The organism is Opitutaceae bacterium, assembly GCA_015075305.1.
Lineage (GTDB): Bacteria > Verrucomicrobiota > Verrucomicrobiia > Opitutales > Opitutaceae > UBA6669.
In genome coordinates, this window is the sequence record JABTUS010000001.1 from 461,374 (window position 1) to 576,716 (window position 115,343).

General features: G+C 61.2%; 87 protein-coding genes and 1 pseudogene (1 of these 88 running past the window's edge). 35 read left to right on the plus strand and 53 right to left on the minus strand.

Annotated features, from left to right (window positions below):
- Positions 1 to 275: 275 nt before the first annotated feature.
- The 4 genes from HS122_01850 to HS122_01865 are packed head-to-tail and all read right to left on the minus strand — an operon-like array spanning position 276 to position 3,626.
- On the minus strand, positions 276 to 503 hold the full coding sequence (locus tag HS122_01850; protein ID MBE7537141.1) for a hypothetical protein: 228 nt from the start codon (positions 501 to 503) through the stop codon (positions 276 to 278).
- Positions 504 to 541: 38 nt separating this feature from the next.
- On the minus strand, positions 542 to 2,950 hold the full coding sequence (locus HS122_01855; GenBank protein ID MBE7537142.1) for an RHS repeat-associated core domain-containing protein: 2,409 nt from the start codon (positions 2,948 to 2,950) through the stop codon (positions 542 to 544).
- Positions 2,935 to 3,135, minus strand: a complete 201-nt coding sequence (locus HS122_01860; GenBank protein MBE7537143.1) for a hypothetical protein — start codon at positions 3,133 to 3,135, stop codon at positions 2,935 to 2,937. Before HS122_01860 ends, HS122_01855 begins: the two co-directional genes overlap by 16 nt.
- Positions 3,132 to 3,626 carry a hypothetical protein gene (locus tag HS122_01865; GenBank protein ID MBE7537144.1) on the minus strand — a complete coding sequence of 165 codons (495 nt, stop codon included), beginning with the start codon at positions 3,624 to 3,626 and terminating at the stop codon, positions 3,132 to 3,134. The genes HS122_01860 and HS122_01865 overlap by 4 nt, the downstream gene beginning before the upstream one ends.
- Before the next feature lie 1,046 nt (positions 3,627 to 4,672).
- Between HS122_01865 and HS122_01870 the strand changes: the two genes are divergently transcribed.
- Entirely contained in the window at positions 4,673 to 7,972 is a 3,300-nt protein-coding gene (locus tag HS122_01870; protein ID MBE7537145.1) for a TonB-dependent receptor, read from the plus strand.
- A gap of 150 nt (positions 7,973 to 8,122) precedes the next feature.
- Positions 8,123 to 8,377 (plus strand): hypothetical protein, encoded by a 255-nt coding sequence (locus HS122_01875; GenBank protein ID MBE7537146.1) that lies wholly within the window; start codon positions 8,123 to 8,125, stop codon positions 8,375 to 8,377.
- 26 nt (positions 8,378 to 8,403) lie between these two features.
- Here HS122_01875 and HS122_01880 read toward each other — a convergent pair whose 3' ends face one another.
- The 5 genes from HS122_01880 to HS122_01900 form a co-directional block, all read right to left on the minus strand.
- A complete protein-coding gene (locus HS122_01880) occupies positions 8,404 to 11,133 on the minus strand; it encodes a UxaA family hydrolase (protein MBE7537147.1) in 2,730 nt (909 codons plus the stop codon).
- A gap of 66 nt (positions 11,134 to 11,199) precedes the next feature.
- Positions 11,200 to 12,267: a LacI family DNA-binding transcriptional regulator gene (locus HS122_01885; protein ID MBE7537148.1), complete on the minus strand. Its 1,068-nt coding sequence runs from the start codon at positions 12,265 to 12,267 to the stop codon at positions 11,200 to 11,202.
- A gap of 36 nt (positions 12,268 to 12,303) precedes the next feature.
- On the minus strand, positions 12,304 to 13,752 hold the full coding sequence (locus HS122_01890; protein MBE7537149.1) for an NAD(P)/FAD-dependent oxidoreductase: 1,449 nt from the start codon (positions 13,750 to 13,752) through the stop codon (positions 12,304 to 12,306).
- 94 nt (positions 13,753 to 13,846) lie between these two features.
- Complete coding sequence (locus HS122_01895; GenBank protein ID MBE7537150.1) at positions 13,847 to 14,110, minus strand: acyl carrier protein; 264 nt, start codon at positions 14,108 to 14,110, stop codon at positions 13,847 to 13,849.
- A 17-nt stretch (positions 14,111 to 14,127) separates the two neighbouring features.
- Positions 14,128 to 15,366, minus strand: a complete 1,239-nt coding sequence (locus HS122_01900) for a beta-ketoacyl-[acyl-carrier-protein] synthase family protein (protein MBE7537151.1) — start codon at positions 15,364 to 15,366, stop codon at positions 14,128 to 14,130.
- A gap of 75 nt (positions 15,367 to 15,441) precedes the next feature.
- On the opposite strand from HS122_01900, the gene galE reads away from it, so the two are divergent.
- Positions 15,442 to 16,428 (plus strand): UDP-glucose 4-epimerase GalE, encoded by a 987-nt coding sequence (gene galE, locus HS122_01905; protein MBE7537152.1) that lies wholly within the window; start codon positions 15,442 to 15,444, stop codon positions 16,426 to 16,428.
- A 25-nt stretch (positions 16,429 to 16,453) separates the two neighbouring features.
- On the opposite strand, the gene HS122_01910 is transcribed toward galE, so the two are convergent.
- Together HS122_01910 and HS122_01915 are read right to left on the minus strand one after the other, a co-directional pair.
- Positions 16,454 to 18,007, minus strand: coding sequence for a sigma-54-dependent Fis family transcriptional regulator (locus HS122_01910; protein MBE7537153.1), 1,554 nt, complete (start codon positions 18,005 to 18,007; stop codon positions 16,454 to 16,456).
- Between the two features lie 93 nt (positions 18,008 to 18,100).
- Positions 18,101 to 19,189 (minus strand): PilT/PilU family type 4a pilus ATPase, encoded by a 1,089-nt coding sequence (locus HS122_01915; GenBank protein ID MBE7537154.1) that lies wholly within the window; start codon positions 19,187 to 19,189, stop codon positions 18,101 to 18,103.
- 67 nt (positions 19,190 to 19,256) lie between these two features.
- Here HS122_01915 and HS122_01920 point away from each other — a divergent pair, with 67 nt between their 5' ends.
- From HS122_01920 to ruvA, 3 genes are read left to right on the plus strand one after another with little or no spacing between them, the layout of a single operon-like run.
- Positions 19,257 to 20,144: a 4-hydroxy-tetrahydrodipicolinate synthase gene (locus tag HS122_01920; GenBank protein ID MBE7537155.1), complete on the plus strand. Its 888-nt coding sequence runs from the start codon at positions 19,257 to 19,259 to the stop codon at positions 20,142 to 20,144.
- Between the two features lie 7 nt (positions 20,145 to 20,151).
- Positions 20,152 to 20,883 carry a 4-hydroxy-tetrahydrodipicolinate reductase gene (locus HS122_01925; protein ID MBE7537156.1) on the plus strand — a complete coding sequence of 244 codons (732 nt, stop codon included), beginning with the start codon at positions 20,152 to 20,154 and terminating at the stop codon, positions 20,881 to 20,883.
- A gap of 42 nt (positions 20,884 to 20,925) precedes the next feature.
- Positions 20,926 to 21,540, plus strand: a complete 615-nt coding sequence (ruvA, locus tag HS122_01930; GenBank protein MBE7537157.1) for a Holliday junction branch migration protein RuvA — start codon at positions 20,926 to 20,928, stop codon at positions 21,538 to 21,540.
- A 75-nt stretch (positions 21,541 to 21,615) separates the two neighbouring features.
- Here ruvA and HS122_01935 read toward each other — a convergent pair whose 3' ends face one another.
- The 4 genes from HS122_01935 to HS122_01950 all read right to left on the minus strand — a co-directional run bounded on the left by HS122_01935 (position 21,616) and on the right by HS122_01950 (position 25,848).
- The gene (locus tag HS122_01935) at positions 21,616 to 22,410 is read right to left on the minus strand and encodes a hypothetical protein (GenBank protein ID MBE7537158.1); all 795 of its coding nucleotides are present in this window, start codon (positions 22,408 to 22,410) and stop codon (positions 21,616 to 21,618) included.
- Complete coding sequence (locus HS122_01940) at positions 22,407 to 23,009, minus strand: sigma-70 family RNA polymerase sigma factor (GenBank protein MBE7537159.1); 603 nt, start codon at positions 23,007 to 23,009, stop codon at positions 22,407 to 22,409. Before HS122_01940 ends, HS122_01935 begins: the two co-directional genes overlap by 4 nt.
- A 368-nt stretch (positions 23,010 to 23,377) precedes the next feature.
- Positions 23,378 to 24,979 (minus strand): L-aspartate oxidase, encoded by a 1,602-nt coding sequence (gene nadB, locus HS122_01945; protein ID MBE7537160.1) that lies wholly within the window; start codon positions 24,977 to 24,979, stop codon positions 23,378 to 23,380.
- Between the two features lie 26 nt (positions 24,980 to 25,005).
- A complete protein-coding gene (locus HS122_01950; GenBank protein MBE7537161.1) occupies positions 25,006 to 25,848 on the minus strand; it encodes a pantoate--beta-alanine ligase in 843 nt (280 codons plus the stop codon).
- Between the two features lie 105 nt (positions 25,849 to 25,953).
- Between HS122_01950 and HS122_01955 the strand changes: the two genes are divergently transcribed.
- Together HS122_01955 and rpe are read left to right on the plus strand one after the other, a co-directional pair.
- Entirely contained in the window at positions 25,954 to 27,183 is a 1,230-nt protein-coding gene (locus HS122_01955; protein ID MBE7537162.1) for an LL-diaminopimelate aminotransferase, read from the plus strand.
- Positions 27,184 to 27,343: 160 nt separating this feature from the next.
- Positions 27,344 to 28,000, plus strand: coding sequence for a ribulose-phosphate 3-epimerase (gene rpe, locus HS122_01960; protein MBE7537163.1), 657 nt, complete (start codon positions 27,344 to 27,346; stop codon positions 27,998 to 28,000).
- A gap of 134 nt (positions 28,001 to 28,134) precedes the next feature.
- On the opposite strand, the gene HS122_01965 is transcribed toward rpe, so the two are convergent.
- Positions 28,135 to 29,766: an extracellular solute-binding protein gene (locus tag HS122_01965; protein MBE7537164.1), complete on the minus strand. Its 1,632-nt coding sequence runs from the start codon at positions 29,764 to 29,766 to the stop codon at positions 28,135 to 28,137.
- Between the two features lie 13 nt (positions 29,767 to 29,779).
- Positions 29,780 to 30,850 (minus strand): ABC transporter ATP-binding protein, encoded by a 1,071-nt coding sequence (locus HS122_01970; protein MBE7537165.1) that lies wholly within the window; start codon positions 30,848 to 30,850, stop codon positions 29,780 to 29,782.
- 128 nt (positions 30,851 to 30,978) lie between these two features.
- Here HS122_01970 and hpt point away from each other — a divergent pair, with 128 nt between their 5' ends.
- Complete coding sequence (gene hpt / locus HS122_01975; protein MBE7537166.1) at positions 30,979 to 31,551, plus strand: hypoxanthine phosphoribosyltransferase; 573 nt, start codon at positions 30,979 to 30,981, stop codon at positions 31,549 to 31,551.
- A gap of 133 nt (positions 31,552 to 31,684) precedes the next feature.
- On the opposite strand, the gene HS122_01980 is transcribed toward hpt, so the two are convergent.
- From HS122_01980 to uvrB, 3 genes are all read right to left on the minus strand, one after another.
- Positions 31,685 to 32,161 (minus strand): DUF3368 domain-containing protein, encoded by a 477-nt coding sequence (locus tag HS122_01980; protein MBE7537167.1) that lies wholly within the window; start codon positions 32,159 to 32,161, stop codon positions 31,685 to 31,687.
- Positions 32,158 to 32,412 carry a UPF0175 family protein gene (locus tag HS122_01985; protein MBE7537168.1) on the minus strand — a complete coding sequence of 85 codons (255 nt, stop codon included), beginning with the start codon at positions 32,410 to 32,412 and terminating at the stop codon, positions 32,158 to 32,160. The genes HS122_01980 and HS122_01985 overlap by 4 nt, the downstream gene beginning before the upstream one ends.
- 97 nt (positions 32,413 to 32,509) lie before the next feature.
- Positions 32,510 to 34,558: an excinuclease ABC subunit UvrB gene (gene uvrB / locus HS122_01990; protein ID MBE7537169.1), complete on the minus strand. Its 2,049-nt coding sequence runs from the start codon at positions 34,556 to 34,558 to the stop codon at positions 32,510 to 32,512.
- Positions 34,559 to 34,742: 184 nt separating this feature from the next.
- Here uvrB and eno point away from each other — a divergent pair, with 184 nt between their 5' ends.
- Entirely contained in the window at positions 34,743 to 36,059 is a 1,317-nt protein-coding gene (gene eno / locus HS122_01995) for a phosphopyruvate hydratase (GenBank protein ID MBE7537170.1), read from the plus strand.
- Between the two features lie 87 nt (positions 36,060 to 36,146).
- On the opposite strand, the gene HS122_02000 is transcribed toward eno, so the two are convergent.
- From HS122_02000 to HS122_02015, 4 genes and pseudogenes are all read right to left on the minus strand, one after another.
- Positions 36,147 to 36,542, minus strand: coding sequence for a response regulator (locus HS122_02000; protein MBE7537171.1), 396 nt, complete (start codon positions 36,540 to 36,542; stop codon positions 36,147 to 36,149).
- 318 nt (positions 36,543 to 36,860) lie between these two features.
- A pseudogene (ltrA, locus tag HS122_02005) lies at positions 36,861 to 38,070 on the minus strand (group II intron reverse transcriptase/maturase).
- A gap of 1,438 nt (positions 38,071 to 39,508) precedes the next feature.
- The gene (locus HS122_02010; GenBank protein ID MBE7537172.1) at positions 39,509 to 39,817 is read right to left on the minus strand and encodes a hypothetical protein; all 309 of its coding nucleotides are present in this window, start codon (positions 39,815 to 39,817) and stop codon (positions 39,509 to 39,511) included.
- A gap of 1,008 nt (positions 39,818 to 40,825) precedes the next feature.
- Entirely contained in the window at positions 40,826 to 41,533 is a 708-nt protein-coding gene (locus HS122_02015; protein ID MBE7537173.1) for a hypothetical protein, read from the minus strand.
- A gap of 206 nt (positions 41,534 to 41,739) precedes the next feature.
- Between HS122_02015 and HS122_02020 the strand changes: the two genes are divergently transcribed.
- The gene (locus HS122_02020) at positions 41,740 to 42,306 is read left to right on the plus strand and encodes a hypothetical protein (protein MBE7537174.1); all 567 of its coding nucleotides are present in this window, start codon (positions 41,740 to 41,742) and stop codon (positions 42,304 to 42,306) included.
- Between the two features lie 828 nt (positions 42,307 to 43,134).
- Here HS122_02020 and HS122_02025 read toward each other — a convergent pair.
- The 7 genes from HS122_02025 to HS122_02055 all read right to left on the minus strand — a co-directional run bounded on the left by HS122_02025 (position 43,135) and on the right by HS122_02055 (position 55,624).
- Positions 43,135 to 44,622: a hypothetical protein gene (locus tag HS122_02025; GenBank protein MBE7537175.1), complete on the minus strand. Its 1,488-nt coding sequence runs from the start codon at positions 44,620 to 44,622 to the stop codon at positions 43,135 to 43,137.
- 67 nt (positions 44,623 to 44,689) lie between these two features.
- Positions 44,690 to 47,140, minus strand: coding sequence for a hypothetical protein (locus HS122_02030; protein MBE7537176.1), 2,451 nt, complete (start codon positions 47,138 to 47,140; stop codon positions 44,690 to 44,692).
- A gap of 213 nt (positions 47,141 to 47,353) precedes the next feature.
- Positions 47,354 to 48,826, minus strand: coding sequence for a sulfatase (locus HS122_02035; protein MBE7537177.1), 1,473 nt, complete (start codon positions 48,824 to 48,826; stop codon positions 47,354 to 47,356).
- 14 nt (positions 48,827 to 48,840) lie between these two features.
- On the minus strand, positions 48,841 to 50,316 hold the full coding sequence (locus tag HS122_02040; GenBank protein ID MBE7537178.1) for a right-handed parallel beta-helix repeat-containing protein: 1,476 nt from the start codon (positions 50,314 to 50,316) through the stop codon (positions 48,841 to 48,843).
- Between the two features lie 30 nt (positions 50,317 to 50,346).
- Positions 50,347 to 52,224: a hypothetical protein gene (locus tag HS122_02045; GenBank protein ID MBE7537179.1), complete on the minus strand. Its 1,878-nt coding sequence runs from the start codon at positions 52,222 to 52,224 to the stop codon at positions 50,347 to 50,349.
- A gap of 301 nt (positions 52,225 to 52,525) precedes the next feature.
- Entirely contained in the window at positions 52,526 to 53,311 is a 786-nt protein-coding gene (locus HS122_02050; GenBank protein MBE7537180.1) for a rhamnogalacturonan acetylesterase, read from the minus strand.
- Positions 53,312 to 53,323: 12 nt separating this feature from the next.
- Positions 53,324 to 55,624 carry an acetylxylan esterase gene (locus HS122_02055; GenBank protein MBE7537181.1) on the minus strand — a complete coding sequence of 767 codons (2,301 nt, stop codon included), beginning with the start codon at positions 55,622 to 55,624 and terminating at the stop codon, positions 53,324 to 53,326.
- 3,498 nt (positions 55,625 to 59,122) lie between these two features.
- Here HS122_02055 and HS122_02060 point away from each other — a divergent pair.
- From HS122_02060 to HS122_02070, 3 genes are all read left to right on the plus strand, one after another.
- The gene (locus HS122_02060; protein ID MBE7537182.1) at positions 59,123 to 60,181 is read left to right on the plus strand and encodes a LacI family DNA-binding transcriptional regulator; all 1,059 of its coding nucleotides are present in this window, start codon (positions 59,123 to 59,125) and stop codon (positions 60,179 to 60,181) included.
- A 95-nt stretch (positions 60,182 to 60,276) separates the two neighbouring features.
- Positions 60,277 to 61,644: a sugar porter family MFS transporter gene (locus HS122_02065; GenBank protein MBE7537183.1), complete on the plus strand. Its 1,368-nt coding sequence runs from the start codon at positions 60,277 to 60,279 to the stop codon at positions 61,642 to 61,644.
- A gap of 22 nt (positions 61,645 to 61,666) precedes the next feature.
- Complete coding sequence (locus tag HS122_02070) at positions 61,667 to 63,019, plus strand: sulfatase (GenBank protein MBE7537184.1); 1,353 nt, start codon at positions 61,667 to 61,669, stop codon at positions 63,017 to 63,019.
- 70 nt (positions 63,020 to 63,089) lie between these two features.
- On the opposite strand, the gene HS122_02075 is transcribed toward HS122_02070, so the two are convergent.
- Positions 63,090 to 64,967, minus strand: coding sequence for a hypothetical protein (locus HS122_02075; GenBank protein MBE7537185.1), 1,878 nt, complete (start codon positions 64,965 to 64,967; stop codon positions 63,090 to 63,092).
- 371 nt (positions 64,968 to 65,338) lie between these two features.
- Complete coding sequence (locus HS122_02080; protein MBE7537186.1) at positions 65,339 to 68,941, minus strand: TonB-dependent receptor; 3,603 nt, start codon at positions 68,939 to 68,941, stop codon at positions 65,339 to 65,341.
- Between the two features lie 201 nt (positions 68,942 to 69,142).
- On the opposite strand from HS122_02080, the gene HS122_02085 reads away from it, so the two are divergent.
- Both HS122_02085 and HS122_02090 read left to right on the plus strand, forming a co-directional pair.
- On the plus strand, positions 69,143 to 69,724 hold the full coding sequence (locus HS122_02085) for a sigma-70 family RNA polymerase sigma factor (GenBank protein ID MBE7537187.1): 582 nt from the start codon (positions 69,143 to 69,145) through the stop codon (positions 69,722 to 69,724).
- Positions 69,711 to 70,736 (plus strand): FecR domain-containing protein, encoded by a 1,026-nt coding sequence (locus tag HS122_02090; GenBank protein MBE7537188.1) that lies wholly within the window; start codon positions 69,711 to 69,713, stop codon positions 70,734 to 70,736. The genes HS122_02085 and HS122_02090 overlap by 14 nt, the downstream gene beginning before the upstream one ends.
- Before the next feature lie 65 nt (positions 70,737 to 70,801).
- On the opposite strand, the gene HS122_02095 is transcribed toward HS122_02090, so the two are convergent.
- The 9 genes from HS122_02095 to HS122_02135 form a co-directional block, all read right to left on the minus strand.
- Positions 70,802 to 71,278 carry a hypothetical protein gene (locus HS122_02095; protein ID MBE7537189.1) on the minus strand — a complete coding sequence of 159 codons (477 nt, stop codon included), beginning with the start codon at positions 71,276 to 71,278 and terminating at the stop codon, positions 70,802 to 70,804.
- A 48-nt stretch (positions 71,279 to 71,326) separates the two neighbouring features.
- Complete coding sequence (locus HS122_02100) at positions 71,327 to 74,494, minus strand: efflux RND transporter permease subunit (protein MBE7537190.1); 3,168 nt, start codon at positions 74,492 to 74,494, stop codon at positions 71,327 to 71,329.
- A gap of 6 nt (positions 74,495 to 74,500) precedes the next feature.
- Positions 74,501 to 75,664: an efflux RND transporter periplasmic adaptor subunit gene (locus tag HS122_02105; protein ID MBE7537191.1), complete on the minus strand. Its 1,164-nt coding sequence runs from the start codon at positions 75,662 to 75,664 to the stop codon at positions 74,501 to 74,503.
- A complete protein-coding gene (locus HS122_02110) occupies positions 75,661 to 76,926 on the minus strand; it encodes a TolC family protein (GenBank protein ID MBE7537192.1) in 1,266 nt (421 codons plus the stop codon). Before HS122_02110 ends, HS122_02105 begins: the two co-directional genes overlap by 4 nt.
- 122 nt (positions 76,927 to 77,048) lie before the next feature.
- The gene (locus HS122_02115) at positions 77,049 to 77,447 is read right to left on the minus strand and encodes a hypothetical protein (GenBank protein MBE7537193.1); all 399 of its coding nucleotides are present in this window, start codon (positions 77,445 to 77,447) and stop codon (positions 77,049 to 77,051) included.
- Positions 77,448 to 77,690: 243 nt separating this feature from the next.
- On the minus strand, positions 77,691 to 78,731 hold the full coding sequence (locus tag HS122_02120; GenBank protein ID MBE7537194.1) for an FAD:protein FMN transferase: 1,041 nt from the start codon (positions 78,729 to 78,731) through the stop codon (positions 77,691 to 77,693).
- Between the two features lie 35 nt (positions 78,732 to 78,766).
- Positions 78,767 to 79,609 (minus strand): DUF4198 domain-containing protein, encoded by an 843-nt coding sequence (locus HS122_02125; GenBank protein MBE7537195.1) that lies wholly within the window; start codon positions 79,607 to 79,609, stop codon positions 78,767 to 78,769.
- 14 nt (positions 79,610 to 79,623) lie between these two features.
- On the minus strand, positions 79,624 to 80,148 hold the full coding sequence (locus tag HS122_02130; protein MBE7537196.1) for a DUF2271 domain-containing protein: 525 nt from the start codon (positions 80,146 to 80,148) through the stop codon (positions 79,624 to 79,626).
- Between the two features lie 12 nt (positions 80,149 to 80,160).
- Complete coding sequence (locus HS122_02135; GenBank protein ID MBE7537197.1) at positions 80,161 to 80,847, minus strand: PepSY-associated TM helix domain-containing protein; 687 nt, start codon at positions 80,845 to 80,847, stop codon at positions 80,161 to 80,163.
- A gap of 438 nt (positions 80,848 to 81,285) precedes the next feature.
- On the opposite strand from HS122_02135, the gene HS122_02140 reads away from it, so the two are divergent.
- Positions 81,286 to 81,612: a multidrug efflux SMR transporter gene (locus tag HS122_02140; protein ID MBE7537198.1), complete on the plus strand. Its 327-nt coding sequence runs from the start codon at positions 81,286 to 81,288 to the stop codon at positions 81,610 to 81,612.
- Positions 81,613 to 81,887: 275 nt separating this feature from the next.
- Here the strand turns inward: HS122_02140 and HS122_02145 are convergent, their stop codons facing one another.
- The 6 genes from HS122_02145 to HS122_02170 all read right to left on the minus strand — a co-directional run bounded on the left by HS122_02145 (position 81,888) and on the right by HS122_02170 (position 89,450).
- Positions 81,888 to 82,232: a DUF86 domain-containing protein gene (locus tag HS122_02145; protein MBE7537199.1), complete on the minus strand. Its 345-nt coding sequence runs from the start codon at positions 82,230 to 82,232 to the stop codon at positions 81,888 to 81,890.
- On the minus strand, positions 82,222 to 82,530 hold the full coding sequence (locus HS122_02150; protein ID MBE7537200.1) for a nucleotidyltransferase domain-containing protein: 309 nt from the start codon (positions 82,528 to 82,530) through the stop codon (positions 82,222 to 82,224). Before HS122_02150 ends, HS122_02145 begins: the two co-directional genes overlap by 11 nt.
- Positions 82,531 to 82,646: 116 nt before the next feature.
- Positions 82,647 to 84,572: a TlpA family protein disulfide reductase gene (locus HS122_02155; protein MBE7537201.1), complete on the minus strand. Its 1,926-nt coding sequence runs from the start codon at positions 84,570 to 84,572 to the stop codon at positions 82,647 to 82,649.
- A gap of 15 nt (positions 84,573 to 84,587) precedes the next feature.
- Positions 84,588 to 87,770 (minus strand): TonB-dependent receptor, encoded by a 3,183-nt coding sequence (locus tag HS122_02160; protein ID MBE7537202.1) that lies wholly within the window; start codon positions 87,768 to 87,770, stop codon positions 84,588 to 84,590.
- A gap of 103 nt (positions 87,771 to 87,873) precedes the next feature.
- Entirely contained in the window at positions 87,874 to 88,920 is a 1,047-nt protein-coding gene (locus HS122_02165; GenBank protein ID MBE7537203.1) for a FecR domain-containing protein, read from the minus strand.
- Complete coding sequence (locus HS122_02170; protein MBE7537204.1) at positions 88,917 to 89,450, minus strand: sigma-70 family RNA polymerase sigma factor; 534 nt, start codon at positions 89,448 to 89,450, stop codon at positions 88,917 to 88,919. Before HS122_02170 ends, HS122_02165 begins: the two co-directional genes overlap by 4 nt.
- A gap of 201 nt (positions 89,451 to 89,651) precedes the next feature.
- Between HS122_02170 and HS122_02175 the strand changes: the two genes are divergently transcribed.
- A complete protein-coding gene (locus HS122_02175; GenBank protein MBE7537205.1) occupies positions 89,652 to 90,173 on the plus strand; it encodes a peptidylprolyl isomerase in 522 nt (173 codons plus the stop codon).
- Between the two features lie 68 nt (positions 90,174 to 90,241).
- Here the strand turns inward: HS122_02175 and ald are convergent, their stop codons facing one another.
- Positions 90,242 to 91,336 (minus strand): alanine dehydrogenase, encoded by a 1,095-nt coding sequence (ald, locus tag HS122_02180; GenBank protein MBE7537206.1) that lies wholly within the window; start codon positions 91,334 to 91,336, stop codon positions 90,242 to 90,244.
- Positions 91,337 to 91,576: 240 nt separating this feature from the next.
- Between ald and HS122_02185 the strand changes: the two genes are divergently transcribed.
- Positions 91,577 to 93,043 (plus strand): putative Na+/H+ antiporter, encoded by a 1,467-nt coding sequence (locus HS122_02185; protein MBE7537207.1) that lies wholly within the window; start codon positions 91,577 to 91,579, stop codon positions 93,041 to 93,043.
- Here the strand turns inward: HS122_02185 and HS122_02190 are convergent.
- Entirely contained in the window at positions 93,015 to 95,480 is a 2,466-nt protein-coding gene (locus HS122_02190; protein MBE7537208.1) for a glucoamylase, read from the minus strand. The genes HS122_02185 and HS122_02190 overlap by 29 nt on opposite strands.
- 534 nt (positions 95,481 to 96,014) lie before the next feature.
- Between HS122_02190 and HS122_02195 the strand changes: the two genes are divergently transcribed.
- The 5 genes from HS122_02195 (at position 96,015) to mntR (ending at position 98,835) form a co-directional block, all read left to right on the plus strand.
- Positions 96,015 to 96,698 (plus strand): hypothetical protein, encoded by a 684-nt coding sequence (locus HS122_02195; GenBank protein MBE7537209.1) that lies wholly within the window; start codon positions 96,015 to 96,017, stop codon positions 96,696 to 96,698.
- Entirely contained in the window at positions 96,695 to 97,417 is a 723-nt protein-coding gene (locus HS122_02200) for a hypothetical protein (GenBank protein ID MBE7537210.1), read from the plus strand. Before HS122_02195 ends, HS122_02200 begins: the two co-directional genes overlap by 4 nt.
- A gap of 83 nt (positions 97,418 to 97,500) precedes the next feature.
- A complete protein-coding gene (locus tag HS122_02205; protein MBE7537211.1) occupies positions 97,501 to 97,860 on the plus strand; it encodes a hypothetical protein in 360 nt (119 codons plus the stop codon).
- A 242-nt stretch (positions 97,861 to 98,102) separates the two neighbouring features.
- Complete coding sequence (locus HS122_02210) at positions 98,103 to 98,345, plus strand: hypothetical protein (GenBank protein ID MBE7537212.1); 243 nt, start codon at positions 98,103 to 98,105, stop codon at positions 98,343 to 98,345.
- Between the two features lie 40 nt (positions 98,346 to 98,385).
- Complete coding sequence (gene mntR, locus HS122_02215; protein MBE7537213.1) at positions 98,386 to 98,835, plus strand: transcriptional regulator MntR; 450 nt, start codon at positions 98,386 to 98,388, stop codon at positions 98,833 to 98,835.
- A 69-nt stretch (positions 98,836 to 98,904) separates the two neighbouring features.
- Here mntR and tatC read toward each other — a convergent pair whose 3' ends face one another.
- Positions 98,905 to 99,810 (minus strand): twin-arginine translocase subunit TatC, encoded by a 906-nt coding sequence (gene tatC / locus HS122_02220; GenBank protein ID MBE7537214.1) that lies wholly within the window; start codon positions 99,808 to 99,810, stop codon positions 98,905 to 98,907.
- A gap of 111 nt (positions 99,811 to 99,921) precedes the next feature.
- On the opposite strand from tatC, the gene HS122_02225 reads away from it, so the two are divergent.
- The 7 genes from HS122_02225 (at position 99,922) to HS122_02255 (ending at position 109,903) form a co-directional block, all read left to right on the plus strand.
- Complete coding sequence (locus tag HS122_02225) at positions 99,922 to 102,705, plus strand: pyruvate, phosphate dikinase (protein MBE7537215.1); 2,784 nt, start codon at positions 99,922 to 99,924, stop codon at positions 102,703 to 102,705.
- A gap of 192 nt (positions 102,706 to 102,897) precedes the next feature.
- Positions 102,898 to 103,416, plus strand: a complete 519-nt coding sequence (locus HS122_02230; protein ID MBE7537216.1) for a chemotaxis protein CheX — start codon at positions 102,898 to 102,900, stop codon at positions 103,414 to 103,416.
- Between the two features lie 37 nt (positions 103,417 to 103,453).
- A complete protein-coding gene (locus tag HS122_02235; protein MBE7537217.1) occupies positions 103,454 to 104,623 on the plus strand; it encodes a response regulator in 1,170 nt (389 codons plus the stop codon).
- A 207-nt stretch (positions 104,624 to 104,830) separates the two neighbouring features.
- Entirely contained in the window at positions 104,831 to 105,403 is a 573-nt protein-coding gene (locus tag HS122_02240) for a hypothetical protein (protein ID MBE7537218.1), read from the plus strand.
- A gap of 5 nt (positions 105,404 to 105,408) precedes the next feature.
- Positions 105,409 to 106,668, plus strand: coding sequence for a tetratricopeptide repeat protein (locus HS122_02245; protein MBE7537219.1), 1,260 nt, complete (start codon positions 105,409 to 105,411; stop codon positions 106,666 to 106,668).
- Positions 106,665 to 107,057 (plus strand): hypothetical protein, encoded by a 393-nt coding sequence (locus tag HS122_02250; GenBank protein ID MBE7537220.1) that lies wholly within the window; start codon positions 106,665 to 106,667, stop codon positions 107,055 to 107,057. Before HS122_02245 ends, HS122_02250 begins: the two co-directional genes overlap by 4 nt.
- A gap of 47 nt (positions 107,058 to 107,104) precedes the next feature.
- A complete protein-coding gene (locus HS122_02255; GenBank protein MBE7537221.1) occupies positions 107,105 to 109,903 on the plus strand; it encodes a response regulator in 2,799 nt (932 codons plus the stop codon).
- On the opposite strand, the gene HS122_02260 is transcribed toward HS122_02255, so the two are convergent.
- Both HS122_02260 and HS122_02265 read right to left on the minus strand, forming a co-directional pair.
- The gene (locus HS122_02260) at positions 109,900 to 110,523 is read right to left on the minus strand and encodes an HAD family phosphatase (protein ID MBE7537222.1); all 624 of its coding nucleotides are present in this window, start codon (positions 110,521 to 110,523) and stop codon (positions 109,900 to 109,902) included. The two genes, HS122_02255 and HS122_02260, sit on opposite strands and share 4 nt — an antisense overlap.
- Positions 110,524 to 110,704: 181 nt before the next feature.
- Entirely contained in the window at positions 110,705 to 112,291 is a 1,587-nt protein-coding gene (locus tag HS122_02265) for an arylsulfatase (GenBank protein MBE7537223.1), read from the minus strand.
- Between the two features lie 177 nt (positions 112,292 to 112,468).
- On the opposite strand from HS122_02265, the gene HS122_02270 reads away from it, so the two are divergent.
- The 4 genes from HS122_02270 to HS122_02285 all read left to right on the plus strand — a co-directional run.
- The gene (locus tag HS122_02270; GenBank protein MBE7537224.1) at positions 112,469 to 113,269 is read left to right on the plus strand and encodes an rRNA pseudouridine synthase; all 801 of its coding nucleotides are present in this window, start codon (positions 112,469 to 112,471) and stop codon (positions 113,267 to 113,269) included.
- Entirely contained in the window at positions 113,266 to 114,093 is an 828-nt protein-coding gene (locus HS122_02275) for a hypothetical protein (GenBank protein ID MBE7537225.1), read from the plus strand. The genes HS122_02270 and HS122_02275 overlap by 4 nt, the downstream gene beginning before the upstream one ends.
- Positions 114,094 to 114,108: 15 nt before the next feature.
- Positions 114,109 to 114,987 (plus strand): bifunctional methylenetetrahydrofolate dehydrogenase/methenyltetrahydrofolate cyclohydrolase FolD, encoded by an 879-nt coding sequence (gene folD, locus HS122_02280; GenBank protein ID MBE7537226.1) that lies wholly within the window; start codon positions 114,109 to 114,111, stop codon positions 114,985 to 114,987.
- 128 nt (positions 114,988 to 115,115) lie between these two features.
- Positions 115,116 to 115,343 carry the beginning of a response regulator gene (locus tag HS122_02285; protein MBE7537227.1) on the plus strand. The gene runs 900 nt beyond the window's last position, so 228 of the gene's 1,128 nt are visible here — the first part of the coding sequence; it begins with the start codon at positions 115,116 to 115,118; its stop codon lies beyond the right edge, outside the window.

Here is a 115,343-nt window from a genome sequence, read left to right on the forward strand (position 1 = left end):
ACAGCCGGCCAGCATCGGAGGCGATGCGAAGAAAGGTCGGCTGTGGACGTTTTACCCATGAAAACCCGATACGCCCTTTTTGAAAGCCTCCGATTGTCAGTCTCGCCATGCTGTCCGTCTAGAGCATGTCCGAAAACATGCATTCTTGATGGCAAGAATGTAACCCATCACCATGGACAATCTGTCACCTATCACTCCGGATCATACCCAGCTGACTGTCCACTAAACCGAGGCAATCACATGTAGAATGGGTCCCGCCCGCAATGACTCAGCTTCTATTTGTCCGAGGTAAGTCCACTTTTCGCTTTTGTGCTACGGATATTTATCCAGCGTTCGCCTTTCTTCTTCGCCCAACCCATCACGAAGAAGATCACGTAGTTGACCGCCGCGCCAGTAATACATACACGAAGCATTTGCGGCTTGTCTTTGGGTTCAGCGAGCAATGCAACGAGAACGACGAAAATGGTGGCAAAGACTGCGAGACCAAAATAGATCCATCTCATGGTTTATCCTAAAGTTTGTCGCAGCCCTTGTCTTTCCACTAGTGCTGGAATTGCTTGACCAAGCCGTCTTGATGGAGGTAGTCCCCCATCAATTGCGATGTGGCCTGATTTGTCTGCTCCATGATTTCAGCCTGCTGCCACTCGTTGTAGGCCGTGGCTCCAAAATGCTCGTAGGCTTTGATCGCAATTGTTCCAACAAGCAACGAGCCACCGCCATATTTCGCGATGCTGCCGAAGTTCGGCGAGCGATAGATTGTCGGCCTAAAATAGTTGATCGTGAAGTAGGTCGCGAGCGTGAGATGCCCCAACGTCAACCAAGCTTTCCCGTCGCTACTTTCGCTCACACTGTCTTTTAACTCTCCCGCAATCTGACCGATCTCGTCTGGCAGCAGCTTTCCAGCACCCCAGTTAAATGCAAGATCGCCCCCCATATCGCCGATGAAGCCGGTTCCGTCCTTCAAGAACGCCAAATTGTCGTTCTTAAAGCTGTTAGCTAGGCGCCGTGAGTATGCGAGCTGACTGTTAAATCGGTTCAACGCCTTCTGCGCTTCGCCTTGAAAGGTACCGATGATCTTTGCCAGTCCGTCGCACTCCTTTTTCAACTTTGCGTTCTCTGAATTGGTCTCAGCCCCCGGTCCTGGCTCTCCCTCCTCCGAAAAATCATCAAGCTCATCCCTGATGTCCAGGTCGGGAAAGCTGAAGGGGTCAAAATTGGGGTCTTCCTCCTCCTTGTAGGATTCGGCATCAACCCCAAATGGTTCCAATGTGATGACCTCTTCGTCCTCGCAGTCTTGCTGCCCCTCATAGTAGCTACAGTTCAATGCGCCCATCCCCAGATAGTCCCACCAGTTCGCCGGGTTGTTTCTCACGAATGCATACAAATTCAAACCGCCGTTTTCCTGGATCGGATCCCGGCCGATGAAGCGGCCGCTTTTCGGGTCGTAGATTCGTCGGCCATAGTTGTGTAACCCAAGGTCCGAAAAGTATTCCTTGGTTCCGTGGGCGTAGGTGAGGAGGCCAATCGGCATGTTGGCAGGAAGGCCACTGGGATAAAATGCCACCTCGCCAAAGGCGCTCAGGCTTCGGCTGTAGCCGCCGCTGAAGCCCCAGATGTTTCCGCGTCCGTCATAGTGCGGCAGGTAGCCGATTCCATTTGACCAAACGACCAGCAATCCTCCGGTTCCGTCGCCGCTCGCATGCCGTCCGGCCAGGTCCCTGCCCCAGAGGTATTGCGCGGTCTGCGTGTAGGCTCCCACGGTGTCGTACCGCAAGGTGACACGGTCGCCATCGTACAGACGCCATGAGGTGCCTGCCGTGCTGTAACCATAGCCGCCCCACGGCTGCCAATAGCCAGTGTACTTCACAAGCCGGTGACGATAGTCGTAGGCAAAGCTGTGAACCATCGAACCCTTTGTCACATGAACGAGGCGATTCTCCGCATCGTAGACATTGGTCTGCGTGCCATTGCTGAGGAGATTGCCGTCGGCATCGTGGGTCCACGCGCTGCCGCCGACCGCCGTGTACTGGTTGAGCGCATTGGCCTGATAGGCGGCTCCATTTCCCGTCACGCGGTTGCCTTGTTCGTCATAACTCACGACGCTTCCCGGTCCGGATGTCAGTTCCGATCGTGGATTGTAGGAGAAGGGAATGCCGGAAAAGAGACTGTCCTCCTTGTACTGCGTTTCGATCACGATGCGCGAAATCTCATCGCGGGTGTACTCGAAGCGGTGCGCGCTGAAACTCCCGCCACTGTACCGATTGTCATACGACACGAGATCATCGCGGTGCGCCGCCCAGGTGAGTACCTTTGATTGACTGGAATTGTCATTGATCGAAGCTGGCAGCCCTGAATTTGCGAGGTACGTGTAGGTGAATGTCGCTGGTCCGCTGACCGAGGACAGGAGCCCGGTTCCCGCTGCATAGGCGTAGTTCACCCCTTGGCCAAAAGCAGTTGAGCCGGTGCGTTGCATCATCGGCGAACTCTGCGTCCGCCGGCCATAAACATCATTGGTGTATGCGATAGACCCAGTGCCGAATCCCGTCAGCGTCAGCGCCTCGTTGGAGAGCTGATCGTACGCCGTGTAACTCAGCGTTCGGCTGCCCACGCCATCAATCACCGTGGCGATGCGCGCGCGTCGGTCGTAGGTGTAGGTGACTGCCGGCGTACCGTCCGAATAGGTTGTCGACAGGAGCTGTCCGGTGGCCGGGTCGTAGCCATAGTTCGTCACCACCCCGCGCGCCCAGGCGCGCGAGCTCATGCGTCCGGCGGCGTCATACGCATACGTCACGCTCATGGAGTTTGCATCGGTCTTCGCCAGAAGCAACCCTGTCGCCGATCCATAGGTCCATGTCGTCCGGTCATACGCGCCGGTTGTCGCCGCGGGCCAGGTGGCGCCTGCTCCAGCCTGTGCTCTCGGTAGCTGCGCAGTTCCTACGATCTTCCGCACGAACTGTAGCTGCGTTCGACCGGGTACGATGCCGATCCCCATTCCCTCACAACCCGGCCATGGAGGTCATACTCGACGCGCCGCGTCTGATTCTTCGCATCGGTGGTGGCGATGCGGCACCCCGCAGCATTGTACTGGTAAACCTCGGTGATGCGGCTTGCGGCCAGATCGGCGGGATCGATCATGGCGCCGCCTCCTTTCCGCGGCCAAGTCGCGGTGTGAGTTTGCTCGGCGGAGCCGCCTTCTCCGGTCCGCGATCCGGCTTTCGTTCCTGCGCGTTCAGCCGGGATTCAAGTGCGAGCGCCTCCGCGGAAATCGGATTCGCTACGAGCACGCGTGCCAGTTCGCGCCGCGCAGCTGTGCGGTCGCCGAGTATCAACGCATGCACCCGGGCCTTGATGAGAATGGCCTGCTCCCGGCGAGCGGGAATCGACTCCAACTCGCCCAAGAGGGAAAGGACGGCCCCAAAACCCTTTCGCGCTTCGTCCAGGCGGCCGTTCTCAAGATCGGCGCTGGCTTGCGTCCACGCCTTGAAAAACGCCGTTGCATGAGCCTTCGGCAGGCTCAGCTTCAGGAATGCATTGGGATCCGACGGCGGTGCCTGCTCGCGCGCGGCCGTTTGCCCGCTCAGGCGTCCCTCGCTGGGCAGCACCGCCAGCAGCAGAATCGCCAGCAAAACTCCTTGGACAAATCGCCTGCACGCCGGCGAGCACGCAACGAGATGAAACGATCCTCTACGATTGTCGCGGTAACCGCCTACGGCACGGCAGCTTGTGTGTGTGGGGGGCGAACATGGGGTGCGGTACCAAGCCTCTGTGAACGCGATGATCAGGGGGGAAGATCAGAGCCTCGGTGCGCTGCGAGATGAGCCCGCACTTATCAGGGGCCGCAATGAAATTTTTCTCTCACCGCCCCAATTGCGTGAGCTGCGGAAACTTCGGTGAAAGTTTTTTTGGTGAAGCTCTATTCGTGCCTCACGCCACTCGTTCAGTCGGCGAGATTGCTGCCTATCGGACAATCGCCATCCAGCTTGTCGTTGCAGGGGCGGCCGAATGTGCTGCAGGGCGCAACCGCGGTCTCGAGCCCAACAATTTCCCGAAGCCAGTCTCTCTTACGCTTCCCTTTTGCAAACCCGGAGCAACTCAATCCACGGCTTCTTGCGGACATCGAAACAACTTACTTGTATACAATCCTAGCAGTCAGTTTTCATCTCGCCAAGCTAAGACCTTGACACCCGGAAGTCGATAAGGCGGTCAAAATTGATGAATGAAAATTCATCGCAGATGCATCCTAGGTACTTAGCTGTAAATACTTGAATCAGAGAAATAAAGAAACCCAGTTGACACTATGATTCGCGCCGGGAGTCTGGCGACCGCTGGCGAAAAGTGCGATGCCCTCGATTCCATGAGAGCATTTCATGGGCTGCCAATACTCCGTCTGTCACGGTGTCATTTCTATTGGATGAGTCGCCGTGTATACGAACTCACGCTAAACCACGTCAACCTCACCTTCATGACCCGCCACTCCGAATCGACAACAAATGTGTCAATTCTCCCGGCCAATACAAGCGCTACCCGAATGGCCGCCTGCTTGTTTGCCCTAACAGCCTGTCTTCAGGCGCAATCGATCGACCCCGCCGTTGGCCCTCCTACCACTGCCTCCACGCAGCCTCCGCCGCTTGTCAGTGCTCAAAGCGATACCGAAGAAACTGTCATCAAGCTGATGCCATTTGTCGTGGCGGCGGATGCCGATCGCGGCTATCAGTCAACCTCAACGCTTGCCGGCACACGCCTGCGAACGGAGCTGCGTGATGTGGGTGCCGCGATCTCTGTGGTCAATGCGCAGTTCCTCGCAGACACCGCGTCGACGAATGCGAAAGACCTTCTGGTGTACACAATCGGCACCGAGGCCGCCGGAATGGGCGGAAACTTTTCCGGAATGAGCACCGGGAACGGCTTTTCCAATGCTGAGGACGGCCTGGTCAGCCCAAATCAGGCGACACGTGTGCGGGGGTTGAGTGGCGCCGACCTGACCCGCGATTTTTTCTCAACCGATATCGGCATGGATTCCTACAACACGGAGCGCGTCGACATCTCCCGGGGTGCCAACGCCATACTCTTCGGACTGGGAAGCCCCGCTGGCATCATCAACAACCAACTCAAGGTCGCCAACCTCCGGAGAAACGACATCACTTTCGCCGAAAGGGTCAGCCGGTACGGCGCCCATCGCGAGGTGCTCGATGTCAACCAGACAATTGTCAGGGACAGACTCGCCGTGCGGGTCATCGGTCTGAATGACGAGGAGCAGTATCGTCAGAAACCAGCGTTCGAGGACGATCGCCGCCTGTTCGCATCCCTGCGCTGGGAACCCCATCTGACAAGAAGTGGATCCACCCAGGTTCAAGTCAGCTATGAAGATGGTAGAATCAAGGCGAACCGCCCCCGGCTGAATCCACCTCAGGACGGCCTGTCCGTCTGGTACTCTGTTCTCGACAAGGTCGCCCTCGATCCAACGGCTCCAACCACCGTCACAAACAGTCCGTTGCTCGCCGCCCACCTCGGTTCGGCTGGACGCTGGTTCGGTCAGGTCGCTGCTGTCTTCACGGACCCCGCCTCAGCGACACAGGGTGGCAGCGGCGTACCGCCATTCATGATGAGTCGCGGCGGTACCCCCTACACCCAGTGGTTTGCCGTCGGCTCGTATACCGCACTCGGCAACAATCCACGATTCTTTCTCAATCAGCAGTTCGCGCCGGAGGGCCAGGCCTATGCGGGACTCTGGAAATACCAGGAGCTGCGGGATCCCAGTGTCTTCAATTTCTACGACAAGCTCCTCGACGGACCAAACAAGCGTGAGACTGCCGACTTCAACGCATTGAACGCTACAATCCGCCAAACGTTCATCAACGACGCAATCGGACTGGAACTCGCCTACGACCGCCAGGAACACTCCCGACGCAACCGCAGCCTGATAGGCTTCGATGCCGCCACCATCCATGTAGACATGCAGAACAAATTGGTCGACGGATCTCCGAACCCAAACTTCGGTCGACCCTATTTCGCCTCCGATTCGATCGGGAACTACATGGTCGATTCAGATCGCGAGGCCTTCCGCGCCACCACTTACGCCACAATTGACCTGACCCGAAAAGCCGGCCTGCTGCGACACCTGGGACGTCACGTTTTCACAGGTGTCTACAGCGACCAGGAGAGCACCCGCCTTTCCCGCACCCACCAGGGTTTCGCCTACACCCTCGATCAGAACATCTACGCAGACAATCCGGCAGCACAGTCCTATCCCGGCTACGTCGCCATCCACTATCTCGGCAACTCGATCGCCAGCCTCTCCTCCCCGGTCGGAGCAAACATCCAGAATCTCACCGCGTTGCACAATCCGGCCGCCACGGGCACGGCGCTCCTCTTCGACAATCGCAAAGACGCTTGGGTGCAGGCCCCAGTCAGCGTGCTCGATGCTGAGTCCAATCTCGACAAGCTCTACTCCCAGGCTTCGCGCGCGTTCAACAAGACCAGAAGCTGGTCGGCCATCTGGCAAAGCTACTTTCTCAATCGCAAGCTGGTCGGCCTCGTTGGCTGGAGGCAGGATGATTTCTCGCTCTTCGACGCCGGGGTGCCGAAAAAGGTCCCCGTCACTGACCAGGTCAATCCATTCGATCCAACATGGGTCTACCCGGATTCACCCACCATCCATGCCAGGGATCAGACCGTGAGTTGGAGTATCGTCGGGCATGCGCCCAATTTCATCAAGCGCCACCTGCCTGCCGGTACGGACATCAGTGTTTCCTACAATCGCTCGGAGAATTTTCGTCCGTCCTCCACCGTGGCCGACGTCTACGGCCGGCCATTCGCCCCTCCCTCAGGCTCAACCCGCGACATCGGGGCAACCCTTTCCTTTGCCGACAACAAATTCGTCCTGCGTGTGATGCGCTACGAGACCACTCAGTCAAATGACGTCAGCACATTCTACAACACCTTCTGGCCCGGCAACGATGTGGTGCGCGCAATGAACGGCCTTCGCGGCTCCCAGACCTCCGAAGTCTTGATCAACCGCTGGTTTGGCTTCACGCCCTCCGACTCACGCTACCTGCCGCTGCGGGCGAGTCTGACGAACCCGGCTCAAGCCAACAACCCCAATCCATCCCTTACGACTGCCGAGTCGGCGGCACGCAACGCCTGGTTCACCCAGCGCACACGCGAAGAATGGCTCCGGCCTGTCGATCCTCTGCTCGCCTCATCCTGGGCATTCACTCAGAACGCGAGTGGAACCTGGAGCGCGACTCGTCCGCCGAATGTCGGCAACATCGCCGCCACCGAATCGAAGGGGCTGGAAATCGAGGGGACCTACAACCCCCTTCCCTACTGGCGCATCACCTTCAACGCCGCCCGGCAGAAGGCCTACCGAGCCAGCTACGGCGCCGACTTTGCTGAATTCGTCGACCGAAACCTGAAGCTTTGGACCGACGGCGACGGCATAGTCGCTTCAAGCATCCGCGCGCAGAACGGATTCGAGGACATCCCGTATTTCAACAGCGTGACCGGCTCGCGTCTCGGCATTCTGGCGATCAACAACATGTACATCCCGTACCTCAATGCCCTCGCCGCCAACAACGCCGCCGCCCAGGAACTTCGCAAATGGCGCTTCAATGTCATCACCAACTACGACTTTCAGCATCGAGGACTAAAAGGCTTCAGCGTGGGCGGAGGCGCTCGCTGGCAGGATCGGGTCGCTGTCGGCTACGGTGTGAAAAGGAATGAGCTCGGTGTGTGGGTGTCGGACATCACCCAGCCTCACTTCGGAAGTGACGAACTGGACATCGATCTCTGGGCAAAGTATTCGCGAAGGCTCCACAAGGATCGGATCCGCTGGACCGTGCAGATCAATATCCGGGACTTGTTCGGCAACGACGACCTCATTGCCGTGACCGCGCAGCCCAACGGTCAGATCGCCTCGGCGCGCATCCCGCAGCCCATGCAGTGGTCTGTCACAAATTCGTTCACATTCTGAACCTCCTTTCTCCTTTCCGCAGACAGCCGGCTCCGTTCCTGATGCACGAAGCCGGCTGCAATCCGGGTTCAAATTCGCGCTTGATTTCCGCAGACGCGGGCCGATGTCCAGTAACGGGGTTGCCGTGAAACATCGACCCGGAAGCCGATCATGAAATATCTGATTCTCGCAATTCTTCTCCTTCTGGGAGGCCAGGCGCATGCACAAAGCGACCTGATTGCGATCTCGTACAAGGGGCGAATCGAGTACTATTGGGTGCTGTACACATCCCCCGACGGCCGTCACACGAAAATCACCAATTACAACTCGGCGATCAGCTTCTATGTCGATACCGGGTTCCTCAACTCGATCACCATCAGCCGCCCGCCAGAGCGGCAATCCCGTCTCGTGCGAATCTGGCGGTAGCGTTCACCGCGGCCCCCCATCTCGTTCTAGGCTGAAACACCCAGCAGTCCACGGGTGATCTGGAAATGGCTGAAGCCGAGGGATGTGCAGGCCGTGGTGTAGTTTCCGGCGATCACACCGGCAATGCGGCCCGTGATCAACTCGAGGTCGTGCTTCACATCGATCGCAAGCAGGCCATCCGAATAGTCCCTGGAGCCTTCCGCTGCCCCCCCGGTCCCGTCGAACTGAAGCACCGGGACCAGGGGATGCCCCTCTCTTGGGTGTATTGAAACGGCGGATACAGCAAGATTGGCTCCGCATGCTCCGAGTCCGGCAAGGTTTTCCGAGAAGTCCGTGCTTTCCGTCGCGACAATGTGCAGTCCTCGTTCCCGGCTGCACTGCCCATGGCTCAGACTCGCCGCGACTCCCGCCCCCAGTATCCTTCGCAGGCGCGTCGCCGCCATGAGCAGCGGATCCGATTCCGGCACAAGCACCGTCCCGCCTGCAGCCACTGCGCCCAGCACGAATTCAGCCAGGCTTTCATAGCACGCCTCATCCAGCCCGGCAACCGACTGCACCGCGATCGAGAGCAGTCCGATGCCTCCATTCGCCGCCACCGGCCCCGCCATGATTTTCAGGCGCCGCTCAAACCAATCCCCAACCTTTCCCAGTGCGCTGTCGATGCCGCCGTCAAGTTGAACACTCGCCCAGCCAAATTGACTTGGTTCCATCCCGGCAGACTCCAGGTGGCGGCGCATCACGTCGTTTGGAATCTTTTCACATCCGTGTTCAAGAAAAAGCGCCGCCGCCACATTGGGATGGGTGGCATAGCCGAGATACGTTCGAAGCAACCGCTCATGCATGGAGGCGCCTCCGTATCCGCAGCCCTCCGTATGCTGCGGCGCGACGAAGCGGGAAATGCCCTGCGGCCGCCCCAGGCCGGCCGCATTCATCCGCTCCGCCGCCATTCGCGCCACCTGCGTCGAGCAGAGACTTGTTGGAAACACGAGCCCCACCCGTTCGGTCGCCCAGGTGTCATGCCCGCGTGGATACACTTTTACTGTGACTTGAGGCAGTTCCACGGGGCGATGAGCCGTCGCAAGCCGCGCCGCGTCACGGCCAAGAACCGCCCTGCCCGCCGGTTCGGGCCTCGATTGCAGCTCCGGCAGCCGCGATGCGTCGGTCTGACGCCAGTTTCGCCAGATCGACACCTGGGAGTGCCCCGCAATCTCGCCCTTTGTCTTTTCACCCGAGGCAGTCGCCACCACAAGATCCAGGGTCTCCGCGGTCAGCGCCTCCATGCTCTCCCCGTCGAGATAGCGCCCGGCATTCACATCCATCTCATGGATGAGCAGCTCATGCCTGCGTGTCGTCGTCGTCAGCTTGATCGTCGGGACAAAGGGGAAATTCGTGATCGAGCCGTTTCCCGTCACGAAGAGGAACAGGTTGCAGCCCGAGGCCACCTGGCCCGCAATGCCCTCGAGATCGTTGCCGGGACTGTTCATGAAATGGAATCCAGGCCCGGGTGCGGGTTCGCCGTACTCGATGACATGCTCCACGCGGGAGCGGGGGTCCTTCTTGTGGGCGGCACCGAGGGACTTCAGGACAATGTTGTACAGCCCCCGGAGCTTGTTTCCCGCCGACGGGTTGGCTTCCGCAGTGACTCCATGCCAGGCAAGCCGATCCTTGAAACGTTCAATCGTCCTCAACAGCGAACGCGCCGTATCGATGTCGCGCACCGACCGCAGCATGTAGCTTTCGGCTCCCACCAACTCGTCCGTTTCGCACAGAACTCCCGCTCCGCCGTTGCGGATCACTTCATGAACAACAGATCCCGCGAGCGGGTTTCCCGAAACGCCGGAGAACGCGTCGCTTCCCCCGCACTGCAGCCCAATCGTCAGTCCGGCGAGCGGCTCCCGCGTCCGGCGGGCCGAGGCCACGAGCGCGATGCATCCGCGCACCCATTCCTCAACCTCCGCATAGCCGGCTTTCACTCCGCCCTGAAGCGAAACGAACCGGTGCGGCACATGATCCAGCCCGCCGCCCTCCGAGCGCATGAAATGCTTCAGCGTGCGATTGTTCACGGGCTCCACCCCGAAATCGACCGCGACGATCGCGCCAACATTCGGATGCAGCATGAATCCAGAGAGGGCGCGATGAATCTCGAGCACGTTGTTCGGCGCTTCCACCCCGCCTCCCTCGGTATGCGAGACGGCGACTATGCCGTCGACACCAGCATGAGCCCCTGCAAGCGGCTGGAGGCGAGCAGCAATCTCACGCGCCGCACTGGCTGTTCGCGACGTTGTGCCAAGGATGACGATGAAGTTCCTCGTTCCCACGCCACGGGATCCACCGCGGCGGTAGCCCTGGAAGGTTCGCCGCTCCGGAGCCAATTCCAGCGGCGGAGCGGGAGAAAACGATCGTTCATCCAGGACGAAGGGTTCTATCTCATCCAGGAAGTTCGCCTGTGATGGAATCTTCCCTGTCACCTCCCGGGAAGCCAGCGCCCGGATCATCGAGTCATTGCAAACATAGTCCCCAGGAGCGATCGCCCGCATTGCCCGGCCGAAGGGCAGTCCCCACGAGAGCAGTTTCCCGCCCGGTGCAATTGCTCGGACAGCGAATCGATGACCCTCAAGGACCGTGTGGTGAATCGTCATCACAACCCCAAAAAAGTCGATCACGCCACCGGCCTCGATGCGCCGCGTGGCGATGGCCACATTGTCACCTTCCGCTGCGAGTCGCGCCAGCGACTGAAATTGGAACGGCTCCATCATGGGCGGATCGACGCGGGGATCTTCGACTCCATGGACCGGCGAAGGATTGCACCGCAATCTCTCATCCTAGCAGCGCTCCCGCGCACTCGCATGGTTCGTTGATTCCCTCAAGTGCTCATCGAACTCCAGTTCGACCCGTTCCTCTCCTGAACCGGGCGCCCAAAGGCGCCGGATGAGAAGGTCCGCCGCAGACAATGCGAGGTCCTGATGCGACGCTCCGACGCAGGACAGGGGGGGATTGAAAAACCGGGAGATTGCGTAGTCTCCGACGCCAATGACGGCGACATCCCCGGGAACCACTCGTCCGGTTCGCGCAAACGCGTGATACGCGCCCAGCGCCTCCCCGTCCGTCACCGCGTAAAGCGCATCGAAATCCGCGCCCCTCTTCAGGCAGGACACCATGGCCGCAGCCGCGGATTCCTCCGAAAGCGCCTTTGCGACAATTTCAGGGGCACGTCGCCCGGTCAGACGCTGCGACGCCTCCAGAAACTCGTTCACCCTCATGCGGGTGATCTGAGTCAGAGGGCTGCCATGCAGCACGGCGAGCCGGCTCCGCCCGGCCTGCACAAAAATTTCCGCAGCCCGGGTTCCGCTTCCCGGGCGCTCCATGACGCTCGCGTACCCGGGTATCGCGCGGTTCACAAGCACAGTGGGATAGGGCAGCTTCGTGTTCGCGAGGAACGCGTCGTCCTCCATGGTGGTGTTCGTGATGACGGCGGCATTGAAGTGATCCCCGCTCAGCAGCCCGGGAAGCTCCGCAAGTTTGCCCGCCTCAAACATGCCGATCTGCAGCAGGTAGGAAACATTCGCGCGCACGCCGGCCCTGCCAGCCGCCTCCCGCAGCCCCGCAACAAAATGGTTCACAAGCAGCAGCGGGGCCTGGTGGCTCGTGATCAGCGCAAGCACGATCGTCTGCCGCATCTGCGCACCCGTCCTCAGCCTGCGCGCTCCGATGTTCGGCAGGTAGCCCAGCCTCGCAGCCGCCGCCCTCACCTTCAACACGGTCTTTTCTGAAATGCGCCGCTCCTCGTGGCGATTGTTGAGGACCGAGGATACGGCGCCGATCGAAACACGAGCCGCCTTCGCGATGCTGCAGACGGTGACGGGAGGTTTTTCCGCAGTCCTTTCCTTCATGCCATCGTGTGGGCCATGCACGACAGCAAAAGAGCATCACCCCGGTTTGGCGAGAACATGGTAGTTGGCCATGGAGATTCCGCTCATCATGGCGCCAATGATCCCAAGAAAACCCTGATCAGTGCCGCAAAGATAGAGGTTCGAATAGGCCGTCCTGCCCGACCGAACCTTCTGAGGCGCACCGTATATCGCACCCTCCTCATGCCCTGTGTAGCGACGCACGGTCAGGGGCGTGAACATGTCGGTCGTGACAGTGGCGTCCTCGAGCAGGCGCGCCCCGGGCTCCGGAAGAAAGCGCATCGCGCTGTGCTGCATCGTGGCGAACCATCGCGCCTTTTCCCGCCGGTATTCATCCACCGCAAGGCGCTCCCAGGCATGAAAATTCGCCTGGCATGTCACGCGAAGGATGCCTTCGGGCAGGCAATGGTGGTCTGGATACACGAAGTTGTTCGGAAAACAAATGACCCCGCTGCGCAGATCGACAGCATCCTTGGGGCGTGCGTAGGTCAGGCGCTCGGAATCGTTGAAAAACACAATGGTGTCGTCCATCCAACCCATTTCGGCAGGCTGCCTGTCCAGAATGCAGATGGTCTCGGCGAAGGACAACCGCGGGCCCTGCGGATTCGAAGCAGCAACATGACCCGCTGGCCCCGCCTCAGTCTCCACCAGAGCCTGGGTTTCACTCAGGCCAATCGAACTGATCACATGATCCGCAGTGACCTCCTCGCCCGAATCCAGCCGCAGGGACACCACGCGGTCCCCGCGTGTCTGGATCCGGCTGACGCCACATTTCATCCTGCGCTCCCCGCCCGCTTCCCGGTATTTTTCCAGAAGCACGCGAAGGATCACGCGCACGCCTTCCAGTGGCCTCGCAAATCCCTCCAGGAAGATCGCCTTGAACATGATGACAAACTGTCCGAACTCCATGTCGCCGGACTGGGAGCTTCCATAGTACATCAGGGGGCAAAGCAGCATGTCCTCGAGCAATGGATCAGTGACGTGTTCGCGCAACATCGCGCGCGCGGACCTGGGTGGCGCATCGAGTGAAACGTCGTCATAGGCGCGAACCAGCGCCACCAGCCGTCGGAAACCGTCGATCTGTGCTGGAAACCGCTCCGCAATTGCCGCCTCCAGCACCATGAAGTCATTTGTGAAGCCAAGCGAGACCTCGCCGCGCGGTCCGAACGCGATGCGGGACCGCCGCTGCTCGCAGAGGGCGAACTGTTCGCGATCAATCCGGAGCTGCCGCAGCAGTTTTCCCAGCGGGGTGCCCTTGACGCCGGCGCGAACGAAATTTGTCACGGCATGCAGTCCCACGTCGAACTTCCGTCCCGCAATGCTGTAGAATCCATTGAGCCCGCCGACGGCATTGTGCCTCTCGAAGATGCACACCTTCCTGCCGAAGTGCGCCAGCCTGATCCCCGCAGCCAGGCCGGACATGCCAGCCCCCAGGATCACAACGTCATAATGCGTGCTGCTGTTCACGGGAGAACGTGCATTCGGGGCGCGCCGCCATCAATCACCATGAAAAAGGCCGGGGCAATCCCCGGCCGTCAGGAAGCTCCGCAGCATCAGAGCCCTACCCTTTTGCAGCGAGCTCGTTGAACTTTGGCGTGAGATAATCACCGCAGCCATCCAGCGTCGCGAGTTGCGGGTAGTCCTTCTCAGGAACCTCAATGCCGTGTCGCTTGCGCAACTCCATGACGATGTCGAGAAAGTCCATTGAATCGAGCTGCATCTGGTCGCGCAAACGAAGGTCAGGCTTGATCTTCGAAAGGTCTTCATCGGGTGCAATGTCGGCGATGATATCGAGCACCACCTGCTTAACTTCGTCTTTTGTCATGGGCGTGAAAGGTGCAACTATCGCACGAAACGCTTTACAATCAACGTGGAATTTATCCCCAGCATTCCAAACGAGTTGTTAAGAATGGCATCCACCTTTGCAACCGCCCTGGGTTGATTCAAAACCAGCCCGGGCAGGGAGCAGGCGGGATCAAGAGCCTCAACATTGATTGTCGGATGAACCACGCGATCCTCGAAGGATGGCAGGTTGCCGGCCAGCTCGAGGGCGCCCGCGGCACCCATGGCGTGGCCAATGTAGCTCTTGGTGTTGTTCACGGAAGTATCCGGACAGCCTTCGCCAAAAACCGAGCGGATGGCCTCGCACTCCTGGATGTCGCCCATCGGCGTGGCCGTGGCATGTGTATTGATAATGTGGATATCCTGCGGCTGCATGCCGGCCCGCGCCACCGCCTCACGCACGCACTCCGCCTGTCGGCCCGGGTTCGGGAGCACATAGTCGCTGGCATCGCTGTTGACGCAGTATCCTGCGATCTCCCCGTAAATGCGGGCTCCCCGCCGGAGAGCGTCATCCAGGCGCTCCAAGGTGTAGAGCGCACCACCTTCGGAGATCACAATGCCGTTGCGCGCCTTGTCGAATGGACGCGACGCACGATTGGGGTCGGGATGATGCGCCAGGGCATTCTGTGATTTGAATCCCGCAAAGATGCCAAACGTGTGTATGCTCTCGCTCACTCCGCCGCAGATCGCGAAATCCACCTCGCCCAGGCGCAGCATCTGCGTCGCATGTATCAATCCAAGATTCCCCGCGGCGCAGGCGGCCCCGATCGTGTAGGCGGGCCCCGTGGTTCCAAGGTTCAGGGAAATCTCGCCCGCCGGGTTGTTCGCGACGGTTCGCGGATTGTGATAGTGGGACCAGAACTTCGTGTCATGTCCGAATTTGGAAATCGCATAGATCTCATTCTCGGTTTCCACATTTCCGTGCTCGGTGATGCCCACAAACACGCCCGTTCGGTTCTTCGCGATGACCTCCACGCTCAGTCCCGCGTCAGCAAGCGCCTCGCGCGCACAATAGATTCCGATCGATCCTGCACGCGTGCCCACGCGGACTTCCTTCCGTTTCTGGTGCTTCAGCGGATCATAGTTGCAGACTCCTGCAAGCAGCGGTCCCATGTAGCGAATCTCGATGCGGGCGATTCGCGCCACTCCCGCCAGGAGATTGCCTCGAAACTCTGCAAGACTGTTGCCGTTCGGGGCGGTCAGCCCCACCCCTGTGATGACGATGCGCGAAAGACTCATCTCGGATTTTTATAAACAGCTAGCCAACCGGGCCACGGGCGCAATACAAGCCTCCGGTCCGTATCACCTTTTATCATGAACGTTCTTGTCGTTGGAGGCGCGGGTTACATTGGCAGTCATTGTGTCCGCCAGTTGATTGCCGCGGGGCATCGTCCCGTGGTCCTGGACAATCTGGTCTTCGGACACGCGAAGGCATTGCCCGGATCGGTGCCACTCAATTGCCATGATCTCGGCGACGAAGATGCGGTCGGTCGCATCCTGCGTGAGGAACGCATTGATGTGGTCATGCATTTCGCAGCGTTTGCCTACGTGGGGGAATCCGTGACGGACCCTCTCAAGTACTACTTCAACAACGTGGTCGCAACACTCCGCCTGCTTCGGGCGATGCTGGCCGCAAATGTGAAGCGATTCGTATTCTCCTCCACCTGCGCCACCTATGGCGTGCCGGCTTCCATGCCCATCACCGAGTCAACGCCACAGTCACCGATCAACCCCTACGGTCAGACCAAGCTGGATGTCGAGAACGCGCTGAAGGCCCTTTGCCACGCCCATGGACTCAGTTTCGCCGCATTCCGATATTTCAACGCCGCGGGGGCCGCCGAAGACGGTTCGATTGGAGAGTGCCACAACCCTGAAACACACCTGATTCCCCTTGCCATCGACGCCGCCACCGGCCGCCGGGGAGCCTTGCAGGTCTTCGGCAACGACTACCCCACTCCGGATGGAACCTGCCTCCGTGACTATGTGCACGTGGATGACCTGAGTCGTGCACACATCGCGGTGTTCGACAGGCTCCGCGACGCGGGAACTTCCCTGTTCTACAATCTTGGCACCGGCAACCCGACCTCCGTCCACGAGGTGATACGCGCAGTTGGCAGAGCCACTGGAAGAAAAGTGCCGTTCACGATCGCACCGCGCCGCGCTGGCGATCCGCCCGCGCTTTATGCCGACAGCTCCAAGGCGGTCCGCGAACTCGGCTGGAAGATCCAGCATCCGGATATCGATTCCATCGTCGCATCGGCCTGGCGCTGGCACTCACGCAAACCCGAAGGCTACGCGTGAGATCGACGCAGTCGCTGCCAACACGTCAAATCTTCAGCGACCACTCGTCGATGCGTTTGCGCAGAGTGGCGCGCGTGATGCCGAGTTTCTCCGCGGCACGAAGCTGATTGCCGCCCTCGGTTCGAAGGACGCGTTCGATCATCTCACGCTCGAGCCGCTCGAGAATCGGAGTCGGGCCCTTTGCCAGTTCACGTTCAAGAAAATCGAGCGCGCGCTGAACCGTCAGCTCCGGTTCGTTCACCGTCCGCACATCCGGGGTGCCGCTGGTTTCCGCCTGCCTGCCCTGCACAGGGTTCCCAACGGGGAGGATGTTGTCCGCGGGTCCTGCGGACAGTCGCGCCGGATCCACCTTCGCCAGGCTTTCAGGCGGAAGAGCACCGACCGCGTCGCGCACCTCGGCGGGCAGATGCTTGAGGAGAATGGTGTCACCCTGCGCAATTACGGCGCTTCGATAGATCACGTTCTCCAGTTCGCGAACATTGCCGGGCCAGCGGTATCTCACCAGCACGGCCAGCGCCTCTGGCGAAACCTTGCTCACGCGCGCCTTCCTTTGCTTGACGAGGTTCTGCAGGCTGAAGTCGACAATGGCGGGAATGTCCTCGCTCCGGTCACGAAGTGCCGGCATGCGAATGCGCACGACGTTGAGGCGGTAGTACAAGTCTTCACGGAAGGTTTTCTCCTTCACCATCGCCTCAAGGTCCTTGTTGGTCGCGGCCAGTATGCGCACATCCACCGAAATCGTTTCGACTCCGCCCACCCTCTGAATTTCCCCCTGTTGGAGGACGCGGAGGATCTTCGTTTGCGTCGCCAGGGCCATGTCGCCGATCTCGTCCAGAAAGATGGTGCCGCCGTCGCACAGCTCGAATTTGCCCAGCCGCTGGGCGGTCGCTCCCGTGAAGGATCCCTTCTCATGGCCGAACAACTCGCTTTCGATCAGATTGTCGGGGATGGCCGCACAATTCACCGGGATGAAGGGCTTCGCGGCGCGGTGGCTGTGTTTCCAGATCGAGCGCGCCACGAGTTCCTTGCCCGTTCCGCTCTCGCCGGTTATCATCACCGTGACATCGCTCGCGGTCACCTGGCCGATGATCTTGAAGACATCCTGCATCACGGGGGATGAGCCCACGATGCCCTCCTTGTAATCCTCGCTGTTCAGGATCGGCTGGTAGCCGCTTGCGGCACGCATGTCCGCGTGGGCCTGAAGCGCGGTTTCTGAAATCGTCAGCACCTTCTGCGAATCGAAGGGCTTCATGATGTAGTCGAATGCGCCGTACTTCATCGCCTCAATCGCCGTCTGCGCGGTCCCAAAGGCGGTCATCAGCACGACTATCTGCCTCGGATTCACGGACCGGATGTGCTGAAGGGTCTCAATGCCGCTCATGCCGCCCATCCGAACATCCAGAAAAATGAGATCGGGAGGCTGCTTCTTCACCATGGCAATGCCCTGCTCTCCGCTGGCCGCCTCGAGGACATTCCATTTCCGCGAGGTCAGCACACGTGTCAGCGAATAGCGGATCTCCGCATCATCGTCGATGATGAGGATCACCGGGTCATTCGAAGGAGAGGCGGGATCGGACATTTGCCATCCAGCCTATCCTGATGTGCCGCCGCTTTGCGAGCTCCAGCACCGGATGCCGCGACAAAATTCCGTGCTCCGCGGCAAGAGGCCGGATCAGGTGCGGATGAAGATGCCCTTCAAGTTCATCTCCAACTGGGCCGGATTCGGTGAAAACTTCAGCGCATCGCTCCGCGCGATCCTGCCGGCCTTGACGAGGCGCAGCAGGTCCTTGTTGAAGGCAAAGGTCCCCGCCTCCGCACCACTCTCAAGCAGCACTTGGATCTTCTCAAACTGGCCTTCGAGGATCAAATTGCGCACCGTCGCGTCAGCCTGAAGGATTTCGTTCGCCGGATAGCGCCCGCCGCCTTCAATCGCCGGAATGAGCTTTTGACAGATGAATCCGCGGAGCGAGCCGGCGATCTGGCGGCGCGCCTGAATCTGCTGCTCCGGAGGGAAAAACTCGAACAGGCGCGTGAGCGACTGCGCCACCGTCGCCGCGTGCATCGTCGAAAAGACAAGATGCCCGGTTTCCGCTGCGCTGATCGCCGTCTCAAACGTCTCCCTGTCCCGCATCTCGCCGATCAGAATGATGTCGGGATTCTGACGCAGCACGGACTTGATCGCCAGTTGAAAGCTCTGCACATCCAGTCCGATCTCGCGCTGCTGGAACACCGACTTGTCGTCCTGAAACGTGTACTCGATCGGATCCTCGATGGTCACTATGTGACGATCATGATTGTGATTAATCCAATCCAGCATCGAGGCCATGGTTGAACTCTTGCCGGAGCCCGTCGCGCCGCAGACAAGCAGAATGCCATCCTTGGCCTGGGCGAGTCTTAGAAGCGGCTCCGCCTGAAGATTCAGTTCCTCGAACGTTGGAACACGGCTCTTGATGTGGCGAAAGACGATGCTGACCAATCCCCGCTGATGAAAGCCATTGACGCGAAACCTTCCGACATCGGCCACGGAGTAAGCGAAATCAATTTGCCCTTCCTCCTCCCACCGCTGCTTGAAAACCTTTGGCACGTTCTCATCGACAAATGTCTGCGCCTCGACCGCGGTGATGGGATCCATGTCAACCGGCTTCAGGCGGCCCGAAAGCCGGACATACCCTGGTTTGTTTGACTTGACGACGACATCGCTCGCCCCGCTCTCGACGGCAAGCCGCAGCAAGTCGGTAAAAATTTCGGTATTGGGAGACATGGGGGCGGACAGAATATCGTTGCGATCTCGGTATAGTGCTCTGCTTTTCTGGGAAAGGTATCACTCCATGAAGCTCCGTCCACTCACCGGTGCCATCACCGCGCTCGTCACTCCATTTCGTAATCAGCTTGTTTCGGACGCTGATCTCAAAAAGTTAGTGGAATTTCAGATCAAAGGCGGAATCAACGGGCTGGTTCCCGTGGGAACGACGGGGGAATCCCCGACCCTGGACCATCGCGAACACCTGGAGGTCATTGAAAAGGTCATTGCCTTTGCCCGCGGGCGCGTGCCCGTGATTGCGGGCACGGGCTCGAATTCGACCAAGGAAGCCGTCGAATTGACAGAGCTTTCACATCGTGCCGGCGCTGACGCGATGCTGGTTGTCGCTCCCTATTACAACAAGCCGAGCCAGGAGGGTCTTTTCCAGCACTTCTGCGCCATCGCGGAAGCCACCGACCGCCCGATCATCCTCTACTCCATCCCTTCGCGCTGCGGCATCGAAATCAGCGTTGGTGTCGTTGCCCGTCTGGCGGAGAAGTTCCGCCATGTCCGCTGGATCAAGGAGGCCGGTGGTTCCGTTGATCGTGTGGACCAGCTCAAGCAGGCGCTCGGCAGGGAGCTTACGGTGCTGAGCGGCGACGACAGCATGACCCTCCCGTTCATGGCTGTTGGAGCGGAAGGTGTGATCAGCGTCGTCTCGAACCTTCTTCCCAGGGACATCGTGCAACTCACCCAAGCCGCTTTGGCCAACGATTTCGCCCGCGCCGGAAAACTGCATCGCCGGCTGTACCCGGTCTTCAAGGCAATGTTCCTCGACCCCAATCCCGTGCCCGTCAAGGCGGCCCTCGCCCGGGCCGGCATCATCGGCTCCGCCGAGGTGCGGGGGCCGCTGAGCAGCATCGCGCCCGCAAACGAAAAGATTCTTTTCGATGCATTGGCCGCAATTGGACGCTGAATCCATCATGGCTCTCTCAATCGGCATCATTGGTTCGCGCGGGCGCATGGGGCAGGCGGTCGCTGCAGCCGCCCGCGACACCGGCGTGGGCATCAGCGCCCAAGGCGACGCAGGCGATGATCTGGCCGCTGTCGTTGCCGAGGCTTCCGTCGTCATCGACTTCTCCGCCCACAGCGCCACGGCCCAAGTGATCCAGCTCGCCACGACGCACAGGAAGCCATTGGTCATAGGCACCACAGGACACGCTGCAGAGGAAAAGAAGCGCCTGCTCGCGCTCGCCAGCGCCTGCCCGTGCGTCTGGTCAGGCAATTATTCGGTCGGCGTGAACCTGCTCTTCGCGCTGACTCAGCGCGCCGCCGCCGTGCTTGGCGACGACTACGATGCCGAAGTCGTCGAAATGCACCACCGCTTCAAGAAGGATGCGCCGAGCGGAACGGCTGAACGCCTGCTTGAGATCATTCTGAAGGAGCGAAACCTCGGTGCGAATGCACTTCGCCACGGCCGCCACGGCATCACCGGTGAGCGCACCCGCACGGAGGTCGGAGTTCACGCGCTCCGCGGGGGTGATGTGGTTGGTGATCACACGGTGATGTTCGCGGCGCTGGGCGAGCGTCTTGAGCTCACGCACAAGGCGTCGGATCGAAGCATCTTCGCGCGGGGCGCCATCCGCGCCGCCGCCTGGGTCGTGGGTCGCCCCCCTGGGGTCTACGACATGCAGGATGTGCTTGGTTTGCGCTGACAGCGCATTCCGCAAGCGACCCTTAGTTCGACAACCAGACTCATGATCACATCCGTGCAGGGTATTCTCGTGTCCGCCACACCGCTCGTCGCGGTGATTGACATCGGCGGCATCGCCTACGAGGCGAACATCCCCGTCACGACTGCGGAACGCCTCCCGGCGGTTGGCAGCACGGTCAAGCTGCACACCCTGGTCATTTATCGCGAGGACGCCCAGACCCTCTACGGATTTGCGTCGACCGCAGACCGGGATTTTTTCCGCTTGATGATCGACCATGTGACCGGCGTGGGGCCCAGAATGGCGCTCTCGATCATGAGCAAGCTCTCGCTCGCCTCACTCGAGGCGGCTGTCAGTCAGGGCGATGTCGCGCTCCTTGCCAAATGCCCGGGCATCGGCAGGAAAACCGCCGAGCGGCTCGTGGTTGAGCTTCGCGGCCGAATTGCACCCGCTGGATCGGGCATCGCGCCGGGGGACGTTGCCTCCAGCGTCTCAATGCCTGCGAACAGCGGAGGCTCAACGCGCACGGCGGACGCGGTCAAGGCGCTGATCGCCCTGGGTTACCGCGCTCCTGATGCGGACGAAGCCGTGCGGCGGGCAGTCCAGGCGCTTGGACCGGCGGCTACAACGGAGGATTTGATCAGGAAGGCCTTTGCCTGAGGCCCGGCCCGCCGGGCATGCGGGAGAAGTGCGTATCCAGCGATTGACTACGCGGTGCGACAGCGTGTGCGGCAATCACCGCTGAAACTGGAACGATATCATCTCCACATTGCCCTGCATCGGCTCGCGTCCGCGATAAATCCGTGTCTCTGGGCGCGCGAGCACCGGCTGCCGCTCAAACGCGGCTTCCTGTCCCGACAGGGCATTCAATGGAGGCAGCTTGACGTTGTTGAGCCATGCGAGATCCACCTGGTGGGTGCTGGACGAGCCGTTGCCCGCCGTGCGGCCGATGACAGTCGTCGCTCTCGCGAGAAAGGATTTGAAGGACGGGCGAAACGACTCCTGCGCTCTTGCGTCGGAAACGGCCGGTGGAATGGAAACCTCAGTCTCGGACAAGACTGCACCCACGGGCGTCACGATGGCATGGGCATTCGTACCTGCCGCGAGTTGCGCCAGGACGGCGGGGCCTGATTCATCCGGCCGCGTCGCCGCAATTTCGGGCGCGAGGGTGCCAGCACCGGACTTGGTCCGAACGAATTCCGAAAGCCGGTCCGTGCCAAGAACCGCCACAAATGCAATCGCTGCAGCCAGGCCCATGGCTGGAACAACAGCCCATCGCCAGATGGGCGCCATCCGGGATGAACGTGGATGGGAATCAAAGGATGACAGGACCGCGGCCGTCTTGGGCGCGAGCGAGCGCTCCGCGTCAAACAGGACGGCGCAGGCCTTCTGCATCCGGCAATACTGGGAGTAGATGCGACGGCGCTCCGGGCTCCGCTGCACCTCCGCCTCGAGTTCCACCGCCTCTGCAGGTGTCAGCCGATGGTCGACATAGAGATTCAACAATTCGATATACCGCGACTCTTTCATTTGAAATCTTCCCCCATGCGTTGCCGAAGGCTCTCACGCGCACGCGCGATCCGGCTTTTGACAGTACCGACTGAAATCCCCAGGATGACCGCTATCTCCTCATAGGACAGATTCTTGATGTTGCGAAGGACGAGGATTTCGCGGTGCTTGGGTGAAAGCTTTTCCATTCCGACCGCGATACGGTCGACGAGTTCCTGGGTCACCGTGACATTGTCCGGAGTCTCCTGTTCTGCAGCGAAAACCTCACTCAGCGGCGTGGCATTGTCCGGCCCAACGGGCTGGTCGAAGGATACCGTTTGATCACGCTTCCGCCGCCACCAGTACCAGTATCGATTCCGGGCCAAATTGGTTGCAATTTGATACAGCCATGTGGAAAAGGCAGACTCCCCGCGGAAATTCACCAGCCCCTTGTGCGCGCGAATAAACGCATCCTGCGTGACCTCCTCTGCATCCTGCTGGTTTCTAAGCAGTTGATGCACCATGGCGTAGATGCGATCCCAATGACGCCGCACCATTTCATCGAATGCCGACTGGTCGCCGGACTTGAATCGGTCAACCAGCATCCTGTCGAAGGCAACATCCTGCGCTTTTGTGCTCATACGCTCAGCAGCAGTGTGATGGACGTATTTTTGAATTGTTCCCACAGATTGGAGCCGGCGGACAAAAAGTTCCAGTTAAGCGCAGCTTCCTGCAGATTGACGCTTATTCTCATCAAGCCGACACATCGATTCAGTCAATCCACGAATGGTCGAAATGCAAAACGCCTCACAACGTTTGCGGAAGCATGCCGGAGACAGCCTTCTACGGTACGGCAACCCGAAGGATCTGTTCCCATCTGGATCAAGTGCGCTGGCTGATCGGAACGACAGGACTGCCGAAAGAGAATTAGCTGTTCAAACAGGACCGCACATTCTTCGTGAATAGCATCCGTGTTTGCGTCGGCCCTGTCGCAAACCTGAGCCTTTAACTACACTGCCCCGCGGACCACCACGGAATCCAGTCCCTTCCTGAACTTTCTCGGAAAGTCAGCGATCGCATGCAGCCCGCGGCTCTCCTTTCGCTGAAGCGCGCAGGTCACTATCAGGCTGGCTATCTGCAGCAGGTTGCGCAGCTCGAGGAGCTTGGGATCGACCGAGAAGTTCCAGTAGTAATCGTGGATCTCACGCGTGAGTGTGTCGATGCGCGTGCGTGCCCGCTCCAGCCGCTTGGTCGTGCGCATGATGCCCACATAGTCCCAGAGCGTGCGGCGCAGTTCATCCCAGTTGTGCGAGAGCACCACCCGCTCGTCCGGATCCTCGCCGCCGAGATCGCGCCAGGCGGGCAGCGCTCCCGCGTCCGTCCTGAGTTCGCGCAGGTGGGCGTCGACCGCGCTGGCGCCGCGGTGCGACATCACAACCGCCTCGAGCAGCGAGTTGCTGGCAAGCCGGTTTGCGCCATGCAGACCCGTGCTCGCCACCTCGCCGGAGGCATACAATCCGGGCAGACTGGTCTCCGCGGAAAGATTCGTCACCACTCCGCCACAGGTGTAATGCGCGGCCGGCACAACCGGCACCTTTTCCCTTGTCAGGTCGTATCCGAGGCGTTTGCAGGTGCGATGAATCTGGGGAAAATGGCCGCGGATGAAATCCGCCCGCCGGTGGGTGATGTCCAGCCACACATGCGGCGAGCCGCTCCGCTTCATCTCATTGTCGATCGCTCGCGCCACGATGTCGCGCGGAGCCAGATCCGCGAGCGGGTGATACCGCTTCATGAACGCCTCGCCCTCGAAGTTGCGAAGAATCGCGCCCTCGCCCCGCACCGCCTCGCTTATGAGGAAGCGCTCCCCGGTCGTTGAATAGAGCGTGGTCGGGTGAAACTGGATGAACTCCATGTTGCGGATCTCAACACCCGCACGATAGGCCATGGCGATGCCATCGCCGGTCGCAATGTCCGGATTCGTCGTGTACAGATAAACCTGCCCTGCTCCGCCCGAGGCGAGCATGACAACCGGTGCTCTGAAAGTCACCACCCGTCCGCTCTGCACGTCGAGCGCGTACAGGCCGGCAACCCGCCTCGCATTCCCGCGTCCAGCTCCGCCAGCCTTGTCCGATGTTATGATGTCGATCGCGAAAACATGCTCGAGCAGGTGCACGCGCTGGGCTCGCGCCACCGCCTTGAGCAAGGCCTCCTCGATCGCCTTTCCCGTGGTGTCCCTGACATGGAGGATGCGCCGCTCCCCGTGCCCCCCCTCGCGTCCGAGATCATAGGTCCCCGCTTCATTGCGGGAAAACTTCACGCCCCAGTCCACCAGCTCGCGCACCCGGTCCGGGCCGTCCCGAATGATCTCCCTCACGACCGTTTCATCACACAGGCCGTCGCCCGCGACAAGCGTGTCGCGCACGTGTTTGTCGAAATCGTCCGTCTGCGCGGTCACGACGGCGATGCCGCCCTGGGCGAAATTGGTGTTCGAATCCGCCTTGTTCTTCTTCGTCAGAATCGCCACCGAATGCCCGCGCGCGGCGGCCTTCAGCGCAAAGCTGAGACCAGCAATGCCGCTTCCAACGACGAGAATGTCGTAGCTCCGTCGCAATGCGCCGCGATTCCGCCTTCGAGGTTTCACAGAAGAATATTGTCAATCAGGCGCACTTCATCAACCCACGCCGCGACGACCATCATGGATTTCCCGTGCACCGCCTCACGCGCGGTCTCCATGGTAACGCTGTCCGTCACGGCCGCATAAATCACCCGCACCCGGCGGTGCTGCGCAAGGCTGTGCGTGACCTCCGCAATCAGTCGATCGGGCCTGTGCTCGCCGCGTTCAACCATGTCCCTGGCCTTGCTCAGCGCTTGGTACAACGCAACGGCCTCCCTTCGCTGGTTGGCGCTGAGATAGCGATTCCTCGAGCTCATCGCCAGCCCGTCCGCCTCACGCACCGTCGGCGCGACCAGGACCTCCACTGGAATCACCAGATCCGCAATCATCTTCCTGATCACCGCGACCTGCTGCGCATCCTTCTGCCCGAAAACCGCAATATCCGGCCCCACGATGTTCAGCAGTTTGGCGATCACCGTTGTCACTCCGCGAAAATGCGTCGGACGTGACGCGCCTTCGAGCGGCTTGCTCACGTGGTCTTCGATGACGTACGTCGAATATCCCTTCGGGTACATCTCCTCGACTGACGGTGCAAATACCGCATCCGCGCCCGCCTCGCGGCAAAGCGCCTGGTCCGTCTCCAACTCGCGCGGATACTTCGAGGCGTCCTCATTCGCCCCGAACTGCACCGGATTCACGAAAATCGACACAATCACCGTGTCGGCGTGCTCGGCAGCCAGCCGGACCAGACTGCGATGCCCCTCGTGAAGCGCACCGAGAGTGGGCACCAGGGCGATGACATGCCCACCTGCGCGGCGCTCACGGGCAAGGGCCCGCATCGGGGAAATGCTGTGGATCGTTTGCATGGAGGAGGCGATTCAACGACACGCTTGACACAAACAAACGGGAGCAGGTCCGCTAGTTCAAGTTTTTCACCCGCGCCCCATGACGCGACAATCGCCACCTTCACAATGATCCGCATCAACGAAAATTACACAAAGCTCAAGGCTTCCTACCTGTTCAGCGACATCGCCAGGAGGGTTTCCTCCTATGTTCAGGCGAATCCGACCAAGCCGGTCATTCGTCTCGGCATCGGCGACGTCACCGAGCCCCTGCCTCAGGTTTGCATAGATGCCCTCCACGCAGGCGCCGACGAGTTGTCGCGCCGGGCCACTTTCAAGGGCTACGGCCCGGAGCAGGGTTACGCGTTTTTGCGGGAGGCAATAGCCCAGAACGACTACGCGGCGCGCGGCTGCCGCATCGAGGCGGACGAGATCTTCGTTTCCGATGGATCGAAGTGCGACTGCGGCAACATCCAGGAGATCTTTGCCACGGACGGTCTGCGCCTGGCAATTCCGGATCCTGTCTATCCCGTCTATGTGGACACCAATGTCATGGCCGGCCGAACGGGCGGCGTGGTCAACGGGCGCTACGAAGGCATCACCTATCTCGAAAGCACCCCGGCCAATGGCTACGTTCCAGCCGTTCCCTCGGTTCCAACGGACTTGATCTACCTTTGTTTTCCCAACAATCCGACCGGAGCCGTCGCCACCCGGGAGCAACTCGCCGCATGGGTCGCTTACGCCCGCGCCAACAAGGCGATCATCCTCTTCGACTCCGCGTACGAGGCCTACATCCGCGACGCAAGGATTCCCCACTCCATCTATGAGATCGAGGGAGCGCGCGAGGTCGCCATTGAGTTCCGCAGCTTTTCCAAGACCGCCGGATTCACAGGCACGCGCTGCGCCTACACTGTTGTACCCAAGGACCTCGTCGCCTACGACAAAGCAGGCGGCACCCACTCGGTGCACGCGCTGTGGAACAGGCGTCACACGACAAAATTCAACGGTGTTTCCTATCCGGTCCAGAAGGCCGCGGCCGCCATCTACACGGACGCCGGCAGGCAGCAGGTGAAGGCGATGACCGACTTCTACCTCGCAAACGCCGCCCTCATCCGCTCGGCGATTCTCAGCCTCGGATTCTCCTGTGTCGGCGGCGACAATGCACCCTACATCTGGATCAACACCGGTCGCGACTCATGGGAATTCTTCGACCTCCTCCTCAACCAGGCCCAGGTCGTCTGCACGCCTGGCGCCGGTTTCGGCAAATGCGGCGAGGGTCATGTTCGCATCAGCGCGTTCAATTCACGCGAGAATGTGGAGACCGCGCTGGCGCGCATCGCGACCGCGCTGAAACGCTGAGTCCGGTTGGAGAATCCAATCTCCGCTGGAGGGACAACGGCCGGCTGATTGGCGTAGGCGGACGCCGACCCCAGCCGGCATCTTCACATTGTCTGAGCGAAGGCGCACCAGCCGAATTTCGGCTGGCTTCGCTCAGGCGTTCACAGACAGTTGGCCCGTCGTGCTCCTCCAACCCATCCTCGCTCCCTCCCTGCTCGCCGGCAACCACGCCAACCTGGCTGAATCCGTCCGGCATGCGGAAGCCGCCCAGGTTCGCTGGCTGCATGTGGACGTCATGGACGGCCACTTTGTGCCCAACCTGTCGTTTGGCCCCCAGGTTGTGGCGGCGCTTCGACCGCTCACGAAGCTGTTCTTCGATACTCATCTCATGCTTTCGGAACCCCACCGCTATGTGGAGGCGTTTGCGGGAGCTGGCTCCAACTCGATCAGCATCCACATCGAGCCCGAGTATGACCACCTTGCCACCTTGCGGAGGATCCGAGATCTTGGATGCAAGCGCGGCATCGTCCTGAATCCTGGCACTCCCGTTGAAGCAGTCTCGCCGCTTCTCGCTGACGTGGATCTGGTCCTGGTGATGACCGTGCAGCCCGGATTTGGCGGACAGCCCTTCCGCGCTGAAATGACGGAGAAACTCCGCGTGCTTTCACGCTGGCGGGATGAGCGCCGCCTCGAGTTCCGCCTGGAGGTGGATGGAGGCATCGACCTTGAAACCGGCCGTTGTTGTCGCGATGCGGGAGCCGATACTTTCGTCGCAGGCACATCCTTTTTTGCCGCCGAGGATGCGTCCGCTTTCGCCCGCACCGTCGCAGCCTGGTAGGAATCCGAGGCTCAGCCAGCGGTCACGTCAGACAAGAGTGCGACAACGATCCTCGCGCCACGCCCATGGCTCGCGCGTTGCGTCTCGTCGCCACCCATTCCGCCACTTGCCTGTCCTGAATCCACGCGGATCAATCAGGGCCTTTCACCTCTCGCGATCCTCTCCGCCTCGCGGTACTGGGCGCGAAAAATTCGTCCGAGGCGGCTCGCGAGATTGACCTCGTCCACCTTGTTCTTCGAATTCAGCGCTTTCTGGATCGAGCCGCGCGCCTCGTCGTAGTTGACCGCGGCAAGATCCTGGAGGCGCGCCAGTGCCGCGGTTCTCCGGTCCTCGGAAGCCCCCTGAATCGCCCGCCACGCCGAGATGAGCTCACTGTGCGAGTCGAGCGCCATGACACGAATGATGAAGGACATCTCGCGGAAAAGCCCGCCGGTCCATTTCTCATGATAGATCAACTGGTCCTTTGATCCGAAGGGATTGTCCGATGGATCGGTCCTGAACTCCTTCCATGCGTCGCTGGCATAGAAGTCACGGCGGACCGGCAGCCGCCTCAGCGCGAAGCGTTCGGGACCGCCGGGTGCTCCGGGTCGAAAATTCCAGAGTTTCTGTCCGTCCATCGACAGACAGAAATCAATAAAGGCGATCGCGGCCTTCCTGTTGGGTGCCCCGCGGAGCAGGGCGATCGGATCGACGGAGCTCACCGTCCCCCCCTCCGGTGAAACATAGCCCACGCGATCGCTCCCGTCGCGACGCCTCACGGCCTCCTCCTGCTGCCGGCCATAGAAATCGATGCACATTCCCACCGCACAGTTGCCCGCGGCGACATCGATCGGCGGCTTCTGCGAGGTGTCGGTGAAGTATCTCGAGTTGGCCGAGATCAACTGCAGCAGCCGAAGCCCGTCCAGCCAGCCTTCCGAAACCGCCCGCGCCTCGATCGGACCCGTATCATCCACCCGCCCGCCCACGGACGCGACCAGCGCCTTGAGACGCCGCTGCATCTGCTGCTGGATGACATTCTCGAAGGCCTTGGCGATCGATCCGCTCTTGGTCGGATCGGCAAGCGCGACCTCCGAGCCCAAGCGCGGATCCTTCAGATCCTCCCACGCCTTCGGTTTGCCGGAAAATCCGAGCCGCCTCAGCGAATCGCGGTTGAAGACAATGCCGTAGGAACTCAACACGGCGCCCACCCATCGCCCGCCCGCATCCCAGTATTCCTCCCCAGCAAACTGCCTTGGAATCGTGCTGTCAGTGAACCACTCCGGGTGGCGCTGGAGCACGCCGCTGTCCACGATCCTGCCAGCCTGGGCCTGCCTCATGAAATCGTAGGTCCCGCCGCCGAAGAACAGATCGATCCGGCAGCCGACATCCGACGCAAGGAACGCCGCCCTGGCCTCGCGGACAATCGCGGGGGATTTCTCATCCACCCGCGCGCTGCTGAATCCCGCCTGGACATCATTGCTCCAGGGCCTGCCCAGCCTGCCGGTCCAGAAATACTGAAATGCAGCCGTGTATTCACTTTCCAGATACCTCGCAATCTCGCTCGTACCCCCGATCACCCGCCAGTCCACGAAGATCGTCCTCCCGGTCTTTTCCCGGTACCAGGCTTCAAACGCCCGCCCGAACTCGTGGCGGATCGCCTCGTTGTGCGGCGTGATGATCACCAGGGTCTCATCGGCATGCCCCCCCACCGGCTTCCCGGGGCGAAGGATGAACGGCAGCGCCAGGGTCGCAATCAGCGCAAGGACAATGGCTGACCGTTTCAGCATGCGCGAAACCGGTTCAGGACAGCAGGACAACGACGTCCCGCGAATTCACCGTGGCGTGCAGCTCGCGTCTGGAACCCGGTCCTGCTTCGCCTGGATTGAGCTCGTACACCTTCAGCCGGTTCGATCCCGCCACGAAATCGTGCTGGCACACCTCGCCAAGGTACACGGACTCCCCGATCGAGCCGCGCACGCTGTTCCTGGGCTGCGCCGAGTCCGAGAGCGTCCAGCATTCGGGGCGAACAGACACGGTCACCTGGGTGCCGACAGCCGCACTTGCCGCCCCGTCGCCAAGAAACCCCTCGAACTGGCACATGTCGGTGTCCACAACAACCCGCTCACCTTCAACCGCACGCACGGTGCCCTTGAAGAAGTCGGTGTCACCGATGAAATTTGCGACGGTGCGGAACCTCGGGCGGCGGTAGATCTCGCGGGGCGAACCGACCTGCAGGATGTGGCCGTTCTCGAGGATGGCCATGCGGTCCGAGATCGAAAGCGCCTCCTTCTGGTCGTGCGTGACATAGACCGTGGTCAGTTTGAATTCCTTGCACACGCGCCGGATTTCCGTGCGCATCTCCAGCCTCAGCTTGGCGTCGAGATTCGACAGCGGCTCATCGAGCAGCAGACAGCGCGGCCTGATCACCAGAGCACGCGCAAGCGCCACGCGCTGCTGCTGGCCACCGGAAAGCTGGTTGGGTTTGCGGTCCGCGTAGGCATTCATGCGCACGGACTCCAGCGCCTCCCCCACCCTGCGCCTCACCTCACCCTTCGGGGTCTTCCGCTCATGCAGGCCAAAGGCCACGTTCTCGGCCACGGACATGTGCGGCCAGAGCGCGTAGCTCTGAAACATCATGCCCGCGTTTCGCTTGTGGGGCTCCAGCCGGGTCACGTCCTCCTCCCCAAAAAAAATCCGCCCCTCGTCCGGAATATTGAATCCCGCCAGGCTCCGCAGCAGCGTGGTTTTTCCGCACCCCGACGGCCCCAGGAGAAAAAAGAGCTCTCCCGGTTCGATGACGAGGTCGAGCCCGCGGAGCGCGACAACATTGCCGAACTTCTTGGTTAGGTTCTCGATGCGAATCGCTATCATTCCGCGCTGATGGGCGCGCCAAAACCAAGGTTTCGCGGGCGGTCGAGTCAAAGGAAATAACCGCCGACCATTGCCATGCCGGTCTTGCACCCGCGGTCCACCTGCCCTTGCTGGAGGGAATTCCAACCATGCCCGCCACAGTTTCCGCCCGCCACGCAGACCTGGAGACCGTCCTCGTTTCCGAGCAGTCCATCCGCCGTCGCATAAGGAAACTGGGCGCTGAAATCGGAGCCGTTTACGGCAACGAGGAGATCACCGTCATCGCCATCATCAATGGGGCCATTCTGTTCACCGCCGATCTGCTCCGGGCGGTTTCCAATCCCGTGCGGCTCGACTGTCTGCGGGTTTCCAGCTATCGGAACCAAACGAAGCCGCTCGGCGCGCCGCAGCTCCTCAACAGCCTCTCGCTCGACATTTCCAACCGGCATGTGCTGCTGATCGACGACATTCTCGACACCGGAAAGACGCTATCGATGGTGACCGGCCTGATCCACAAACTCTCCCCCGCCAGCGTTCGCGTGTGCGTGCTGCTCGACAAGAAGGTTTCGCGCCAGGTGCCGTTTGAGGCCGACTTCGTGGGATTCGAGATTCCCGACCGTTTTGTCGTGGGGTACGGACTCGATTTCGCCGAACGCTACCGCAACCTCCCGTGCATCGGCGTGCTCAAGCCGCACCTGCAGAATCCTCCTGAGTGGGCGTGAATTGAAGAGGGGGAGCGGTATGAGCCGTGCCGTCCTCACCCGAGGGAAATTGCGTCCTCGTGTGCACAAAACACCGGCAGACCCGCCTCAGGAGGATTCTGCAGGTGCGGTATGTGAGCGCGACCAACCCGACCTATTCACCGATACTGGCGGCCAACCGCGTGACCAAAGCGGGACTATAGTAGATTCCCTGCGCCCGCATTGATTGGGCTGCTGTCGTGAAAGACTGGATCAGACCGCCCTGCTTTGCCTTCAAGAGTATGCCCAGCGTACCGGTGATTTTCAGACCAAGGAATTCTGCATGATTTCGACCTAGTTTTTCATCAATGATCACCAGGTCCGCCTTCTTCGCGCAAGCCAGCTCAAGAGTATCACGTTCTCCGGCGTCGAGCTCCCATAGCGCGGATGGCATGCCGGTGGGTTGCAGAGACGGCACGATTTCCAACCATTGCAGGGCGGACATATCCGGCAGCGCGATCGGTCCTCCCATGCGGCATTCAGCGGCCACCGATGCAGCGATATGCACTCGTTGAAACAATGCCGGAAGCAGATGCAGTGCTTCAATGCTGGCCAGGGAAATCAGTGGAGTCGTGTTGGAGAAAACAATCACAGGAGGACAGTCTCGCGCCGGAAGTCGTCCTGCGTGTCGGCAAGAAGCTGACCACCCTCTTGCATCGCAATCAGCAGGAACCTCGTACGCGGCATCTTGAGCCATCGAGCAGCAAGACCGGACGACAAACGGCCGTCCCGAAACAATGCCACCGCTGCGCGGAGTTTTACTTCGTCACGAAACTGCTCCGCGCTCACACGCAGCCCCAAGAGCAACTCCTCCGGGCAATCCAGTTCTATGGTCTCTTGCATGCCAGCCATTCTTCACGAAAACGACTGCTATGCAAGTCCGTCGCATTCGAGGTGCTCACCCCAAGCTCGCCTTCCCCGCCCACTTCGACTGCACGGCCTATCGTTTCCTCCCGGAAAACCCACCGCCCTTCCTCCTTTTCCAGGGTGTTGAACTACCCGGCAACGCCGCCTTTTTCTTGTAGTCCCCGGTTCGGAGGGCCTGGACCTGGTCACGCAGCAGGGCCGCGCGTTCAAATTCGAGCCGCTCCGATGCCGCGGTCATCTCGAGCTCAAGCTCCGCGATGACAGCCGCAACATCCTCGGCACCGTCCTCCGCGGCCATTTGATCCTCCGAGGCATCCTTCCCGCCGCCATCGTAAACGTGAAGGCTTGCCTGCGCCGCACGCGTGACGCTGCGGGGAGTGATGCCGTGCGCCGCGTTGTAGGCGAGTTGTTTCTCCCGGCGTCCCTGCGTGATCTCAATCGTGCGGTCAATCGATGCGGTGCGCTTGTCGGCATAGAAGATCACCCGGCCCCGCTCGTGCCGCGCCGCGCGTCCCGCCGTCTGGATCAGCGAGGTTTCGCTGCGCAGGAATCCCTCCTTGTCCGCATCAAGTATCGCCACCAGCGCCACCTCCGGCAGGTCGAGCCCCTCGCGCAGCAGATTGATTCCTACAAGCACATCGAAGTTTCCAAGGCGCAGGTTGCGCAGGATCTCCACGCGCTCGATCGCATCGATGTCGCTGTGCAGATACTCGACGCGAATCTTTGACTCGCGAATGTGGCTCGTCAGGTCCTCGGAAAGCCGCTTGGTCAGCGTGGTCACCAGGACGCGCTCCTTTCGCGCCACCGCATGCCGAATCTCGCCGATCAGATCCTCGACCTGCCCCTTGGTGGGCCGCACGGAAATCTCGGGATCGAGCAGCCCGGTGGGCCGGATGACCTGCTCGGCCACGACCGCGGAAATGCCGAGTTCGTAGGGCGACGGCGTCGCGGAGACAAAGAGGGTCTGCCCCGTGATCTCCTTGAACTCCTCGAAGGACTGCGGACGGTTGTCCAGCGCCGACGGCAGACGGAAACCGAAGTCAACCAGCACCTGCTTGCGCGCGCGGTCTCCATTGTACATGCCGCCAATCTGGGGAACGGTGGCGTGACTCTCGTCCACCATCAGCAGAAAATCCTTCGGAAAAAAGTCTATGAGACAGAACGGCCGGGACCCCGGTTTCCTGCCCGCCAGATGCATCGAATAGTTTTCAATGCCGCTGCAGAATCCCATCTCCTGCAGCATCTCCAGATCGTAGTTCGTGCGCATCCGGATGCGCTGGGCCTCCAGATAGAGCGACTTGCCCTCAAAATACGCCACGCGCTCGTCGAGCTCCTTCCGGATGCCGGCAACGGCACCCTCCAGCTTGCCCTTCGTCGTGACATACTGATTGGCCGGGTAGAGGTCGAACGCCTCCAGCGGTCGGATCACCTCGCCCGTCAGCGGATCGAACTCCTGGATCGATTCGATCTCATCTCCCCAGAGCTCCACTCGAAGCGCCTGCTCGCTGTAGGCGGGCATGATGTCGATCACATCCCCGCGCACCCGGAAACGTCCGCGTTTGAGCTCGTAGTCATTGCGCTCGTAAAGATTGTCCACCAGGCGCTCGAGCAGTTTTCCCCGCCCGATCGCGCCGCCGCGCTTCAGGTCGATGCGCAGTTCCTGAAAATCCTCGGGCGAGCCCAGTCCGTAGATGCACGAGACGCTGGCGATGACGATCACGTCCCGGCGCGACACCAGCGAACTCGTGGTCGCGATGCGCAGGCGCTCGATCTCCTCGTTGATCGAGGAATCCTTTTCAATGTAAGTGTCCGACGACGCCACGTACGCCTCGGGCTGGTAGTAGTCGTAATAGCTGACAAAGTACTCGACCGCGTTTTCCGGAAAGAAATTCTTGAACTCCGAATACAACTGCGCCGCCAGAGTCTTGTTGTGCGAAATGATCAGTGTGGGGCGTCCGCATTGCGCGATGACGTTCGCCATCGTGTACGTCTTGCCCGATCCCGTGACACCCAGGAGCGTCTGATAGCGGTTCCCCTCCCGAATCGACCGCACGAGCGATTCGATCGCCTGAGGCTGGTCCCCGGTGGGCTGGTACTCGGCACTGAGCTTGAAAAGTGACATGCGCGAAAGCCGACAACTTCGCCTCACCCCGCGGATTCTGCAACAATCGGAATCCCTGACCCAGATCACCGCGCATATCGCACCCAATTCGCAGCCACTGATTGATTGTTCTTTTCTCCCGGGATCAGCTGGTTTTCAATGACGGGCACGCCTTGTCCTGTTGAGGCGCGCTGCCAACATTCTCATGAGCACAACCAAGATCACCGCCATCACGGCCCGCGAAATCATCGATTCACGCGGCAATCCAACTGTCGAGGTCGATGTCCGCCTCGCCTCCGGCGCGCTGGGTCGCGCCGCCGTTCCGTCCGGCGCCTCCACCGGAGAGCACGAGGCCCACGAGCTTCGCGATGCCTCGGCTCCGCTGAAATCGCTCCCCAAGGGCACGAATGGAAAGAAGCGCTACCTGGGCAAGGGCGTGCTCGCGGCCGTGCAGAACGTGAAGTCCGTCATCGCACCCGCGCTCGTCGGATTCGACGCCCTCGACCAGACCGGCGTCGATCGCGCCATGATCGCACTCGATGGCACGAGCACGAAGTCAAAACTCGGCGCCAATGCGATCCTCGGCGTCTCCCTCGCCACCGCCCACGCGGCGGCCGCGGCGCTGGGACAGCCGCTCTACAAGTACCTCGGCGGACCGAATGCCAAGGTGCTTCCCGTTCCGATGATGAACATCATGAACGGTGGAGCCCACTCCGACGCGCCGATCGACTTCCAGGAATTCATGATCATGCCCGTTGGCGCACCTTCATTCCGCGAAGGACTGCGCATGGGCTGCGAGGTATTCCACGCGTTGAAGAAGGTTCTCAAGGAGCGCGGCCTCTCGACCGCCGTCGGTGATGAGGGTGGCTTCGCCCCGAAACTGGAATCCGCCGAAGCCGCGCTCGACGCCATCGCCCTCGCCGTCAAGAGCGCCGGATACAAGCTCGGCAAGGACATCGCCCTCGCCCTCGACGTCGCGTCCTCCGAATTCTACGTCGCCGACAGGAAGCACTACGTCTTCAAGAAGTCATCCGGCCGCATTCTCTCCGGCGACGAAATGGTCGAGTTCTATCGTCAGCTCACCGCAAAATATCCGATCATCTCGATCGAGGACGGATGCGCCGAGAATGACTGGGCGACCTGGAAGAAGCTGACCGACGCCATCGGCGACCGCGTGCAGCTCGTGGGCGACGATCTGTTCGTGACCAACACGTCCTTCCTGAAGAAGGGCATCGACACGGGCACGGCCAACTCGATTCTCGTCAAGGTGAACCAGATCGGTTCGCTTACCGAGACCTTCGATGCAATCGAAATGGCCAAGGAGGCCGGCTACACCGCCGTCATTTCGCACCGCTCGGGAGAGACGGAGGACGTCACCATCGCCGACATCGCCGTCGCCACAAACGCCGGTCAGATCAAGACCGGTTCGCTGTGCCGCACCGACCGTGTCGCGAAATACAACCAGCTCCTGCGCATCGAGGAGGAACTCGGAGCCTCCGCAATTTACGGCGGCAAGCTGTAACCACCGCGGTCATCGCGCATCATCCTTTCACCTCCAAGCCGGATGCGAGCACGCGTCCGGCTTTTTGCGCGCGCCGCCTTCGGCTGCTCATTCCGAACCTTCGTCATCGGGATCAGCAAGGAACTCCTGGATTTGTCGCAGGATTTCCTGCTTGGGCGTGTCCTTGCGGACATAGCCGTCGGCGCCCGCATTGGCCGCCGCCATCACGGTGGCGGCAGCCGCCTCGCAGCTCAGGAAAATCACCGGGACATCCTCATCGACAGCGCGGATGCGTTTCAAGAGATCCAGGCCCGAGGCGCCTCCCGGCAGGTGCAGATCGAGAATGATGACGCCGGGTTGATTCTGCTGGTAAAGCGAAAACCCGGTTTCGGCATCTCCCGCCGCGAGCGTATGCCCGACCCCCAGTTCCCGCAGGATCAGGGATACATACGTCTGAACATGCGCCTCATCGTCGACGACCAGTGCAAGATTGGGGATGGCCACGATCTGAAGTGGCTAGATGCCAGCCGCCCTGTGGCAAGCCCGTTCTCGAAGAGGGCAACCCCGGAGGTTCTTGACCACGGATCGAACGGGATGAATACAGGATTTCGGACGCCGGAGAACTGCGATCGGGACACCACCAATCGCCTCCACAAAATGGACGGGCGCGGAAAGCTGCCTGCCATGGTGGATCCTGGGTGTCACGACACCATTTGTCGCTTCCACAAATTGATAGAGGTAGGAATGGCGTGGTTAGCGCCACTCCTCCCTCCGAACCGGACGGGCGGATCTCCCGCATCCGGCTCTCCAGTCAGTGGTTTCTCAGCGAGACTGACCGTAGGTACAAGAACCGTGCTTCAGACTGAACAATCCTTGTGCCGCAAACCAGCGGTTTGGCCATTGGGTATGATCGTTACGGCTAAACCCGAAGGCGGGGCGTTTCTCCCGTTTTCGCAGCATCGCGCGCAGGCGACGCCGCAGCCAGCCGTCCATGTCACTAAGACCGGACGGCAGGCTGTCATGGAAGTAACCGTGCCAGCCCCGCAGGATAGGGTTCACCTTGGCGATGATTTCGCTGAGGCTTCGCCCGATGGCGCGCCGCGTGAGCGGACGCAGCTTGTCATGCAGTTTCTGCACGCTTTTCTTCGGGGCCATTTCTTGGCCCCGCGGAAGTGCCAGCCCAGAAAGTCGAAGCCTTCGGTTGCGACGTTGACGATGCGGGTCTTGGTCGGGTGCAGGGTCAGCCCCGCTCCGTGGTCCATTCGCGCAGCCACGCCAGCACGCTTTCAGCTTCCTCCACGGTCGGGCACAGCACGACAAAGTCATCCGCGTATCGCACCATTGCCCACCCTCGCCGGACCATTTCGTGGTCAGGCGGGTTGAGTACAGGTTCGACAACATCGGACTGATCACGGCCCCTTGCGGAGTCCCGCGCTCGGTCGGCTGCCAGCCCGCCAGGTTCCTCCAGCACTCCGGCTTTCAGGCTCTGGGAGATCAACGTCAGGACGCTGCCGTCCACGATGCGTTGTTCGAGCAGCGCCATCAACCGTCGTGCGGAATCGTATCGAAGTAACTCTTGAGATCGACGTCCACGCACCAGCCGCGTCCCTCGCTCAGGAGTTCCTGCACGCGTCCACCGCATCGCGGCATCCACGTCCGGGCCTGAACCCCAGCTGTGCTCGGCAAAGTCGCGCTCAGAATATGGGTTCGAGCACGTGCCGCAGCGCCGCTTCCACGGTCGGTCCGCACCGCTGGAATGCCCAGCGGGCGTTGTTCGGTCGTGCCGGGTTTCGGTATCCAGACGCGTCGCGCCGGTTGGCGGCGGTAGCGTCTACCCTGCAGTTCTTCGCGCAGCCGGGCCAGTTCGGCTTCGGCACGGCCAAACTGCCCTGTCGTTTGGCCGTCGACTCCGGGGGCCCGCGTTGCGCCAGACCGACCGGAAGGCCGCCTGAAGATTGCGCGCGTCGAGCACCTTGTCCCAGAGCCGGAACCACTTCGTTGCCGGCTCGCTCTGTTCGAGCCGGGTCAGCATGCGTTCGGTCCACCGTGCGTTCCACCCACGGCCAGCGCTCGCGGATGTCTGCGGCTTGCTGAGGCGGGGTCACCCCGCCACTGGCGCCGCTCGGTTTTCACCATCGTTCGTCATGGACTTCACGCCTCCACCTTCCTGCGTCCCTTCCGCTCCCCAGGTACCCGCTTCATCGCTACTGAACGCTCTGACTTCCACCGGGCGGCTCTTCGGGCGTCTCCGCCCTGAACACCGTTCCGACCGGCGTTCTCTCCTGTTTACTTCGTCCCCGCTTCCAACCCTTCTGTCCCCAACCACAACGCCGCCCCGACCACCGCATTTGCGCTCGTTCACGCTCTTCTTCTGTCGGTGGCCGCAAGCCAGGGACCCTGCGTCATTGCTGGCGCACAGGAGTTGTTCCCGCGGGTCATGGCAGGGCTTCGCCTTACCCTCGCGAGCTCGCTGGTCGACGTAGCGAATCAGGTTCACGCTTGCATCATGTGTCATGTTACTTGTTACGGACGGGTTGTTCACCTCCGGCAGCTCTCCACCCCGTGTTGCCACGACGCAGTAGCCTTCGGTTGCAGGCGGGTGAACGTTCCGCCTGACGGGGACTTGCACCCCGCTGTGTGGACGCCCTCACAGGCGCACGAGGGGCACGCTCCGTCGTGACCTGGGGACGCGCCTCGCGTATCTGCGCCGGAAATACCTCACGCAGAGCATCAGCGCACAGAGGAAACAATTGGCATCAGGTGGCACACTTGAAGCGTGCGGCTTGGAGGAGCTTCGCCTTACCCTCGCGAGCTCGCTGGTCGACGTAGCCGAATCGGGTTCACCTTGCATCATGTGTCATGTTACTTGTTACGGACGGGTTGTTCACCTCCGGCAGCTCTCCACCCCGTGTTGCCACGACGCAGTAGCCTTCGGTTGCAGGCGGGTGAACGTTCCGCCTGACGGGGACTTGCACCCCGCTGTGTGGACGCCCTCACAGGCGCACGAGGGGCACGCTCCGTCGTGACCTGGGGACGCGCCTCGCGTATCTGCGCCGGAAATACCTCACGCAGAGCATCAGCGCACAGAGGAAACAATTGGCATCAGGTGGCACACTTGAAGCGTGCGGCTTGGAATCTGACATGCCAAATTCGAGGTCAATCGAACCCCCAAACCGGGCACGACGAAGCGTGCCCCTCCAGGGGAATATTGTGACGGAGCGTGCCCCTCCATAAATCCTCACACACGTCCATAGGTTTTCACGCGCGTCCATAGGTTCTCGCATGCGTCCATAGGTTCTCGCATGCCTCCTCCGTTGGAGGTGGCACGCAGAAGCGTGCGGCAGGATCTGACATGCCAAATTCGAGGGTCAATCAGACTGAGAAACCGGGCACGACGAAGCGTGCCCCTCCAGGGGAATATTGTGACGGAGCGTGCCCCTCCATAAATCCTCACACACGTCCATAGGTTTTCACGCGCGTCCATAGGTTCTCGCATGCGTCCATAGGTTCTCGCATGCCTCCTCCGTTGGAGATGACATGTAGCCGACAGGCGGCTGAAAAGCAGCCAACCTGTCGGCGTTATGAATAATAACATACATAAAATAGATGGTGAGCGTGTCGCTGTCGAGATGGCGATGACGGTTAAGTTGGGGCTGGATCTGCACGCCAGGGATGTGGTGGTCTGCCGTCAGAATGACGGGCAGCAGCCGAAGCCAGTGTGCAGAATGACGCACAAAGAGTTGCTGGATCTGGTTGCGGGGCTGATCGCTGCAGGACACCGTGTGGAGAGTTGCTGCGAGGGCCGGACCATTGCGGATGCAGGTTGCATCGCAAGTTGATCCAGATGGGGAGCGCGCAATCAGGTGATCGTGCCTCGGAAATGGGACGCGGAAGGCAGGCGTGTGAAAACTGATCGCAGGGATGCCCGGGGATCTGTGATGCGCTGGACCGATACCTGCGAGGGGCAGCACACTGCCTTTTCGGTGGTGTACGTTCCGACGGAGGAACAGGAAGAGACTCGAGCGTTGGGTCGGCAGCGGGAATGCTGGTGAAGGAGCGCCAGCGCTGTGTGGTGCGGTGGGTCACGGCCTGATGCTGACCGCCGGTGTGCAGGCGGATCCAGACTGGTGGCATCCCAGGCACGGGTGAGCTGGCGAGACATTGCCGCCGGGCTGCGCGCACGGATAGGCCGACTGGCAGCGTCAAGCGCGCTGCATTTTGAATCCGAGGATAGAAGCGTGGACCAAGCGGGTTGAGGTATGGGCGAGGAAACAGATTTCTGGTGAAAGGACTGGGTCTGCTCACGAACACGCTCCTGGGAATGGAGGTGTGCGATTGGGCCCGCTTTGGCGGTCGTCGAAAGGTGGGGAGGGGGTACAGCGGATTGTGCCCGGTGAGTACTCGACGGGGAACACACGTCGCCGTCAGGGCAGCATCTCAAGCACGGAAACCCTCAGAATGCGTCACCTGCTCGTCGAGGCCGCACGGCGTCTGCTGCGCTGGCAGCCCGACTACCTCCGCTGAAAAACTGCGCCGGGCGCTCGGCGCCCGTGCGCAAACGAGCCGTGGTCGCGGTGCACGCGCGACGGCTCGCAATCGATTTATGGCGCATCCACCGGTCGCTGCACGCCCGAACAGCTGGGCCTGAAAGTGGGTTGAGCGCCTAAATGGGACTTTGGTGGCGGGGGCGGAGTGTGTTCGTCATGCCCCTTGGGTGAACCCCGTCTTGGAGATCGAGCCGCTTTGTCTCCGCCACTACTCTTTCCGCATAAGGGCGTGTGCAAAATTTAATTCCCACTTTCGTTTGGCAGGAGAGTGTAGTTCCAATCGGGGAGCACAGGGTGTCGATGAAGACTGATTTTGTCGATTTGGTCCGGGGCGAGTTTGATGCCGGTCAGGTAACGCTTGGGATTCAGTTCGCAGGCGACGGTGAGCCCGGAATCGGGTGCGGGTCTGGCGGATGAGACGCGATCGTCGCATGGTCGCTTGCAGCGTACTGGCCCGGCCATTGTTTGCTGATTTCGGAGAACAGCCTGTGTTCGATGGGATTCCGCTTCGGAAGCGCCGGTGGGATAGTGGCAAACGGTGACGCACAGCGCGAAGGGGTCGACGAGCTTCGTTTGCGGGGCGTGTTTCCAGGAGCCGGCAACTGCGCCGTTGCTGCCGCCATTGTCTGCGAGGATGAGCAAGCGGGATGCGTTGGGATAGCGGCGACGGCCGTCGTGCAGCCACCAGTGCCGGATCGACTCGGCGGCGAAGTCAGGGGTGTTGCGGGAGGTGCCGATCGGACGTAACCGCGATTGGCCGCGCCATCGCCAGATGCCATAAGGGATGGCGATGCCCAAGCCGAGCGAAGGGAAGTCGTGGTCGTGCACCGGCGGTGGCGCGCGACTCCACACGCGGCCCGGATTCTTGAACTGGCCGACCAGTTCGCGTTTTTTGGTGTCGACGCTGATGATGGGGCGTGCTCCGCGGTGAAGCGGCGGCGCTGCCAGGTGAGATAACGGAACTGCCGATCGCGCTCAGGACAGGACTGGCCGAGGCTCTTGCGGTTGGCGTGCAGTGCGTAACCAAGTTTTTCAACAGGCGGCGCACCGTGTTTGGACAGACCCGCAGGTGCAGCCGGCGCACAATTGCCAGCTGATCTGGCTCGCAAACGCAGACCGGTCCACAATCGCGCCGGCCCATCGGATCGCCGGCGGTGTCGGCGGTCAGCAACCAGCGGAGGTTCGTCAGGATCTCCGCCGTTTTCCACCGGCTGGCGTCCGGCTCCGGCAGCGGACGCGCCCGTCACAATACACGGCCGGTGAGCAGTTTCGCGCCGGCCGCGTGCCACGGTCGCCGCATCCAGGTAATGGCCCGGCCATCCGTCGGTCCCCGCCATGACCGCGCTGCGGGCTTTCCAGCCCGGCGTAGAGCCAGCGCTGCTGCTCGTCAGGCAGGCCGTAGAAAGGGCGACTGCCGCCGGCGTTCGTCGTCCAGCCCTGCGGCCGCCCTGCTCCTGCCAGCGGGCGCGCTCAGCGGCGCCGTGGAGGTAACAGTCCGGACAGGGCCGGCGCTGCAAGCGGTCGCGTTGCACCAGCTGGCGCAACGCATCCTTGCACAACACGCCGACGACGGCATCAACTCCTCGGTGAAGTACCCGGCCGGCGCCCTGGGTGGTGAGCACGGCCACGGTGTCGAGAAAAAGTGCCATGCCGGGAAAACGAACGTCCTGATACGACCAAAGTCCCTGAGCATCATAACGGGCGATCGGTGGAGAGTGTAATACGCTCCCCGATGCGAATAGCTGGTGGTGTAGTCCAGCGTGGCGAGTTGCGGAAAACCGTGAGGGCCTCGGTCCCCCAGCGCCGCTTTCAGTTCAGGCAAGGTGGCCACGGCCTGACGTTGGAAAACCTCGACGAGGTCGCTCCGCAGAATAGTGAATCCGATTCATAATGTTAGCTTAACGCCAAAACCCGGCGAGTCGAGCGTTAATATAACATCCACTCCATCTCAATCACCACACGACCGGCCCTCGTGTTTCTCCTCTAACCGGATCCATAGATCTGCCCAGTCTTTCTTCCGAGCACGCCCGTCCAATTGTACTCTTTACGCTCCATTGAATGAAGTTATTTTTGCACACGCCCTAAGTCATCTTAACGGCGCACATCACGCGCTTTGGATAGCAGGTTGGACCGTCAGTTGCGCTGACGTGTCAGCGGCGGAGAACGTCCCCGGCGCCACAATCCCAATTCTCTTTTTTCAACGCACGTCCATAGCGTGCGAAGGGCGTAGCTTTTTTCGCTTGCCCATTACGGCTTCATAGCAGGGGCATGCTTTGTCATGCCCAGGGGACGCCTATCATCACGCATCGCCGGCTGGTCCACTCCTTGGTGCACTGTTTGGAATTTCAGGTCGGAGATTTCAGAATCAAACCCCAAACCGGGCACGACGAAGCGTGCCCCTCCAGTGGAAACATTGTGACGAAGCGTGCCCCTCCAGGAGAATATTGTGACGGAGCGTGCCCATCCGGGGGAATATTGTGACAAAGCGTACCCAATCGGTCACGGATTCATGAGGTCAGAATTCGGCGTTCGGCCCCGCAACTCCACGATCAACGGACAGCCTGAATCGCACGGGCACCTCCGCCAGGCCCCGGATTGGCGGCGGCTGCGTCGAGTTCCGCATCGTTCGGAAACCAATCAAACGTACAGTCCCTTTTCCCGCGCAGGTGGCGGTCGGCGAAGTTCATCAGTGCTGTCCAGTCTTCATCGGTGAAGGCGTGGCTGTGATGCGAAAAATGGACGCCGATCCGATCCGCGGCGTCATAAAGCGCGTAGGCCGGCTTGGCGTGGAGCACTGACTGCCTCACGGCCTCCGGCAGCGAGATGCGATCGGTGTCACCCTCGAGGGAGAGAAAGGGCGTGGGCGCACACAGCGCAAGAAACCAATGTTGATCAAACGGCAGCTTTTCGCGGTGCCCCCAAAAATCGTGCAGGTTTGGTGAAAACCAGTTCGGCAGCTTCTTCATCATGAGATCGAGGGTCTCACTGTTGCGCGGGCCGGCATAACGGAACGCACCCACTCCACCGCCGCCCGTCACCACGGGAGCGCCCATCAGGCGGTTGTCGAATGCCGCCGCGAACATCGCCGCTTTGCCGGATCGCGACGCACCCGTGATGATCAGCTTCTTTCCGTCGATCACGGGATCGGTCTCGAGATAGTCGGCAATCCGCGAAATGCCCCAGGCCCACGCGCCGATCACGCCCCAGTCGTATTCGGGATAGGCCGGTGGAAAGCGCGTGGTTCGGAACGCCCAACTGCCGTCGGGCATCCTCAGCGTCGTATCCTCGGCGCAATCGTTGTGGTTGAACAATACAAGCGCGTAACCTCGCCGAAACACCTCGGCATACCGCTGGGCCGCGGCCTCAGCCGTCGCTTCGCCGCGCCGGCCTCCGCGCTCTGCGGATGTCGGAGGCTCTTCATCCGCCGCGGCGCCAGCGGCGGCCACTTTGGCGGCGACCTGCCGTTTGATTTCATCCACCGGCAGCAGCACGTCGACTCCCAAGCGGCCGAATCCGCGATGCAGCCGCGGCAATACCACTCCACCGGGCGGCGTGCCGGCCTGATTGATAATCGTGGGGAAGGGCCCTCCGGTCGCCGGAGTCCAAATGCCGATGTCCAGGCTCAGCTTCTCCTGCGGACCAAACGTCAACCGCATCAGCCGGTACCGCACCTTGCCGTCCTGCACCATTTCGGTCGCAATCTCCTTTCCGGTCACGTTGCCGGGCGGCGGTGGCATCTGGCCGACGCAGTAATACTGCAGGATCACTTTCATTTCCTCCCGTCGCTTTTGCCACTGTTCCAGGCTGGTGACCCTGCTGCCGTCGTTCATCGTCATGATGTCCGGCATTTCCTTGCGCAAGGGAAGGTCATCCGGCCCGGGCATCCTTCCCAGCGGTCCCTCGATCCAAGGGACTGGAATCTCACGGGGGTCAGGCCTCGATTCCACGTTTGCCGCGAGCGCAATCGGCAGGCATGAGCAGAGAATGGCCGAGCCCAGCGCCATGGAAAACTGGCGGACTATGGAGTTTGTCTTCATTCGGTGGATCGCTACTTGAATCTTGGTGGCTTGGATCTACGCGCGCGTATCGTTGGCGTGGCGATTGTCAGTGGTCGCGAGGAAACTGCCGGCCCAGCCAGTCGATGACGTCCTGATGGATTGGGTCGACCAGGCGGATCTCTTCGAAGGGTGTCACCAGCTCGATGCCGTGTTCGTTGCCCAGTGATTTGTAGGTCAACCTGGCGAACTCCACCGCGTCGTGAACCTCGCCCAGCGTGGCATAGCGGTCTTCGGTGGGCGCGATGATCAGGACTTTTCTCGGAGCGACCGACGCCAGGATCTCGTTGTAATCGACGGGAATCCGATCCTCATGCCCGATGAAAGCGCCCAGGCGGGGAAGCCAGCCGTACAGTTGGCTCAGGCGGGCCAGACCACCGTCGCGCCGGTCGGCCGTGTCGGTGCGCAACGGCGTGAAAGCCGCCGCGGCGGCCACGCCGTCGACCCGCGCATCGAGACCCGCGGTCAGAATCGCCACGGTTCCACCCATGGCAAATCCATACAGGCAGACCGGCCGCGGCGTTTTCAGCAGCTCTGTGGCGGCGTCAATCGCCTGGCGTGCATCGCAGACCATCTTGCCCATCAACGATGCATTCGGATGCCGGACAAAAAACTCGCGGCGCTCCTCCTGCCGATAGAAAGTGCCAATGGGATCAAACGCAAAGACAGGATAGCCGGCCTTGAGCAGCGCCACGGGGGCAAATTCCCCCATGCTTCGGCCGGGAGCATAGCCTTGGGCGGGCTGAAAAGCCGCCAGCCAGATGATGACGGGGCGATGCTCGTCTTTCCTGGGCGTGAAGAGGCAGCCCGTGACGCCATCGCCGAATGTGACGACTGTGGCGGTGACACTGGACTCCTTCGAGCGCTCCCCTGGCGATTCGGGTTCGTCGCCGTCCTCATGGTTCGCAGCGCCCCGGACGGGTGCTGGAGGCGGCACTCCGTCAACCGCATCCTGAATCTTCGTGAAGTGATTGCGCACCCCGACGGGCAGCGCCGAAAAATCATTCACGATCACGGCGGCTTTCCGGTAGGGAATCTCATCCCCGATCAGCCATTGAATCCTGCGGGCAACCTCCCGATGAGCGGCTTCCTGAGACTCCGCTGTCACTGGCGTGACCGGAGCATCGAGGGACAGTCGCTGACCAACCCGCGGAAATTCAGCGACGTTGATCGGATTGCGCGCCGCCCAAGCCTGATAGTTCCAAGGGTGCAGCGGCTTGAAGGGAAACACTGCCGACAGCGGCTGCGCGCCGCTCCGCGCATTCAGCAGAAAATCGCTGTAAGCGTCAAAGGTGTCAGTGCCGGTGATCGTGTGGCCACCCGGGCGGTAGCGCACGACCAAGTTCGAACTCCGGTCGAACATGTCGTAGATGGGAAGGATGGACTGGTGGACCTGCTCGACCGCCCACGTGTTTTCCACCGCGTCTTCCGTGGCCGTGCTCGTTATGAGAGGGCGCGGCGCGATCAGCGCGTAGAGAAAGTGGCTGTCCACGGGGAGCTTGTCCTCATTGCCCGCAAAAAACCGCGCACGCAGATTGATCCAGTCGGGATTCTGACGGGTCATTCGCTCGACCGAAGGCCCGGAGTAGTTCTGGTCGGCGAAGCGATAAGGTATCGAGCCCGCCGTGCCCGAGCTCGAGGAGATGACGCCCGCAAAGCGCTGGTCGAAAGCCGCCGCTGTCAGTGCCACCTTGCCCGAGCGGGAATGTCCCCCGATGTAGATTTGCTTCGGATCGACGAACGGCAGGGTGATCAACCAATCCACCACGCGACTGGCGCTCCAGCCGCGCCGCCGGAGAGCGGACCAGTCCAGCTTCCCGAAGAGTTCGCTGTATTGCAGCGATTCGTCTCCTCTCCCGTCGCGGGCGTTGTGGACCGCAAAGCCAAAATCACCCGTCTCCATCGCCTTCCTTGCCCAGGACCGGTAGCGTTCACTGTCGCAGAGAAAAATCCCCGACGGCGTGCGGTTCTTCGGCAGGTAAAGTTTGACGCCCAGCCTGGCCGCGTGGTTTGGCCCGAAGGTCAGGCGCACGTTCCAAACGTCGTATCCGTCGACGGTCGTCTTTTCGAGGATTTCAGCCGCGACATTGCCCGGCGGTGGCGGTGCGGTGCCGAGCACCCATTTTTCCATCATATCGGCCACTTGCTGGCGGCGGACCGGCCAGTTGGCCAGGGTGGCTCGCTGACCACGCCCCTCCTCCACCCAGCTCATGGGATCCGGGAGGAAGAACTGCGACGGCATCAGGTCGAAATCGGGCGGCAGTTCTCCGCTGCGCTTCAGGAACTCGCTGAATGCCGGCGAGGGAGGCAGGCGCTGCTGGAGCTTCTCGAGAATGAGCTGTCGTTTCGCAATGCTACCGGGTTCGAGCGCCCGATTGATCTCGGCGGCGGAACGGCCAGGACTGGAAAATGCCAGTACACCCAAAAGCATCACCATGCTCCTCGCGAGCCATTGCCGGAAGGAGCGCCCCCCAACAACCAGAGGAGACCTGAGTTTCAAGAGGATCGCGTTCGAATGAAAGCGAGCGGAGCGACAGGGTGGAGATGATGATAGTGACATGTTTGCCTTGATTAAATGCTGTGAGGCCTGACTCGCGGATCTTTACTTTGGAGTCGTCTTCTTGAGCGCGGACACGGACTTGGTCGCGGGCGTGGACGCAACGACGAGGCGGCGGATTCGTGTACCTCCGCCCGCAACGCTGCGCCCGCCGCCCTATTGATCCCGGTCCTCGCCTCTCGCAGTTTTGGTTTCCTTTGGCTGGCTGGCGGCCTTGGCTCGGTCGTCCTTCAATTCCTGTTTCGTTTTCATGACGGGCATTTCAGCGTGCACGCTGGTCCGCCAGGCGGCCAGTCGAGCCTCCAGCTCCTTCACCTTGTCCGGCAGTTGCGCAGCGAGATTGTGCCGTTCCCCGATGTCGTCGCGGAGGTTGTAAAGTTCGACCTTCCCCGATTCGAAGAACTCCATCAGCTTGAAATCGCCGCTGTGGATCGCGCCAACGGGACCGGTCCTCAGTCCGGTGCCGCGGTGCACATAGGACGGGAGATAGCCTGGAAAATGCCACATGATCGGCGGCCGGTGATACGGTGCCGCAGGGTTTCGCAGGACGGATAAAAAGCTGACCCCGTCCAGCGGGTAATGCGGCTTCGGGGTCGCGCCGGCGATCTCGAGGAAGGTCGGGTAGATGTCGACATGCACCGCCATCGCCTCGCTCGTGGCGGCGGGCGGCACGACCCCGGGCCAGCGGATGATGAACGGCACGCGCAGTCCGCCCTCGTAGAGGGTGCCCTTGCCGCCGCGCAGCGGTGCGTTGTCTGTAAAGCCCTTGATCTTCGATGGCGGCTCGGTCCGCTGATACCCGCCCAGGCCGCCGTTGTCCGACGAGAAGATGAGCACGGTATTGTCGGCGAGCTTCAGCGCCTCGAGTCGCGCCATCACCCGGCCGACGCTTTCGTCGAGGCTCTGGATCATCGCGGCATACGCCGGATCCCAATGCGTGCCCTTCGGCGCCTTTTTTTTCCAGGCAGCCTCGTATTCGGGCTTGGGAGTGATCGGGGTATGAACCGCGAAGTACGGCAGGTAGAGGAAAAACGGGCGGTCCTGGTGCCGGTCGATGAAATCCACCGCGCGGTCCGTCAGGAAATCCATGAGATATTGTTCCGAGGGCTGCGGCACGGACGGCAGCCTGAGAAATGAGCCGCGTGTGGATGCAACCATGGCGTCGTCAAAGCCGCGCGCGCCAGGATGATACTCCCCGTCGTTGCCAAGGCCCCATTTGCCAAATATCGCCGTCGCGTAGCCCGCGGTCTTCAGCACCTGGGGCAGGATGAACCTGTCAAGTCCGAGTCTCGTCGAGTTCTTCGGCACGTTCATGCGGCGTTCGAGCAACGGGCCGCGATCGAGCGACTGCACCGTGTAGACGCCGGTCCGCGGCGCATACTGGCCGCTCATCAATGCGGCCCGGGTCGGTGTGCAATTCTGGGAGTTGTAGAAGCGCTGCATCCGGAGGCCCTGCGACGCCAGCCGGTCGATATTGGGCGTCTCGTAGTACTCCGAGCCCTGACAGTGCAGATCCGTCCATCCCAGATCGTCCGCGAGAATGTAGACGATATTCGGAGGCCTGGTCGCCGCCGCGTGCGAGAACGCAGCCAATTCGGCCAGGAGGAGAAATGGGATCAGGAACCTCATGGTTTCGTTTCCCTTCAGGGTTGGCGGTCGATATGGCCGCGGGCCGCCGCCGGATTGGATGTGAGCGGCGCTTCGGGGGTTGCTCCGGATTCGAACGCACCGGCATCGTAGGGCACGGAACGGGCGACCCGGTCATGATCGATGACGGGAGCATGGGCGGTCCGCCCAATCCCGACCGCGCCGCTCGTGGATTTCAGATGAAGATCATATCCCGAATTGAGGTTGTCCGCGGGGTAGTATGCAAAATTGGCGTTATGGGACTGAGACTCGAAATTGCTGGCGTTGGGATAGTCGACCACGCCCTGCGCCGCCCAATAGTCACGTCCCGACGGAAGGTCTGAAGCGAAATTGTTCTCGATGATGTTTCCGCTGCTGGCGAGCGAGGGGTGTTCCGGATAGCTCTTGTGATGCCTGATGGTGATGATGGGAATGTTGTTCTTGGGATGATAGGGGTTTTGAATCACGGTGTTGTTGACGATCCTGCAGCCGGTCGCACCCAGCACTGTCAAGGCATGGACGTGATCGACGATGATGACGTTGTTCTCGAATACAAAATCGACGAACATGCCGCTGAAGAATCCCATGCCATTCACCCCGTGTCCCTCGTCATCCGGAAAGGGGCGCCCGGGACCGGTCGTGTTGTTGATGATCGTGTTTCCCCGAAAGACATTGCGATAAAGCGTCCGTTCCCCGGTCGGAATCCCGTTTCCCCCGCCAGAGGTCCAGGATTGGATGCCGTCGTCGTGATTCGAATTCACCCCATACCAGTTTCTCAGGGTATTGTATTCGTAGAGCCCGTCGTTCGACAGCGCAAAGATGCCATCGTTCAGAATGTCCTCCACGACATTTTCGCTCACGACCACGTTGTCGGCTTCAAACTGCACCCACACGCCGGTCCTTATGTTGCGGATGTGATTTTTCCGGATCGTGCAATGCACGCCGGCGACATGCACGCCGGTTCCCATCCTCGCGCCGAAATCCGAACGGCTCCACCCGGATACCGACGTGGAACAGCGGATGGCGCAGTTCTCCACCGTGATGTGGTGCGAGGACGGCAGAATATCCACGAGTCCCCGCACCGCGCCTTTCTGATCGACCCGATCGACGTCCCCTGCGTTTTCCTGACTGATATTCAAGCCGGAAATGATCCAGTGCTGCGCGTGATCCACCCCGAGGCGGCGCAATTTCGGAGAATTTCCGTCCTGCGGCCGGATGGAGACACTTCCCGAGGCGGGCCCTCCGGTTACGACGGGCGCGCCATGAAAACCGTCTCGAAGGTAAATCACATCGCCGGAGGCGAACGTCCTGCCGTTGGCGAACACCGTTTCAAGCGCGCCCCACGGTGATTCCATAGTTCCAGGATTGCGCATGCTGCCATTGACCGGGTCACAGTAGTAATCGGCGGCGTGAAGTCCCGCGACGGCGAGCCACCCGGCCAGCGTCAGGGTGAGCACACCTGGGAATGTTTTCAGCGTGAGCGGGAATCTCATGGCTCGGGAAAAAGCGTTGAGCTCGCCGCCTTACGCCGGGACACCGGAGGCGGAGGCGGGCTCGATCTGGCGGAGTTTTTTAGATTCCAACTCGCGGTAGCAATCCGGCAGATCGAATGCCTTCAGCACGCCAGGGACAAGCGTGGCCCACGGCCAGTCGTATCCCGGGGTCTCAGCCACGTCCGCGTAGCTGGCAAGCGCGTGCTTCAGAGTGACCTGCTTCACGCGGTCGTGCAGGACGGCCGCAAACGTGCCTGGAATCGCGCCCCAGCCGCGGGCGACAAGGTGCACTTCCTCATGGTCGTAGCCGGCCATCCAGTCGAGCACGCGCAGGAGGTCGAATGTGCGCTGTCCCGCAGTGGGATAGTCGAACAAGACCCCGAATCCCGCGTGCATGTTGTCGACCCTGCTCTTCTGCGGGTTGTCGGATGTCGAGATCCCCGGTTGCGATTCCCCTACTCCGCGCACGTCGCAGGCGTAAATTGCCGCCTTTGGCTCCGCCTCGCAGATTTCCTTCAACCAGGGATCGGTGCGCAGTTCCTCGTCGGCGGAGCGATGGGCGACATACAGGACCGCCCGTTTGGGCCCGCGTGGCGGGCGCGAGAGGAGTCTTCCTTCGCTGAGGCGATAGACGAAGACCTGGATGTCAGGCTCCGTTTCCAGCAGGTATTCGGCATGGTTTTTTTTCGGGTATCCCCGGGCGCTTGCTCCGGTCATGATCCGGAACTCGCACACGCCCTCGCGTGAGGGCAGCCTGAGTGTCGATGTGATTCGCTGCCGCAGCGCGGCTCCCGTCAATGCCGGTCTTGTGGAGCGCAGTTTTCGCGACAATTCAGCGCCATGGGTGAACTCCGTTTTCGCCTTCAACTCGGCCACCTGGCCGTGGGGCAGGCATCGAAGATTGTCCCAGTTCTCGCGCGTGAGCTCCGGTTCCTTCGGCACCTGGGGCATGCCCGAGTGATGGCTGAACCAGCGGTACATCGCCTCGCGGTTGGGCTGGGCAAATCCGTGGCCCCCCGTTCCGAGATAGAAGGAGAAGTTTTCCTCCGCACCGAGCAGCGCATAGAGCCGGCGAAGCCTGACACAGGCCTCCTCGAAGCCGCGCACATCAAAAAAATCGTTCTCCTGTCCAACCAGCAGCACGGCACGCGGGGCCATCGCAGCCAGGAAGTCGGAATGATCGAGTCCGTGCGCGAGCAGCCCCCACGGCAGATTCTCCGGATCGAGCGGACGCTCGTTTTCAACAAGCCTGCGCAGCGAGGTCACATTGCAGCTCGGCGCCGCCATTGTCAGGCGCAAATCGAAACCGCAGAGCAGCTTCGTCTGGTTCCCCCCGCCGGAGCTGCCCGTGATGCCGAGGTGGCGGGAATCCACTTCTGGCCGCAAAATGAGATAATCCAGCGAACGAATGCAGTCCCACACGAACCAGGTGGGCAGGGTCTCCCCCACCAGCGGCATGCGCACGCCGCTGTAGATGTGCTCGCCCGTGCCGCCGCCGTGCATGGGCTTGAATGCGGCGTCCACATACTGGTAGCGCTCGCCCTGACCGATCGGATCGAAGGCAAGCGCGACATAGCCCTGCCGCACGAGAGCCTGGGCGATGGTCGCTGAACCGACCTTGCCCGAGGAGAAGTGGCCCACGGGAACCAACACGCCGGGCGAAGGCGTCCGTCGATTGGTCGGAACGTAGAGATTGGCCGTCACCGGAAATCCGGGGCGGCTCTCGTAAATGACGTTTTCAATGCGGTAGCCATCGCGTTCGAGCGTCTTCAGGACTCGCGCATTGAGCGGAGTCTTTTCCGGCATGGGTCCAAAGCACTTGCCCAGTCGTTCCCGCACATCGGCGACATAACGCTCCGCGTCCGCCTTGGTGCGCAACGCCGCGCGGCGCGCATCGGCCTCCTGCATCACCTCGCGCGTGCGCCGCACGTAGTACTCCTGCACGGAACGCGGCGATCGGTTGTGCCTGGCGAGTCCTCCCGGTTCGGACCCCGCCGCACTGGCGGGAGGATCGTCGCCCTCGTCATCGGTGGAGGGCCGGGCGCGAACATCCGCGCCCATGGCGGATGGCATGGCCGCGCCAAAAAGCGCGAAGCCGCTGCGTTGCAGCATTTGACGGCGGGTGAGATCATTCATGATTTGAAAGGTGCAACGTGGATGTTGGCGCGCAACCGGCAGGCGCACCATGAGGTTTCATTGTCCTCGGCCGTCAGGGTTTCAAAGCGGAGGCGAGTGGGACGTCCTTCAGTTTTCGAATGCCTTCGACGACGCATTCGGCATTGATCCGGGCACCCGCCTTTCTTGTGTGCTGGCGGTCGTTGAAAACCTCTCGGGCCTTGTCCTGTCCGAGCGCATCGAAGCGATCGGCGGCAAGGGCATTCAGGTCGATGAACAAGGCACCGCCGACGCGCGCAGCCTCGGCCGCCCATTCGGCGTAGCCATCAAAGCCGCGTTTGATCCGACCATCGCTCCACTCGTTGCGCGGAACAGGCGAGCAGATGATGCACGTGGCCCCCTTTGCCTTCGCGTCCCTGACGTACTGACGCAGGTACCACCCGTAGCTATGAATGAGCCTGGGGGAGTCCTTCGTGCCCGCCTGGAGCGTTTCATCACCGGCGGAAGTGATGGTGGAGCGATCCGCCTTGCTCGAATTCCATGTGTCATTGTGGCCAAACTGGAGGATGACAAAATCGCCCGGCTGCACCTCCTTCAGCACGCGCGCCCACGAGCCCTCTTCGATATAGCTTCGACTGCTTCGGCCGCCGATCGCCGCGTTGTAAACGTGAATCCGCGCCGGATCGAAGAACTCACCGAGCTCTGATCCCCAGCCCCACGGCCCGCGCTCTCCATTGCCGGAGCCGGTCTTCATGATCGAGTCTCCAACGAGAAAAAGGGCCGGATGATGGACGGGACCATCCGGAAGAGGCGGTGGAGCCTCGGCTGCGCCGACCACGGCAGCCAGCAGCAGAGTCATGGCGAAACAACGACTTTTCATGGCAAAAACGGTTCAGGCATTGACGCCCATGGCAGAGACCGGATCGATCTGGCGGAGGTTCCTGCTCTCCAACTCGCGGTAGCAGTCCGGCAGGTCGAACACTCGCAGCACGCCAGGGGCGAAGGCGGACAGCGGCCAACTGTAGTCCTCGACCTCGGCGATGTCGGAATAACTCGTCAGCGCATGCTTCAAGGTGACCTGCACGACCTCGGGCGACAGCACGGCGGCAAACGTGGCCGGCAATGCGCCCCATCCTTTCGCGACAAGGTGAATGGCTTCGTGTCCTGATGCTTTCAACCAGGCGATCACGCGCAGGACGTCATGCGTTCGCTGGCCGACACAGGGATAGTCGAGCATCAGCCCGTGCGCCGCATAAAAATAGTCCGGACCATAGGGCGCGTTGGGTGGAAGATTGGTCGTGTTGGGCGCCGACTCTCCAATTCCCCGAACATCGCAGGCATGGACAGCCGCCGCGCTTTCAGCAGCAACAATCTCGGCAAGCAATGGCTCGTCGCGCAGCTCGGCATCGGCCGACTGGTGCGCAATGTAGAGCACGGCCCGCTTCAATCCGCGGGGTGGGCGTGACAGCAGCGGTTCGTCCGAAAGCCGATAGACCAGCGCCTGTATTCCCGGTTCGGTCTCGACGACATAGGTTGCCGCGAAAGGTTTCGGATAGTTCCTATCACGGCCTGGCCGCAAGATCCGATAATCCGGCACGCCGTCGCGAGACGGCAGCTTGAGCACCTCAACGAGCGCCTTCCGCAACTTCGCGCCGCTGAGTCCGGCCCGCCCGCGTCGGGCCGCTGCCGAGGCGTCGCGGGTAAAGTCGCACACCGTGCGCGATTTCAAGTCAGCGACCTGGCCGCGGGGCGTGCACCAAAGTGTTTCCTCCTTTTCGAGCGTGAGTTGGGGTTCGGTTTCGGCATCAGAGGCCTTTGTGACCCGGTTGAACCATCGATACATCGCCTCACGCACGGGCTGCGAGAAGCCATGATAGTCCGGACCGATGAAATGCGCGATGTCCTTTTCCGCGCCGAGCAGCCGATAGAGCGTCTGAAGCCGCTCATAGGCCTCCTCCATGCCGCGCACGTCGAAAAAATCCTTCTCCTGATCGAGCAGGATGACGGGCTTGGGGGCGACCGCCGCCAGAAAATCCGAGTGATCCAATCCAAGCGCCAGGGCCCCCGGCGGGCATTGCTCCGTGTCGGACGGCAGCTCGTTCTCCAGATTCCGCAGAAACGTCGTGACGAAACAACTGGGCGCGGCCATTGCCCACCTCTGCTCAATGCCGCAGAGCCAGGCCGTGTCGGTCCCGCCGCCCGAGTTGCCCGTGACGCCCACCCGCTGCGGGTCAACCTCCGGACGCGTCAGCAAGTAGTCCAGTGCGCGCACGCCATCCCATGCCCGCCAGGCACCGAAGAATTCGCCGACCAGAACCTGCTGGTTGCCCACATACAAATGTTCACCCACGGCCACGCCGTGACGCGGCTTCAAATCAGGGGTGAGGAGCTGCACGCGCTCGCCCTGCCCGATCGGATCAAACACCAGCACGATGTAGCCGAGTCGCGCCAGGCCTTGAGCGAAGGACTGGTATGTTCCACCGGCCTTGCCACTGTGCGTGTGGCCGCAGGCTCCGACGACTCCGGGCCGCGGAAAGGGGCGCCCCTTGGGCACATAGAGATTGGCCGTCACCAGGAATCCCGGACGACTCTCGAAGATCACCTTCTCGATGCGGTAGTCATCGCGTTCGACCATGCCCGTGACCCGCGGATTGAGCGGAGTCTTCGGGGGCAATGCGCCGAACGATTGCCGGATCTTGCCGCGGACCTCCCGCACATAGGCCTCGGCATCCGCCTTCGTTTGGATGGTGGCTCGACGCGCATTGGCTGTTTGCTCCACTTCGCGCACGCGTGTGACGTAGTACTCCTGCACCATCCGGCCGAAACGATTCAATGGGGCCGGCGCCAGTGGCAGCTTGGGCGTGAAGGGAACATTCGTCTCGGCGGCCGCTCCCATTGCGGATTGCGGCGCGCCAATTTTTCCCAAAACGACGCCGCACAGCCCGGCGCCTGTTGACTTCAGGAGCGCCCGCCGCGAAATGCGGCCGGTCGAACCAACCGGAGACGATGATGAATGTCTCAAGGGAAAAAGAGAGCGCGGGAAACTCGCAACCCCGCGATCCGACTCAAAGGTCGAATGTCGTCGTGAACACGAATGTCCGCGGATTGATGATGCGGAAGGTGTGCGGTTCGCCGTTGGGATACGCTCCGACGGGTTGGAGACGGGCTTTTGACTCCTGGATATTGCGAACATTGAGTTGAAACCGCGCGCGTATCTTGCCGCCGAAAAGCTTCGTCTGGTAGATCGCGAAGGCGTCAAAATACGCATGGGCCTTGTCCCAAATGGGACGAGTGGGATCGAGTGTTTCTGCCGCATCGATATTGCCGTCGATCGGAACGCCGTAGAAGCCGATGGCGCCCTTGCTTTCCCAGCGCACGCCTCCGCCGACAGTGAAATTCTTGAGCACACGGTGGTCGGTCAGCCCGGCGAGCCGGTAACTCGTGGCGAGATTGAAGCGCCATTCACGAATCTGCGGGCGGGCCGTGCCCGCAGTGGCGCCGTCGATGCGGAGCGGTGTGAGGATGCTGCTGAGAATGTAGTCGCGCGGCGTGCGCGTGCCCGTCGAGGGAAATTCTCCGGAATAACTGCTGTCCAGCCACTTCTTGCCGGTGCGCGGATCGACAATCGTTTCCCATACCGCCATCCTTTCATCGAGCCATTCGCGATTGGCTGGTGACTGCAAGCCGTCGATGGAAATGGTGCGCGTCACATTGCTGCGCAGTGTCCAGAAACTCGTGGGATTGAAGTTCAGTTCATACTCTTCACCCTTCGCATTGATATTCGTTGTATCTGCGACGGTGTTGCCACGCCAGGTCGTTTCCACGTCCGGGGAGAGTTTCTGGATGCGGTTGGCTTCGGCATTGGCCGCATCGATACTCATGGAGGGATTGAGCTGGGTCAGCCAGTTGACTGCCTGCCGGTGCAGCGAAAAGGTGTCCGCAAGGGCGGCAAAGTCATCATAATCCATTTCCTTCAGCCGATTCGCCATGAGCGCTCCCTGCCCGGCGCGGGAGTTGATATTGTCCGTGGTGTAGTGGTTGACTCGAAGCCAGAACTTCGTGCCGAAACCCAGGGTGAAGCCGTAGTCCTGACCGACCGAGCTGGGATTGGGCAGCGCCTCCAGCTTGATGTTGATCGCGGGCTCCGCAGGACGGAAGCTGTCGGAACGGTTGTAGAACACGCTCAGGCCCTGCAGCGCAGAGGCCAGATGCGACTTCCAGCCTGTGCCTGTGCGGGCGCTTTCGATGAAACTCCAGTCGCGGAAGGGTCGGACAACCGCACCCTTGGTTGTCGTGTCACCCTCACGTATCGCCCAGTCGCCACGCCACCCGGACATCCGCGCGTAGTCGTATTCATAGCCGTTGGGCAGGAGCTGAACCCTGTCCTGGCGCTTGTACCCGCTCTTGTCCGAACGCCGGCCGAAAGTGGTTACAAGTCGGTTGCCAAGAAACGTGCTCTGCAGAATCGCGCCCTTTGTCTGGATCAGGTTGACCGTGGAGCTGGCATTTTCACCAGCACTGCCTTCGGCGACAGCGGATTGGCCAAAGGTGGCCTTGTCAGTCACCCACTGCTTTGTCTTTGGGTCATACCAGGTGAAATCATAGATTCCGTAACTCGTCCTCGACGGCCCATAGTCCGCATCCTGGCCCGAGGCGTCTCCAACGTAATAGTGGAAGTAGGGGCGTGTGGCCTGCGATGAGGGGCCATAGCCATTTGTGGTGAGGGCATTGCCCTTTGGCGCGCCGGCCGGTGCATACACCGGATTGTCCGAAATCATCACGTCGCGAAAATTATAGACGCGGTTCTTGCTCTTGCGCTCTTCGTAGTAGCCGAGCAATTGCTGCCGTCCCAGCAGTCGCAGCCATTTCGACTTCTCCTTGGTCAGGTCGAGCACGTAGGCAAGCTGCCCGCGATAGCTGTCCTGCTCAAAGGGCCGCTCATTGTAGACCGGCTCTACGGCGCCAAAATATGGTTTCAGGAAAAACGGATTGGGCCGGCCGTCGAGCAGCCGGCTGTTGGGGTCGACTCTGAGCAGAAAACTTTGCCCGACACCGCTGATGGTATTCACGATTGTCCGACGAACCCGGTCCGATTCCTCACGCTGCCAGGCAAATTGAAAAGCGAGCGTATTGCGCTCCGAGTTGAGAATCATCTGCTCGAATTCCACGGTCGACGTATCGGTCTCCTCCCGCTGGTAGTTCGCACTCGCCAGGTTCACATGGGCGTAGTCGTAAACGGAGGAGTCCGACACGCCGCGCAGTATTGCGAAAAGCGGACGACCATCCTGGATGGGGTCGCTAATGCTCTCAAGCATGCGATTGACCCCGGTGATGCTGCCGGCGCCGTTGCTTGCGTTGGCCGCCGGCATCCGCCCAATTTCCCAGAGTTGAATCCCTCCGTTGTCGACGAACATGATGGGACCGGCCCGATTCAAGTTCGCGAGACCAGGGGGATTGTTGGTGCCGGTATAGGTCGTCGAAACGCCATTGACAGTCGCAGTCTGGGTAACTGGGTCCCATGTCGGACTTCCCGTTTCGCGCCAGTAGGTCACACCGTCGCGGGGCGTCACTGTCGTTCCCCGCGCACCATCACCAAAATAGGTTTGGAACGATGCACGCAGCGTGGTGTACTTGAATGGCTGGACCCTGATCATGGCATTGAGCCGGCGGGTATTGAAGCTGGATGGCTTCTGATAGTCCTCGTCGTGCTGATAGACGCCACTCACGCGCGCCGCGAGTTTTCCGGGAATCAGCGAGCGATTCAGGTCAAACGAAGTGCGCCAGCCGCCCGTGTTGTCGACGCGGAACTGAACCTGGGAGATCTCGCGCCTCAGGTTGGCGGACGCGGCGACCATGTTGACCGTGCCGGAGCCCTCGCCGAGTCCGAAGATGCTCGAATTGGGACCACGGCTGATTTCAACGGCGTCGATGTCGATCGGATCGACGGGAACGCGACCGCTGGAGGCGAAACCGGAGCGCGAGATATTGGCAGCGCCGATGCCGCGCAGGCGGTTGGACGTCGCCCGATCCGACTGAACATTGTCGTCTATCTGGCCCTTGCGATTGATCTCAAAATCCGTGTAGGTGCCCACACCCTCCGCGCCGGCCTCGTAGGCAAAGATGTCGTTGATGTCCAGCATCGCGAAATCTGACATCTGCTGCTTCGTGACAACGGAGATCGACGATCCCAGGTCCTCCAGGCTGGTGTTCAGCCGCGTTCCGGACATCGTATTCGTCGCGAGGTAGCCGTTGTTCGATTCGACCACCTCGAAAGGCGACAGGACCACGGCTTTTTCCTTCTCGTTTGGATCCGTGTCGGTGGAGGATTGACTCGTGGTGGACTGTGCCGCCACGGAAGCGGCGCAGGCGGCAAGCATGGCGGTTATCTTGGAGGCGAACGAGGATTTCATCGTCGGGAGATGCGGGGGGTTGGCGGTTTGCAGTGAGCGCCACGAGGCGTTCACTGAGAAGCAGGAAGAAACAACCCGACGATGTGGCAACCGCAGCGTTGCTTGTATCGTATAAGCGGAAAACCCCAAGGCACGCCGGGCACTTTTGGATGCATCTTGGTGTCAAAGACCGCAGGTGTGACCCCGGTCAATGGACCCGGTCCAGCCTGTTCACACCCATCGCCGCCGAAAGAACTTTAGCCGTTGAAATCCCTGTCGGATCGGAAACGCTTCGGCCGCCAATGGGAAAGATCTTGCGCATCACTATGGCCGATGTCGGCGTGGCGGCGGGCGTCAGCCAGGCTGCGGTGTCCCTGGCCCTCCGCAACCACGCCAGCATTCCACCCGCGACGCGTGAGCGCATCCGCGCGGCTGCGCGAAAAATCGGTTATCATCCCCATGCCGGCATTTCGTCCCTCATGGCGCAGATCCGCTCGAAACGGCGGGTGAAGTTTGGGGCCAGGCTCGCAGGGGTGACCAACTGGTCGGGTCCCGGTGAGTCCTGGCAGTTCCCCGCATGGCGCGTACAATGGGAAAGCGCCCGGCGGCGGGCGACCGAACTGGGATGGGGTCTCGAGGAGTTCTCGATCGGGCAGCGCGGGCTGAGCGTCCCCCGCCTCGCCTCGATCCTGCAGGCGCGCGGCATCGAGGGCGTGATCGTGTTTCCGCTCTCGACCCACTCAATCCTTCCCCTTCCTTGGGAGAAATTCGCCAGCGTTGCGATTGGCTACACCCTCGAATCGCCCCTGTTGCATCGGGTCGTGACAGCGCATTTCGATTCCGTGCCAATCGCCCTCGAACAGCTCCGCCTGCGCGGATATCGCCGCATTGGCATCGCCCTGGATGGGCGCCTCAGCGTGCGCGTCCACCGGTGCTGGCTGGCGGCTTTCTGCGCGTTCGGGTTCGAGGCCGCGGGGATCGATCCGAGCGCGATCGCCGTCCTGCCCGCGATCGGAACCAAGTCCGCACTGAGGAAATGGGTGAAGTCCTTCCGACCGGAAGCCGTGCTGTACGGCGGGCCGTATCCCATCCGCCGATGGATGGAGGAGTCCGGCCTTTCGGCGCCGGACGAGATTGGCATCGCCGGACTTGCGGACTTTCGGCCCGATGAGGGCTGCGCACACATCGACGAGGGCTGGCATCACATCGGGTCCGCGGCGGTCGACAATGTCGTCGGCCAGCTTTCTCGAGGCGAAAGAGGGGTTCCGTCCCACGCCGTCCTCAGCCTGATTCGAGGCGAATGGATCGACGGCGATTCCGTTCGTCCCGCTCCGGCCGCGCATTCGGTTGCCGTCAAGTAATACGACAAAAGTAAGTCGTGGATTGTGTTTCACCCGCGCCGGCGGCTTAGCTCGGATCCACGCCGGAACTTTCCCGTGAAAACCCAATGAGCTCCATGGAGAATGACCACTCCACCCCGCCGGCGACTGCGCGGACGTCGCGTGGATTCACCCGGACCGTGTATTTTTTTGGGGCGCTGGGCGAGCTGATGTTCGGCTACGACATCGGCGTGATCGGCGTCGCGCTGCTGTTCATCTCGCGCGAGATGAACCTTTCGCCCGTCTCGCAGGGGCTGGTCGTGAGCGCTCTGCTCGCCGGAGCGGCCCTCGGCGTGGGCTGCGCCGGAGTCCTGTCGGATCGTTTCGGTCGCCGGCCGCTGCTCATCGCAATGGCGGCGGTCTTCGCTTTGGGAGGACTTGCGGGCGCGCTCGCCCCCTCCGTCGCGGCGCTCATCGCCGCGCGCGTCGTCATGGGCGTCGGCGTGGGGGCCTCGGCCGTGGTCGTGATGGTCTACCTCGCCGAACTCGCGCCCGCCGAACACCGCGGCCGGATCGCCGGCCTGGGACAGCTCATGGTCGTGTGCGGCATCTTTCTCGCCTTCGGGGTGGACTACCTGCTGGAACCCTGGGGCGCGTGGCGCTGGATGATCGGCTTGAGCGCGGTGCCGTCGGTTGTGCTGCTGGCCGGGCTCCTCGCCATGCCGGAGTCGCCGCGCTGGCTCATCCAGGCCGGCCGCATCGCGGAAGCGCGCCGGGTGCTGCAACGCATGGGGCGGGGCGGCCGCGCTGACCGGGAGATCGCCGCAATCCAGGCCGCATCCGCGGCCGCGCGGGCCTCGGTGGAGACCGCGAGCGGCAAATCCGCGCCGGGACTGGGCCGTGCCCTGCTCGCCTGCACTGGACTCGCCGTCCTGGTCCAGCTGCTCGGTGTAAACACGATCATCTACTACGCGCCCACGGTGCTCATGCAGGTGGGATTCGGACAGAAAGGCGCGGTGATCGCCAATCTCGGGATCGGGGTGGTCAACATCCTCGTGACAGTCGTGGCGCTGCAGTTGATCGACCGGCTCGGGCGGCGGCGCCTCCTGCTGACGGGTTCGGTGCTCATGACCGCGGCAATGCTGCTGCTCACTGCGGCGGGCTTCTCGGGCGGGAGCGGAGGCTGGGGCATGCTCGCCGGCATGCTGATGTTCCTGGCCGCCTTTGCACTCAGCTGGGGCGCGTGCGTGCGCGTCCTCATCTCCGAATTGCTGCCCCAGCACGTGCGCGGCGCGGTCATGGGCTATGTGCTCGTCCTAAACTGGGCCACCAACTTCGGCGTTGGCCTGCTGTTTCCGGTCATGCTCGCCCACCTCGGCATGGGCCTGACTTTCCTCGTCTTCGCCGGCATGGGCGCCCTGTCGTTCGGATTTGTCCATCGTTTCGTGCCCGAGACCAATGGACGCACGCTCGAGGAAATCCAGGCCTTGTTCCTTCGAAGCTGAGCGCCAGCCAACCGACCTCCCCATGGAGTCATCCCTCCGCCACGCCACTCCTCCCAACATTGTAGTGCTGATAGCCGACGACCTTTGCAAAGGCTCGCTGGGCTGCTACGGCGATCCGCACGTGCGCACACCCAACATCGACCGGCTTGCCACCGAGGGGCTCCGCTTCGAGCGCGCCTACGTGACCGCGCCCCAATGCAGCCCCAGCCGTTCGTCGCTGTTCACCGGCCGCACACCCCACGCCACCGGCACCTCGCGTCTGCACGCCCCGCTGCGCAACGACGTACCGACGGTCCTCGAACCGCTGCGGGAGCAGGGCTATTTCACCGGCGTTCTCCGCAAGCACCATCTCGGCGAGGACTTTCGCCGCCGCTTTGATTTCTCCGGCGGCAATGATGCTTCCGCGTCCGCGTTTTTCCGCCAGGCGCCTGCCGACCGTCCCTTTTTCATGTGGGTCGGCTTCAACGATCCGCATCGCGACCTTTACACGAATTATGATCATATCCGCGGCCTGGTCACGCCACCGCACGACCCCGCCGAAGTCACGGTTCCCCCCTTCCTGCCGGACACCCCGGCCCTGCGCGCGGATCTGGCGCTGCACTACGATGCCATTCACCGGCTGGACCGGGACTGTGGCGAGGTTCTCCGTCTGCTCGAGGATTCCGGCCGGGACAGGAACACCGTGGTCGTATTCATGAGCGACCATGGCATGCCCTACCCGCGAGCCAAGGCCACCCTTTATGAAGCCGGCATCAACGTGCCGCTCGTCGTCCGCTGGCCCGGTCGCGTCGCTCCTCACCAGGTGACTTCCGAACTCGTTTCGTCGGTCGATCTGCCCGCCACCTGGCTCGAACTGGCGGGACAGCCTGCGCTCCCCGCCATGGAGGGCCGCAGCCTCCTTTCCCTGCTCACCGGCCGGCCCCACGAGTCGCGGCGATACATCCATGCCGAGCGCAACTGGCACGACACGTGGGAGCCAGCCCGCGCGATCGTCTCGCAAAAGCACGCCTTGATCTGCAATTGTCGCCCGGAGGTGTCGTACCGGGGCTCCCTGGACCATGTTTCAGCGCCGGTCTGGAGAATCATGGAAAGGGAGCACGAGGCAGGACGCCTCCCGCCCACGCTCGCGGCGATGTTCCGCTCACCCCGCCCCGTCGTCGAGCTCTACGACCTGTCAGCCGATCCCCATGAGCTTTCCAACCTCGCCGAGAATCCCGCACACGCAGCAGTGGTCGACGAACTCCTTCTCGAGCTGGATCGCTGGATGCGCGCAACGAACGACTTCCTGCCTCCCCCGGCATCGTTCCCGGAAATTGTTCAGGAGGGAAAACTGACCATGGCCCGCATGCTCGACGGTCCGCTCCCGAAACTCTGAGCGGGCGGTTCGAAAACCTTCAAGTGAACGGAAATCACATGGCTCGGGAAAAAGCGTTGAGCTCGCCGCCTTACGCCGGGACACCGGAGGCGGAGGCGGGCTCGATCTGGCGGAGCTTTTTCGATTCCAACTCGCGGTAGCAATCCGGCAGATCGAATGCCTTCAGCACGCCAGGGACAAGCGTGGCCCACGGCCAGTCGTATCCCGGGGTCTCAGCCACGTCCGCGTAGCTGGCAAGCGCGTGCTTCAGAGTGACCTGCTTCACGCGGTCGTGCAGGACGGCCGCAAACGTGCCTGGAATCGCGCCCCAGCCGCGGGCGACAAGGTGCACTTCCTCATGGTCGTAGCCGGCCATCCAGTCGAGCACGCGCAGGAGGTCGAATGTGCGCTGTCCCGCAGTGGGATAGTCGAACAAGACCCCGAATCCCGCGTGCATGTTGTCGACCCTGCTCTTCTGCGGGTTGTCGGATGTCGAGATCCCCGGTTGCGATTCCCCTACTCCGCGCACGTCGCAGGCGTAAATTGCCGCCTTTGGCTCCGCCTCGCAGATTTCCTTCAACCAGGGATCGGTGCGCAGTTCCTCGTCGGCGGAGCGATGGGCGACATACAGGACCGCCCGTTTGGGCCCGCGTGGCGGGCGCGAGAGGAGTCTTCCTTCGCTGAGGCGATAGACGAAGACCTGGATGTCAGGCTCCGTTTCCAGCAGGTATTCGGCATGGTTTTTTTTCGGGTATCCCCGGGCGCTTGCTCCGGTCATGATCCGGAACTCGCACACGCCCTCGCGTGAGGGCAGCCTGAGTGTCGATGTGATTCGCTGCCGCAGCGCGGCTCCCGTCAATGCCGGTCTTGTGGAGCGCAGTTTTCGCGACAATTCAGCGCCATGGGTGAACTCCGTTTTCGCCTTCAACTCGGCCACCTGGCCGTGGGGCAGGCATCGAAGATTGTCCCAGTTCTCGCGCGTGAGCTCCGGTTCCTTCGGCACCTGGGGCATGCCCGAGTGATGGCTGAACCAGCGGTACATCGCCTCGCGGTTGGGCTGGGCAAATCCGTGGCCCCCCGTTCCGAGATAGAAGGAGAAGTTTTCCTCCGCACCGAGCAGCGCATAGAGCCGGCGAAGCCTGACACAGGCCTCCTCGAAGCCGCGCACATCAAAAAAATCGTTCTCCTGTCCAACCAGCAGCACGGCACGCGGGGCCATCGCAGCCAGGAAGTCGGAATGATCGAGTCCGTGCGCGAGCAGCCCCCACGGCAGATTCTCCGGATCGAGCGGACGCTCGTTTTCAACAAGCCTGCGCAGCGAGGTCACATTGCAGCTCGGCGCCGCCATTGTCAGGCGCAAATCGAAACCGCAGAGCAGCTTCGTCTGGTTCCCCCCGCCGGAGCTGCCCGTGATGCCGAGGTGGCGGGAATCCACTTCTGGCCGCAAAATGAGATAATCCAGCGAACGAATGCAGTCCCACACGAACCAGGTGGGCAGGGTCTCCCCCACCAGCGGCATGCGCACGCCGCTGTAGATGTGCTCGCCCGTGCCGCCGCCGTGCATGGGCTTGAATGCGGCGTCCACATACTGGTAGCGCTCGCCCTGACCGATCGGATCGAAGGCAAGCGCGACATAGCCCTGCCGCACGAGAGCCTGGGCGATGGTCGCTGAACCGACCTTGCCCGAGGAGAAGTGGCCCACGGGAACCAACACGCCGGGCGAAGGCGTCCGTCGATTGGTCGGAACGTAGAGATTGGCCGTCACCGGAAATCCGGGGCGGCTCTCGTAAATGACGTTTTCAATGCGGTAGCCATCGCGTTCGAGCGTCTTCAGGACTCGCGCATTGAGCGGAGTCTTTTCCGGCATGGGTCCAAAGCACTTGCCCAGTCGTTCCCGCACATCGGCGACATAACGCTCCGCGTCCGCCTTGGTGCGCAACGCCGCGCGGCGCGCATCGGCCTCCTGCATCACCTCGCGCGTGCGCCGCACGTAGTACTCCTGCACGGAACGCGGCGATCGGTTGTGCCTGGCGAGTCCTCCCGGTTCGGACCCCGCCGCACTGGAGGGAGGATCGTCGCCCTCGTCATCGGTGGAGGGCCGGGCGCGAACATCCGCGCCCATGGCGGATGGCATGGCCGCGCCAAAAAGCGCGAAGCCGCTGCGTTGCAGCATTTGACGGCGGGTGAGATCATTCATGATTTGAAAGGTGCAATGTGGATGTTGGCGCGCAACCGGCAGGCGCACCATGAGGTTTCAGCATCCTCGGGCGTCATGGTTTTAGAGCGGAGGCGAGTGGGACATCCTTGAGTCTGCGGACGCCCTCAATCCCGAGTACATGCTCAGAGATCGAAGGTCGTGGTGAACACGAACGTGCGCGGATTCACGATGCGGAAGGTGTGCGCCTCGCCATTGGGATACGCGCCGACGGCCTGCAGGCGTACTTTCGACTCCTGGATATTGCGGACATTGAGCTGAAAGCGGACAGGGACCTTGCCGTTGAAGAGCTTCGTCCGGTACGTCAGGAAAGCGTCGAAATAGGCGTGCGCCTTGTCCCAGATCGGGCGTGTCGGATCCAGTGACTCGGCCACTTCGATATTGCCGTCAATCGGTATGCCGTAATAGCCGATGGCTCCCTTGCTTTCCCAGCGCACACCGCCGCCAACGGTAAGGTTCTTGAGCACACGGTGGTCGGTCAGCCCCGCGAGCCTGTAGCTCGTGGCGACGTTGAAGCGCCACTCGCGAATCTGCGGACGGGCGGTGCCCGCCGTCGCCCCGTCGATGCGGAGCTGGGTGAGGATATTGCTGAGGATGTAGTCGCGTGGTGTGCGCGTGCCGGTCGATGGAAACTCCCCGGCATAGCTGGTATCGAGCCACTTCTTTCCGGATCGCGGATCGACGATCGTTTCCCACACCGGCATCCGCTGGTTCAGCCAGTCAAAATTGTCCGGAGATTGCGCGCCATCGATTGAAACGGTCCGGGTCACGTTTGCACGCAGCGTCCAGAAGCTCGACGGATTGAAGTTCAATTCATACTCCTCCCCCTTGGCAAAGATGTTGGTTGTATCCGCAACGGTGTTGCTCCGCCAGGCCGCCTCCACATCGGGGGAGAGTTGCTGAATTCGGTAGGCCTCAGCCTCGGCCGCCTCGAGGGTCATGGAGGGGTTGAGTTGAGTCAGCCAGTTGACCGCCTGGCGGTGAAGTGCGAACGTGTCCGCAATGGCGGCAAACCCCTGAAAATCGGTTGTCATCAGCCGGTTGGCCATGAGAGCCCCTTGTCCGGCGCGGGAGTTGATGTTATCCGTGGTGTAGTGGTTGACCCGAAGCGAAAACTTGCCGCCGAAACTGACGGTGATGCCGTAATCCTGCCCGATCGAACTGGGATTGGGCAGCTCGTTCTGCTTGATGCTGATCGCAGGCGCCGCGGGGCGGAAACTGTCGGAACGATTGTAGAAGAAACTCAAACCCTGCAATACCGAGGCCACCCCGGCCTTCCAGCCCGTGCCACTGCGGGCGTTTTCGATGAAGCCCCAGTCGCGGAACGGGCGGATCACGCCACCCTTCGTGGTCGTGTCGCCGTTGCGTATCGCCCAGTCGCCACGCCATCCGGACATTCGCGCGTAGTCGTATTCATAGCCGTTGGGCAGGAGCTGAACCCGGTCCTGGCGCTTGTTTCCACTCTGGTCTGAGCGGAGCCCGAACGTGGTGACCAGACGGTTGCCGAAAAAGCTGCTCTGCAGAATCGCACCCTTGGTCTGGATCAGGTTGACGGTCGAATTGGCATTTTCTCCCGCACTGCCCTCGGCAACAGCAGACTGGCCGAAGGTGGCCTGATCGGTCACCCACTGCTTCGTCTGTGGATTGTACCAGGTGAAATCGTAGATGCCATAGGTCGTTCGCGAGGGGCCATAGTCCGCATTCTGGCCGTTGGCGTCGCCCACGTAGTAGTGAAAATATGGCCTGGTGGCCTGTGACGACGGGCCATAGCCGTTTGCAGTCAGGGCATTGCCCTTCGTCTGACCGGCCGGCGCGTAGATCGGGTTGTCTGAAATCATCACGTCGCGGAAATTATAGACGCGGTTCTTGCTCTTGCGCTCCTCGTAGTAGCCGAGCAGTTGCTGACGGCCCAGGAAGCGGAGCCATTTCGACTTCTCCCTTGTCAAGTCGAGCACGTAGGCCAGCTGGCCACGGTAGCTGTCCTGTTCGAACGGCGTCTCATTGTAAACCGGTTCCACAGCACCGAAGTAGGGTTTTAGAAAGAACGGGTTGGGGCGGCCGTCGAGCAACCGGCTGTTGGGATCGACGCGCAGCAGGAAACTCTGGCCCACCCCACTGGTGGTGTTCACGATGGTCTTGCGGAGCCTGTCGGATTCCTCGCGCTGCCAGGCGAACTGGAAGGCCAGTGTGTTGCGGCCCGTATTAAGAATGAACTGCTCAAATTCCACGGTCGAAGTGTCGGTTCTCTCCCGCTGGTAATTCGCGCTGGCCAGATTGACATGGGCATAGTCGTAGACGGAGGGGTCCGACACACCGCGGAGGATGGAAAAAAGCGGCCGGCCATCGCGAATGGGCTCGGCGAAACTTTCGAGCATGCGATTGACTCCCGTGATGCTGCCGGCGCCGTTGGTCGCGGTGGCCGCCGGCATGCGGCCGATCTGCCACAGCTGGATCCCTCCATCGTCGACGAACATGATTGGACCAGCCCGATTGAGGTTGGCAAGACCGGGGGGATTGGTGGTGCCGCTGTATGTTGTCGAAACGCCGTTGACGGTGGCCGTCTGCGTCACCGGATCCCAGGTCGGACTGCCCATCTCGCGCCAGTAGGTGACGCCATCGCGCGGCGTCACTGCGGTCCCCCGCGCGCCGTCGGCAAAGTAGGATTGAAACGAAGCGCGCAGCGTGGTGCTCTTGAACGGCTGGATCCTGATCATGGCGTTCATCCTGCGGGTGTTGAAGCTGGAGGGCTTTTGAACGTCTTCATCGTGCTGATAGACTCCGCTCACTCGGGCCGCGAGCTTGCCGGGAATGAGCGTCCGGTTCAGGTCAAAGGATGTGCGCCAGCCTCCCGTGTTGTCGAAACGAACCTGGGCCTGGGAAATCTCGCGATTCAGGTTGGCCGATGCTGCCACCATGTTGACGGTGCCGGATCCCTCGCCGAGGCCGAAGATGCTCGAATTGGGGCCGCGGCTGATTTCGACGGCATCAATGTCGATCGGATCGACGGGGACGCGGCCGCTGGTGGCGAAACCGGAGCGCGAGATGTTTGCCGCGCCGATGCCGCGAAGACGATTGGATGACTCCCGATCGGATTGCACGTTGTCATTCATCTGGCCGTTGCGGTTGATCTCGAATGCGGTGTAGGTTCCCACTCCCTCGGCGCCTGCCTCGTAGGCGAAGATGTCGTTGATATCGAGCATCGCGAAATCCGACATCTGCTGCTTCGTGACCACGGAAATCGACGAGCCAAGATCCTCCAGACTGCTGTTGAGCCGGGTACCCGACATCGTGTTCGTCGCCAAATAGCCGTTGTTCGACTCTGTCACCTCGAACGGACTGAGCTTGACGACATCGTCCCGACCGACGACTCCGCTCCGGCCTGGACCTTCATCGGGGCGGACGCTTCTGCTCTGTTGCGCCGCCCTTTGCACGTTTGGGCCGGCGCCCTCCGGCTTGTCCAGACGGACAATCGAAAGCACATCCGTCTTCTCATCCATGATCACGCCCAGGTCCGTGCCCGCCAGTAATCGGTTCACCGCCTCCATGGGGGTAAATTCACCTTTCAAGGCAGTGGTGCGCACACCGTCCGTTGCGTCGGGCGCGAAGACGACCTGCAGACCCGACTGCTGCGAAAATTTCTTGAGCGTCTGTTCCGCCGCGCCGGCCGGAACATCGAACGCCTTCCGGTCCTGCTTCGCGGCCCGGCCGACAAGCGGGGAGATCACCATGGCCGCAAGGAGCGCGAATGAAACGCCAAGGGTCCGGGCACGGACGCCCAGCGGCCTGGAACAGGGTATCAAGGTCATGCACGTAAACGACGGACCAAGTGGGGGTCGCGACGTATGGGAATCTCAATTTTTTTGACATATCGGTTCATGCTTGAACTCACTGCGCGACCGGACCAAAGACCGGGGGCCCCCTCCTGCGCGATGAGCCCTCCCCCCTCAACACCCGCAACCCTCCTTCCCGCGCCGAACGACCGGTCGCGCTGGTTCAGCGAAGAGGTGCAACCGCACGCATCCTCCCTGCGCTCCTATCTCCGCGCTTCCTTTCCCGGAGTGCGCGATCTGGACGACGTCGTGCAGGAGTCCTACCTGCGCCTGTTCCGCACTGCGGCAAGGCAGCCCATCCGCTCCGTCCGGGCCCTGCTCTTCACCGTCGCCAAGCGGCTCGCCCTCGACACCGTGAGGCACGACAGGGCTTCGCCAATCGATGCCACCCTCGACCTCGACGAATTGGACATAGCAGCCGAAGAGCCTGATGTCGCGGAATGCGCCGACCGCCGTGAGCGGATCCGACTTCTCGCGAGCGCCATCGCCAAACTGCCCGGCCGGTGCCGGCAGACATTCATCCTTCACAAGATAAACGGCTGCTCCCGCAGGGAAGTCGCCCTCCAACTCGGCCTGTCGGAACGGACCGTCGAGGTGCAAACCGCCACGGCCATGAAACGCTGCGCCGACTACCTTCGACGCCGCGGGGTCAACGGTCTGTTTGCCAATGAGCCCCGATAACCACAACCGGCCCGGGTTCGATGCCAGTCCGCCGAAGGTGGAAACGGACGAATCCATCCTGACTGCGCTGGGATGGATGCGCCGCGCCCGCGCGGAAGACGAACTCCTTCAGGAGGTTTCCCGTCAGTTGCACCGCAACCGACGCCGGCGTCTCGCTCTGGCCTCGGGCCTGTTGAGCCTGGGCCTGATCACAGGCGTAGTCTGGCGGATCTCCCGGCCGAGCTCTGCATCGAACTCCGCGCCAGGCCTGTCCCCTGCCATTGCTTCAGGACTCGTCGGAAATTCTCGGACCGCCACCGTCACCTCGCCCGAACGCCGGATCCTTCCAGACGGCTCGGTGATGGAGCTGATCGATGGCGCGCGTGTCATCGTCGACTTTTCCGGCTCGCTCCGGAAAGTCGTCCTCGAGCGCGGCAAGGCGCATTTTCAGGTCACCAAGAATGCCCGGCGGCCCTTTGTCGTCGACGCGGCCGGCGTGCATGTGCGAGCCGTGGGAACGGCTTTTGTTGTCGACCGGAATGAACGCCGCATCGAGGTGCTTGTGACCAATGGCGTGGTTGCCGTGGCTGCGGACAATGCGGAAGCGCTGGCGGACAACCGAACATCCAGCAACTCCCAAGCGAAGGAATCGCTGGAGCCGCCACTGGCGAAGCTTGAGGCAGTGCAGGGCGGGGGCTCTGGCGTGCAACTCCTCGATGCCGGCAAGGTGTGGAGCGTGGACCTGAAGACCTCGGCGACCCATGTTCAGGCACTCTCCGACACGGACATGACGGAACGGACTTCGTGGCGCATTCCCCAGTTGGAATTCACGCGGCCCCCCCTGCCCGACGCCCTTGCGATTCTGAATCAACACAATCAGGTGCAATTCGAGATCGCCGACTCATCGTTGAACAAGCTGCAATTGAGCGGATTTCTGCGTGCCGACAATGCCGAGGGCATGGTGCGGCTGCTCGAGGCAAACTTTGGAATCAAAGCGACGCGTCAAGGCGGCGTTATTTCCCTCGCTCGATGACTCCGGGGCGGACTCCGAACACACACGGCCCGCTCCCCTCGCCCTGCCCGTCCAATCATTGGCCGTCAATGATCGCACACGCAGGCATACTCCTTCAGCGAGCATTCGCCGCAGGTCGAAAGCACCAGGTTGAACTTTTCGGTCACCGTCGCGCCATCCGAGCTCGACTTGATTTGTACGACCGTCGCAAAGCCGTCCCCCGCAGGCACCACCCCGTCCGAGATCAGCGTGTTGCCGGACTTCTTGAAGGAGAGCCTTGTCGGCGACAGCCGTTCGCCCGTGAATACGGTGACAATCTGGTCCGCAGGCGCCACGATCCGTCCATCATCGTCAACAAACGTGATCTGAACCCTGCGATCCGCGGTGAGCAGGAATTCCGCGTGCGGCTCGACGCGCGTCAGCACGCGTCCGCCGTTTGGCGCCTTGATTCTTGCCCCGGCATCACGGGCATGCGAGTGATTGTCGTGCGCATGCGCGGATACGGCGGGCATACCGCACGCGAGCATGGCGAGAATCGGGAGGATGTTGGATTTGATTTTCATGGTCGTTGAAGAAATGGAATGCGCCGAAACCAGTCTGGCGTGACCGGCCTACTGGGATGCCGCCGCACCGGTGGCGACAGCCCGCTCGGCGGCGCGTCTTGAAAAGTGGAAGAATATCAGGGGCGTAATCAGGAAGTTCAGGAGCGTGGAGGACACCAGCCCGCCCACGATCACCACGGCCACCGGATGAAGGATCTCCTTGCCCGGTTGATCCGCCGCAAACACAAGCGGGATGAGCGCGCACCCTGCCGAAAGCGCGGTCATGAGCACGGGCGCCATCCGTTCCAGCGTGCCGCGCACAACCATTTCGCGGGTGAACCGCTCCCCCTCATGCCTCATCAGGTGCAGATAGTGCGAGATCATCATGATCCCGTTGCGCGCGGCGACGCCCCCCACGGCGATGAACCCCATCAGCGTCGCAATGCTGATGTTGTCGACCTTCAGCCAGGTGAACACGAGTCCGCCGACCAGCGCCAGCGGGATGTTCAGCATGACCTGCAGCGCAAGCGAAAGGCTTCGGAAGAAGCCCTGAAGGAGAAACAGGATGACCAGGAACACCACCGAGCTGAACACCGCGATGCGAACGGTCGCCTCCTGCTGCGCCTGAAACTCGCCCTCGTAGGTGACGAAATAACCCTCCGGCAGCTTCACCTCCTGGCGAACCCCAGCCTGCAGCCGCTCCACCAGCGCACCCACATCGCGCGCCGTGGGCTTGATCGCCACGGTAAAGCGCCGCTGGCTGTTCTCCCTGAAAATGACGTTGGGGCCCTTCGCCTCGCGCACATCGGCCACCAGGGCCAGCGGAAGCCTGCGGCCCGACTGCGTTTCCACCGGCAGCTCGGAGATCCTCTCCGGTGTGTCGCGCCATTCCGCGGGCAGACGAAGCACGAGCGACAGCGATCGCTGGCCTTCGCGAAGCTCCGCAATCTCCCTGCCGCCCACCAGCGCACCCACTTGCTCGTTGATCGCGCCGGGTGTCACGCCGTAACTCACCGAACGAATGCGGTCCGGCTCTATGCGCAGTTGCGGGATGGTCGACTGCTGGTCCAGTTTCGCATCCTCAAATCCCGGAATCTTCGCCGCAACAGACTGGATCTCCGTTCCAATGCGGCGCAGTTCGTCCAGATTTGGACCAAAGATCTTTATCGCAACAGGCGCCGAGACCCCGCTCAGCATGTGGCCGATGCGGTCGGCCAGGGGACCGCCAATCACTGAAAACACCCCGGGAACCGAGTGCAGCCTCGCGCGAAGATCATCTAGGATCTGCTTTCGAGAACGCACTCCCACGGCGCTTCCCTCTTCAGTCCGGAAATCCACATCAAACTCCACTGTGGACACCGGCACAACGTGGTCCCCCCGCTCCGCGCGCCCGAGACGCCGACCAACCTTTCTGACTTCCGGCACGGCCAGGATCTGCTGCTCGAGCACGTCGGAAATCCTGTTCATCTCCGGCAGCGAGGTTCCCGGCGCGGACGTCACCGCAATCAATGCGGTCTCCTCGCGAAACGCGGGCAGGAAATCCTTGCCCATCCTCGGATAGAGCATGAGCGCCGCGGCAACGCCGATCGCCACGATCGCAAGCACGGGAACGGGAAGATCCAGCGCAAGCCGGAGAAAGGTGGCGCGAAGCACGCGCTTCATTCCACGAACCAGCGCACCGTCCGGATGCTTCCGTCCCGCCTTCGGGCGCAGCAGCAGCGAACAGAGCACCGGTATCACGGTCAGCGAGACGACGAATGACGCGACCATGCTGATGATGGTTGCGATCGCTATTGGCGCAAACAGCCGTCCCTCCACACCGCTCAACCCGAGCAGCGGCAAAAAGACCAGGATCACCAGAACCGTCGCATAAAGGATCGAGTTTCTCACCTCGGTGGAGGCCGATCCGATCACTTCCAGCCTTGGCCGCGGTTCCACTGTGGCGGCGTTTTCGCGCAATCGGCGAAAGACGTTTTCCACGTTCACGATCGCATCATCCACAACCATGCCGATCGCAACCGCGAGCCCGCCGAGCGTCATCGAATTGACGGTGAGTCCCATCCATTGAAACGTCAGCAGCGTGATCGCAAAGCTCATGGGTATGGCCATGAGCGAAATGAACGTCGTGCGGAAATTGAGGAGGAAGACAAACAGGACGACCGTCACCATGATCGCACCGTCACGAATCGCCTCCTTCAGGTTGCCGATCGCATGGTCGATGAAGTCCTTCTGCTGAAACAGCAGCACGGTTTCCACCCCGGCGGGAAGACCCGGCTTCAGCTCGGCAAGCGCGTTCCGGATCTCCCCCGTGAGCCCCCGGGTGTCGAACCCCGGTGACTTCGTGATCGACATGATCACGCCATGCGTCGGGGTTTTCTCCGGGGCGACGCTGACCGACGCATCCCCTCTCATTGGCTCAATGCCCCACTCCACACCGGCCACGTCTCCGATGGTGACGTTGCGCCCATTGGACTGCTTGATCACGGTGCGCGCGATCGCCGACGGGTCGGTTGTCATCGCGAGATTGCGGACCATGATCTCCGTTGGACCGCTGTCGATGAATCCGCCGGTTGTCGTGCTGGCGGATTCCCGGATCGCCTGCTCGAGCTCCGCGAGGCTGACGCCATGGGCCTGCAGGCGATAGGGATCAGGCTGGACCTCGATGCGCCGGATGCCTCCGCCCATGTTGAGGATCTCGGCGATGCCGGGCACGCTTTGCAGGCGGCGCTTGATCGTCCAGTCAGCGATGCTGCGAACCTCCGCTGGAGACAGGTATCCCGGCTCGCCCTCCTTGATGGTCGAACGCACGCCCACGAGGAGAATCTCCCCCATGAGCGACGCCACAGGCGTCATGAAGGGCTCCACACCCTCCGGCAGGGATTCCCTCGCCGACTGCAGGCGCTCCTGCACGAGCACACGCGCCTTGTAGACATCCGTATCCCAGCCGAACTCGGCGTAGACGAGCGAGAGCGCAACGTCCGAGTTCGAGCGCAGCCGCGTCAGGCCCGCAACGCCCAGGAGCGCGCTTTCAAGGGGCTGGGTGACACGAACCTCGACCTCCTCAGGTGCGAGTCCCGGAGCCTCGGTCAGTATGACAACCGTCGGTTTTGTGAGGTCCGGCAGAACCTCGACGGGCAGCTTCAACCCCGATCGCACCCCGAGCGCGAGCAGGATGACCGAGACGCCAAGTATGATCGCCCGGTTTGAGAGCGACCATAGAATCATTCGGTTAAGCATGACCGGTCATTCTCCTTTCGGCTTTCCGGCGGCGGCTTCATCCGCCGAGGCCGAAGCGGTCCTTCTGCGAATCGAAACAGCCAGGAGAAGGACGAACAGGGCGCCACTGACGATCATCCAGAAGGGACTGTGCGCCTCCTCGTGGTCGTGATCCGCATGAGCCGCGGGCTGGCCGCCGGCATTCGTTTTCTGCTGCCCGGCGGATATCTCGGAGCCATCCTCATTGTGCGCGTGGCCATGGGCTGCATCGAGCGCGGCCTTCAAGGAGACCGTGCCGCCGCCTACAAACGCCAGCGAATAGGCGCCCTGGGTGACAACCTCGTCCGTGGGCAGCAGGCCGTTCACGATTTCGACAAAGCGGTCATTCTCCTTTCCCACTATCACGGGTGTCTTGATGAAGGCGTTCTTCAGATCGAAGTCCTTCACGTAGACATACCGCGATGCCGGCTCACCCTGAAGCGCGCTTCGGGGAACCGTGACGACTCCCGAACGGCGGCTCAGCACGATGGAAAACTCAACGCGCATTCCGGGTCGAATGGCCCCCTGTGGATTCGGCAGGACAAAAAACGCGTCAATCGTGCCTCCCGTCTCATCCGCCGAGGTCCCGAACCGCAGGAGCCGCCCGGTGATGTTTCCTTCAGCGATCGCGGGAATCCGGATGTGCGCCGTAGCGCCCGGTTGGATACGCCCCGCCAGATGCTCGGGAACACGGGCGACGGCAAAGACCTCCGCCAGATCACAGACCTCCGCGAGCGGCCGGTCGGGTTCAACCGGATCGCCCACCCTCACATTCAACTCAGTGACCATCCCCTTTATCGGCGAGGTCAGGGAAATGACCGGTGGCGGATTCCCCGGCTGCCGACTCTCCACGCGCAGAATCTGAGCCCCAGAATCAATGGAATCCCCCGGCAATGCCGCGATCGCCGTCACACGTCCGGGGATCCTGCTTGCAACCGCGGCGATCCGCCCCGGCATCGCGTCGATCCGTCCGAGCGCAAAGGCGGTCTCCTCAAAATCCCCTGGTTCAATCGAGACCGTTTCGATCCGGAGATTCCGGATCGCCGTCTCATCCAGGATGATCTTGTCCGCCTTCCCGCCAGCGGTCTCGGCCTGCGCCAGGTTCACCGCAGCGGCCATTGAAATGAGAATGGAAAGGATTCGTGTCTTCATTGTGCTGAAATCAGTTCTATCACGCCGGGAAAGCGGGTGGCGGTCAGGCCCTCGATCCGCGCGAGTGCGATGACGTAGGAGGCCTCGGCCTCCAGCAGTTCGCGCTGCACGGTCAGCAGCGTCCGCTGCGCATCGAGCACGTCGATGAATGCCAGTTCGCCGTTGTCATAGGCTCGCTTCACCGCGTCAAAGGCGTCCTCATTCGCCGGAAGCACGTCGCGCCGAAGCCCGAGGGCGGTTGCATGCGCGGCCTTCAACTCCTGCCAGTCCGCATCGAAGGCCGCCTTCAATTCGAGCCTCACCGCACGCAGCGTCTCCCCGGCGCCAAGGGCCTCCTCGCGGGCCGCGCGGATTCTTCCCTGGTTCCGGTTGCGCACCGCAAGTGGTATGGAAACCGACGCCACCAGCGCGGCATCGCTGCCATCCCGGAGAAACCGCAGCCCTCCCCCCACGGAAACATCCTGGCTGGCCATCGACACCTCCACGTCCACCGCCGCCTGGCGGCTTTCGATGGCGGCCCGCTGCAAGGCAACGCGGGGATGCTGGCCCATGCGGGAGAGAAGCATCGATTCGTCCGGCAACGCATCAGGCACGCGCAGCGTCCCCGCAACCTCCAGGGCGTCATCGGGACCGCCACCCCAGATCGCGGCGAGCGCGGTCTGCGCGCCGGACACCAGCGCGCGCGCGCGCACGACCTCTCCGCGTGCGGCCGCGACCGCCGCACGGGCGCGGGCCACATCGATGGTCGACGCGGCCCCGGCCTTTTCGCGCGACTCCGCGGCGGCCAGCGTCTCGACGGCAAGCCGGAGCGGAGCCTCCGCCAGGGCGAGCCTCTGCCTGGCGGCAAGAACCCCGACATAGGCAACTGCCGTGCGTGACAGAATCTCGTTCTGCAGGACCGCCAGTTCCTGCTCCGTCAGTTCACGTTCGCGGTTCGCCAGCGCCACGCGCTTCTGTCGCTTCCCGCCGCGCTCAAGGGTCTGTGTCGCCAGGACTGTGGCTTCGGCTCCGCGAATCCCGCGGACGTCACCGGTGCCGAGCACGTTCTCGAGTGTCGCCTCGATCGTTGGATTCGGCCGGTAGCCGGCCTGCTCGATCAGGGCGTCCGCAGCGAGTCGAGAATGCCGCTGCGCCGACAGGATGGGACTGGCGTCGGTCGCGCGCTGCAACGCATCCGCCAGCGTCAGCGGCGCTCCGGAGCCGGCCAGCGCGGCGCCGAAGCAGGCGCCAAAAAAGAAGGGAAATCTGTAAATTCTATTCATTGAGTCTGAACGTAATCGCCGAAACACAGCACACGAATCACGCATGCTGACACACCGCCGCGCCGGCACCCGCGCCGGCACGGCACTACGGAATCGCCCAACGGTCCGCGCAGGGACCCCGTTCAGGCCAGACTCAACGACGGGGCCCGCGGAGAAAGCGCGGCCCTGCGGTGGAAACTCCAGGAGGGAACCCAATCGAGCGGCTGCTCGACGCCCCCGGCAAATGCCGTGGGTGGCGCCTCTGCAATGGCAGGCTCAAGAATGAACAGATCGCAGAGTATGAAGCTGTCGAGCAACTGCGGGCTGGGAACCTTCACGGACGCGGCCGCCGCGGAGAATGAGTCTCCTTCGGCAAGGTTGCAGCGCTCGTGCGAACTGTCGTTCTGCTCGTCGCAGCACGTATCCCGCCCGCAGGCATCAACATCTGCCAGGACGCCCGCCGCCTCCAGGACGCAGTGCTGCCCGGCCGCCAGCCACACGGCCAGCAGGACAAACGGCAGCAGACGTCGGATCGCCTTCATGGGGCCACAGACAGTCAATACCCGGCAAAATGTCAATTTCCGCCTGAACCACGGTTTGAGCGCCGCAATTGTTCCGTTCATTTCAAGACTCGGACTCGAGCCCCCGTTCAACCACAGATTGCGCGGATTCCACCGATCCTCCCAAACCGGTCACGACGGAGCGTGCCCCTCCAGGTTGTGGAGGACATCCGGTATTCATCCGGTTCCATCCGTGGTCAAACACTCCGACCCGTTCGATCCGCCTCAACCAAGATACTCCGCAAACCCGCGCGTCCATCGCTCCGCATGGCCGCCGGTCGCACACCGTTCGACAAACAGCGCCGCGAGGCCCTGCGTTTCCGCGAGCCGGATCCCCTCCTCCGGACCCATCAGAAAAAGCGCCGTCGCAAAAACATCCGCCTCCATGCAGCTTGGCGCTAGCACGGTCACGCTTTCCAGCTCCAACGGCACCGTGCAGCCCGGCAGCGGGTTGACGATATGCCCAAGCTCTCCGTCGGGGAGGCTGCGCTTCCGCAGCGCGTTTCCTGATGTCGCCAGCGCGAGCTCGCAGACTGCAGCCACGGTGACCGGGAAATCCGCAGCGGCATTCCGCGGTGCCTCGATGGCGCACCACCAGGGATTCCCATCCGGCTTGCATCCCACCCCCCGCGCCTCCCCACCGATTTCCAGAAAGCAATCGCATGCTCCGGCCGCCACGAGCCGCTCGACAGCCAGATCGACCGCATGGCCCTTCGCGATCGAGCAGAGATCAAGCGCGTATCCGCCCGGTTGATACACGGCCCCCTTTTCCCCATCAATCCTCACGCGCGCATGCCCGGTGAACGATCGAGCCACCAACGCCGCCCGCGACGCCGGATGCACGGCTCCTTCCGTCCCGCCGGGTCCGAACCCAAGGGCATCTGTCAGCCGGCCGATCGTCGGATCATACGCGCCGCGTGTCAGCGCGGCCACCTCCAGGGCGCGCCGCAGCACCGTCAGCGTGGGCTCGCGGAAGGGCACCCACGAGTCCGCAGGCGCTTCACGGTGGCGGGCGAGATCAGACGCCGGCTCCCACGGGCTCATGCAATCCACGACGAGCGCGAGCGCCTCGCGAATCAAAGTCTCAGCTTCGTGCCGCCGCACGGCATCGTTTTCAACCACCCGGGCGCGCCAGTACGTTCCCATCGTTGCCCCGCTCATGCCCCAGATCCCTCGCCCGGCCCGCAAGGGGCGACGGAGTGAAGCCGGAAGTTTTGGCGGCACCAGAACCCGCCGCTCCGTCCCGGGCGTTGCCAGCAGCGCCATTGCTCAGGAGATTCCGGTGGCGATCAAGTTCGCGATCAGTCAGGAAGCACTTCAAACGTGGCGATGTACGTGAAGGACTTCTCCGAGGGAACACCATGCAGCGTCCCCTCGGTGCCCGCCGACGCCTCAAACCAGTAGCGGCCGGCCTGCGGCCACTTGATTTCGACGACACCATCAGCATCCGTCCGGAGAGTGATGTCGCCCGCCTCATCGCGATACCGATCGTCGCCCCGCACGACCGTCACCTCGGCGCCGGGAGCGGGCTTTCCATCAAGCAGCAGCCGGAAGCGCGCCGCTTCGCCCACAAAAAGGTCGTTTGGATGCGTCAGGTATTCCACTTCAATTCCCTTTCCCGTCGTGCGCAGAACACCGTCGCTCGGTTTGCCACAGGTTACAAACGTGACGACCTGCCGTCCGCCCGATTCGCGGAGTTTGAATCCCGGTTTGCCCGCCATGCCCTCGGCGACGAGGGACTCCGGCGTTCCCCGCCAGCGCTCGACCTTGCCGGCTTTTTCATAGCTGCCAAAAAGCGTGGGGTCTCCGGGCAAGGTCGGACGGCGCACAATGCCCGGCTTGAGTGAAATCGCATAAGTGCCCTGCTGCTTGAGCTGGAGCTCGAAGGAGCTGCGCACCTCTCCGCCCACGGCATTCTGCACGGCGACCGGCTGGCCGTCGGGCCCGCGCACTTCGATCGCCGCGATCGGAACCGGCCGGTGATTCGGGAAGAAGAGATTGTTCGAGACCGCCGCCTCAAACGAGGCCCATTGGTCGGTCCCGGAAAACACCGTCATCGACGGAAGAATCCAGACGCGGTGGGCCTGCAGGGTGGAGGCTCCAAGGAGGAGTCCGGCGACAACGAGAGTGCGATGGAATTTCATGAGTGGACAATGGGTCAATCAACCTGGCGAAGCGTGACGGCACCGAGTTCGCGTACGCCCTTGGCCGCGACATCGATTCTGGCAGTCTTGGAAATCGCAAAGGGCACCCGCACAACCTCGCGTCCGCCCACCTCACGCGCGGCTTCGACATAGAGCGAATAGTCGCCATCAGCCAGCTTCGCGACAATCGCGCTTGGAATCTCCACCTTGTGCACGCCCACGGGGCGGGTGGGCCCGCTGAGTCCGTCGATGGGCAGATCGAGTTCCCGGCCCGCCTTGCGCCACCACTGACGCAGGTCCTTGAGCCAGGTTTCGCCCTCGTCCTTCTTCATCTCCACATCGTACCAGACACCCACATTGATGAAGGCGCGATCCGGACCCTCGATCCAGAGGGCGACATACGGCCGGTGGTACTCGGCGACGTCCAACTGGGGAATCTCCACGGTGGCGACAAGCTGCGCCGCCGCCGATGTGGCGACCGTGCAGGCAAGCCCGGGGGCAATACGGGATGCAAGGCGTGACAAGGCAGGCGAGGACATGGAAGGCGCAGGCTAAAGATGCAGAAAAAAGATGATGAGAATGACGGGGAGAACGATGCCCGCCAGGACCACCGGCCAGGTCATCGGACGGCGCCACGCGTGCACCACGAGCAGTACCAGTCCAGTGACACAGAACACGACCGACACCACCGAAAAGAAGTCCATGAACAGGATCCACGCTCCTCCCGTGTGGCGGCCCTTGTGCAGATCATTGAGCCAGGCAACCACACCGCGCGTGGTGATCTCGCGGTGGATATTTCCCGTCGCCCTGTCGATCGTCAGCCAGCCGTCGCCGCCAGGCCGGGGAAGATCGATATAGATTTCGTCTTCCGACCACTCAACCATCCGCGCACCAGGATCGGAATCGAAGTGTTCACGCAGCCAGTCCCGCACTTGGACGGGAACGACCCGCCTCCCCTTGGCCGACGTGCCTGAGTCCGAAGCGATGCTCGAGAGCAGATCGTCAGGAAGCCTGGCCTCAGTCTGTGTGACATGCGGCTTGGTGCTAAAACTCGCCGAGTGATTCAGCGTGATGCCCGTGGCGGCGAAAAAGATCATCGCCGCGAGTGCAAACGCGCCGCTCACCCAATGCCACAGGTAGAACTGCTTGATCCAAAATCCGCGACCCGCCCCCCTGCCGGGCGCAGCTTCGGCGGGTTTTTTCGCAGTCGCCGGTTCAACAATGTCCACTCGACTCATGTCAGTTTGAATCGAATGTTCCCGCGCATCCGGATCGACCGGCGCGAGCTCGGGCATGACGAAAGAGAATCCATGGACCGGAGATCGATCATTGGCCGCTCAACCGGGAAACCCGTCCATGCCAGCGACTGGAGTGGTAGCTTCAGCGACCACACTTGGCCGCATATGTCTACCATCCCATAATTTACGATTCGCTTCGTGCATGTGAAACAAAATGAGACTGAGGCTCATTATCTAGGTCAAGATTTTTTGAGACTTTGTCTCATGAGTCGCCTTTGCCACCCCAGAGAGCAATGCTCAAAGGTGTTTGATCGCACAACCTTGACAGTCCTGCGAGTGGCTGATTCCCCACCAATCCTTCACGTGGTTCAGCCACCCGGACGAGACGCGCCGTACCCGGATTCGCAAGACGACGCATGACAAGCCTACTCTCGCCGCATGAAATCCTGGCTCATCCTGATCGCCGCCGGCCTGCTCGAAGTCTGCTGGGCCTCAAGTCTCAAGTCGACAGCCGGTTTCACCCGCCTGTGGCCAACGCTGTTTTTCCTGGGATCGCTTTCCGCCAGCATGTTCCTGCTTGCCCTTGCCGTGAAGCACCTGCCGGTCGGCACCGCCTATGCGGTCTGGGTGGGAATCGGCGCAGCTGGCACCGCCATAGTCGCCATCTTTCTCCATGGAGAAGTCCTCTCCCCAAGTCGCGGGCTTTTCCTGGGCATGCTCATAGTATCCATCATCGGACTCCGGCTGACGACTCCGTCGCAATGACCCGAACCGGGCATCGAGCGCACTTGACGCGATGCCGGGTATGAAGTCTGTCGATTCCTCCCGTTTCAGCAGATTCATCCACGCAGCCCAGCCTTACCCATGCTCTTCAGTCTCACCCGGCAGGAGAAAAGGATGCTTGCCTGGATCGCGGTCCTGCTCGCGCTCGGCGTATTGGGCATATGGATACTCTAGCCTGGACTCGCTCAGCCTGAAATTGTCGAGGCCCGATCGCGGCTCCAGCGGGATGCCGGACTGCGTGGAGCCTTCCTGAACCGTCACGTTTTTGGCATCAACTGCCTTCGTAAATCAGCGGACAGCACTGGCAGTTTTGTCTTCACCAGGTCCCACACGATCTGGTCGTCCACCGAATCGTAGCCGTGGATCAAACGATTGCGCAATCCAACGATGCGTCGAATTTCGGGCACTGTTCGCACCATCGACGCGTCATCGCGAACCACCCGACCCGGTGCTTCTCCGATGATTTCGAACTGCCTCTCGACCGCTGAGCGGACCAACGTGCTGCTCGAGTATCCGCCAAAGTCCAGTCCCTGTGTGAACGTGGCAATCGCCTCGCAGGCTGCAAGAGCATCGGCCAGACGCTTGGTGGTCTCAGGCCGCATAGACCGTGACGCGATCCGCTGCGATGCTCCTCAGGAATTCAGGGTTCCTCAACGAGCGCTCAGTCACAAGATCCACCCGTCTGCCCAGGATGCCTTCCAAGGTTTCCGCAAGGTCGAAGTATCGATCGGCCAAACCCGGTTGATCGGACGCGCTGAAACGGACTATCAGATCGATATCGCTCGTCCCCTCGTCAAAGTCAGCACGCGTCACTGAACCAAATGCCTCCAGCCGCTCCACGGCATAGCGCCTGCAGGCCGCAGCAACTTCCTTGCCGCGAGATATGAGGAGCGGGTTCATTGCGTGGATCCATAAACCGGTCCATTCGCGGGGTCAAGAGACAGGCAAAGCGTGCTGCCCTTCCTCTATCACGGCAACATCCCGGCATCCGCAACTGAGATCAGCCAGCCCCCACACTACAACTTCAACAGCCGCCTCACCTCGGCCTCCAGCTTCTCTCCGCGTGCATCGGTTGCGACAACCTTGCCGCTCTGGTCGAGGAGGAACATGGCTGGAATCGCACGAATGCCATAGCGCACGGCAAACTCGTTTTTCCAGTACTGTCCATCGAAATGCTGGGGCCATGGCATGTGTTCGCTGTTGGTGAAATCGATCAGCTTCTGCCTGTCTCCCGCCCGGTCCAGCGAGATGCCGACGATCTCAAAGCCCTTGTCGTGGTAGGCGCCATACACCTTTTTCACATTTGGCAGCTCAGCGATGCACGGGCCACACCAGGTCGCCCAGAAGTCGACAAGCACGACCTTGCCCCGCAGGCTTGCGAGATCGACCTTGCGGCCATCGACGGCAGTGAAGGCGATATCCAATGGCCGGCTAAGCAGTTCCATGAATTTGAGGCGTTCCCCAGCCCTCGCGCGCAAGGCTGCGTTGGGAGCTGTGAGCAGGTGCTCCCACACCCTGCCACTGCTGCCTGGCTGATTGCGTTCAAGCGCGCCGAGATAATCAGATGCGCGACTCGCGACAATGTCCATGGCTGCAAACCGGGAAACATGCGCATCGAAGCTGGAAACAAACGCCGACCAATCCACCGCCTGTCCAGCTTTCATCGCCTGCGACGCGGCACGGAAGTCCCTGGCAAATTCCGTCCACTCCGTCTTTTCCTGCTCCGCCGAAGCCGACACCCCGGACGACGCCGCTGTTGACGATCGCGCCGCTCCCGCGTCTCCGGTGACAGCAGCAACGGCTTTTCCAATCTCCACATCGAAAGCCTCGCCTCGGAGCTCGGTTGCGATCACCCGTCCCGATCTGTCCAGGAGGAAAACCGCGGGAATGCCCTTGATCCGGAATTTTTGCGCAAACTCATTCTTCCATCCAAGATTGTCGAAATGTTGAGGCCAGGGCATCTGTTCGCGCTTCAGGAATGCCAGAAAGTCCTCGCGGGTTTTCACTCCTGACTGAATGCCCTTGGTAATGCCACCGCCATCAAGCGAGATTCCAATCACCTCGAAGCCTTTGTCGCGGTATTTTGCATAGGCGGCTTTTACGTTGGGCATCTCATTCATGCAGGGGCCGCACCAGGTTGCCCAAAAATCCACCAGCACAACCTTGCCGCGCAATTTCTCCAAGTCGACCTCGCGTCCATCGGCGGACGTGAACTTCATCTCCAGCGTGCGGCCCAGATGCCCGGCCTTGTCGAGCAAAGCCGCCGCGAGATCGGCGACTTCCTGGTTCTTGTCGCGTTCCGCCACCAGCCGTTGCATTCGTGAAACTGCGGCGGGCGAATCCGCGTTCTCAAGCAGATTGAGCAAGGCACGCTCCTGGGAGGCTCTCATCCGTGAGGAGGGATGGCGACTGGCAAATCCATCCACAATGGCCTGAATTGCGGCGCCATCGAATGCGCGTCCCGCCAATTGGTCCTCCCGAAACTGTTCGAGTGAGAGTTGGACGAGCGTTGCATGCGCCTGTTCCGCCAGATCCGGGCGAATTCCAGGCACCGCCATGATAGTACGCAAGCGTTCAAGGTTTCGGTTGTCGGCGACACGCTTGGCAGCCGCACTCTCATGGTTTCGCCAGCGCGCCATCTGGATGGATCGCAGCATGATCTCCCATCGCCGGCCATCGTCGGGATGATCCACAACAAACTTCTCAGCCAGTGCGTCCATTTCAGCAGCCTTCTCCCGCCAAAACTGATCGACCTGTTCCTTCGTTCGGCTGCGCTTTCCCTCGGACGACGGGCCTTGCCTTTGGACAATCTGCCAGGCCGCGTAGTCGGCGTCGGCCGATGACGCCGACGCAACCGGGTTGAGGGCCGGTTTCTGGGCAAAGGCGGAACACCCGATGAAAAGCGGTAGTCCCAGAACAATAGCGTGGAGTGTGGCTTTCATGAGAATCGACGGAGTTTAGAGGGACTTCTTGATTTGGAGGGAAACATAACGCATCCGCGGGTCCGAATAGCGGCTGTAGAAACCACTGGAATTCCAAGGCGGCATGCGATTGAGGATGTTCTGGACATTGAGTATCCAGTGGGTGCCAGTGAAGAAACCCTTCCAGCCACGCGCGTCCGCACGATAAGCGACCCTGTAGCCAAGCTGAACGTCCCAGACGAGATCACTGCCGATATGCCGACCATCGATTCCGGTGGCATTGGGAAACGCCGGTGAAGGCGACGTGGTATTGGTCTTGTAGGAATCCGTGTAGCGCCCAGTGACCCCCGCGGTCCAACTGTTCTTCTCCCAGAAAAGCGAACCACTCCCGCGCCACCGCAGCCCACCGTCAGTGGTGCCAATACTGTCTATCGCTGGAGTCAGTGGAGTGATCGCGGTGAGAAAATCTTTTGTGTAGGTCCCGGTTCCGCGCCATGTAAACTGCCCAAAGCGGCCGGCATCCATGTTCCACGTAACCTGCGCATCGACACCGCGGGTCTGAATTCGGGAAAAGTTGATGAACCGAAGATCAGTGCCTGTCACCTGGCCCGCCCACCCCGGCTGGTCGCCGGGAAGATTCGGCCCGCGGGTTATGCGATCCGGGAAAAACTTCTCGTTGTCGAGGATCTGCTGCAGCGTTGGAGCGCGGATGGCATCGACCTTCTTGGTGCGCCAGAAATCCAGAGAAAGACGCAGGCCCTTCGCAAACCGCGGACTCAGAATGACACCAAGGTTGTCGGACGTCGACGTCTCAGGTCGCAGGCCAGGATTGGGACCGGAGGTATTCGTCAAAGGAACGTTCAACTGCTGCAGTCCACCTCGACGCGGATCGGTGAAAGTGAACGTATTCGTGACCGAGGTGCCAAAGGCGTAATCTGAGAGATAGAGATTGTTCTGTTCCGGGGGAAAAAAACCCTGCGTGCGTGAGAGACGCAACGTCAGGTCCTGGGTGATGCCCATGCGAATCGCGGCGGCGGTTGTTGTGGCCGACTTTGAATCATTTGCGTCCTCATAACGCCCGCTCAAATTGAGATCGAGCGAATGGATGGGCAGAGGTCGCCACAATCTGCTGAAGATCGGGACGATCATCTCGCCGAAAATGGCGTCCGTGCGCCTGCCTTGCTTCAAAAACGCGATGTTCCTGCTCAGATTGTCCCTTCCTCCCATGATATCGATCAATGGCTGGCGCATGTCGTAGGGTCGTTTCCCCTCATACTGCCACCAGTAGGATTCCACTCCCGCGGACGCCTTGATCGTCCCCGCACGCCAGTCCGTCACGTCACCCGTGAGCCTGGCGATCAGGTTTGAGGCATATTGCCAGTAGCGCTGTCGGCCAATGACATTGAAATAGTCCTGATTGACGCTCTCGTCGACAGGCTGGGTGTTGTGATCGACAAACGGATTGTAGAGCGCCCAGCGCTGTGCGAAGGTCGACGGATTGATCGTGCTCGCGAAATAGGAAGCCAGGATGATGTTGTCGGCGCCAACCTGTGAGTCGCCCTCAATCACGGTGACTTCCGATGTGCCGTCTACCGACCATTCCCACCGGTCTCCGAGACGTCCCTTGACGCCAACGACTCCCCGGTAGGAGTCCCTCTGCATCTTGGTGGAGCTGTCGCGCAGATCTATCGGCAGCACATTCAGAACGACATTGCGCCCGACAAAGCCTGGAGTCACTCCAGTGCGAAAAGGGTTGAACGGGTGTGTCGCCGAGAGAGTGAGGGTTGTCCCTGTGCCGAAGAACTTTGGATTGTGGATATCCTGACTGTTTCGTGTGAATGTGAATTCCGTGTAGAGCGTGATTCGCTCGCGCACGAGTTGATGCTCGGCCGTCGCGCTGAAGGAGAACATCTTCGATGGCGTGTAGATGAAATTGTCCTGATAGCGGTCAAATGTCGGCGTGAACTGACCGGCGGTCGCGACAAAAGAGGCGGGAGTCAGCGCATTGGCCTGAGTCGGCGTCAGCCCGGAGGGCACAAGAGCATAGCGCACACCTGGAGCTCCGGGAATTCCAAGTTCGCCGGTGGCGCTGCTCAATCGTATGACACCCGGCATCTGGGTAAAGCTGCCGATGGCAGCCTCGGTGCTCAAGCGCTGGAGCGCCCGGTCCAGCATCCCCCTGCGCTGCGCGAAACTCAGCGGACCACGATCCTGGTAGTTGATTGTCAACGTGCCCGACGTGCGCCCTCCGAGCAGCGAGAAACCCTGCAGGTAATTGAGACCCCACAGAGTTGATCCGCCATCGGTGCTGCGCCCCATGTTCAAAGTCAGTTCGCGACCGCTGTAGTCCTTGCGCAGAATGACGTTGATCACACCGCCGATTGCGCCACCACCATACATGGCGGATCCGGACGATGGAAGGATTTCGATTCGCTCGATTGCGCTGACAGGGATTCGAGTCAGGTCACCGCTGGAGCTGCCCACAAGGTTCGGAAAGGAGGAGCGGGCGATCCGGCGGCCGTTGATCAACACCGTGGTTTGATTGGCATCAAACCCGCGCATGCGCAGGTTTGACGACAGACTGCTGGAACCGACGATCTGTACAACCGACGCCTCTTGATTGGGGGTGCTGTAGGTTGTTATGGATGGGACGTTGCGGAAGACTTCCTCTATATTCGTCGCACCCATCCGCTCAATATCCTGTCTGCTGATGACATCATAGTGCAGCGGAGCATCCTCGTCTGTGGGAAGAAGGCCCTTGTTGATCAGGCCGTCCACGCGGCTGCCTGTAATCTCGACCTTGTCGAGGACGAATTTTCCATCTGAAAAGTCAGACTCCTTCCCAAGGCCATCACTGGCCCGATCCTGTGCTGTCCCTGGGACATTTGGATCCGCGCTCCTTCTTACAGCAAAGGCACCAGTCTTCCGGTCCTGCACGACCGCCAGGCCGGTCTGGTCAAGCATACGGATGAGCGCCTCGTGGGCGGAAAGTTCGCCTTTCACCGCATTGGTGATCACCCCCTGCACGGTCGACGCAGGAAACATGATCTCCACCCCACCCTGCCTGGCGGCCTGCTTGAGCGTGGCGGCCGCCTCGCCGGCGGGAACATCGAAACTCCGTTTGGGCGCTTCCGCAGAGCGGAGGTGCGGCATGAGCGCGCAGAGGACCAAGCCGAAGGAGAGCAGCGCTCTCCCGATGGGGGTGGGGCGGAATGTCATGGTTTGATGAAGTGTCGTCTCCAAGACGCGTCGTCTCCAAGACGCCTTCATGGAAAAATCACACTAAAAGATTTTTTGCCGGTTGTCGCCGGCACCACCACGCTCAGCGCGCCGCATGCAGGGCAATCGTGTCGCCCGTGCGATCCGCCTTCATGCCTGCGGTCAACTCAAGCAATCGCACAAATCCTTCGACGTTGTCCGAACGGAAGGATGCAACAATGGGCATCTGAAGCAGCGCCTCATCCTCCACCGTGAGTTGGATCCGGTTGCGCTTGTTGAAAGCTGCGACCACCTCACCCAACGGCGTGGCGTTGAACTCGAGCAATTCCGGAAGCCAGGCCAGCTGCCGTGCGATATCCTCGCCGGTCACGGCCACCACCGGAACCGGAGCAGGCGGGCCCAGGGGAATCGTCACCTGCTCGTTGGCCGCGAGCATGGGGGTATCGCCCGCCGTTGTCTGTGCAAGCACCGATGTGCCCCAAACCGCATCGTCAACACGCACGCGGCCTTCAGTGACCAAAACATGAACCGCACCCTCGCCCAGGCGGACATTGAACACCGTTCCGACTGCCCGCACATCCACACCGACGGCGCGGACGACAAATGGGCGATCAGGGTTCTTGGCGACAGTGAAACTGGCCTCCCCCTGCTCGAGCCGCACCCGACGCTCACCGGTGGAATAGGCAACCTCGATTCGGGCACCGTCATTGAGTTCCACGACAGACCCATCTTCCAGCACCCGACGCTCGTATCCCTTGGCAATCAGCACAGTCGGGGCCGCCTCCAGGGTCGGTCGACTCCACGGCTGTTTCCACAATACTGCCACGGCAAACCCGGCGGCGGCCGCGAGTCCCCCAAACCGCGCCCATCTTAGGATCGGAGTTTCCGTCCGTGGCCGGGCGAGGAGATCGGGATTGGGTTCGGTGCTATGCTCCGGTTTCCACTCTGCGAGGCGATTGAACTCATTCCAAGTCTGCCGGTGACGGCTGAACCATTCGCCATGTCGCGGATCGGCGGCCAGCCACTGAAAAAACGCGTCCTGGTCTTCAGGCGTGAATCCAAGGTCCTGCCTGACAAGCCAGCCGGCCGCCTCGCAGTCGATGCGGCGGTAATCATCCGGAGAATGGCAATGCATATCGTGCGGATTCATGTTTCTCGCTCCTTCCGAAAGCGGCTCATGTACTCCGTGCATTTGTGCACGCCGATCGTAAGCTGCGCAGAAACCGTGTGGGTGGACACACCCAGCTTTCCCGCAATGTCCGATTGGGACAGGCCATAAACCTTGCGCAGCGTGAAAATCCGGCGGCAGCGGTCAGGCAGGGACTGAATGGCGGCGGTCAGGAGTTCGAGTTCCTGATTACGGGCAACGCTTTCACTGACGTCGGCCGTTTCGTCACAGATGTCAAAATCCTCAATTTGCGCCCGGTCGTTCTCGCGTGCAACCTGCCGGTGCCGGGCCTGATCGAGAGCCAGGTTGCGCGCCACCGCAAACAGGAAAGCCTTTGGCGACTGCATTGGCTCCTTTTCCCGGGCCTGCAATACGCGCAGGTAAGCCTCCTGCAGGATGTCGTCAGGCTCGGCTCGGGGGAAGCGACTCTGCAGCCAGGCGCGAAGCATGGGCTCGTACGGACGCAGATGCGTCTCGAACCAACGGCTTTGCTCTGAATCCTGTGGAGGCACGAAGAGAGGTCGGGTTGAGTATGGTTGATGGCGCAGATCAAATTTCTGACCATCAGCAGACTAGACGTGGCAGGAAGGAAAATACACTAAAGAAACCGTGTTGGTGGAGCGACCTGCTCTTATGGCAAAAACCTCACGCCTTGCCGCAAATCAAAGCTGGCTTGCACCTTTTGGGCGGAGGACGCTTGCTGATCGTTTTCCATGAGCACTCCCATCGCGCCTGAAAACGCCATCATCACCACCAGCCACGGGGAAATGACCCTTTCGTTCTGGTCCGACGTCGCCCCAAAGACGGTCGAGAACTTCAAGAAACTCGCCCGGGAGGGTTTCTACGATGGCACCGCATTCCACCGCATCATCAAGGGATTCATGATCCAGGGCGGCTGTCCGAATACAAAGGAGGGTGCACGCGGCATGCCGGGCACCGGCGATCCCGGCTACAAGCTCAAGGCCGAATTCAATGCAAAGCCCCATGTGCGCGGAGTCATCTCGATGGCCCGCGCGTCGGACCCGAATTCCGCAGGCTGCCAGTTTTTCATCTGCCACGGCGAAGCCCGTTTTCTCGACAGGCAGTACACTGCCTTCGGCGAGCTCATCAGCGGCGACGACGTGCTGGAAAAAATCGCATCCGTGCCGACAAAGTCCGGTGGCGGTGGAGAGAAAAGCACGCCGATCGAACGCATTGAGGTGAAATCAGTCCGGATAGTTCCAGCAGCGGCCTGATCCAACGGCGCCCTTGAATCCGCTCTTCTCCTGATCCCGGTCAAGGGGCGGACCCGGTTCAGCCTGCATCAAGCGGAGGCCGCTTCCAGCGCCTTCGCGACCGCGAGATTGGTGATTCTTCCCTCCCGGGTGTTCACTCCTTTCGCCAGGCCACGATGTTCCTCCAGGGCTCGCTGCACCCCCTGTTGCGCAAGCTTCAGGACAAACGGCTCCGTCGCCTGGGTCAGAGCGATCGTCGAAGTCCGGCCGACCAGCGCCGGCATGTTCGGGACGGCATAGTGCACCACTCCGCGATGCCGATAGGTGGGCTCGTGATGCGATGTCGGACGGATCGTCTCCACGCAGCCTCCCTGGTCCACGGCAATGTCCACAACCACGCTTCCGGCACGCATGGAGGCCACCGCGGCCTTGCGCACAACAATCGGCGCCTTCGCCGCGGGGATCAAAACCGCGCCGATCAGGAGGTCAGCCGATGCCACGGATGCCTCGATATTGGACGGATTGGACAGCAGGGTGACAACACGTCCGCCGTATTCCTCCTCGATGAGTTCAAGTTTCCGGGTGTCCAGATCGAGAATGGTCACCCGCGCACCCATGCCGGAAGCCATGCGGCACGCGTGAGCCCCTGAGTTTCCCGCGCCAACGATGACCACGTGCCCGGGGGCCGTCCCGGGAATCCCTCCAAGCAGCACACCCGAACCGCCATTCTGGGATTGAAGAAAATACGCGCCGATCTGGATCGCGAGACGTCCGGCGATTTGTGACATCGGCTTCAGCAGGGGCAGCGTGCCATCCTGCGCCTCAACCGTCTCATACGCAATTCCGAGGATTCGACGCGCCAGGAGGACTCGAGTGAGCTCCGGCCCCGCGGCAAGGTGCAGGTACGTGAACAACGCCTGGCCCTCCCGAAGCCGTGTGTACTCGGATGGCAGCGGTTCCTTGACCTTCAACACGAGATCCGCGCCTTTCCAGACACGGGCCGCGCCGGACACAATCTCCGCCCCGGCATGCCGATATTCCGCATCGACAAATCCCGCGGACAGCCCCGCCCCGCGCTCCATCAGCACTGTCGCACCCATCGACACGCATCGGCGGGCAAGACTCGGCGTCAAGGCCACGCGGGTCTCCCCGTCCTTGATTTCCTTCGGCACGCCAATGACCATGACGAGAGTCTGGCAGGCAGTCGTCCCGATGCAATCCCACAGGGGGCGTCCGCTTCTCAATGCAGAAGGCTGCCATCGTGCGGATGCCATGATACAACCGACGCTCCAAGCGCAGCTCGAAGCACGCAGGGTCCAACCTTGCCATCATCCGGACAGGCCCCGCAAAGTGGAAACACAACACCACGGATCCGCCCACGCACCAAGGACGCGACAAATCCGAATGCGACTCCCAACACTTTCATGCCCTTTTCCCTGTTAGCGACATTGGCGACCAACCCGGTGATCCCAAGACCACTATCGGATTACGCCGATCCAGCGGGAGCGGGCCTGTGGAGCCTGCTGGCGCATCGTATTCAGGCCGATCCGCTCAATGCCGTCGCCACAGGCATCTTCCTCCTGGCGATTCTCCACACGTTCGCCGCATCGCGCTTTCAACACTGGTCACACCGGGTCAACGCGGCTCATCTCAAGGCGATCGGTCGGTCCAACCGCACCTCGGACCACAATGAGGATGGCATAGCGGATCCCGTGAGCTTCAAGGGACAGGTGCTTCACTTTCTTGGCGAAGTCGAGGCGGTCTTCGGGTTGTGGGCGATCGCGTTGCTCGTCGCGATCAGCGCCACTCATGGCCGGGACGCAGCGACTGATTACCTCAGCCATCGGGTCAACTTCACCGAACCGATGTTTGTTTTTGTCATCATGGCGCTTGCCGGCACGCGTCCGGTGCTTCGGTTTGCCGAGCAATGCCTGGCGAAGCTCGCGGGGCTCGGTGGACACCGTGTCGGCGCCTGGTGGCTTTCCGTTCTCATTGTCGCCCCCCTCCTCGGATCCTTCATCACCGAACCGGCCGCAATGACCATTGCCGCGCTTCTCCTTTCAAAGCAGTTCTACGCACGGAATCCTTCGCCGCGGCTGGCCTATGCCACGATCGGACTGCTGTTCGTGAATGTATCCGTCGGCGGCACGCTCACCCATTTCGCAGCCCCTCCCGTGCTGATGGTTGCCGGGCCTTGGAATTGGGACACCGCCTTCATGCTCGAACACGTGGGATGGAAAGCGCTCGTGGGGATTCTTGCCGGCACCACGCTGTTCTACCTCGTGTTCCGCCGCGAGCTCCGATCACTCGACCGCACGGCCCGCCCCGAGGCGGCGGATCACGATGAGAGGCGCGCTCCCATCCCTGCATGGATCACCCTCGTCCATCTCCTGTTCATGGGATTCTGCGTGGCGACCGCACACCACCCTCCGTTCTTCCTCGGTGCGTTTCTCTTCTTCCTCGCCTTCAGCCAGGCCACCGCACACCACCAGAGCCGCCTCGAGCTGCGCGCCCCTCTGCTCGTTGGCTTCTTCCTCGCCGGGCTCGTCATTCACGGCGGACTGCAGGGCTGGTGGATCGAGCCCGTGCTGAAAAGCCTGGACGAGGCCTCGCTCTTCGCCGGGGCCGCGGTGCTGACGGCGTTCAACGACAATGCCGCCATCACCTATCTGGCAACGCTTGTGCCCGATTTCACCGAGCCCCTGAAGTATGCCGTGGTCACCGGCGCAGTGACGGGTGGAGGACTCACCGTCATCGCCAACGCGCCGAATCCGGCTGGACAGAACATCCTGCAGAAGCACTTCCCAACGGGGGTCAAGCCGCTGGGACTTTTTTTGGGGGCGCTTGTCCCCACCCTGGTCATCAGCGCCGTGTTTTTCCTTTTCCGGTAGGGACCGCGGGAGCGGGTGCAGGCGTTTCCTCACCAGGACCTGCATCGACAAGCGCGACGGAGAAGTTGCGGCCCTCCCATCGATCATCAGCCTTCCAGTGGAAGGTGAACTCGACGGTCGCGCCAGCCGCAAGGCTGTCCGTTGAAAGGTCCGCTGACCACAGATCCAGCGATGGAAATCGCGCTGCATCCACAGCATGGTTACTGGCCCATCCATCAGTCGTCCAGATCACGGCCGCCTCAGCCAGCACCACAATTCGGAGAATTTTTCCCGCAGGCATGCAGCGGATGGGATGGCGGTGACTCCAGAACTCACACGGGTTCCTCGCCCGCCTGACGACATAACGCTGGTAGGCGGGCTCGATGCGATCAAAGCAGACCCCGTCGCTCGCACTGCGCACGAGCGAAATGTACTCCGCGTGGGACCAGCACAGCGGCATCGCCGCTCCCGTCGGCCGGCCACGCCGCATGTGCGCACCCGGCAGATCGTCGTCGTCCCAAAGCTGTTCCGTGAGCATGCCTCCCACATTGGCAAAACGCTCCATCGTGGTGATGAGGAGGGACGGATCCCGGCCCGCGGCGAGCTCGTAGTGTCCCCGCTCCCCGGTCAGGATCGGCCAGGATCGGCCGACGCCTGTGCCGTCAAAGGCGCCCCCATCATCCATCTGTCCATAGCAGTCGTGATTGTATCGCCGCCAGCAGGGACCCTGGGGCAGATCTCGCTTCAGCACACGGTCGATGACCTCCACTGAATCGCGCACAATGGGATCCGAGGCCGGTCGGATGCCGAGCCTCACCAAGTGCAGAAAATCACCGCCAACGACATTTCTCGCCGGATGGACCCCTCCCCCGTTGGCCACTCCCAGCATGGTCACATCGGGATTCGCATGCGGGTCGGGCGCCTGCTGGTCGGTCGGATTGATGCGGATGTAGTGGCGGCGGATGCCATCCACCAACTCGCCGCAGGTCGTCACAGTCCATTCCTCGACATGCGCGGCCAGCCAGTCCGCGTAATCGAGGACAAAGGAAGCGGTGCCCGGCTGGTCGCGACTTTCCGCAAACTCCGCCGCGCACACCAGGCCGGCGATCACCGTTGCAAGTGTTGAAGGTGAGTATCCGCTGTTTTCCTCCCAGCGGTCCTGCGCCGTGACCGGACCATTTCGAATGAGAAAACCCGCCGCACGGAATATCATGACGCTGGGGTCGAAGCGCCCCAGGGAGGTGCCCTTGTTCCGCAGCCGCCACGCCAGAAGCATGGGGGCGGCAATCTCGTCAAGCTGCACCGCGCACCAGTACGGCTCGCCATTTATCCAGCTGTTCTGCGGGAACCGGCCATCGGACATCTGGATGGATGCAAGCCAGATCAAAGCGCGCAAGGGAGTCCCGGTCTGGCCTGTCGCCAGCAGCGCTGTCGCGCTTTGCACCAGATCGCGGGTCCACACGAGATGGTACCCACCGAGGTCCCTGTCGTCCTTCGTCTCACCCCAGGGAATGCTCATCGAGGCGACCATGGCTCCCTGGAACATCTTGTCCTCATGGCAGAGAAGGACGCACCGGCTCAGGCGAAACAGGCTCCCGCCATCCGAGGTGCAGCCACTGAGATCGAACTTCGGATCCATCACCGTTCGCTGCCATTGCCGGACATACGCCTTGTGATGGGCCTCAAAGGGCTCCGCCAGCGACTGCATCAGATGCGCGACCGCGTTCTGGGAGCTTCCTCCAAACGCGACCGCGATCGTGAATTCATCTCCATCATCAAGACCAACCTCGCCCATCAGCGCGATGTTGCCATCGGTTGCCGTCGAGAACTCCCAATCCATGCGGAAATTGTCCATGAGGTCGCGCCACCCGTCGCTCTCCCCGACATAGCCGACCGAGCGTCTCACGAAGCCGCTGCTGCTCCCCATCACCAGGTGCATGTGCTCGCGGGCTGCATGAATCAACTGGTTGCCGTCGACCTCGGAACACCAGCCGGAGTTGCCGGCACCGCGGCCTCCGACATGCGGCGCCAGCAGCGCGTAGATGCGCAGTTTGCCGCGCAAAGCGGGATCGATGATCTCCAGCCTGGTGTGAACCAGAAGAACCGAGCGATGCGGATCGGCAAGGACATGCTTGATCACCCGGTAGCGCCCGCTCCGATCCGAATTTGTCAACCGGTAGAAGGGGCACGATGGTTCGGGCAGCTCGAGCTTGTGATCCAGATCGCGCTTCTCCTCGTGACAAAACGACTCTCCGTCGCAAACAAGAAACTGAAGATCGCGGGTGTTGGGCTGATCGACCGTCGGGTAATAGACCTCGTTGACTATGCCATGACTGAGCGTGAACCACACACGGCAACTGGTGTGATAGGCGGTCCCAAGCCCTTCCTTGGCACTCGAGGTCCAACGCGGGTGAATGCCCGGCGCGCCAAAAGCCGGGGAGGTCGGGGATGAATTCATCTCCACCCATGCTCGCGAAGCAAGCCGCGGGTGCAAGGCTTCCCGCGCAGCCAGGGATCTGTCGCGAATACACACTGATCCTGAAAATCGGCTCTTCCTGCACCCTCCGACAGAAGCATCATCGTTGTACCGTAAATGCCCATCCACGAACTGCGTTTCTCTCACTCGGACCTGGCATCGTCAGCGCCTGCTCCTGCTTCGCAAGTGCGGATCCCATCCCACCAAAATTCCCGGCCGCAACTTCGGCGGATTTTCGTGCGAACATCGAAAATCAGAATCCACCCAGGCGGCATCCCATCAAGGGTGTGATAGTGGACGTGCGCACGGACAGGCAGGCACTTCCGGTCAAGCACGAAGCCATACCGGGAGTCATGCGGGCGATGACCATGACGGCAATTTGCATTAGATCGGCCTGCGTAATAATACTGCCCCCAATTCCAGGGTAAACCCCTTTGGTGACTGGACAGTTCACCCTGGATCAGACATTGTATCGCAACTTTCCCGGTGCGATTGCGCGCTGTGTGAGAGCATGCCGTGCCCCGGTCCCTAATCATCGCAGTTTGTCCTTGTCTCGCGCTCCTGTCATTCAGCGCGTGCAGCACCGCGCCGCAAACGACTGAACTGCCCAAGGCCGCTCCCGTTGTCGCGCCGGAATCTCCCGCGGCAAGTCTGGCGGATCAGATTCAGGAGAGCATCAAGTCCATCGACCAGATTCTGCTTCGGTATGACGCGCTGCTAACCACCGTGGAACGGCTGCCCGAAGGCAAGCCCGCGGAGAAGATCTTTGAGGAAATCGGGGCCTATATCGGTGGCGACCTCTTCGAGTCCGCAAAGGAGCCGACGTCGGATGAGATACTCGCGCAAATCTCAAAGTCGTTCTCCTTCCCCACGCAGGTCGTCATGATCGAAACCGGTGTGCAGGCCGATCTTGTCGCCATCTCCGAACGTATCGCGAATCTCAATACACGCACCATCGACCTGGCCAGCCGCTTCGACCGGGGGCAGATGGTCCGGGAATACGCGCGCCGCGTGCGCCGCGAGCTCATGCCGCTGATGGCGCAGCTTCGCTCGATGGCTCGGGCGGACAACAGTGATCGCGAAGGCGTGGCCAGGCTTGATGAGGAGACAAAGAAGATCATCGCCACCAGCCGTCAGTCCGTGATGGCCCTCGAGCGCGAGGCGCGCAGCATCGAGAGCGAACTGGGAGTCAAGCCATGACCCGGAAGGCCATCGTCGTCCTAGGTTCGTCAGTCAGCGCGCTTCTTGCGATGGGAGCCGGGGTCACCTCCTACCAGCAGATGCAGCGGGAACAGCGCGAAGCATTGAAGGCAACGGTTGTCGCGATGGAGTTTTTCGACGGCACCATGGAACGCGTCAAGTCGACGATCATGCAGTCCACCGATCTGCGCGAGGATCTGCTGCGTCGGACCGATGCCCTGCTGCAGGACACCGTGAGTTCCGAACGCGAACTGCTCGACCACAGCGCGCGTGTCGCTGAGCTCGGCAGGCGTCGCGCCGAACTCAGCCCCGAGGCGTCCCGCATTCTGGCGGAGGCGCGCGCCGGTCTCGGCCAGGCCTCCGAGGCCATGGGCAAGTGCGAAAAGATCATTCGTGAGGACAAGCTGAAAGCCAGCCAGTCCGCCCGCATCGCCGAACAGATCCGGAGCAAGACCGAGCAGATGCAGGGTCTTCGCAACGATCTCGGCCGATTTGAAAGTCTGGTCGCCCGATGTGAGGCTCTGAACTCCAGCCTTGAGTCCTATGCGGCCCAGAATCGCGAGGCGCTCGAACGCATTCAGGCCATCAAGAAGCAGGCGGAGGAGCGCCGCGACATCCAGCGGACGCGGCAAGAGGCATCAAAGGCGGCGACAGAGCGCCTTTCCAAACTCCAAGCCGAACTCCAGCACGATCTGGAGGCTCTCCGGCCCGAGAAGTGAATCAGGCTGCGTGCCTCCGCGCTGCCGTGCGGGAGGGCAAACGAGGATTGTCTCAGGCCTCATGGTCTTCTGAGATGGAGCGCATGACGGACAAAGTTCAAGCATTGGTTGAGGATGCGACGCTCGATTTCACATTGGGGGAGACCGAGACGGCGCTGGCCAAGCTTGCCCGCGCCACTGCCTGCTCGCCGGACTCCTTTGAGGCCTGGCATGCAACGGCGGAAATCAACCTTTCACTGCGCCGCCTCGACGCCGCGCTTGCGGCTGCGGAAAGAGCCTTTGCCCTTCGCAAGGGCGATCTCTTCATCAATACAACCTTGTCGCGAATCTGGATGGAGCGTGGGGAAAAAGCTAAGGCTGAACACTTTGGAGCTCAGGCAAGAATCCTGGGCTGGAAGGATCAGCTGGCCAATCCTTCACCGGAAAAGGATGGACTCGCCTGACGCGGGATTCGTCGAACCGATGCGCGGAACGGTTCCCGCTCTTGACAAGCTCGAACTTACCCTGGCCCTGGCTGTCGGTGCTGATCGCGATCGAAAGACGCTTCAGCTTCGTCGGGAATGAAGATCGGGAGCGACTTCCCTGGGTGGTGATTCAATTCGTACTGGGCCTGTGCCTTCACTGAGCGGTTAAGTGAGTTGAAAGTCGTGGACATCGCCGGCGACACCAGCCTAATGTTCGGTGCATGTCTTCGCCGGATACCAAATTTCCCGTTACAGCAGTGAGTCTGGTTGTGGATGCCATTCTCGTGATCGGATTCTTTCTGCTCATGCTCTGGGTTGTGGAATCCCATGTCCCCTCCACGGATCCAAAGATGATTCTGCTCTGGGGTGCCTTGGGCTCGGCATGCCTAACCGGAGTGTTCTGGCTGGCCTTGCAGATGTTTCGCGTCGTCCTGCAGGCGCAGCGCCAGCAGAAGAGGAAGTAACGCGTTGACTCAGGTGATCGCGGCACCCGAATTTGCCTGAGTGCCAGATGACTTCAAGCCCGACTCCGAAACGCCGCGAACCACAGCGGCGGTTGAAGATTATCTCGAACGGATCCGGGAGCTGATTCGCAGCAAGGGCTATGCCCGCGTGGTCGACATCGCGGCGGAGCTCAAGATCTCCCAGGCGAGCGTGACCACCATGATCCAGCGCCTGGATGCGGAGGGCCTGGTCAAGTATGAGAAATACCGGGGCATGGTCCTGACGAGCGCCGGTGAGGCGGTGGCCACCCGCATTGCGCATCGGCACGAATTGCTGACCACCTTCCTCCGACAGCTCAATCTTCCCGAGGCGGTCATCGAACACGATGTCGAGGGCTTGGAGCATCATGTCAGCCAGGAGACATTCTCGGCCATTGAGTCACTGTCACGCTACCTCGCGGCAAATCCTGGCGTCCTGCAGCAGCTGACAAATTTTCAGCGGGAGAAATGATCGGGAACCGCCTCCGCGCAATCCAGGCAATTCGCTCCACAACCATTTCCGGATCGCCGGGGCATGTCGTCAGGATTCCATTGCCTCCGCCCGACGCTTGGAAATCCGCGAACCTGCAAGGATCGCCAGCTCGAACAGCGCATAAAGTGGCAGGGCAAACATTGTCTGCGTGAATGGATCCGGCGTTGGTGTGACCACGGCTGCAAGGATGAAAATACCCACCACCGCATGGCGCCGATACTTGCGCAGCGTGGCTACCTCAAGCAGGCCCATATACACCGCCAGCACAATCACGAGTGGGAATTCAAACGATGCCCCCACCCCGGCCACCAGCCAGGTCAGCAGGCTGTAGTACGCTGCGGGCGTCCATCGCAGTGCAAAGCCAAACAGCTGGTTGAGCTCGATCGACACCCGGATCGTGCTCGGAACCAGCAGCCAGAAGCTGAAGGAGCATCCAAGGACAAACAGGACGACTGCCGACAGCCCGACCGGCGCCACCATTTTCAGTTCCTTTTTCGTCAATGCAGGTGAGACAAACTGGCCAAAGAAGAAAACGATGAAGGGGGACGCCAGCAGCAATCCGCCAACCGTGCACATCTGGATCACCACGGAAAACCCCTCCATGATGGAGGTGGTCCCCAATTCAACCTTGACGTCGGGGTACTCCGCCGCAATCCGGGTCAGCGGCTGCAGGAGCACGTGGTTGAACTGCTTCAAGAAGACGCCGACGAGGCAGGCGCACGCCACAAAGGCTATCGCGCTCTTGACCAGGGTCCAGCGAAGCTCCTCCAGATGCTCAAAAAACCCCATGGGTTTCTCGCGCGGATCGATCGGCGCTTCAGTTTCGTTGTCAGAGTCGGAAGATGAATCGGTAGGCTGGCTCACCGTGGAAGAGAACCGCCCAGATTGAACACTTTCTGCCGGATGGCTAGCCCGTAGCGCGGCCGGCTCGGATGCCGGCAGCTTTTGCTTCATGGCATCGCCTCCCCTGCGTCGTTGACACCCCGCCCTGTCGCCGTATTGGCTCAACCCTCCGCGTGCACACGCACACGGATCCATTTCCAAACACGCATCACATCCACATTTATGGCCGCAAAATCCAAAGCGAAAAAGTCTGCCCCTCGGGGCAATGCAGGCGCCAAAGCAGCGTCCTCGAAGAATGCAAAGTATGTCTATACCTGGGGCGCCGGCAAAGCCGACGGCAACGGTACGATGAAAAACCTTCTTGGGGGCAAGGGCGCGAATCTGGCCGAAATGACCCGCATCGGCCTCCCCGTGCCTCCCGGCTTCACGATCACCACGGAGGTTTGCACCTATTTCTACGCAAACAAGAGGTCCCATCCGGCCTCGCTTCAGGCGCAGATCGAGGCGGGCATACGAAATATGGAGAGGATCATGGGCTGCCGCTTTGGCGACGCCAGGGGATTCCCGCTTCTCGTCGCCGTGCGGTCCGGTGCCCGCGACTCCATGCCGGGCATGATGGACACCATCCTCAATCTCGGACTCAACGACGAAACCGTTCTAGCCCTCGCGGCGGCAACGAAAAATGACCGCTTCGCGTGGGACTGCTACCGTCGTTTCGTCCAGATGTACGGCGACGTCGTCCTGGGGGTCCAAAAGCGCGAGGGCGAGGATCACGAGCCGTTCGAGACAGTCATTCATTCCTACAAGCACGAAAAATACCACGCTGACATTGAGGATTCGAAACTGACGGCGGAAGACCAGCGGGAGCTCGTCGTTCGTTTCAAGGATCTCGTCAAGGAACGCACGGGCAAGGGCTTCCCATCCAACCCATGGGACCAACTGCGCGGAGCAGCGGGCGCCGTGTTCGGTTCATGGATGAACGACCGGGCGATTGTCTATCGTCGCAAGTACAACATCCCCTCGGAATGGGGCACTGCAGTGAACGTTCAAGCCATGGTGTACGGAAACACCGGGGACACCTCCGGCTCCGGAGTCGCCTTCACGCGCAATCCCGCAAATGGCACCAATGAGTTTTACGGCGAATTCCTCATCAACGCGCAGGGCGAGGACGTCGTTGCGGGTGTTCGCACCCCCGAGCCGGTGATCAACCTGAAGAAGGAAATGCCGAAGTCCTACGCGGAGCTGCTCAAGGTGCGCGCCATCCTGGAAAAGCATTTCAAGGACGTTCAGGACATCGAGTTCACGATCCAGGAAGGCAAGCTGTTCATGCTTCAGACGCGCAACGGCAAACGCACCGCCGCAGCCGCGCTCAAGTTCTCCATCGACATGGTCAGGGAGAAGTTGATCGACTGGAAAACCGCGATCCTGCGCAACCCCGCCGACCAGCTCGAGCAGTTGCTCGCGCCCATTTTCGATCTCACGGAAGTCAGGAAGGCCCAGGCCATCGCAACAGGTCTTCCCGCCGGACCCGGAGCCGCCACAGGCAAGATCTACTTCAACGCCGAACGCGCGGTTGCCGCCGCGGACAAGGGCGAAAAGGTGCTGCTCGTGCGCATCGAGACCTCGCCCGAGGATCTCCGCGGCATGATCGCCGCCGAAGGCATTCTCACCGCGCGCGGTGGAGTGTCCTCCCATGCCGCCCTCGTGGCGCGGCAGATGGGCAAGGTCTGCGTCTGCGGCGCATCCGCCCTGGAACTGGACTACGACAAGAAGACCTTGTCCGTCGACGGCAAGGCCTTCAATGAAGGTGATTTCCTCTCCATCGATGGCACCTCCGGCACCGTCTATGCCGGCCAGATCAAGACCGCTCCCTCGGAGATCATCGCCGGGCTTCTCCACAATGACGCCGCTGCAAGGAAGACTGAAAAGTTCAGAAATTACAGCCAGTTGATGAAGTGGTGCTCTCAAGCCACCCGGCTTTCGGTCAGAACGAATGCGGACACGCCGGAGCAGACACAGAACGCGATCGCGTTTGGTGCGGTCGGCATCGGCCTCACACGCACGGAACACATGTTCTTTGAAGGCGACCGCATCGACGCGATGCGTGAAATGATTCTCGCTGAAACGCAGGATGCCCGCAAGGCGGCCCTCGCCAAGCTTCTGCCCTATCAGCGCGCCGACTTCCTTGGAATCTTCAAGGCGCTCAAGGGTTTCCCGGCAACGATCCGATTCCTGGATCCTCCCCTGCACGAATTCCTCCCCCAGACAAAGGAGCAGCAGATGGATCTCGCCCGAAAGCTGGGCATCCCGGTCGAGAAGATCATGCATCGGGTGCACGAACTGCACGAATTCAATCCAATGCTCGGGTTCCGTGGCTGCCGTCTGGGAATCAAGTTCCCCGAAATCACCGCGATGCAGGCCCGCGCTGTCTTTGAAGCGGCGGTTGAGGCAAACAAGGGCGGATTCAAGGCGAAGCCCGAAATCATGATTCCGCTCGTCGGCTTCAAACGGGAGCTCGATCTTCAGGTCGCACTCGTCCACGAGGTGGCCGCCGCCGTGCAAAAGGAAACCCGGAAGAAGATCAGCTATTCCGTCGGCACCATGATTGAGATTCCACGCGGAGCACTCACCGCCGACGAAATCGCCTCCACCGCGGAATTCTTCAGCTTCGGCACCAATGACCTGACCCAGACCACCCTTGGCATGTCACGCGACGATTCAGGTTCCTTCCTCGGCGCCTACCAGGAGGCTGAGATCTTGAAGAAAAACCCCTTCGCAAGCGTCGACCAGACGGGTGTGGGCCAGCTCATGAGGATCGCCATCGAGAAGGGCCGCCAGACCCGTCCGGACATCAAGCTCGGCATCTGCGGAGAACATGGAGGCGATCCAGACTCCGTGAAGTTCTGTCACAGGCTGGGTCTGAACTACGTCTCCTGCTCGCCCTATCGGGTGCCGGTTGCACGCCTTGCCGCGGCACAGGCTGCAGTCGCGGACCTAAAGAAATAGGACCTTCAGGGAGATCGCCTCCAACACATTGTCCACATGACTGCCCCGCGCTTTCACCAGCGCGGGGCTTTTTTGTCAGCTTGTATGGACAATGGATTTCATGTGGACGCTCCTGCCACCCATATTCGGTTAATAGTCTGAATAAACGGCCGATAGGGTATCGACACCGGTAATCCACACGCTCCCGTCCGCATGCCTACAACCGAAGGAATCAGCGATCTGCTGTGTCGCACAGCCATGACACACGCCGTGCAGGAAGTCATGCGGACCATGCTCAATCTATCCACCGTGTTTCACAGCGAAATAGATGCAAGAAAGCCGGGCGGCATTGCGGCCGCGATCAATGGTCCGCAGGTGGTTGGCACCGTTGGATTCCTGGGCGACATCGATGGTTTGCTTTACCTTTTCCTTGGATCGGATTTCGCCACCAACGCCGCCGCGCATCTGCTCGGTGTCACGAGTGAGGAGCTCGAGTCAGATGGTGATGAGGCGATCAACGATGCCATCGGGGAACTGACCAACATGACCGTTGGGACGTTCAAGAACCAGCTCAGCGATCGCGGCATCCAGTGCAAACTGACGATTCCGTCCATTCTGCGCGGCAGCAACTTCAGGATCGAACCCACCAGTACCGTCACCCGTCGAACCTATCGCTTTGATATCGGATCACACTCTCTCATCACGGATCTTCTCATGAAAACCGAGGCTTGATCCGATTTGAAGTGCACCTTTGCCGACCGACATCTCCATGCGCTACAAAATCCTAACCGTAGACGACTCCAAGACCGTGCGAATCATCGTGAAGAAGGCCTTCAGGACCTTCGATTGCGAGATCATCGAGGCATCCAACGGAGTTGAAGGTCTGGCTGCGGCCGCGAAGGAGCGGCCCGATGTCATCCTCCTGGATTTTACCATGCCTGTCATGGACGGCGTGGAGATGCTGACGAAGCTCAAGTCGGATCCGACCCTGAAGGCGATCCCCGTGATGATGCTCACTGCCGAAGGAGGGCGTGACAATGTCCTCAAGATCGCGAAGATCGGCGTTCGCGATTACATCGTGAAGCCGTTTCGCGAAGAGGTTCTGGTCGAAAAAGTCGGACGCGTCATCGACCTCAAACCTCTCTGTGAGGGCCCGCTCAAGGCAAAGAGCATACTGGACAGCGCGACCATTCTCGTTGTGGAGGACAAACCGGCCATTGTTCAGCAGATACAGGAGGGATTGAAGCACACCCCATGGAAAATCACCGGGGTTGCCACCACGAATGAGGCGATCGATTTCTGCAGTCGCAACCAGACTGACCTCGTCATCATATCGCTTTCGCTTCCCGACGACTCTGCATTCACACTTTTCGGACTCATCTGCACGAACGTGAAGACCAAGTATACCCCGGTCTTCGGACTGGTGGTGAAGACCGAACTCCATGCGCAGCAGCAGGCGCAGCAGGTGGGCTTCACTTCAATCGTAACCAAGCCCTTGGACATCCCGGAACTTGAAGCGAAGATGTCAAAGGCCATGAACCTCGACACATCCCAGCGCTACTTTTCAACCGACCAGGATGTCTTTGTCCTCAAGATGCCGGAAGTAGCCTCACAGGCTGCGGTGAATGAAATGCTGACATACCTCAAACCAAAGATGTCCGAGGCGGTGGATGGAGGCATTTGCAAGGTGGTTCTCGATCTGCGTGAACTCAGGCGCCTGGACATGATCGCCATCAAGGCGCTCCTTCAGGCGATTCAGCATTGCCGCGAGTTTGGACTGCAATACCTGCTTGTCGGAAACAGCCAGATCATCAGCGAATGCAAGGGCTTCGAGGACACAAAGGCCTGGACGTTCGTCGATACCATGGAGGAAGCCAGGAACGGCTTTTCACGTTCCAACAGTGCAGTTTCCGCACAGCCCGCCGCCGTCGGAGCATAAAATCCCATCTTGCCGCGTCGCTGACGCGGCTCCCTGCGAGCCCCGTGCCTTGAACGGCACGGGGTTTTTATTGGCCGCACTTCGGCAAGCCATGGGCAATAGATGTCCGTTAGCCATGATTTCTCCTCTAGAAACAGTGGAAAATGCCGATGAGAACCCCGGGTTTAGATGCCGTCTTTCCGTGCGAACGGAAAGTCTCTGTCTCTCATGAATTTCCTCTCCTCATCGCCTCACGCGAACGGGCTGGTCCTTTCGCGCTGCGTTGCGCTGACGCTGTTCGCGATCGTTGGATCGGAAAGCGCGGCCCGTGCGCAACCGCAGCGAGTCAGATCAGAATCCTTCACCTCGGATGGAGGCTGGGCTGAAAGGTCCTCCGCTGTCAGCTCACCCTATCTGGCGGTCATCCTCCCCCCGGCTCTCAGGTTCGAGGCAACACCACCTCCAACTGATCCCACTCTCCGCCTCGCTGCAGGTGCGCCGCCGCGGCCCGGTGGCGTCATTGAGGAAGTTGCTGCGGAAAACAAGGAGGCCGCCGTTGTGACCGCCCCTCCAGCCGCCTTGCCCGCCGTATCGAGCGAGGCATCGACGGGTTCCGAGCCGGCAGCCGAAGGCTCCCGATCGCCCGCCAGCCATCCACCAGTCGCCATCCTTCACGACGACCTTCAGCGTGAGGTCCGCCCGGAGGATGTCCTCCCGTACTTTCAATTCCCAGGCTCGGTGCAATCCGCGCCGGCTCCCGCCCCCATGCCGGCGAGTTCCGCCACCTATCGCCAACGATGATCTGCATGCGCTCATTCCTGTTCCCCTGTCTGGTGGCGATCCTTGCACCTTGCGCAAGTCTTGCGGCCGAGGGTCACGATGGCATCCCAGAGGCGGCCGCCGCCCCCTACATTGCGGCTGCACCAAAGCCGGGAGAGATCACCGAAGCCGAGATCAGGAGCTTTCAGAGCATCGGGGACGCCAAGACTTCCCAGGGAGACTACGACTCCGCCGAGATCGCCTACCGGCAGGTTCTCGCGGCACGTGCGACTCCCGAGCAGGATCGCGACGCCCTCCTCGGCCTCGCTCGCATGTACCGCCGAAGCAATCAGCTCACGCGATCCGCGGCCGTGTACGAGAAGCTGTTGAAGGAGTTTCCATCAGACAATGCGCTCCCCATAGTCTATCTTGAACTTGGCCGTGTGCACCGTGCGCTCGGGGCCTATCGGCTCGCGATTGCCCGGTTCTACAGCGTGATCAACTCCACGCTGAAGCTTCCCGAGAATGGCCAGGAACTGTACCGGCAACTTGCGCGAACAGCCCAGTTCGAAGTGGCTGAAACTCATTTCCTCGCCGGAGATTATCAGGAAAGCGCCCAGTATTTCTCACGTCTCAAGCTCCTGGACCTCGCACCGGCCGATCAGGCTCGGGCGAGTTTCAAATCAGCCTTCGCCCTTTATCGCGCGGGCGAGTATGAAAAGGCCGTCGCAAGCCTGCGTTCCTTTCTCGAACAATACTCCCTGGATGAAAACACCCCCGAGGCCCGGTACCTGCTCTCCATGTCGCTGCGCCGGCTCGATCGCAATCAGGAGTCGCTCGTCGCCGCGCTTGAACTCCTGAAAACCGAGCACGGTCGCACGGATGAGGATCCCAAACGCTGGGCTTACTGGCAGCGCAAGACGGGCAACCAGCTCGCAAACGAATTCTACGAACAAGGCGACGCCGGAAGCGCTCTCACCATCTATCTTGGTCTCGCCGCACTCAGCAATGAGCCGTCGTGGCGACTCCCCGTTTTCTACCAGATTGCCCTCTGCTATGAACGACTGCGCTCGGTGGGCAAGGCTCGCGAATACCTCCAGGCTGTCGTCAAGGATGCCGGGACACCGAAAGACGGCTCATCGCCAGGCTCTGATCTTGCGGAACTCGCCAGCATGGCCGCCTGGCGGTTGAAGCAGCTTGACTGGGAGGACACCGCCGACCGTCAGCTCAATTCCTTTTTCCAAACCTCCGACTCGCCTAAGCACCCTGAGATGGCCACTACTCTTGCTGCATCACCGCAGACATGAGTTCGCACGACCCCCTCCAGAATCACTTGCAGCTTTGCGACGAGCTTCACCAACTCGCCCTTGAGGAAAACCGCCGCATCAAGGAAACCCACCAGGCTCCTGATCGCGACCTGGTTGAACGTCGAAAGGGTCTTCTCAAAAGGCTCGACGAAAGTCTTGTTCGCATCAAGGCGCCCGAGTCTTCCGTCATTCCCGCTGACACAGCCAGCCGGAAGCAACGACGGGAAATCGTGGAAAAGGCGCGCACCCGGATTCTCCAGATCCTGCACCTGCAGAAGGAAAATGAACAGTTGATCCTTCGGTACAGCCTCGGCAGCCCCCGACAGCAGAGCGCCCCCGTTTCACCACCTGCGTCTGTTTTGCAGAAAATCTACGACAGTCATCGTTGACGTCCTGACTGATTTCGCAGGCTGTTCGGGCCGCTTTCCTTCCACTCATGCCCACGGCGCGAATCCTGGTTCACGAGAACGCTTCACTCAACCTGGAGTCTGTCGCGTCCACATTGCGGGATGCGGGATACAGCACCTCGTGCGTGCGCACCCAGACGCGCGCTGAATTCATCGACGCCATCGACAACCTCCGGCCGGGTCTCGTCCTGTGCGACCACGAGTTCGGTGACCTCAAATCGCTGGATGCAATTGATCTGGTCCGAAAACGTCTGCCGCAAACGGACTTCGTTGTCCTGTCAGAAACCCACGATGAGGATCGTGCGGTCGAATGCATCAGGCGGGGGGCCACCGACTGCGTGGTCAAGGATCGTCCGGAACGTCTGCTTGCGGTCATTCGTTCCGCCCTCGATCGCCAGCGCCTCCGCCGTGAACATCGTCGACTGGAACGCCAGCACCAGATTCTCTTTCGCCTCATTCCGAGTTTTGTCTGCGTGTTGACGAAAGAGGGCATCCTGGTTGAGGCCAATCCCCCCTGGAGCCAGCAGCTCGGCTACCAGCGCGAGGAATGGATCGGGCGTCCTCTCGGCGACTTCGTGGATCCCAGCGACCGAAGCGCATTTCTCGGATGGTGGAGTTCGCTGTCCGGCCAGAACAGGAACGCGGAGGCAACCGCAGACGGATGCGAGGTCCGAATGATCGGCCGCACCTCAGCCTCCCGCTATGTCACGTGGACCGCGCGCATGCATCGCGCAGAAAACCTCGTTTATGCCTCCGGGCACGACACCAACGACAGACACGTGGCGGAGAGTTCCCTCCGGAACAGCGAGGCGCGTTTCCGGGCGATGGCGGATTCAGCTCCAGCATTCATCTGGATCTCCGGGATCGATCAATCCCGCACCTATTGCAACCGGCCGTGGCTCGACTACACGGGCCTCAGCCTCGCCGAAGCAAACAGTGAGGGATGGATGGAGTCCGTTCATCCCGAGGATCGTCCACGCGTTCGCGCGATCTACCAGAACAGCTTCTCCGCCTGCCGCGCCTTCAGGGTGGAATACCGGCTGCGACGCTTTGATGGACTCTACCGATGGATCATTGACAACGGTTCCCCCAACTACAATTCGGAGGGCGGACTGATCGGGTTCATTGGCTCCTGCATCGACATCAACGACCAGCACGAGGCGGAGGCGCGCCTCACCCAGCGTGCAATAAAGCAGGCGGCGCTTGCCGGCTTCGGTCGCTTCGCCCTGGCCCAGCACCCCTTCGACGACATCGTGCGCGAAGCCGCACGTCTGATCAGCGAAACACTCCGGGTGAATATGAGCCAGGTCCTGTCTCTTTCACCCACGGATCTCTCCATACGGTTGATTGCCGGACACGGATTCGAATCTTCCGCCCTCCCTCTTTCCGTCGGGGAGGTGCGCGTCGAGGCGCTGATGGCCGCAGGGCATGTTCTCGCGGAACAGCCCGAACACTTCCCCGGGCGTTCGCTGCATGGCGTTCTTGGAGTTGTTTCCGGCTGTTCGGTTCCCATCTCCAGCACCAAGCGTCCCTTCGGATTCCTGACCGCGCTCAGCCAGCACGAAATGACGTTCGCCCGGGACTCAATCGACTTCCTCCATGGCATCGCCAACATACTCGGCAGCGTCCATCAGCGGGAATTCGCGCGCGCGGCGCTCGAGGAAAGCGAACAAAAGCTGCTGCAGTCGCAAAAAATGGAGGCGGTCGGCATCCTCGCAGGTGGCGTGGCCCATGACTTCAACAATCTACTCACCGCCATCCGCTGCTACGGAGACCTGCTCCACGAGGATCTCGCGGCGATGCCCGAGCTTCAATCGAGGGCCGCGGAGATTCTCAAGGCCACGGCGCGGGCCAGTTCACTGACCGGCCAGCTGCTCGCCTTTAGTCGCAAGCAGATTGTGCAGCCGGAGGTTCTCGATCTGAACAACATCATCACGGACCTCAGGGATCTGCTGCGTTCGCTCCTGAGCGAAAACATAAATCTGGTCGTCAACCCCGCCGCCGGCGCGGTTCATTTTGAAGCCGACCGGAACCAGTTCGACCAGGTGGTCATCAATCTTTGCATAAACGCCCGCGACGCCATGCCCCAGGGAGGCAGCATCACGATCGACATCGGCTCGCGGAATTTGGAGGAAGGCAATGCGCACGGACTGGGCGCCGGCGATTATGTTGAACTGCGCATCTCCGACACCGGAACCGGAATTCCCGAGGATCTGCAGCCGCGTCTGTTCCAACCCTTTGTCACCACAAAGCCCAAGGGCCGCGGCACAGGCCTTGGACTCGCCACCTGCGCTGTCATCATCAAGAGCTGCCAGGGATCAATTTCCTTTGAGAGCGTCGTGGGAAAGGGCACCACCTTTCTGGTCCTGCTGCCGCAGCTGCCCGCCTCGACAAATCCACGCGCTTCCGACGACGACGCCGTCGTTTTCGAAGGCACGGAACGCATTCTCCTGGTCGAGGATGACGAGGCGATTCGCACAGTGACGGCCGCGATTCTCGAGAGCATAGGATACCGGGTGCACGCCGTTTCAAGCGGAGCGGATGCGCTGGATTACTGCTCGCATCCGGATGTTCCGCCATTCGATCTCCTTCTCACCGACGTGATCATGCCCAACATGGGTGGACGGGAACTGGCGGACCGCTTCTCCAGGCTTTTTCCGGGAATCGGCATTCTCTTCATGTCCGGATACGTCGGCGACTCAAAGATCCTTCAGGCCGTCCAGGACGCAGGCGCCCGTTTTCTCGAAAAGCCGTTCACCCGGACCAGCCTCGCACGCAAAGTGCGGGAATCGCTCGATCTCGCATCGAAGGAGCCGGCACGCACCTAGCCAGGCGGCATGCCGCCAGCCGGATGCTGCCGGCTTGGCACCCGCACAAACGACATGCCCGCGGCAACCGCCCCTTGAATGCCCGGTTCCGCGTCTTCAAACACAAGACAATGCCCCGGGTCGACACCCATGCGCCTGGCCGCAAGCAGAAACATGTCAGGCGCGGGTTTTCCGCGGCCGGGCGCGACATCGCGCGGAGTGACAACGATGGGGAACAACTCCCGAAGCCCCGCCGCCCTTAGGGACGGATAGGCAACTTCCGGCGTACCGCCCGTTGCGATCGCCATTGGCTTCCTGCCCGCCTCCCTGCGGGCGATCTCCGCCACCGGCTCGATCACCTTGAGATCGGTCATCAATTCAAGATAAAGTGACTCCTTCCTTTCGGTCACCTCATCGGGATCGATGGTCAGACCGTAGCGCTTTGCAAAAAGCTCTGCAACCTGCCGGGTATGCACGCCCCCCAATTCGTAGAAATAGTCCTCGTCGAGCTTACGGTCCAGGCCGCACCGCCGCATCGCCTCATCCCACGCCCGGTAGTGAACCGGCATGGAGTCGACCAGCGTGCCATCGAGATCGAAGATGAATCCTGAAAAGTCCCCCGGAGGGATTGAAAGCTGCATATTGGCTCACCAGCAAGCCGGTTCACCATTCACTCGTAAACGGCAATCGCATCGATTGCCGCCTCAAAAACTTCGAGCAACCGCAAACGGAAGGCACGCGTGCATGGGCTGTAATCGGGACAACAGAAGCATCGACGGAAGCCTCGAGGATTCCATTCCTATCTCCGCCGCTGACGAGCCGTCAGGGATGATAGTCGGACAGCGCGTGCGCGCGGATTTCCGCCAGCTTTCTGTCCCATTGCGCTGCAAGCTCCCGAACCCGTTCAGGCAAAGCCGCAGCCAGGTTGTGTGATTCACTTCTGTCATTCGCCAGATTGTACAACCCCCACGGCCCCTCCGGCACGGCGACAATCTTCCAGTCACCCAGACGAAACGCCCGATTGCCCTCGTGCTCCCACCAAAGCCCATCGCTGACATGAACCGCGGGAATATTGTGATCGAACGAGGCCGAGAAACTCACTCCCGGCGCCGGTGGAACGGGGAGATTGTTCCATGGCGCGGATCTCTGTGCGCCAACAAGGTCGAGAATGGTCGGAACAACATCCACAAAATGGAGGGGTGCCGTTCTCAACCCGCCTCGCTCGTGGATCCCCGCGGGCCAGCGGACTATGAACGGGGTGGAGATGCCGCCCTCATGCACCCACGTCTTGTGACGTCGAAACGGCGTGTTGGAAGCGCTGGACCAGCCGGGTCCGAGGCAAAGAAAGGTGTGCTCCGATCCGGGTGCGGCTGATGGGTCATGTCCACCTCCACGCACCATGATTTCCGCGCTTGCTCCATTGTCGGAGGCAAAGAGAACGATCGTATTCTCCTCTGCGCCCATCGCCTTGATCTGCTCGAGGACGCGTCCAATTTCCCTGTCCATGCGGTCCACCATCGCCGCATGGATCGCCATCTTGTTCGCCTGGAATGCGCGCTGGGCATCCGTCAGTTCCGACCATGGCAGCGGGCGGTTGATTTCTCCGGGGCCAAGCTTGGCGAGATCGTCGGGCCAGTCATAGGGGGGACCGACATCCCTCTCCATCATGGGATCGGGATTGTTTGTGATTCCCATGCGGGTGAGTCGCGCGTAGCGCTCCGCCGCAACAACATTCCAGCCCACATTGTAGGTGTCATGATACCTCGCGATGTCAGCCGCGGGTGCCTGCAGCGGAAAATGTGGAGCGATGAAGCAGAGATACTGGAAGAACGGGCGATCCGCAAATTTCGCGGCGTGCTCACGAAGCTGATCGACCGCACGCGTGGCAATTTCCGTGGTCACATAGTAGTTGTCCCTCTGCGGAATCTGCTTCCCGTCGAGGGTGTGGTGCTCGGCGCTGAAATTGTCATTCGTGTTGGCCGTCACGTCGAAGCTGTGGTCAAAGCCGCTGCCGAGCGGTTTGCCGTCGATGTGCCACTTGCCTGAATGGTAGTTCTTGTAGCCGAACGGCCGAAGCAGCTCGGAGAGCAGTCCAGCCCACCCCGGACGCACGCCCTTCATACCGCTTTTCACGCCGGCCACCAGATCCCGCCGCACTTCCTGCGCATAGTATCCCGTCATGATGGACGCCCGCGACGACCAGCAGCGCGCCGTGTTGTACATCTGCGTGTAGCGCAGTCCTCCCGCTGCGAGTGCGTCCAGATTGGGCGTCGCAATCTCACCACCATAGCAGCCCAGGTCGGAAAACCCCATGTCATCCGCGAGGATGAGCAGGACATTGGGACGCTCGGCCGCAAGTGCCGTTGAGGAGAGCAGACAGCAGGCGAGCAGGAATCGAGGTAGCTTCATGTGGAGAACATTGTGCCTGTCACCGCGTGTGGACAATTGCGGAATCAAATTGGAATCCCGTGTGGGAGACTCCGTGCATCTTCAGGCGCTCCCGGCTGACCAATGCCTTGTGATTGCGGATCTTCATGATTCCCGGCCTTGCGTTGAGGGCTCGTTTGACGCCACGATGGGCGGCAAATGTCTGAACTGCCCACAGTCCGCGTGCAGAAGTTCCTCGCCGATGCAGGGATTTGCTCGCGTCGTGCGGCCGAGGCGCTGATTGCCGGCGGAGAGGTCTGGATCAATGGAAAAGCGGCAGCCATCGGCCAGAAGGTGGATCCCGATTCCGACAGGATCGTCGTTCGCGGAAAACAGGTTCGAACGTCGCCACAGCCACGGATGACACTCGCAGTCCACAAGCCTCGGGGCCTGGTCTGCTCCAATGACGATCCCCAGAACCCTGACACGATCTTTGATCTGCTGCCGCGACAGTACGCCCGGTTCCGCTTTTTCTGCGCAGGCCGTCTCGACAAGGACAGCGAGGGACTCGTCATCCTGACGACCGACGGCGAGCTGGCCAATCGCCTCATGCACCCGCGAAACACGATCGTCAAACGGTACCAGGTGCGGCTGGCCGAGCCCTTCCCGTTCAGGCGCCTTTCCACACTACGCAAAGGCGTCATGATCGAGGGCGAACGCCATCGCGTCGAGTACGCGGCTTTGGTCAATCCAGCCCGTGACGACACATCGGAGAACCTGGATGTCTGGATGCACCATGGAAAGAAGCGGGAAATTCGCCTGCTCTTCCTGGCGCTGGGTTATGAGGTGAAACGGCTTCGCCGCTACCAGATCGGCACCTTTCCCCTCAAGGGAATCCCATTGCGTGGAGGCCGACAACTTTCCATGAAGGAAATCGAATCACTCTTCACCGTTTCCTCCGCACCACCGACCCGATCGGCTGTCAAATCGACGGCCGTATCCCACCCATCCAGCCCATGAAGCTTCATTCCATCCTCCTTGCGACCTTCCTGGCATCGACATGCAGCGCCCTGGTGGCCGTTCCGCTCGGCGTCGCCACCACCGCACACATCAAGCCCGATGCAACGTCCGCCAAACTGGCCACACTCGCCGCCGGCACCGAGTTGAAGCCCGTCGCCGGTGCCGCTTCCGCCCCTGGCTGGCTGGCAATCGAGGTTACCGGTCCGCACGATGTCTTCGTCCAGAACAAGGAAATCACAAAGTCACTCGATGTCCGCCCCGGCGCCGAGCTCCGGCTCGAGCCTTCTGCAACGGCACCAATCGTCGCCTTGGCCAACGCAGGCGAAACTCTGGATATCACAGGGCTCCATGGCCGTTGGACCAAACTCAGGATGAACCGCACACTGACGGGCTACATCAAACTCCCCACAGCCCGGCTTCCCGAAGCAGCCGTGCCCGTTGGAACCCGGGCCCCCGCACCCGGCACGCCTTCCCCTGCTCCCGTGGCACCGCCCCCCACCGCACCGGCAGCCTACGGAACATCCACACCCGGCGCAGCGGCACCCGCTGTGGGCTTGTCAGATAGCAGCGCCGGGGTGCTTCCTCGGACTTTTCAGGGGCGTTTTGTTTCCACCCGGAGTCCATTCAAGCCACGGCGTCCCTACGACTGGGCCCTCACGGATGAATCCGGAACCCGTTTCGCCTATCTCGATGTGTCACGTCTGCTCCAGACCGAACAGATCGAAAAATATGCGGACCGCTTCATCTCTGTTTTTGGCGCCGCCAAGCCTCTCCCAAACAGCAAGGACTTCGTCATTGTCGTCGAGAGCCTTCAGTTGAAGTGACGTCGAACCTGCTCCATGGAAATCATCGACGGCAACCGGGTCGCCAGTACAATCGTTGAGGAGCTCAAGGCCGAGGTCGCGGCCTTCACCGGACGAAAACCGTGCCTCGCGCTCGTCCGCGTCGGAGAGGATCCCGCATCCGTTTCCTACGTGCGCAAGAAGGAGAAGACCGCCGCCGAAATCGGCATAACCGGCCGGGTTATTCTCCCGCCTGAAACCATTTCCCAGTCTGAGCTCTCCTCCCTGATCGACGAACTCAATGCCGATGACGCGGTGGATGGCATTCTTGTCCAATCGCCCCTGCCCAAACAGATCGACGAGCTGGCCATCTTCCGCCGCGTGCTTCCGGAGAAGGATGTCGACGGCTTTCATACAATCAACCTCGGGAAGATAGCACAGGAGGACGACACCGGGTTCGTTTCCTGCACGCCGGCCGGCATTCTCGAACTGCTGCGGCGCAGCGATGTCGACCTGAATGGCAAACATGTCGTCGTCCTTGGACGGTCACTTATCGTCGGCAAACCCGTGGCGCTGCTCGCCCTTCAGAAGAAGGCCGGCGCAAATGGAACGGTTACGATCTGCCATTCCGGCACACAAAATCTCCCGGCGATCACCCGCCAGGCGGATGTGCTGATCGCAGCCATCGGACGTCCGGAGTTTGTGACCGCGGACATGGTGAAACCCGGAGTCGTCGTCATCGATGTAGGGGTCAACAGGGTCGCCGACCCCACAAAAAAATCGGGATATCGCCTGACTGGGGACGTCCACTTTCCAAGCGTGAGTCCGCTCGCATCCAAAATCACCCCGGTTCCCGGAGGCGTGGGGCCAATGACGGTTGCGATGCTGATGAAGAACACGGTCAAAGCCTACCGCCTTAGAAAAAAAGCGGGTTGAGCACCCAGCTCCCTATTGATTGCAGATCATAGTCTTAAAAAAACGTAAAGCATCGTGATCTGGGGTCCTTCACTCATGCGCTGTCTTGCACGGGGGGCGTTTTTCAATCCTTCTCCCGACAGCAATCGATGTTCGCCCCAAAAATTCTGGTTGTCGATGACCAGCCGATCAATGTCCAGGTTCTGAAGCGAAAGCTTGAACGCGAACAACTGCAGGTGCTGACCGCCTTCTCCGGCGCCGAGGCACTGGAGGCGGTCGCGAAGGAGAAACCGGATTTGATTCTCCTGGACGTCATGATGCCCGACATGGACGGCATCGAAGTGTGCACGAGGCTCCAGGCATCGGAGGAAACCAAG

Coding starts and splice junctions, on each gene's coding strand:
- HS122_01850 (MBE7537141.1), bottom strand. CDS start 503: ATGAGATGGATCTATTTTGGTCTCGCAGTCTTTGCCACCATTTTCGTC.
- HS122_01860 (MBE7537143.1), bottom strand. CDS start 3,135: ATGATCGATCCCGCCGATCTGGCCGCAAGCCGCATCACCGAGGTTTAC.
- HS122_01870 (MBE7537145.1), top strand. CDS start 4,673: ATGCCATTTGTCGTGGCGGCGGATGCCGATCGCGGCTATCAGTCAACC.
- HS122_01875 (MBE7537146.1), top strand. CDS start 8,123: ATGAAATATCTGATTCTCGCAATTCTTCTCCTTCTGGGAGGCCAGGCG.
- HS122_01880 (MBE7537147.1), bottom strand. CDS start 11,133: ATGATGGAGCCGTTCCAATTTCAGTCGCTGGCGCGACTCGCAGCGGAA.
- HS122_01885 (MBE7537148.1), bottom strand. CDS start 12,267: ATGAAGGAAAGGACTGCGGAAAAACCTCCCGTCACCGTCTGCAGCATC.
- HS122_01895 (MBE7537150.1), bottom strand. CDS start 14,110: ATGACAAAAGACGAAGTTAAGCAGGTGGTGCTCGATATCATCGCCGAC.
- HS122_01900 (MBE7537151.1), bottom strand. CDS start 15,366: ATGAGTCTTTCGCGCATCGTCATCACAGGGGTGGGGCTGACCGCCCCG.
- galE (MBE7537152.1), top strand. CDS start 15,442: ATGAACGTTCTTGTCGTTGGAGGCGCGGGTTACATTGGCAGTCATTGT.
- HS122_01910 (MBE7537153.1), bottom strand. CDS start 18,007: ATGTCCGATCCCGCCTCTCCTTCGAATGACCCGGTGATCCTCATCATC.
- HS122_01915 (MBE7537154.1), bottom strand. CDS start 19,189: ATGTCTCCCAATACCGAAATTTTTACCGACTTGCTGCGGCTTGCCGTC.
- HS122_01920 (MBE7537155.1), top strand. CDS start 19,257: ATGAAGCTCCGTCCACTCACCGGTGCCATCACCGCGCTCGTCACTCCA.
- HS122_01925 (MBE7537156.1), top strand. CDS start 20,152: ATGGCTCTCTCAATCGGCATCATTGGTTCGCGCGGGCGCATGGGGCAG.
- ruvA (MBE7537157.1), top strand. CDS start 20,926: ATGATCACATCCGTGCAGGGTATTCTCGTGTCCGCCACACCGCTCGTC.
- HS122_01935 (MBE7537158.1), bottom strand. CDS start 22,410: ATGAAAGAGTCGCGGTATATCGAATTGTTGAATCTCTATGTCGACCAT.
- HS122_01940 (MBE7537159.1), bottom strand. CDS start 23,009: ATGAGCACAAAAGCGCAGGATGTTGCCTTCGACAGGATGCTGGTTGAC.
- HS122_01950 (MBE7537161.1), bottom strand. CDS start 25,848: ATGCAAACGATCCACAGCATTTCCCCGATGCGGGCCCTTGCCCGTGAG.
- HS122_01955 (MBE7537162.1), top strand. CDS start 25,954: ATGATCCGCATCAACGAAAATTACACAAAGCTCAAGGCTTCCTACCTG.
- HS122_01965 (MBE7537164.1), bottom strand. CDS start 29,766: ATGCTGAAACGGTCAGCCATTGTCCTTGCGCTGATTGCGACCCTGGCG.
- HS122_01970 (MBE7537165.1), bottom strand. CDS start 30,850: ATGATAGCGATTCGCATCGAGAACCTAACCAAGAAGTTCGGCAATGTT.
- hpt (MBE7537166.1), top strand. CDS start 30,979: ATGCCCGCCACAGTTTCCGCCCGCCACGCAGACCTGGAGACCGTCCTC.
- HS122_01985 (MBE7537168.1), bottom strand. CDS start 32,412: ATGCAAGAGACCATAGAACTGGATTGCCCGGAGGAGTTGCTCTTGGGG.
- uvrB (MBE7537169.1), bottom strand. CDS start 34,558: ATGTCACTTTTCAAGCTCAGTGCCGAGTACCAGCCCACCGGGGACCAG.
- eno (MBE7537170.1), top strand. CDS start 34,743: ATGAGCACAACCAAGATCACCGCCATCACGGCCCGCGAAATCATCGAT.
- HS122_02025 (MBE7537175.1), bottom strand. CDS start 44,622: ATGAAGACAAACTCCATAGTCCGCCAGTTTTCCATGGCGCTGGGCTCG.
- HS122_02035 (MBE7537177.1), bottom strand. CDS start 48,826: ATGAGGTTCCTGATCCCATTTCTCCTCCTGGCCGAATTGGCTGCGTTC.
- HS122_02040 (MBE7537178.1), bottom strand. CDS start 50,316: ATGAGATTCCCGCTCACGCTGAAAACATTCCCAGGTGTGCTCACCCTG.
- HS122_02045 (MBE7537179.1), bottom strand. CDS start 52,224: ATGCAGGAGGCCGATGCGCGCCGCGCGGCGTTGCGCACCAAGGCGGAC.
- HS122_02050 (MBE7537180.1), bottom strand. CDS start 53,311: ATGAAAAGTCGTTGTTTCGCCATGACTCTGCTGCTGGCTGCCGTGGTC.
- HS122_02055 (MBE7537181.1), bottom strand. CDS start 55,624: ATGTTCGCAATATCCAGGAGTCAAAAGCCCGTCTCCAACCCGTCGGAG.
- HS122_02060 (MBE7537182.1), top strand. CDS start 59,123: ATGGGAAAGATCTTGCGCATCACTATGGCCGATGTCGGCGTGGCGGCG.
- HS122_02065 (MBE7537183.1), top strand. CDS start 60,277: ATGGAGAATGACCACTCCACCCCGCCGGCGACTGCGCGGACGTCGCGT.
- HS122_02070 (MBE7537184.1), top strand. CDS start 61,667: ATGGAGTCATCCCTCCGCCACGCCACTCCTCCCAACATTGTAGTGCTG.
- HS122_02075 (MBE7537185.1), bottom strand. CDS start 64,967: ATGCAGGAGGCCGATGCGCGCCGCGCGGCGTTGCGCACCAAGGCGGAC.
- HS122_02080 (MBE7537186.1), bottom strand. CDS start 68,941: ATGGTGATCTCCCCGCTTGTCGGCCGGGCCGCGAAGCAGGACCGGAAG.
- HS122_02085 (MBE7537187.1), top strand. CDS start 69,143: ATGAGCCCTCCCCCCTCAACACCCGCAACCCTCCTTCCCGCGCCGAAC.
- HS122_02090 (MBE7537188.1), top strand. CDS start 69,711: ATGAGCCCCGATAACCACAACCGGCCCGGGTTCGATGCCAGTCCGCCG.
- HS122_02095 (MBE7537189.1), bottom strand. CDS start 71,278: ATGAAAATCAAATCCAACATCCTCCCGATTCTCGCCATGCTCGCGTGC.
- HS122_02100 (MBE7537190.1), bottom strand. CDS start 74,494: ATGCTTAACCGAATGATTCTATGGTCGCTCTCAAACCGGGCGATCATA.
- HS122_02105 (MBE7537191.1), bottom strand. CDS start 75,664: ATGAAGACACGAATCCTTTCCATTCTCATTTCAATGGCCGCTGCGGTG.
- HS122_02110 (MBE7537192.1), bottom strand. CDS start 76,926: ATGAATAGAATTTACAGATTTCCCTTCTTTTTTGGCGCCTGCTTCGGC.
- HS122_02115 (MBE7537193.1), bottom strand. CDS start 77,447: ATGAAGGCGATCCGACGTCTGCTGCCGTTTGTCCTGCTGGCCGTGTGG.
- HS122_02120 (MBE7537194.1), bottom strand. CDS start 78,731: ATGGCGCTGCTGGCAACGCCCGGGACGGAGCGGCGGGTTCTGGTGCCG.
- HS122_02125 (MBE7537195.1), bottom strand. CDS start 79,609: ATGAAATTCCATCGCACTCTCGTTGTCGCCGGACTCCTCCTTGGAGCC.
- HS122_02130 (MBE7537196.1), bottom strand. CDS start 80,148: ATGTCCTCGCCTGCCTTGTCACGCCTTGCATCCCGTATTGCCCCCGGG.
- HS122_02135 (MBE7537197.1), bottom strand. CDS start 80,847: ATGAGTCGAGTGGACATTGTTGAACCGGCGACTGCGAAAAAACCCGCC.
- HS122_02140 (MBE7537198.1), top strand. CDS start 81,286: ATGAAATCCTGGCTCATCCTGATCGCCGCCGGCCTGCTCGAAGTCTGC.
- HS122_02145 (MBE7537199.1), bottom strand. CDS start 82,232: ATGCGGCCTGAGACCACCAAGCGTCTGGCCGATGCTCTTGCAGCCTGC.
- HS122_02150 (MBE7537200.1), bottom strand. CDS start 82,530: ATGAACCCGCTCCTCATATCTCGCGGCAAGGAAGTTGCTGCGGCCTGC.
- HS122_02155 (MBE7537201.1), bottom strand. CDS start 84,572: ATGAAAGCCACACTCCACGCTATTGTTCTGGGACTACCGCTTTTCATC.
- HS122_02160 (MBE7537202.1), bottom strand. CDS start 87,770: ATGACATTCCGCCCCACCCCCATCGGGAGAGCGCTGCTCTCCTTCGGC.
- HS122_02165 (MBE7537203.1), bottom strand. CDS start 88,920: ATGAATCCGCACGATATGCATTGCCATTCTCCGGATGATTACCGCCGC.
- HS122_02175 (MBE7537205.1), top strand. CDS start 89,652: ATGAGCACTCCCATCGCGCCTGAAAACGCCATCATCACCACCAGCCAC.
- ald (MBE7537206.1), bottom strand. CDS start 91,336: ATGGTCATTGGCGTGCCGAAGGAAATCAAGGACGGGGAGACCCGCGTG.
- HS122_02185 (MBE7537207.1), top strand. CDS start 91,577: ATGCCCTTTTCCCTGTTAGCGACATTGGCGACCAACCCGGTGATCCCA.
- HS122_02190 (MBE7537208.1), bottom strand. CDS start 95,480: ATGAATTCATCCCCGACCTCCCCGGCTTTTGGCGCGCCGGGCATTCAC.
- HS122_02200 (MBE7537210.1), top strand. CDS start 96,695: ATGACCCGGAAGGCCATCGTCGTCCTAGGTTCGTCAGTCAGCGCGCTT.
- HS122_02205 (MBE7537211.1), top strand. CDS start 97,501: ATGACGGACAAAGTTCAAGCATTGGTTGAGGATGCGACGCTCGATTTC.
- HS122_02210 (MBE7537212.1), top strand. CDS start 98,103: ATGTCTTCGCCGGATACCAAATTTCCCGTTACAGCAGTGAGTCTGGTT.
- tatC (MBE7537214.1), bottom strand. CDS start 99,810: ATGAAGCAAAAGCTGCCGGCATCCGAGCCGGCCGCGCTACGGGCTAGC.
- HS122_02225 (MBE7537215.1), top strand. CDS start 99,922: ATGGCCGCAAAATCCAAAGCGAAAAAGTCTGCCCCTCGGGGCAATGCA.
- HS122_02230 (MBE7537216.1), top strand. CDS start 102,898: ATGCCTACAACCGAAGGAATCAGCGATCTGCTGTGTCGCACAGCCATG.
- HS122_02235 (MBE7537217.1), top strand. CDS start 103,454: ATGCGCTACAAAATCCTAACCGTAGACGACTCCAAGACCGTGCGAATC.
- HS122_02240 (MBE7537218.1), top strand. CDS start 104,831: ATGAATTTCCTCTCCTCATCGCCTCACGCGAACGGGCTGGTCCTTTCG.
- HS122_02245 (MBE7537219.1), top strand. CDS start 105,409: ATGCGCTCATTCCTGTTCCCCTGTCTGGTGGCGATCCTTGCACCTTGC.
- HS122_02250 (MBE7537220.1), top strand. CDS start 106,665: ATGAGTTCGCACGACCCCCTCCAGAATCACTTGCAGCTTTGCGACGAG.
- HS122_02255 (MBE7537221.1), top strand. CDS start 107,105: ATGCCCACGGCGCGAATCCTGGTTCACGAGAACGCTTCACTCAACCTG.
- HS122_02260 (MBE7537222.1), bottom strand. CDS start 110,523: ATGCAGCTTTCAATCCCTCCGGGGGACTTTTCAGGATTCATCTTCGAT.
- HS122_02265 (MBE7537223.1), bottom strand. CDS start 112,291: ATGAAGCTACCTCGATTCCTGCTCGCCTGCTGTCTGCTCTCCTCAACG.
- HS122_02270 (MBE7537224.1), top strand. CDS start 112,469: ATGTCTGAACTGCCCACAGTCCGCGTGCAGAAGTTCCTCGCCGATGCA.
- HS122_02275 (MBE7537225.1), top strand. CDS start 113,266: ATGAAGCTTCATTCCATCCTCCTTGCGACCTTCCTGGCATCGACATGC.
- folD (MBE7537226.1), top strand. CDS start 114,109: ATGGAAATCATCGACGGCAACCGGGTCGCCAGTACAATCGTTGAGGAG.